The following is a 92,157-nucleotide window of genomic DNA, read 5'->3' on the forward strand; positions in this document are numbered from 1 at the left end:
TCATCAATATAATTTGTAAGATGGACTCCGATTCCCTCATCACCGAATAATATATTACCTATTCCCAAAATTAATATTTTCATTTATTGCCTTTTGATTTTTAATATAGTAGGTAGAAAACAGGGCTCTGTTCACTACTTACTATATAAAAGAGAAAAAGAAGGTTATTCTTCTTCTTTTTCCCATTTCATACCTGAGAATATTGCATCCATTGAACCGTTTTTATTAAATACACCGTTAAATACTGCCATATAAATATGAATAGCTACAATAATAATAATTCCCCACATAAATATATGATGCCAAAGTCTTACATAAGCAAGTCCTCCAACTAATGTTTCAATCCATTTTGCAAATGGATACAACATTGCACCAAGTCCTTGATGATAAACTTCTGCATATAAAGCAAGCCCTGTAATTATAATACCGTAAAAAAACAGATAAAGTGCAAAATATGCCCAAAATTGCAATGGATTATAAACACCTTTTGTATGTGGATGTTTAGAAACCAATAAATAATATCCGACTTGTTGGAGAGCCACTTTTATATTAAACGCATCTTTTAATGAAGCTCTTTCATATTTTCCCTCTCTAAAAAAGAAGAAATAAAAAGTTTTATACAAAACTGCGCCAGTCATTGCAAAACCGAAAATAATATGTAATTCCCTAAAATATCCCTGTGTAAACCTGGTAGGATCTACTGAAGCATCAGCATAAGTTATATATGGATTAGCAATATAAAACCCGGTTGCAATAAGAACAAAAATAGAGATGGCTCTAATCCAGTGTTGCCATCTATAACCGGCGGAAAACTCTATTCCGCCTAAATAATTTCCCATTACTTTTAAAAATTTCATTTGTGCCTCCTTAGCATGCACCGTATTGCGGGTCTACTTTAAATTCACCTAATTTTTTACCTTTTACATCCATTACATGAACTGCACATGCAATACATGGGTCATAGCTGTGAATACTTCTTATGACTTCCAAAGGTTTGCTTGGATCAGCCAATTTCATACCAATTAAGTTTGCTTCGTAAGCGCCTTTTTTACCGTTTCCGTCTACAGGACCAGCATTCCAGGTTGATGGAACAACTGCCTGCCAGTTTTCGATTTTTCCGTCTTTAATTCTACACCAGTGACTTAACATTCCTCTTGGAACATCCCCGATGTATCTTCCTTTATATTTTTTATTAGTATCAATTTTATATGGTGTGATTGTTGATTTGTCAGATTTTAAATTTTCAACCAAATTATTAAATGCCGCAATTCCATAATCTGCAATAACTTTAGTCTGTAACATTCTTGCCGCTGTTCTTCCAAGAACAGTAAACAATGCTTTAGCAGGAAGTCCTGTTTGAGCTAAGAATTCATCTACTACTTTTTTAACCCTTGGATTTCCTTTTGCATAATTAACCACCATACATGCGAGAGGTCCCACTTCCATAGGTTCTCTGTTATATCTTGGAGATTTAACCCATGAATATTTTCCTTGTGGATTAACAACTTTTACATTAACTTCATTACCTTTACCGTCAACGGATTTACCGTCAACATATCCGGTATAATTAGGAACAGTTTCTCCGTTATATGGTTGTAAAAATCCTGTATCTTTATACCAGCTGTGAGTTACGTCTTCTGCTATTTTACTTTCGTCAATTTCATAAAATTTACTTAAATCATGGTTTTTAATATATCCGCTTGCATCAAACAGCCATTCATTTGCACCCACCTGATGTTCTCTGTATGTCAAAAAATTACCAAGATTAGTAGGTTGAACAACACTCGGTTCATTTCCAAAAGCAGCAGCGGCCATTACTATATCTGCATAATATGCCCTGTTTGCATAATCAGCCAAATCTTGGAATTTTTGCAAATATTCTCCAAGTCTGCTCGGATTTTCCAAATCCATAGCACATGTAACACCGCCGACTGTTAAACTTTGCGGATGTGGATTTTTACCGCCGAAAATTGCCATTGCCTGAGCTGCAATTCTTTGAATTTCAAGTGTTTTTAAATAATGGCTAAGTGCAATTAAATTTTGCTCAGGTGTAAACTTCATTGTAGGATGACCCCAATATCCGTTTTTAAATGGGCCCAAATCACCCCTCTCAGCAAATTTTTCTACTCTTTTTTGAACTTCTGCTAATTCATCAGCACCGGTAGCAATTGGCTCATATCCTTTTGGAACATATTTAAACGCTTCTTCACTTGCTTTTTTAGGATCTGCTTTAAGTGCACTTATAATATCCACCCAGTCAAGCCCGTGCAATTGATAGAAATGAACCATGTGGTCATGGAAAAAAAGTGCTATATTCATCAATTCTCTTGTAAGTTTTGCATTTAGAGGAGGTTCTATCCCCAACGCATCTTCTACAGCCATAATTCCGGCTTTATAATGAGAATATGTACAAACACCGCATATTCTTTGTGTCATAAATCCTGCATCTCTTGGATCTCTTCCTTTTAAAATAACTTCTATTCCCCTCCAAAGTGTTGCAGAAGAATAAGCATCTTTAATTACATTGTTATCATCCAATACTACTTCTACCCTTAAATGCCCTTCAATTCTTGTAATCGGGTCTATTACTACTCTTTTTGCCATTCTCTACTCCTTAGGATTTTTAATTGCACTAAGTGCTGCGTGAGCTACAATTGCGACACCTGCCACTACTAAAATAGTTGCACCGATTTTATCTGCTGTAGCATCTACTGTAGCTGAAGCAAATTTATGATTTGCAAGCGGTTCTTCATATGGAGCCATAGAATCCCAGAAATCTGGTTCAGAACATCCTATACAACCGTGCCCCGCCTGAACCGGCCAAGATGTATGTTGGTTAAATCTCTCACGAGAACAGTTATTAAATGTATAAGGTCCTTTACAACCTACTTTATATAAACAAAATCCGTTTTCTGCACCGTGATCACCGAACTCTTCAACAAATTCACCGGCATCAAAATGCCCTCTTCTTTCACATAAATCGTGAATTCTGAGTCCGTATGCAAATTTTGGTCTGTTGAAATTATCAACTGCCGGAAGCGCTCCGAATAATATTACATATAATATAGTTCCAACAATATTATTTGCACTTGGAGGACATCCAGGCACATTAATTACAGGTTTGTTGATTACCTGATAAACACCTTTTGCCCCTGTTGGATTCGGAGCGGCAGCCTGAATACCGCCAAAACTGCTACAAGTACCGACACTGATAATTGCAGCCGCTTTATCGGCAGTTCTTTTTAATTTTTCAAGCCCGGTTTCTGCAAATGGACCTATTGTTAAATCTTCTCCACCGCCTTTTGTAGGCACTCCGCCTTCAACGCATAATACAAATCTACCTGCAAATTTTTTCATAGCTTCTTCAAAATTTTCTTCTGCCTGCCATCCGGCTGCAGCCATGATTGTATCATGATATTCTAAATTTATATAATTAAAGATCAAATTATCAATTGTAGGTGAATCAGTTCTGATTAAACTTTCACTACATCCTGTACATTCAGCCAAATGAAGCCAAACAACAGGCAATCTGTCGCTAACTTCCGCCGCTTCGGCAATTAACGGAGAAAATTTTGTCGGAAGACCGAGCATTACAGCCATTGCTGCAGACCATTTTAGAAAATCCCTTCTTGTAAATCCATGTTCTTCCAAAACCTCAGCTACACTTTTTTGTCCAATTCCTGGAAGTTTTTTGAGAGTTGCTAATCTCTCTTTAATTTTTTGGATAGTTGCTTCATTCATTTTATCCCTCCAATTTTTTTGTTCAACATTATTATATACTAAATAAATGTTCATTTTCAATAGTTATAAGCAAAATTTATCAAATTTTATTAAAATTTTATTAATTTAATGGCTTACACATACGGCACAAATATCAAAACATTTAAATATGGAGTCAATATATTCTTTTTTTTCATTTATCATTGCAGACTGGGCGGCGGATAATTTATTTTTATCCTTTGAAGAGGAAAGGTTAAACTGTGTGGGAACTATAATATTGTAATAAGCGATTTTTCCGTTTTTTATTTCTATCTCATGAATCAGGCTTCCTCTGGGCGCTTCGACAGCGGCAATCCCTTTTGAATTACTCATTCCACATTTTATATATGAAGGCTCGCATATATCTATTTCTTTTATTTTATTAATTAAATATTCTAAAATGAGTAAACCTTCATATACCCTTGTAAGAATTCTCGTAAATATACTGTTTTTGTAATTATTATAAATTTTTCTTATATTTTCATTGTTTATATTTCTTGCAAGAGGACCTACTTCCACAAACTCCCCGTTATATAAAACATTTTTGCTTAAAGACGAATTTTCAACTTCTTTAACCAAATTGACATCACCGTTTTTTTTAAAAAAAAGATTATCTCCCAAAACCAAAAACCTGTTAATACTTTTACCAATATCTTTAGGCAGATTTTCAAAAAAAAGCTCAATATCCTCTGAATTTAAGTTCAAATCCATAATTTTCTCTTGATATTTTTCATAAATTTTATTTAATAAATCTTTTAATTTTATTATTTCCAAATTTGTGGGGTCTGAGGTAACACCTCCGGGAACCATATAGGAATTATGTGGATACTGCCCCGCAATAAGAGCTATTGCCTTTGAAATCAACGCGGCAAATTCGCCTGCTTTAAAAATATATTTTTTATCTTTTATCTGTGTTGGGAAAAGTGTAATATAAAACCATTTGATATGATTTTCCACAATTTCAAGCCCAACAGTAATATCTCTTAAAATTTCAGCTTTCTTTGAAACTTTTGCATTTACAGCATTCTCAATTGCTTTTACGGTGGCAAACAGATGGGAATGGCCGCAAATCCCACAAATTCTCGGGTTAATAACCAAAGCATCCATTACGGGCCTGTTTATTAAATAACTTTCAACACTCCTGTATTGCCAAAATTCTATTTCAACAAAATCCACTTTTTCTTCACCGTAAATTTTTAAGCTTGCTTCACCTTCTATTTTGTTAACAATTTTTTTTGTTATTTTCATTCTCACATCCGTCTATTAATTTTTTTGAAAGTCTTTCGTTTTTTAAACTTTTAGCCATTCCGCTGATAGTAAGATATGCCCTTTTACTGACTCCAAGAGGAATTTTTGCAGGAATTCCCATAAAAGTTTCTGTCTTAAAAAGCCCTGTTTTTGGAAAACTGTTTTCTGTACAGCCAAAACATGGAGTTCCGGCTCTCGGTTTTGAATTTACTTCATTCCATAAAATTTTATTACAGTTACTGTGTGTATACGGCCCCTGACATCCCTGTTCGTAAAAAAGACACCCTTCTTTTGTTCCGAAAGCATCAGCATCTATTTTCCATTCAAAATATTCATTCCTGCTGCATCCGCTATGGGAAGTGTATGAGAAAATTTCTTTTGGCCTGTTTTCTTCATCCAATAAAATTTTTTTATTTTCATACAGCATATTCAACACATAAGCAAGCCATTCGTAATGAGCGGGGCATCCGGGAATATTTATTATTTTGTCTCTGCATTTATAAAAAGCCCCTTTTTGTTCTTTATTAAACATCAGGCCTTCCCCAAATACTCCGCCGTATACGGCACAGGTTCCGAGTGCAATTATTTTGTCTGCTTTAAAAAAGAGTTTTCTTATTAAATCTTTAAGATTAAACCCGAGTCTTGAAAAATTATTTTTTAAAGCACCTTCTACAATTAATATGTCACTTTTTTGTAATTCAAACGGAGGAGAATCAAAAACAGGATGGTATAAAAAATCAAATTTTTTATAAATTTCATTTAAAAACGGATAATTTATAAAAGAATGTGTACAGCCGTTACACCCTACAGCGTCTATCCATATTATTTTAAGCTTTGAGCGCATTGTAAATATTCTCACTTACACTTTCAACATATTCTTTTAAAGGTTTGGGTAAAATTCTTTCTTTGCTTAAAAACACAAGACCGCCTAAATATCCCATAAAAAGACCGAATGCTGAGAAAAAATCCTGGTTTTTAAGTTCTTTTTTTCTTACACCCTCTTCTAAAAATATCATAATTTCCGTTACAAATGCACTAACACAAAGCATTCCTTCACACCCGTTTGCAAATATTTCTTTATTGGAAAGATAAACCCTCATAAAATAATCCACTAATTCCGGCTCACTTTCGGCCATGTCAAAATATAACTCGGTAATTTTTTTTATTTTTTCTTTGCCTGGAATATCCATTTCGTTAATTTCTTTTAATTTTTCTCCGAATCTGTTTGAGGTGTAAATAAGAAGCTCTTTTGCCAGCGATTCTTTAGAGGGAAAATAATTATACATATTCCCCACGCTCATCCCCATCTCTTTTGCAATATCTGCAATAGTTGTATTATAAAAACCGTGTTCAGCAAAAAGTTTTAAAGCTGTTTTCATTATTTGAGTTTTTTTAGTCTCTTTTGCCACTTTTTAGCCTTTTTTTATAATTATAATATAATTTCACAAAAAAGGTAAAAAAATGCACGAATATTCAATTGTAGATTCTCTTTTACAGCTTGCGGATGAACATGCAAGAAAAAACAATGCAAAAAAAGTTACAAAACTGGAAATAAAAATCGGAATACTCAGCGGAGTTGAACCGGATTTATTACAAACGGCATTTGAAACCTTTAAAGAAGGAACTATCTGTGAAGAAGCTGAATTTATAATGAAAATACAGCCTGTTGTTGTACGCTGCAAGAATTGTGGATATAAAACAGAGCTTAAAAAAGACGAATACCGCTGTCCAAAATGCAACAGTGGAAATCTGGAAATAATAGACGGGGAAGATATGTATTTAATGAGCCTTGAACTTGAAACAGATTAAATTTTCTCTTTTATTTCCTTAATAATTTCAAGCTGTTTTTGGGCAATAAAATGTGATAATTTTTCTTCTGCTTTCTTTTTATCTTCAAATTCCAAATATAATATAAATCCGTCAACAATTCTTTTTACAAATGTAATTTTAGATTTTAAATCAAATTTTTCATTTAAATCAAATTCGATATTTATTTCCATATCCTTTTCATAATCATATATAAAAGTAGTCTGAATTGTGGCATTTATTAATGAAATTTCTTTTATTATTGCTGGAATTTTTATATTATCCCATGTTAAAAAACTTTTTAACGGAGGGTTTAATTCTAAAGATATTAACTTTTTTTTATAAAAAACAACATCAAAATTTGTCAAAAATATAGTATTGTTTTCAATATCAAAATCTTTTACAACACCCCTTATTAAAATATTTTCAAATTCTATATCTATAAAATTTCCAATTTCAACTATTTTTATTATTTTTTCAGAGGTTTTAATTTCAATATTATTTTTTTCATAATCAATTTTATTAATTAAAGCTTTATCATTAATTGATAATTTATTATAATACGCACTTATTGTTAATTTTTCTTTTACGGCGATAGAATTAAAAAATTTTCTTAAAATTTTATCTCTCTTTTCTTCAAAATAAATATATTCACTGTCATCTTCTATTTCATTAATATCTGTTTTTGCCAAAATATCCTCAATCCTCTGCATAATTTTTAAATAATTATCTTTTTCTCTTTTTTTTATTATTACAATTTTTTCTTTAAAAGAAATAAGTTCATTTTCATAAAAAAATTTATTGTTTTTTAAAATATTTTCTGCTAAATTTTTAATCTTTTCAAAATTATTTTCTTCAATAATCAAATAAAACTTATTTCCGTCCACCCTTGCGGCAAAAAAATTAAGTTCCTGTAAAAATTTTGCAAATTCTTTAATAGCAAAATCAACTTTCGACCTTCCGTAAATATAATTTAATAAGAGTAAATTTTCAAGTTCAACACAAACAATAAAAAATTTTTTATTCAAAGATATATATTCTTCTACTTTATTTTTAAATAATGTATCAGTATACAAATTGGTAAGAGCATCATAAAAATTATTTTCTTTAACTTTTTCAATGATTACAGGATAAAGTGAACCGGTTATTATATTCTCATCAATAATCTTTAAAACCAGATGAAAATCTTTATTATTTACTTTTATAATACATTCTAATATTTTATTATCTATTAATGCCTTAAACCACTCTTTTTTATCTTTTTTGAATAAATCCTCAAAACAATTAGCTTGGTCTATTTTCGCAAATAAATCATTTCCAAAAATCTTTTTAAACAGTTTATTTGAATATGTAATTTCAAAATCAACTATTTCAAAAATTGCAAATGTTTGATTATCTAATAACTGTTCATAAAAATTTGTTTTTCTTTTATATAATTCTTCGTAATATTCCAAAATTATTTTTGTAGGATAATCCAAAAGTTCCCTAAACCACAGATCTTTAACTGCCAATACATTAAGTACTGCATTTTTAAATTTTGAACACAAAAACATAATATCTTTTAATGTAAGCTTGTCTTTGGTTATTTCCATCAACCGGTGTAAATAAGAGCATTTTCTTACATCATTTTCTATTAAATCTATAAAATTGTTTACAAAACCTAATGCGAATCCTTTTTTAAATTTTGTTAAACTTAAATTGTTTTTATCAAAAAATTCTTTTACTTCTTTATCCTCAAGCCACAATTTAATTATTTCTTTTTTTGAATGTTTTAATTTTAATGCTATTTTTTTTCTAAGTTCCATATTATATCACCTCTCTTGGCTCTTCAATATAATATCCCTGAAAACCGTCTATTCCGAGTTCTACCAATACATCATAAACTTCCTTATTGTGTACAAACTCGGCTATAGTTTTTATGCCGAGGTCGTGTGCGAAATAATTCACATGTTTTACAATAGTATAGTATCTTTTGTTTTTATTAATCGTTTTTATCAAACTTCCGTCTATTTTTATGTAATCTGGATGAATATCTGCTAAATAACTAAAATTACTGTAACCTGTGCCAAAATCATCAATTGCTGTTTTAATACCATACGGTTTCATCTCTTTTATAAATTTGATAACTTCTTTGAAATCTTCCATTGCCTCTGTTTCAAGAAGTTCTATTATTACCCTGCCTTGCAGGTTATATTTTTCAATATGTTCTTTTAAATACCGTTTAATTTTATCGTTATGTAAATCTTTGTATGAAAAATTAATTGAAAAATCTTCTCTTCTGTTTTTAAAAACTTCGCAGCTTTTTCTTATCATTGTTTTAGTTATTTCAAAATATAATGCGGTATTTTTAACATTATCCAAAAAGAAAAACGGACTTATTAACCTATCTTTTTCTTTTATTCTAACCAGACATTCATAACTGATTTTATCAGGTTTAATTATTTTTTGAAATACTGGTATTATCCTGTCTTCAGTTAAAGCTTTTTTAACCATTTCTATTGATTCAAATTTTTTAATTACTTTTTCTTCAATATCCATTTTTTCATTATAAAAAACTATATTTAAATCATTTTTTTTAGCATATAATAAAGCTAAATGAAGTTTTTTAATTATATTTTCTTTGTTGCCATCCTTAATTATTGCCATAATTAATTCTATATTAATGGGGATTTCCTCATTTTTATATTTAATATCAATTATTTTATATTTAAAATAAGAAAATATTTTCTCAACCAATTCTTTACATAAAATCTCCCCAAAATTTAATACTATAAATTCGTCCGCGCTGTATCTGTATAATTTACAATTATCAGGCAGCAAATTTTTTAAATTTTTAGCTAAATTTTTTAATACCATATCACCAAATTCTATTGAATAATAATTGTTTATCAAAGAAAAATTTTTAATATCTACAATCATTGAACCTTTTGGATTTAGCTTCTTTAAATCTTTTTCAAGTTTAAGCTTGTTTGGAAGGGATGTTAATTCATCAAAATATGTTTTATATTCTATATTTTTTAATAATTTTGATTTTTCTTTTAAAAGTTTTATTATTTTAACTGCTAAATTTCTAAATTCTTCAAAATAGATTTTATTTTTATATATTTTTTCTTTTTTTACAAATTTTTCAAAAACAGTTAAATCATTTTTCAATTTATTTTCAATATTTTTCAATAAAACATAAAAGAGAGCTGTTAATAATAAAATTAATAATAAAAACAGAACCATTGAATCTAAAAACTCATTTAAATAATAATTTTTTATTTCATTTTTTATTTTATTAATATCATTTAAAAATATCCCGGAGCCTATAAAATAGGGAGAATGTTTAATATGCCTTACATAAGAAATTTTTAATTCTTTTTTGCCTGTTTTTGGATTTATCCATTCATAAACAATAAAATGCTCTTTTGAATGGGAAGCTTTTATCAGCATCTCTTTTAATTTTCTTAATTTTTCATTATTTGATTTTAAAAGATTAATTCCCAAAAGTTTACTGTCTGGATAAACTAAAATCCCTCCTTTTTCACTGTCTATAAAAATATATTTGTCCAAATGATGTTTATTGTAATTTTCTATGATTTTCTTAAAAGCTTCTATTTTATGTTTTTTAGGGGCATTTACATTATTTAAAATATATTCAAACTGTTCGGCAAATAAATCTACTTTTTCTTTTAATTTACTTTTTTCGATTTGAATATATTTCTTTGTCTCTTTACTGACTTCCTCTTTGTATATATTAAATTGCTGAAAAATATTAACTATTAAAAAAACAAAAATAGTTACAAAAAAAATTCCATATGTCACTATTTTAAATTGTTTTGACAGTTTCATAAAAAACCTTTTTTCAGTAATATTAGCAAAAAAACTTTTTTTTACTAAGAGTGATTATTCATTTATTTAAAAATAAAATAAATCTAAATTTAATTAATCAAAATAATTCTTATTAAAATATTTTCCTAAATCAATCCCGTAAATTTTTTTATTTTTATACATTTTTTCAAGTTCTGTTATTGCAATTTCAAGCTCATGAGATTTTATACCATAATGAATACTCATATAACTTTCCACAAAAGCTCCGAAATGATCGGCCGCTTTAATAAAATTTCCGTCCACTGAATTTGCAATATTTTTAATTTCTTCAATATTTTCAACAATTTTATAACACCCATTTTTAATAATTTTATTTTTAAATTCATCTTTTAAATAGATATTCATTATTTTTTGCATATTTTTTGGAAGAAGCGGCAAAATTTTCTCATCTATTAAAAAATGCTCATAACTTTTAAGTATTTCATCAAGCCCTTTTACCTTGTGTTTAACAGGGGCAATAATATCTCTCGTAAGGGCTTCCGGCAGGTCATGAAAAAGGGCTGTAAAGAAATTGTTAATTATCTTTTCTTTAATAAGCCCGGCCTCTTTTGATAGAAAATATGTAACAACTGCCACAAAAAGCATATGCCCAAGAACTGAAGTTTCAGGAACCCTCGGAGTATTTGCCCATCTTTTTTGAAATCTCATATTTCCGCATAAAGAGATAAAATCATAACTTTTTCTTTTAAGACTAAGTATCCTCACACCCTCTAAGTCATAAAAATCCTCAAGTTCGTTTTCTATATTGTTTTTAATCTCATCCATTCCATATATAAAAGGGGCTGTGTTGTAAATAATGTCAAATTCCCATTTTGTGGCAATAAAACTTGAGGCTGAGTGAAGTCTGTTTTCTATTGAATCATCTTTTTTTAAAATTTTTATATATTCTATCAGTTCATCACTGATTTTTCCCCTAAGCTGATTTATTACAAACTCGTCAAGTTCTTTTCCTCTTTTTTTTCTTAAAAAATGATAAACGGGAGACTTTAAATCGGTAAGAACCGCCCTGTATAAAAGATTGGCAATTCCTAAATTTATAAATTTGTAATAATCTATATCTTTTTCAAAAAAACTGATTAAATAAGCTATTATAAATTTGTGTGCCTGTTTGTCAAGTTCAATAAATTTGACAGGACGTGGCAGGTCGTTCCATCTTTCAATTGTAAATGCGGTAAAAATAAGTCTAATAATTTCGGCATTCATTTTATGCCTTTATATCAAGCAGACTTTTAAACATTTCATCCTCTGTTTTTATGGGTTTACTTTGGGCTTCAAAAGCTTTTGCATTTACATTTTCTTCTATTAAATTTTTGGCTAAATCTTTATTTTTGGCAATATTTTCAGCATTTTTATTAAATTTATCTGCATAATAATTCATGGCACTTATATTTGCATTTATTCTCATAATATTCCTTTTTGTATTCAACATTCATAATTCATAATTTTATTATACCACTTTTGTTATAATTTCACAAAAAAGGTAAATAATGAAACTTTGGGGCGGAAGATTTTCCAAACAGGCTGCAAAAATACTTGATGAATTTAACGCATCACTTCCTTTTGATAAAAAGCTTTATCTCGAAGATATAGAAGGCTCAATAGCACATTCTCAAATGCTGGCAAGTCAGGGAATTATTACACAAGATGAAGCTGAAAAAATAAAAAAAGGTTTACTTCAGATAAAAAAAGAAATAGAAGAAGGTAAATTTCACTGGGATATATCCGATGAAGATATACATATGGCTATTGAAAAAAGACTTATTGAATTAATTGGTGATACAGGAAAAAAACTGCATACTGCAAGAAGCAGAAACGACCAGGTGGCGGTTGATTTTAGAAGATGGGTATTAAAAAGAAACATAGAATTTTCTGAAAAAATAAAAGAGCTTATTGAAGTTTTTATTAAATTAGCAAAAGAAAATATTGACACAATAATGCCCGGGATGACACACCTTCAACACGCTCAGCCAATTAGCTTTGCTTATCATATGCTGGCATACGCCTCTATGTTTAAAAGAGATTATGAAAGGTTTATTGAGAGTTACAAAAGAAATAATAAAAACCCGCTTGGATGTGCGGCACTTGCAGGTACGCCCCATCAAATTGACAGGTTTAATACAACAAAAGCTCTCGGGTTTGATGAACCTACAATTAACTGCTTAGACAGCGTAAGTGACAGGGATTTTGCGTTGGAAATATTGTTTAATATTTCAATGCTTATGATGCATGCAAGCAGAATAAGCGAAGAGATGGTTTTATGGTCAACAAGCGAATTTAGATTTATTACTCTGAGCGATGAATACTCAACCGGAAGTTCCATAATGCCACAGAAAAAAAATCCGGATGTGCCAGAACTTATAAGAGGAAAGACAGGAAGGGCTTATGGGAATTTAATGGCACTTTTAACTGTTATGAAAGGGCTTCCGCTTGCATATAATAAAGACACCCAGGAAGATAAAGAGGGAGTGTTCGACAGCGTAAAAAATGCATTAATTTCTATTGAAATATTAAAAGAAACACTAAAAACCATGAATGTAAATAAAGGAAATATGTATAAAGCGTGTAAAAAAGGTCATTTAACTGCCACTGATTTAGCAGATTATTTAGTAAAAAAAGGAATTCCGTTTAGAGAAGCACACCACATAACAGGAAAAGCAGTAGCATTAGCGGAGAGCAAGGGAGTTGATTTAAGCGATTTAAGTATTGAAGAATTAAAACAAATAGATGAAAGAATAGATAAAGATTTAGATTTAAGCCTTGAAAATTCAATGAATTCCAGAAAAAGTTTTGGAGGCACAGCCCCTGAGAGTGTAAAAAAACAAATTAAGTATTTTGAAAAGTTTTTAAAGGAGCATAATGATAAAAATTAGACATATAAATAATCATATTTACGAAGCCACAAATGGAAAAGATATAATAATAATTGATCCTAAAAAATACACCCCTGTAGATATGTTTGTAACAGGTCTTGCAAACTGTTCGGCATATGATGTTGTAGAACTTTCAAAAGCAAAAGGAGAAATAGAAAATTTTACTTTGGAAGTTGAATATAAAAGAAAAGAAACTTATCCCAAAATTTTTACCGAATTTCATTTTATTTACAGTTTTAATTCAAAAGCGGATAATATGACGGCAAGAAGATGGGTATTAAGTTCACTTGAAACATACTGTTCAACTATAAATACCGTTCGAAATACAAGTAAAATTTATTATACTATCAAACACAATGGAGAAACCATAGCTTTTAAAGAAAGCATATTGTCAGGACAGACACACGAAAACATTCGTGAAGAATTTGAAGACGACGACGGATTTGGCTGTATAGCCTGAGGAGGATAATCAGGGCTTCGTTGAAGCCAAAACATTTCACAAAATCAAATAAAAGGAAGAAAAATGAAAAAATTAATATTGGTTTTAATAGCTGTTTTTGCCTTCGCAAAACATGGCCAGACTAACGACCCTGCCCTTCAGGAAGCACTTCAGGGACATTACATAAAAGCATTTAGAATGTTTGATAAAAGATGCAGTGAAAATGACGGATATGCCTGCGGAATGGTTGCATATTTTTACGACAAAGGTTTGGGGGTAAAAAAAGACCTTAAAGCCGCAATTGATTATTATACAAAAGGATGTGCCCTAAACGACAATGACAGTTGCACTATTTTGGGATATTACTATTATAAAGGAATTGGTGTAAAAAAAGATTTAAACAAAGCTGTAACTTTACTTAAAAAAGCGTGCAACAACCATTCAAAAGACGCATGCAATTATTTAAAAGAAATTGCCAATATAAAATGAAATACGTCATTTACGGCGATATTCACGGATGTCTGGAAGAATGGGAAGAGCTTAGAAAAGAAACAGCAAAAGGGGCTTTTGAAATAAGTGTTGGAGACATACTTGATAAAGGTCCCTATCCTGTTGAAGCTTTGCGTTATGCTAAAAAAAACAAAATTTTTACAATTATGGGAAACCACGAATACAAACATTTAAGAAAATTTTGGGGGAGAAAAGTTCATTTGGATGAAGACCAGCAAAAAATTTATCCAAAGCTTAAACAAAAAGATTTTGATTTTATTTCTTCTATGCCGTTTTTTTTAAAATTAAATCATTTAACAATTCTTCATGCGGGCATTACAAACAGAATTTATCTAAACAATCCACCTTTAAATATTATGACACTGCTTTTATTTTTAAGGGAAGTGGATGAAAACGATAAATTTTTACCTTTAGACAATAATAATCCAAATGCAAGATACTGGGCAGATACATACAATGGACACGAAGGATTTGTGGTATATGGACACAATCCTTTTTTAAATCCAAAAATCAATAAACACGCCATTGGAATAGATACAGGCTGCGTCTATGGAAACAAGCTCACAGCAGCAATTATCGAAGATAGTGTAAAGATAAAATATTCAATTATTCAGGTAAATGCAAAACAAAAATATGCCGAGCCTCACGCACCTTTACAATAAATGGAAAATGTAAAATGGGTTTTGCCCATCTGGCTGCTTGAAAAGCAGCTATAATGATAAAAATGTTGAAATAATGTACATTTTAAATACTTTTAAAATTTGCTGTTAATTCAAAATTGATAAAATAATTTCAAAATCTTTTAAAGCAAACAAAAATAATTTTACTCCAAAAAAGAAAAATAATACAGCTGCTATTTTATTTATTATATTTAGCCATTTATCTTTTATTTTAATTTTAGAGCTTATTACTGCCCCAAAAACAAATGCAGCAATGATTCCTAAAAAAAGACTTCCACAACTTAACATAATATTTTTACTCATAAAAGGGGTAATAATAACCGCAAAAAATATCATAGCTTTCGGGTTTGAGAGATTAAGCAAAAGTGCTTCTTTATAGATATCTTTTGAATTTTTACAGACTAAATTTAAATGAACTTTTTCCTTAAAAATAATTATAGAGATTCTAAACAGATAAATACTACCTGATATTCCCACAATTATTTGGAAATATATATTTTTACCTATGCTGCTAAGCCCAACGGCCACAAGCGTTAAATAAACAATATTTCCTGTAAGTATTCCGGCAACCGCCGTTAGTGAACTTTTAAGACCATGACAGAGTCCCTGCCTTATTACATAAAATATATCCGGTCCGGGAGTTAATGCAGCAACAAATCCAATACTTGCTAAAATTAAATATTCCAACAAATTCCTTTTTGATAAAATTATATAAAAAAAGAGGTCAAATGAAACCGTTTATTGTAATGGATATTGTAAAAGAAGCCCAAAAATATGAGAATGTTATTCATTTGGAAATTGGAGAGCCTGATATACTGCCCTCACCTAAAATTAAAAATGCCGCATTGAAAGCTATCGAGGAGAACAAATTTTTTTATACAGAGTCTAAAGGATTAAAAAAATTAAGAGAAAAAATTGCAGACTATTATAAATATTTTTACAATGTTGAGGTAAATCCTGAAAATATAATTATTACCACCGGAACTTCCACCGCATTTTTAATTGCTTTTTATTTCAGCAAAATTATTGCAACCCCTACTCCCGGATATCCTTGCTATGAAAATTTTGCTAAGCTTGAAAATAAAAAATTTATAAAAATACCTACTAAATTTCCCAACTATGAAATTGATTTAAAAGCATTAAAAAATATGGGCTTTGACACATTAATGATTTCAAGCCCAAATAATCCTACAGGAAGCGTAATTGAATCTAAAAAACTAAAAGAAATCTGTGAATTTTGTGAAAATAACAACAAACTTTTAATAAGCGACGAACTATATCACGGACTTGTTTATGAGAAAGATTATACAACAGCCTTAAAATTCAATAAAAATGCAATTGTTATTAATGGATTCAGTAAATATTTCTGTATGCCAGGCTTTAGAATCGGATGGATAATTTTGCCTGATAATTTAGTAAGAACTGCCGAAATAATCGCCCAAAACATCCTGATTTCAGCCCCTACTGTTTCTCAGTATGCCGCACTTGAAGCTTTTAATTATGAATATCTTGAAAATACAAAAACTGAATTTAAAAAAAGAAGGGATTTTTTATATAATGAATTAAAAGATGTTTTTAAAATAGCAAAACCTGACGGGGCTTTTTATTTATGGTGCGATGTTTCAAAATATTCAGATAATTCTTTTGAATTTGCAAATGAACTTTTAAAAAAAGCAAAAGTAGCCGTTACACCTGGAATAGATTTCGGTGAATTTAAAAATTATATAAGAATAGCTTATACAAAAGATATAAAAGATTTAAAAAAAGCTCTAAAAAGAATTAAAAATTATCTAAAAATTTGATATAATTACACTCCACGCGGCGGTGGCGGAACTGGTAGACGCGCAAGATTGAGGGTCTTGTGGGCGAATAAGCCCGTGGGGGTCCGAGTCCCCCCCGCCGCACCACTTAATAGCCTAAAAACCCCATAAATCAATATTTATCAAAATATTTAATTAAAATTTACCCACTTGTTTACCCACTAAATTGATTAACAATAACTTTTTGAATCTGAATTAAACTATATGTATTTTATTATCAGTTTATATAATTTTTTAAGATTTATTTGTTTAGTTCTGTTTGGTTTTGGTTTGGAAATTTATTTTTTATTGAATATCTTGTAGCCTTATAAAGAGGAAAAATAGAAGTGAATTGAAGTAATAATTAGTCTTAATTATCAAATAAAAATTTAGCAAACTCATCTTCTTCTTTTTGCAGCCAATCTTTCATTTTTTCGCGGCTTTTTATGCTAAATCCCATTTCTTTTGCAATTTCAAACATTCTTTTAAAGGCATTATCTCTTATCCTTAGATAAGGATTTGCAATTGGATTTCCGCTTGAATTTTCAATAACTCTTCCTTGCTCTATTAAAGCAGCTTCTGCTTCATTCCATTCTTGAAAAGCAAGTGCATAAGCTCTTATCAATGCAAAATCAAAATCGCTCAATACGCCATTTTCTTCCAATAAATTAACAATTCTTTGCTCTTCTTTTTTACCAATTTTATTCAATTTAGCTAATCCATTAACTCTATTAAAAATCTTTTTTAATTTTGGGTCATTAACTTTTGCCCTTCCAGCTCCTGGTCTTGCTCCACCTCTCATTTATACTCCTTGCAAATTAATCAAAAGGTTTGAAATTAGTTTTTGTTTTTTTGCGACTTGGCCGCCGACTGACCGCTTTTGCCTAAAAAATTTCAAACCCGCCCCTCCCGTTATTAGATATACAGTTACATAATTACTGTAAAATATCTTGTATTTAAACTACTAAAAGCAATATCATCATTTAAATTTTTTATTGTCTCGCATAAAGTGATTATTTGATTTTCTATAATGTCAATTTCCTGTTTATCAAATCCATATATTTTTGATTTATCATATTTTTGTTTTGTTTTATTTAATAACTGTTCTAATTCTTTTATTTGTGCTTTCCAAGCCGCAATAGCTTTTTTATATTCATTCAAATAGTTTTCTTTTTGTTCTTTTTCTCTACTGACATAATAATTAATAAGAGTCTTTAAAGTATTATATTCATCTTCTGGATATTTCTCGCCAAGTATTCTATAAGCCGCTAATTTCAATAATATCCAATGGTCTACTTTTCCATTCATAAAAATAATATTATCAGCTTGAATTCCTCTTAAATTGAATTCTTTCATTAAAAATTCTCTAACTTTGAATAAACTGAAATAATAATCTTTATTGCTTAATTCTACACCATATAAGTAAAGATCAATAATATTTGTCGGAATATTTTTTGCAAATGAATCAAGTCCCAATTCCTCAAAAGCTTCTATTATTGGCCTAATTTCTTCTTTTATAGCCTTTTTACTTTTATTTGTGATTTGAGACATCATATTAACTGCTTGATATATATTCATTTTCTCTCCTTTATTAAATTGTGTTTTTTTAAATAATTTTTTAATTCTTCAAAATCTTTTTTTGTTTTTGCTTTGAAGTTTTCATCTTTTTTAATTCTACTTGTTATTTTTTGTTTCATTTCAATGTATCTTAATTTTGCAAGTGATAATGCTTCTTCTTTTTTCATTTCCACTCCTTTTTAAGCACTTGGGGCTTCTGTTTTCCAAGGCTCAAATTCTATTAATTTTTTTCTTATATTTTGGACTTCTTGGATAAATTCATCATTATCAATAACCTCAATATCTCTTTTAATCTTATTAATCAATTCATTTGCCTCATAAGAGATAATTTGTAAATCAGCTCTTGGGTTATCCCTAATTATTTTTTTCATTTCTTTCCAATAAGAGATATTTAGTGTAATTGGAAAATCAAATTTTGAATTAATCAATAGTTTATTTAATTTTGAAAAATATTGATATAACTCATTTAATTCATCACCAATCAAAATTCTTTTTAAATCAGCAATACTTTTTACTTTATTTTTCCCAAAATACCCATTAACCTCTTTTTTCTTTTTAGCAATAAACCCGTTATATTCCACAATAAAATTAAACAAATCAATAATTTCTGGGTGAATCATTAAAACTCCTTTTATAATTTTTATAAATTATCTCATTTTTAAAATCATTTTATAAGTCCTAAATAGGCCTTTTTTATGGTTTCTTTATCACAATCTTTATAAATTTCTTTAATTTTTAAAAATGTTTCTGATTCATATAATAATTTTTGCAAAATAGCCCCGTGAGATATACCTGTTGCTTCTTTTATTCTTTCTAATACAATCACATCGTCCATATCTAAATAAGGTCTGTATCTGATTTTATAACTCATTTCTGCTCCTTAAAAGTTTTAAAAAAAATTTTTTTTGTTTTTTTTGTCGATTTGTCGACAACCCTATTAAAAGCCCGTATTTATGGAGGTTTGAGTGTCGACAATTCTAAAAAGAAATGTCGTAAAAAAGTCGACAAAAAGTCGGCTCATTGACACTTTTTTTTATTTTTCCAATATTTCGGCATAAAAAATAGAAAAAATTATTTTTTTTCAATAAGAAAATACCAGTTTTTATCTTTTCTTTTTATATACCCTAATGCTTCAAGTCTTTTAGAAAATTCCCTTTTCCCTACTGGTCTAATACCACTTTCAAAACTCCACTCTTTATATTCATTATAAAAATCTTTAATATATTTTCTAAAATAGTCTGATTTTTTATAATTATTTTCATCTAAAAATTGTAAAACGCTGTCAATATCTTTTATAAATTGTTTTCTTGCTTCTTTGCATTCATTAGAAATAAAAACATCTTCATTTATTAATACTCTTTTAGCTCCGTCTATTATCCAGTTAAGCACGCCCGCTGGATTTTGCAAAATCTTTAAATGCAGCTTTTTATCTCTTTTTTCTCTTGGTATTGTCCTTTTAAAAGGAATGATTAAAAATCTTCTAAAAAAGCCGTCAGTATATTCAATTTCTTTAAGTTTCATTTGATTAACCGCAAATATTAACCTCGCATAATTTTCCATTGTGAATGGTTTGCCGTATTTTTGCCTTGCCCCAATCGGTTCTCCACTTGCTAATTTTTTAAATGTATCGCTTTGAAGTTTTTTAGTATTGTTTTCACTTCCAAAATTAAGCAATTTATCTTTTATCAGTGCTCTGTAATGCTCCTGCATTAAATCATCTAATGAATAAAAGCTGACATTCTCACGCCCCAATACTCCCGCAATTACTTCCATTACTACGCTTTTACCATTTGCACCGCTCCCATATAAAAAAGTTGCATACTCTAACTTTATGCCTTTTACAAAAATACTTCCAATTACTTCTTGCAGTGTTCTTTGCGTCTCTTTATCTGGTAATACTTCATCAAGGAATTGAAGCCATAATTCATTAACTGCTTTTTCATCATAAGCAAATGGTAACTGGTAGGTTAAAAAATCTTTATAATCAAATTTTTTTAACTGCATATTTTCAAGGTCTAATGTTCCATTTAAAAGATTAATCACACTTAAATTATTAGATTTCTTATAAAACGGCTCTATTTCGCTTAAAAATTGTTTATATAGTTTTTCTTTGAAAAGTTCGTCTTTTGCTTCAATAAGAGGTATTCCTGTTTTAATAATAAATTCTCTCAATAGATAAACAATATCATCTTTATAAAAAGGTATCCAATAAGCACCATTAAAAAGATAAATTGTCTCGCTTTTATCTTTTGTGATTTTCCAATTATTAGAATTTGCAATATCGTTGAAATATTCAATTAGTGCGACTTTTAAATGTTTTTGTTTAAGAGGCAATGGTTCTCCATCTTTATTATAACTTGGAATATATCCAAGTTTCTCTTTTGCATAATCAATAATATTAATTTTTTCTACATTTGCTAAAAGGCTGCTTATTAATTCTTTTTTTTCTTTGCTTATTTTGTCTTCTTTGCTTTTATGTTCCATTACTTCGTCTGCTGCATTAACATTTTCTAAATTTTCATTATTTTCCTTTTCATTTACTTGATTCACATCGCTTTCATATGGTATAATCTTTTTAAGGTTAACATCAAAATCGCTCATTTCATTTCGATAAATCATCATTTAAACTCCTTTCTTTATATCTTGTGTAGCTTCTTCATTTGATTGTAAAGCAATAAAGCAAGCTAATAAATGAAATACTTTTAAATAAACGCTGTCATATAAATCTGATATACTGCATAAATCACTTAAATCTTTAACTTTTTCTATATCTTTAAAATGTGAAAATTTTTTTCTCAAATCCCATACTGATATACTTCTTCCCACTGGCTCTAATTGCTGAATCAAATTAATGATATTTTGCTGCAGTTCTTTTTTTAATTTTTTATAACTTTCATCTTGTTCGTTTTTATAATCTAAATCTGGTAATACAATAAAATCCCATTTATTGCCCTTTAAAAGTGAGAGTTCATCCACTTTGAAGGTTTTGTAATTCTTACTTGGTAATGCAATAAAGTTTATTCCAAGCAATATTGCGGTTAAATAATCGTGTGTGCCTTCTATTATAAAAACTGGGTCACTCTCATCTGTGATTCTTATTTGGGAATATTTATTAGCTTGTGTTTTGGATAATGCTTTCCATTTTATACCTCCTTTTCTTCTGTGTCTGATTGATAAAATTTCGCCTTTTGGTGTTTTAGTGAGTGCAACTAATTCATCCAATTTTTTATCATATCTGACTACTTCTAAAAATTCATCTCTATCTTCCTCTCTTGCTGTTTTGAAATATTCAATCGGAATAATTCTTGATATAATTTCACTGGCTTTTTTACTATCTAACGCATAAAGAGGAATAAAAGAATCCCAAATTTTTCTTAATTCCTCTTGTGTTCTATATGCTGGCTCTTGAATTTTGATTTCAATCTTTGGTATTTTTACCTCGCTATCGCTTAACCCTAAATGATTCATTACAAAATTTTTGGCCTCTTTAATATTCATTCCCACATATTCAACTAACACATCAAACACATCTCCATTGAATCCAGTTCCAAAATCTTTGATTCTAATGCTCCCGTCTTTTGCCTGATATATACTTGCACTTGGATTTTTGTCATCATCTCTTAATCTGAAATTTCGATTAGTTTTTACCTCAAATCCAACTGCTTGAAGTATTGATATAACCTCTTCTTTGGTTAAATATTGTTTAATTGCTGCAATTTGCATTTTTCATCCTTTGCAAATGTTTTTTTATTTTTGCAATTTGCCTTTTAGAAATAATAGAGTTCCTTTTTTTTATTTTTAATTTGTAATTTTTAATCTGTTTAAGCATTGAAAAGTCTTTTTTGAAATAATTTGCTGCAATTAAGTCCAAGCAGTCTGCACGCTTTAACTTTTGCCTCAATTTCATCTTTTGCACTGATTACAATTCCAACTTTTCCAATGATAATTTGATATACCTTGTCTCTGATTTTTGTTATTTGTATTTCTCTTGCTTTCATTTTTTTTGCCTTTAAAGTGGAAGTATTAAGTTTAATGTTCCGCTTATGATTAAAATCTCAATCTGTGCTAAACCTTTTTGCAATACTTCCCAGCCTTTATCTGTAAGTTCTAAAATATTCACATCACTAAAAGTCAATTTATGCTCCTTTAAATAATCTTGAAGTCTTTTATTTTTTAATGCTTTTTCTCTTAATGGAATTAGTTTCTTTGTTTTCATTTGGTATCTCCTTTTTATCGTTTAGATATTAATTTCATTTAATTATATATCAAATACCAGTATTTGTCAAATATTTTGTATCATTTATAATTTTTGATATAATTAAAATTATTATTTTATTAAAGGTAAATTTATGAAAAAAGAAAAAGAAGAATTTAATAATTTGCTTCAAAAAATTGGTCTTAATAGAAAAGAATTTGCTGAACTTAGCAAAGTCCCTTATAATACTGTTAAAATGTGGGGTATAGATAGAAAAGTTCCCAGCTGGGTAAAACCTTTCATTGAAAATTACATAAAAGCCAAAAAGTTTGAAACTGCAAAAAAAGCTCTTTGTGAGAATAATTTTTCTGATACTACCAACGATTAAATTTTTATCTCTAATTCTTTTATATCTTAACGCTGTTGCATTTTTTTCTATTTTAAGTATAATCATATTGCTAAACCTTTTAAATGCTATTGAATCACTTTATTTTTATTGCCTTGTAAAAGAAGATGGACTTGTTTTTCTTTTATAAGGCTTTACCTCATTGGCTTCTTGAAAATTAATCTTTTTATCAGTTTTTAAAAATTCATCTTTTGCTTCTTTGAAATAATTAGTATTGTCAAATATCCATAACTGCACTAACTCGTAATAAGTCAATCCTGCTTTTAAAGGTAAAAGTTCTCTTTTTATACTTTTACCAAGCATTGACTTAATTTCCATTTTCAAGTTCTGCTGTTCTTTTTGCTAAATATTCCTCAAATGCTTTTTTGTTGATTAAAGTTATTTTCGGACTTGGTTTAAGTGGCTTTGGGAATTCTTTATCTTTTATCCATCTATAAAGAGTGGCTCTATCAATTCCAAATACTGCATAAATTTCATTTGGTCTTAGATATTCTTTTGTGTCTAAATTTTTTAATGCCTTTGTTTTTGCTTGTAAGTTTTGCATTGTGTTCCTCCTTTATTAATTGATTTAATTTGATACAATGCAATTATGAGGGGAAAAGAAAAAATTAAGGTAAAAATTTCTATCATAGATAGCTTTTTTTACCAAATAAAAAAGTAAGGAAAAATAACGATTTTATGGGTGTTTTATGTAGTCAAAATTTTTAAAAATTTCTTTAAAATTTTTATCAGGTTGAAAAATTTCTATTTGTTTTTTTGCATAATATATTTTTTGCTTTTGCTGCTTTACTAATAAATTTATAAAAAAATTTTTAAAAGTATCAAAATTAAGATTAAATTCATTTGTTATTAAATAAATTAAATTGTTAAATAATGTGTATTTTTTATAATTATATGCTGGAGTATTTTTTGTGATATAGAAAACTTTTTTTAATTCATCTTCATTTTTACATCTATAAACTATATCATTAAATTTAATATTTTTAATTTGCAGTGCAAAATCGTATATTTGATAAAATTTATCATAATAAAGTAAAAAATTAATTATTATTTTTTCTATTAAAATATAAGTCCTTTTTTCATCATCAATAAAATTTAATAAGTTATGCTCTAAATCTTCAAAAAATTTTTTTGGCTTTGTTATCCTAAAATCTTCTAAATTAATGCAATTCATAAAATCCAAATTGTAGTAAATAATATTAAGCAAATTTTTAGCTTTTTCAGTTTGAAGTTTATTTTCTAATTCCTCATAAATAGTTTTTGCTGTATTAAATAAAAAATTAATTTTTTCTTCTAAAGTTAAATTTTTATCAATTTTAAAAGTTTCTTTAATAAATGTATTTTTTACAGTTTCATATTTTGTTTTATTAATTTCTAACTTAGGCTCTTCTAATATTTCATTTGGAAAATATCTTTTTAAAAAATATGAAAAATCATTTTTTAAAAGTTTTTTTATAGATTTTGTATGAATATTTATCAAATTTTTAAGTTTTTCTTGGTGCTTTTTATTATATTCCGTTGCTAATTCTTTTAATCTCTGTTCTTGTGTTTTTATTCCTATACTATTTAAAAGATTTATAGTATTATCTAATGTTTTTTTCATATTATTTAATTTATCTTCAAATGTAATATTAATTGTTTTTAAATTATTATTTTTTAAGATTTTATTAATATTATTAATTTTCAAATGAAAATCTTCATTTAATATATTTTCGCTATAATTGCTTTGAATCTCTTTCATCCTTTTCCTTTTCCAAATCATTAAAAATAATTATACTAAATGATACTAAAATAAACGGATAAGAATAATTTTGCCTTTAAGAAATGGGGTCTTTATATCTGATGCAGGGATTATAAAAGAGGATTAATCAGTAATTAATTTTTCTAACTCTTCGCATTTAAAAAGATAATTTTTGCAATTTTTCTTATTTTTTAAAATTATTTCATATTCTCTGTGAGTTCCTATCCACCCAAAAATTGCTATTTTAGGATTACAAGTTAAATAACATAATATGCGGTATTGAGTATTTGGAATTGAGAGAGATATTATCTCATCTTTGCCGCATTTTATTTTATGTGGTCTTATAATATGATTTGAATAAATATCTTTTTTAACAATATTTTTAAGCTCTTGGTATCGTTCTTTTGTTATTGAAGAAGATTTTATAATATATTTAAGAAGTTTTTTAAATTTTTTGGTTTCTAATATCTTCAACTTCTTTTCTCATTTCAAGCATTGAAGTATTGAAGTCAAATGTAACTAAATCTTCATATAATAAATTAAGCTCTTTTTTAATATTTGCAGGTAAAGAAGTATTTAAAAGTTTTTCAATATAAAATTTAAGCTCGATTATTTCATCTTCTAATTTTTCAAAATTTTTATTTTTTATAAGTTCTTCTAAATTATCATTAAGTATTTTTATATTTTTTCTAATAGCTTTTATCCTTTTTTCAAGGTTATAATTATTTGCTTTTTGATAATTATCAATTACACTTTTTAAAAAATCTTTAAAAAGGTCTATTAAATTTATACTTTGATATGTAAAAAAACTATTATTCAATACTGCTTGCATTTTTTCACGCTCCTGTTTTTTAGTAATACAATTATAGCACATTGAGACTAAGTGAACTGGGTGCAAACTGGGTGTAAAATTTTGCACCCTTGAGAAAATTCCCATTTTACCGGTATTTTCTTTATATTTATATTATATTTTTTTATTTTTTAGGTGCAAAAAATTTAATAATTTTACACCTTAAAGAAATACCGTAATTTAGGGGTTTTAATTAATTTAGGGTGCAAAAGGTGCAAAAAATTTGCTAAAAAATTATTTTTGTAAAAATTTAATATTTATTTGCCTTTTAAAGGAAAAAGTTTAATTTTGATGTCAATGGGGTGTAAAAACTGGTGTAAAAAAGGTGTAAAATCTTGAAACATTTTACATCACTAAAAGTCCCATAAATAGGGGATTTTAATCTTAAAATGTAAAAATGTAAAAACTTTTAAAAAAAAAATTATTTTTTTCATAAATAAAAATATTCCTTTTAAAAGGCAAAAAAATAAAAATTATTAAATGTGTTTATAAATATTATCGTGATTGTCTATATCAAGCAGGTATATTTCATTATCTACTACTAAAAAGTATAAAAGTATCCTGTAATTCATTGTAATTGAAACTGAGTGATAGTCTGTTCCTTGAAGTTTATGAAGTCTTAAAGATGGGTGAAACGGATTTTCTTCTAAAATAGATAAAATCTTATAATACCTCTCTTTTAAATCTGGGTGCTTTTTTAAAAATTTAACACTCTTTTTTATAAATTTATCATCATATACTAACTTATAACTCATTCTCTATTCTCTTAATAAGCTCATCAGCATTAGATACAAAAGCCTCATTTTTTTCTTTTTTTGCTTTTAGTTCATTATAAGCTTTATCAAGCATAATTTTTTCATATTCTTCAATAGGTAGCATTACATAAGCTGGTTTGCCTTTAAAGGTAATAATAGCTTTGTTTTCTTTTTTTATCTCTTCTTCAACGGCTTTAATTCCTCTTTTTCTTAAATCAACTACATTTATCATAATATAACCTTTGATGTGTATTTAGATATACATATTATAACATATAATGCCTTTAAAAGAGAAAATGAATTTTTGAGAAATATTTTACAAATTTATACTTTTTTTATGAAAGCGTAATTTTGGTGTCAATGATGCGACAAAACTTACTACAAAAAGCCGACATTTTTTAAAAGAAATGTCGACACTAAAACATCGTATTTATGGGCTTTTTTTTCTTTTTCCGACAAATCGACATAAAAAAAATAAAAAAAATTATTTTTTTTCATAAATAAAAATATTCCTTTTAAAAGGCAAAATTAAAAATTAATTAAAAACTCTTCCCACCATTCAAGCAATTTTCTTCTCTCTTTTAAAAAATCGCTTCTCATATAAGCTCTTGTTACTTTGTTACCAACTTTATGATTTAATTGAAGTTCTATTGCTTCAACTGATATATTATGCAGTTTTTGATTTTCATAAGCAAGTGTTGAAAATGTAGCTCTCCATCCGTGGGGATTATGTTCTTTGGTTAAATATTCCCTGTAATATTTACTTAATTTACTTGAAAAACTGTCTTCTTGCAATTTTTCTTCTTTAAAGGTATATACTGGATAAATTTGTTTAAAATAAATAAGTATTTCAATTAAAGTATCAGTTAAAGGCATTCTAAATGGTTCTTGATTATCTTTATATGTTTTTGGAGGATATATTATAAGTTTTTTTTCAAAATCTACATAATCCCATTTTAGACGATAAAGTCCTACGTTTCTTAATCCTGTTAATGCTTGAAATTGCAAAAGTTTCTTTACTGTAGGTGTTTTGATATTTAAAATCTTTTTATATAATTCTCTTGCTTTATTAGGTTTTAAAATGGCTTTCATTTTTGTTTTTTCTTCTTTTGGTAATAAATGCTTAACATCAATAGTAAAAGCTGGATTATATTCAAGCAGTCCTAAATTAATAATATAGTCAAATATTTTTTTTATAACCTGTAATACTTCTTTTGCTTTATAAGTTTTATTTGTGCTTCTTGTTGCATTAGGTAATTTAATTTTAGGGACTTGTTTAATGATTTCAATAATATCAGTTCTTGTTATTTCATTAATTTTTTTATTGCCTATAAATGGTTGAATATAATGAATATATGTCCCTAAATAATTCCGTTTAAATCTTGATTCTGTAACTTCTTTTTTCTTTAATTCTAAAAATTGATTTGCAAAATGATTAAATGTTTTTGTTTCTTGTTTTATTTTTAATTCTATTTGCTTTTGTCTTTTATATTCATTTGGATCAATGCCTTTTAAAAGAAGATTTCTTATTTCTTGTGCTATTTTCCTTGCTTCTGATAATCCAATAGTTGGATAATCTCCAATAGTATAATAACTGTCTTTTTTACCAAGTTTATACCTTAAACGCCATTTATAGCTTTGTCTGACTAACATTAAAGTTAAACCCTTAACATATCCATCGGTGATTTTTTTCTTTTGCTTTTTTATTGCAGCATTAATTGCTTTTTGAGTTAAAGGTGATATTATTTTCACGTTCGGTGCTCCTTTCAAAATTTACCCACTTGTTTACCCACTAAATTATGAGTTACAAGGATAACATAAGAGAAAGATTGAGACAATAAATTTTTATAAAAGCCCATAAATTCTTTATTTTGTGATACATACTGAAACACATTGAAATATATTGATTATGCTCCCCCGCCGCACCAGTATATTTTAATAAAATCCCTTAAATTCATAGCTTAAAATTAAGTTTCTTTGATAGTCCATCTAACAGTCCAAAAATTAAATTTTATTTTACATCGCTTTATTACTGATAAGCTTAATGCTTCTTGCCAATAAATACCAGGCAAAAAGAGGGCCGAACATTATTCCGTAAGCTAATCTTGAAGCAAGTCTAACTCCCTGTTTTTGAAATATTTTTTTCATTGCTTTTTCAAATTGAGAATATGTTATTTTGTTTTTGTGATATGCCATTAACAATGGCCAAACTAATGCAACTGAACTCATTGTAACTCCGGAAACTACTACTTCAGTTTCATTTACAGGCTCTATACTCTCTATTAGTTTATCTACATTTTCTTTTGTAATATTTTCAAGCATTTCATTTGATATATCAGTCCCAAATACTTTATGGGCATATTCAGGATTATGTTCAAAATAGTCTGAAATTTCTTTTGTAGTTAAGATGGGGGTATCTGGATAATTTAATAATGCATGTTCAATAATTTCTGGATTCTGTGTAGCTTTTAGGGAGAGTGCAATTTTTTCTCCTGTATCTGTATTTGTAAAAATTATATCAGAATCAGGATGAGATTCATTTGTAAACATATGGGCTTTAATATTATCATTATCACTGTTTTCTAAATCTGTTACTAAAATTTCAAACATTTTACCTTTTATTGTATTGATAGCCCCTTCTAACTGCTCTGGGGAATATTCGGAAAATTTTTTTGCAATTTCTTCAATTGGGGTATTTTCATCAAATTGAGAAGACCATCTAAGTCTTATAGCCTCTTCAAAAATTTTTCCCAAAGGCCCTTGTAATTTATCATAATGACCGCTTAAAAGATAAGCCATAGCAGCTGATGCAAAAATTTCGTCTCTTATTTCTTTAGTGTCGTAAATATCGCCATTAAGCCACATTTTAAGTCTATTGGCTACTTTTTTTAAGTTTTCAGTATTAAAAGTATTTTTTAAAATACTTAATTGATGAATATACAAATTTTTTGATTTATTAAAAATTTCAAACCACAATCTTTTAGGTATTTTAAAACTTCCGCTTTTTTTTACCTCTTCAAAACCCACCCAAAAGGCTATTCCAATAAGATTGGTAGTAAATATTTCTGCTAATATCAAAGGATTAAGACCTGGAATTATAGAAAAAAGAGAAAAAGAAAAACTGAGAATTGTTTTAAAAATAAATAATCCACTTCCTATAATTCCAATATATTTAAAAATTTCAGTAGGTCTTAAAATACTTATGCCTACATGTCTTGCTATAACATATCCCATCCAAGCCTCAAATGCAATAGATACATAAACCCCGACTCCGAGCTGTCCTGGAAGGCCTGCTAAAATTGCATTTATTATTGCCACTTGTGTAATTACATTATAAATATCTTTATTTAAAGTTTTATCAGGATAATAAAATACTTCTTTAAAAGGTTCAAATATAAAATCTCTTAATTTTACATCTTCAAACAGAGCTGAAATTTTATTTATATTATTAGAGAGCCACTCTTGTGCTTTTTGAATATTTATTTTGTTTTTGTAATTGTGGAATTTTGATTTTATGTAGTTATAGATGGTCATAGCATATCCTTGTTATTTAAATAAAAAAGAATTTCTTTCTTTAAAATTTTCAATTCGTTCTTTGCTCCTATCCCAAAATATAAGATTTTTATTTTTTTTGAAAAGATTTTTAATTGCTCTTGGTTCTTTGTTTATAATATCTTTGCAAGGTTTTAAATAAATATTTTTTAATAGAATTCATTTTTCAAGTTACATTATTGTTTCTATTTTTTCTTTAAATTTATATTAAAAATACCTTGCAATATTTCTTTTTTATTATTTGTGTCATAATTTTCAGTAAAGTAATATACTAAATTACTTAATTTTATATTGTGTATTTTATAAGCTTTTTTTAAAATTTTTACTACTTTTTCATATCCTTTATTTGAAAGTTTAGCTATAGGAGTATTATTATATATAATATTTTTATAGCTTAAAATTAATGATTTGTCTTTTAAATAAACTCCTTTTAATTTATCTTGAAAATCAAAAGAAGCACCTAGATTTATATCACTTAATCCTAGTTCCAAAATCATTTCATTCGGCTCTTTATATGAATTTTTATTGAATTTGTATAATTCATTATTTTTCGCAAACTTATTAAAAAAATAATCATGATTTGTATAAATAAATAGATTTTTTTTAGCCCTTGTTATTCCTACATAATATCTTCTTATCAATTTTTCATTTAAGATATTATTGTGATTATTTTCTTTGTCCATAATTATTACATTATCAAATTCTTTTCCTTTAGATTTATGAAAAGTACTTATAATAATTTTTGAATTAGATTGATTGCAAAACTCGTCATCTAAATCATCTAATAAGCTTCTCCAAGCTTCATAAGTAAAATTTTCTTTATTTCTTATATAATTTATCAATTCTTCTATACAATAAAAATTTTTTGATTTAGATAAATATGAAATTTTTTTATAAGCTTTATTAATAACATCCTTAGTTAAAATATCATCATCCTCTAATAAATTATTTAAAATTGCATTATCAAATTCTCGAATTTCAAATAAATCATACCATTTAAATTTTTTTATATCGAGTATTAGTTTTGATTCGATATCATATTTTTTTAATAAGGCTTTCAACGTTAATGCATCATCATTATTATGAGTTAAAACAGCAATTTCATTGTCAATTTCCCCAATTTCTATTATTTTTTTAATTACTGGATCATAAAGATTTGAAGAAGAAAATTTTATTATTTCAAGAATCCCTTTATCTTGTTTTACAGGAGTTATTTCTATTTGTTTTTTCCTTTTTTTTAATTGTTTAATAAATTCATTAGCAAAATAAACTATATTTTTAAAACTTCTAAAATTCTTACTTAAAGTAAAACTCACTTTTTCTTTTTCGTTTATACTTAACAAGTTCCAAAATTCATCAAAATAAATTAAATCTGAACCTGTAAATTCCATTATCATTTGGTCATCATCTCCAACAGCAACAATTTCTTTAATTTCTCCGTATTTTATTAGTTCTTTTATTATTTCAAAAGTTTTAGGAGTAATATCTTGATACTCATCTAAATATAATACTGTTTTTCTAGGAACAATTTCTTTTTTTATATGTTCATCTAAACTTAAAAATTTATCAAATATATAATCACTTTCTCTTTCTCTATTTTTAATCAAATCTTTATTATTTTCTCCTAAAATATAATACAAATAGGAATGAAATGTATGAATATCCAATTTGTAAATATCACTCCCTATTAAATTATATAATCTATCTTTAAACTCAATCATAGCTGTTCTTGTGTAGGTTAACATTAAAAACAATTCAGGATTAACTTTTTCGTTATTTAAAATTAGATTGGCTATTTTATTAACAAGGGTTTTTGTCTTTCCGCTTCCAGGACCAGCTAAAATTAAAATCTGTTTTTTCTTACTTTTAACAATTTCTTTTTGTTCTGAAGTTAAATTTTCAAATATTTCTTTATATTTTGTTTTTGTTATAAAATAATTTATATATTTTTTTACAAATTTAACATAATGTTTTATGAAATCATCTATTGGCATTATAAAATAAGTTTTTAAAAATTCTTCATTATTAGAATTAATTTGCCTTATTAAAAATTCATTCATTATATGTATTTTTTTTCTTTTATTTTCATAATATAATTTTTTACGCTTATTATACATCTCATTAGTATATTGATTTACAAATCTTTTAATTTTTAAAACATATTGAGGATAATAAATTATAACTCCATCAATTAAAGTAATAAATTTTGAATAATGCATATATACAAGATAATCATTTATTTCTTTTTCTTTCAGTTCGGGAATTGTATTTCGTATTTCCGATAATTTTATTTCATTTTTATCCTTTAAACATTCTTTATATATTTTATATGTATTATTTAATCTTTTATTAATTAAATCTTGAAAGGAAGTAAGGTTTTGTATTCTTATAGACCATAAACTTAATTTTTTATCTAATCTTTTAACTTCTACAAATTCTTTCCAATTATTTAAAATTCTTTCTAAAGTTTCAATAAGTTTTTTATTGTTTTGCTTATTATATCTTTGAAAATTTTTATTTGTAGATTGTTTAAATTTTTCAGCAATTTCACGAAGCTTTAATATTTCTTTCTCGTTATTGATAATTTCAGTAATTAAAAATCTCTCTAAAGTAAAATACATCCATTGAATTGGTTTATTAACTTGAAAATGAATTTTTTTATCTTCACTAATTATTCCTTTTTCTTTTAATTCTCTAATAGCTTGAATAATATCTTTTTCATTTTTACCTAATACATAAGCAGCTTCAGATATATCTAATGACTTTCTTGATTTCTTTTTTATAAATCTATAAACTTCAAAAGCTAAATTTATTTTTTCATCACTAATTTCTAATAATTCTTTAACTTTTTGAAGATCATTAATTTCTATAGAATTTGCATAAATAGTATAATTATTTGTTTCTCTTTCAATTAAACCTTCTTCGACTAATTCAGCAATAATATCATCAAGTTTATGCTTATATTCATTATTATTAACATCAATACTAAGTTTCGATTTTATAGCTAAATCTACTGGGGTTATATAAATTTTATCTTTTTTGAAATCTTTCAAAGCTTGATAAACAGCCTGAATTTCATCTCTAGTAATAATGCTATTTTTTAACTTATGCAAATATTTGTCAAAATCTCCTTCGTAATAAAGAGTTATACACTCTGCTTTTGGAACAATCTTTTCATCTCTTCCTGCCCTTCCAGATTCTTGCATATAATCTTCAATATTTTGAGAAGAAGTAAAATGAATAACACTTTCAATATCAGGCTTATCAACTCCCATACCAAATGCAGTAGTAGAAACAATAATATCAATATAATTATTAATAAAATTTTGCAAAATTTCTTCTCTATTTTCTTTTTTTGAATGAAAACTCTCAACCCTATAACCAGTTTCAATATTTAATTTATTAGCTACTTCATCACAATCTTTAATAGAATTGGGAATATAAATAATTTGTTTTGGTTTTACAAGATTTAAAAGTTTTTTATATTTTTCTTCAAATACATTATTTTTATTTGCATTTACTTTTATAACTTTATAAATTAAATTTTTTCTTTTATTATCCGCAATAAATTCTTTAAATTTGATCTTTAATTTATCATAAAAATATGTTTTAATATCTTCAATAACTTCTTTAGATGCTGTTGCACTAAATAAAGAAATTGGTGGTATATCATCTTGATACATTTCTTTTAAAAAATCTCCAATATATCTGTAATCAGGCCTAAAATCATGCCCCCACATGGATATACAGTGGGCTTCATCAATTACTACTCTTGATATGTCTCTATTTTTTAAAATATTTCTTATTGTTTTAAATCTCAAAGATTCAGGTGCTATATATAATAAACTAACTTTCCCATTTTTTGCATCTTCTATAAGTTTTATTCTTTCATTAGGAGTCAAAAAACCGCTCAAAGCTCCAGCTTTTATTGATGTATTGTATTTTGAATTAAATCCATCTATCTGGTCTTTCATTAAACTTCTTAAAGGAGAAATGATTAATGTTAACTGATTATAATGTTCTGCATCAAAGATTGCTGGTATTTGATAACAAAGACTTTTACCACCACCTGTAGGCAATATAGCTAATATATTTTCCCGGTCTAATGAATATTTTATAATGTCTTCTTGGGAAATATCATCATTAAATAAATCATCTTCTAAAGGCTTAAATTTTCTAAATTCAAATTCATCATTATTTGATAAGGTTTTTATATATGATTTCAATGAAATTTGTTTAGATTTTAAAATTAAATCATTTTTTACTTTTTTTAAATTTTCAATATTTTTATAAGCAAATAAGGGAACAGACTTGTTGAAATATTTTGATAAAAAAATAATTGCTATTTCAAGAGGATATTTATTTATATAATCTTTATCTAAATTAAAACATTGATTTATTGTGTTAAAAATTTCTGTTTCATTACAATAAATTAAATCTAAACCAATATATTTGAAAAAACCTTTATAATATTCATTATTTTTTAAAAGATAAAACAATGAGCATTTAATATTTTTAGGTAATACTTTAAAATTAGTACATAATTCTGAAAAAATAGTTAACGATTCTTCTGCATCTTTTATTGGATTATTTTGTTTTTCTTCTTTTTTATATTCTTTTTCTAAGGCATGAGATGATTTTCTATTTAATAAAATTGATAAATATAAAGTATCAATGAAGTTTATTTTTTTAATATATTCATATGTGTTGTTTCCTTGATTATATAGTAATTGAGGTATATCATAATTTACAATATTATGTCCACCTATAAAATTTATATTTTGATTTTTTAAAAATTCAGTAAATTTATCAAGAGTAAATAAATGACTTCCTGGCTGAACTCCTGCTCTTTTTTCACCATTAATTGTATCAATATCAAAAAAAATCAAATTATAATTCAATACATTTTGAATATATTTAATTAAATTTTTTTCATCTAAATTCAACTTTTCAAAATTTAAGCATTTAACAATAAGGTATTTATCAGATAATTCTTTTAAATCATTAATATCTTCTTTTAACCAATATTTTTTAGTAGGTAAATCATATTCATCCATATCATCATAATCTATAAATTCCCAATCTTTGCTATAAACAAAGTATCTATTTTTAATTAGATTATTTAGTTGTTTATAATTTACTTCTCCAATTTCTAATAATTTCAATTATTGCCTTCGTTATAAATTAATATAAATTTAAGTATTCTAACATATCTTTAATTAATTTTGAAAGTGGGCGTTTGTTTATTTCATCTTCACTGATATATCCACCGCTTATAAGCCTTGTCAAATCTTCTTTGTTTCTAAAAAATGTCCCTTCATATTTTTTGAAAAGTTCATCAAGATAACTTTCGTCATACATGTATGTTTTTTGGATGAGTTCTAAAATTATGTCTTTATGTTCATTATATAAATTTTCTAAATTAAAGACTTCTATATGATTTTGTGCTTTTAAAGACTTAGTCTCTATTTCAATATTAAATCCGTCTATCGAATGATAAAAACTTGTATCTTTTAATTTTAAAGAAAATTTTATTTCTTTATCTATATCATCAAAAAAAGGATGTAAATGATTTTTTTCAGAATTACTTTTTTTATGATTACAAGTATGACATGAAGGGACTAAATTATATAAATTTAAAGCTAAAAAAGGATATTTTTCTTTTGGATAATAATGGTCTAATTCGACAGTTGTTTCTTTTTCATTAAAATTTAAAGTAAAATTTCTATTACAATAAAGACATACATTAGCTTCAGCTAATTTAACAATTTTATAACCCCATTTTTTTCGTAATGAATTATAAGCTTTATTTACAATGTCAGTAAGTTTCTTTTTATCGTCTATGTTTTTAAAATATTTTGAATATTTTTTTATTATTTCATCCAAATTTGTAGACAATAAGATTTCTTTAAAATCTATAGAATCATTAATTTTATTTTGTAAATATTCAAAATATTCTTTTATATTCTTTAATAATTTGCACTTCTTTTCATGGAAGACAATTGTCTCATTATCAATTAAAATATTGGATATTGAGTAATTTTTGATTTTACATTTACCATCAATAAAACATTTTAGAAATTCTTTTTCAATCTTCTCAGTAATTTTAATTCTTTTCAAGAATTTTTCCTTAGTATTTCCAATCTATGTTTCAATAATTCCATTTCTTTTTTAATTTCATCTATTTCATTAACTTTTGATAATCTTTTACTGTCAAGCATATTTTGAAGCTGTTTTTTTATAATCGGCTCACCAATTATATTAATTATTTGCTGAGCTTTTTCATCTGAATCAATTTTTGATTTTTCATTATTAAGATATTTAATTACATCATCTATCTTTTCTTTTGCAAAATCGCCAATAAGTCCATCTTCCATAAAAAATGCATGCGAAAGTAAAGTATGAATATTTGAACCAAAAGTATTGATATTCACTTCATCACTAATATTCTTCCCATCTTTTAAAAAAATAATATTTTCTTTTGGGATGTCTGAAAGTAAAAAAGGTGAGTGTGTAAGAAAAAATAGATTTATCTTTTTATTGAAATTTGTATATTTTTTAAATTGTTCAAAAGTAAAAATTATATCTTTTAAATATTTTCTTTGCCACTCTGGATGAAGTCCTAATTCAATTTCATCTAAAAATATATTAACTGAATCATACTCTTTTGTATTTAAATTATTTAATTGATATAAAAGTCCTATTAAAAATTCAAATTTTATTTTTTCACCACTACTTAATGAATTTAATGATTTTTCCCCTTCAAAAAATTCAGCTTCAAGCCACCCAGGAAAATAATAGATAATATTTTCTGTATTATCTAATTTATTTAAAAAAATTTCATTTTTTTCATTATTAAAAATTTTTTTTAATTTATCGTAATATTTATTTTTATGAAATTCAAAAGCTATTTCAATTTTTATTAAATTATAATCTTTATCGTTAAAATTAAAATTTGTATCATTTATATAATCTTTAAATTCAGCTAATAAATTTTTAAATTCCTTTTCAATTTTAATATTTTTAATCTTATTTTCAAAATTTTCAATCTTATCAATTATCTCATTTCCTAAATTTTTTCTTTGTTTTATATATTCTCTTTTTTCAATAAGTTTAAATAATAAATAGAGTAAATTTAAGTTTTTATAATTATAGTTTTCATAATAATTATATATAGTATTGATAATATTCAAATGATCCAAATTTATTGCGTAATATATATCTTCTTTAAAAGCTAATTTTTCAAAAAAAATTATATATTTATGAATTATTTTATAATAATTAGTATTTAATTTTTCAATTATAGATTCATTTTTTGATGCATATTGTGCGGTATCCTTATCAGTCCATAAATCTTCATTTTCATACTTTAAATCATTCAAAATTTGTGTATTAATTAAATTTTTAGCATATTTTATTTTAATTCTATCTGGATTAAAAAATGAAGTGATTTTGTATTTATTTAATTTATTGTTTAACAAAGCATAAAAAAGCAAAATTCTTTGATTTGTTAGTGTTTTTATTAAATTTAAATCTAATTTATTATCTTTTTTATACGGTTCAATTAATAATGGAATATTATAATTATCTTTTCTGTGATAAATTTCGTTAACCCAAGGACTTTGCTCATCAAACCATGAATCCGTTGAAAAATTATAATAAATTGAAAATGATGTTATTTTATTCTCATAATTTGATATATTTTTTAATTTAAATTCATCCAATGAATGACCAGATTTTTTAATATTAATAAATTTAAATCCTTTTTTTTGGAACAATTTTTTTATATATTCACTATCAATTTTAAAAAATTCATTTTTATCTTTTATTATTAAAAAGAATTTATGATTTATATAATTATCAATAAATAATGTAGTTTTTTTATTTATAATATCATCTTCTTTTGCTTTATCATTTTCACACCAAACAGATTGTTCTTCCTTAAAAAAATACAAATAAATTAACTCAAAAATTACTTTTACAAGATTACTTTTCCCGCTTCCATTTTTTCCAATAATAGCCTTAACATTTATATTTTCAGGAAAGATATTTATATAGTTTGTTTTTTCTTTAATTGTTAATTCTTCTTTTTCAAAATTATAGTTACAGTTATATTTTGAGGAGAGATTAAAACCTTGATTTTTGATATTTTTATATTCTTCAATCCAAAAATAAATTATTTCCATTTATTCTGCTTTAAATTCCTTTTCTATTATTATATATTCTCTAAATGTTCTTAGAGATAAATTTTCATTGTAATGATTTTCTATTATTGTTTATTGTTTTTTCTATTTCTCATATAGTTTTTTCTGTCATTATGATTATTATATCAAGTATTTGTGTTAAAATATTATTAATATAAAAAATCTCTAATATATTTGCTAATAATAATCTCAAAAAAAAGGAAAAAAAGATGAAAAAACATAACCCAAAAATTGAAATTCTAAAACAATATTACGATAAATATAAAAGCTATGACAAAGCTACCCAAAAAATGTTAGAAGAAGGAATAATAGAAGATATAAGAGAAGTAAAAGGGCTTACCCTTGAAGAAATAGGCTATGTTTTAGGAATTACAAGAGAAAGAGTCAGACAGTTAGAAAGCAACGCTATTAAAAAATTAAAACAAATAGCTTTTAAAGAAAAAATAGATTTGAGGGATTTTGTTTAATCAAAACAAAAACCCAAACAGCCAAAGTGGAATTTCATCAAATCCTATTTCAATATCATCTTTTATAATATATGCATTTTCAAGGTTTTTTATTTGTCTTTTAGTTTTATTTTTCCCTCCTATTTCAAATACGTAATTTTCATCCACTATATAATCCCCCTGTTTTGAATATCTGATTGTATGTTTAAAAAGTTGTGATACAAAAAACGATTCTCTTATTGCTCCTTTATTTTGATTTGAACATAAAACATTAAAGAGATTTGGATTATCTAAAAGAATTTTATCCGGCTTTTGAAACAGAGCATTTCCTTTTTTATTGTAATAAAGAAGATGTATTAATTTTCCTCTTAATAAAGCTTCTATATAGTTTTAAATTTTATCTGTTGACTTTTTAAAAGCTGTTTAGTTTTGTTTAGTTTGTTAACTTTTGTTTACTTTTTAAATTACTTGTAAACTTTTAGAAACTTCAAAAAAGAAACTTTTAAGACTTGTTTCCTTTTGTTTCCTTTTCAATTTTCTCTATTAGCGTGATAAAAAAAATCAAGGTATTTTTTTAAAAAAAAGTGTTGCTTTTTTATTTTTACAAGTTCTTAAATCACCTGTAAAAGGGAGCTAATGAAGTTTTTTACCTGTTGCATAAATGTTGCTATTTAAAAAGCTGTGAGTGAGTTCCAATTCTAACGAGGATTAATTCTTCGTCTGTTTTGATGTATATAACTAATAAATCGCCTCCTATATGAAATTCTCTTGTATCACTCCATTCACCTGTTAATGAATGGTCTTTTGCTTCTGCTGGAAGTTCTTCATTATTTAATAGCAGAGAAATATAATTGATAAATTTTTGAAACTGAGTATCACTTATTTTAATTTTCTTCATATCTTTTATGAATTGCTTATGTCTTTTGAGTTTAAGCATTAGCAAATCTTTTAAGCTCATCTATACTTGTTTTTTCCACATTTTTACCAGTTCTTGCTTCTTTAATAGCTTTTTGAGTAGTTTCATTTGGAATTTTTACTTCAAAAGGAAGTCCCTTATGCTTTACTATCATTGCAGTGAAAATGTTAACTGCTTCTGAATAGCTCAAACCTACTTGTCTTAAAATCTCTTTTGCTTCTTCAAAATATTCTTTTTCAATTCTGATACTTGTTTGAGTTTTCATATCAATCCTTTTTTTTTGTTTATTATACACCATTTGGGATATAAAAGCAATCATACCCCCACCCCCCTGAAATTAGTTTTTGTTTTTTCGTGACTGGGCAGCCGACTGATACACCCTAACGCCCTGAAAAGCCCATAATTTCGGCATTTTCTTGGGGTGTAAACCCTTGAAATGCTTACACTTACTTACACCCTAATTATTTATTAAATACTCTAAAACTCTCATAAATAGGGGATTTTGATATGTTTATGTCTTTACACCCTGTAAAAATAGGTTTACCCCCTTTATTGATTTTTAAGCAGAATAAATTGATAAGAGTTTAAGGAAGGATAATATATTTAATGCCTTTAATAGTAAGTAAATTTTTATCGCTTAAAAACTCTGGGTCAATTGCTTTTAATTCCTCTAATAGTTTTTGAGCTATGATATTTTTTTGATACATTGCATTAAAAAGTCTTGTAACTAATGGTCTTTTTATTTTCCCCTCTTTAAAAGCTTATTTTCCTTATTCTGACATTCAGAAATGCACAGTTCATCTTTCAAGAAATATTTATAAACATATGAAAAAAGAAGATGCTTCTTTCGTTAATAAAAAAATCAAAGAAATTAAATATTCTTGTGATACTTTTGAAAAAGGATTATCTATTTTTCAGACTGAAATAATTGAAAAATTTAAAAATCACTATCCGACTTATATCAAATATCTTAATTCAAAAAAAGAAGAATTTTTAGCTTTTTTAAAATATCCCGAAACTATTAGAAAACTTATCAATTCAACAAATGCTGTGGAATCCGTTCATTCTACATTTGAAAAACAGAGACTTAAAAAAGGTGTTTTTTTTCAATCTATGGATATTTTAAATGTTGCTCTTTTTATTGTAACTGATAAATTACATAAAACTTGGAAAATTAACCCTTTAATTAAATCTAAAAGATATGAATTAAATCAAATGTTTGTTATGAATTTTGAACATGGAGTTGATGAATGAAAAATATTTGTTATAATATCACAGACACAAAATTAATGGTATGTCTCAATTTTTTTAAAGTATTGAAGTATATTAAGCAGTGTTATCCGTTAAAGGAAGTCTAAAAGGCTCTTTATTATCCTTATATGTATTTGGAGGATAAATAATAATCTTTCTTTTAAAATCAATATACTCCCACTTTAAGCGGTAAAGTCCTACATTTCTTAAAGCTGTAAGTGCTTGAAACTGCATTATGTAACGGCTTGCTTCATAATCGTAAGAGAGGATTTTTTGATATACTTCTTTGATTTTAGTTTCATTAATAACGGCTTTCATTTTCTCTTTTTGTTCTCTTGGTAATATTTTGCTTGGATCTATTCCGTAAGCTGGATTATATTCTATAAGTCCTAAATTTAACGCATAATCAAGGCAGTTTTTTACATAATTAAATACTTCTTTTGCTGTGTAGATTTTTCTCTTGTTCTGGTAGCATTTGGAAGATTTACTTTTGGTATCCATTTTATAAAGTCTATTAAATCATATCTTGTAATTTTGTCTATCTTCTTATAACCCATAAAAGGAATAGCATATTTTTCAAAAGCTCTTAAATAATTGCTCTTAAATCTTTTATTGCTAACACTTCCTTTTTTTAATTCTAAAAACTCATAAGCTATTGTCTTAAAAGTCTTTTTTTTCTTGCTCCCTTTTAACGGCTTCTTCTTTTTCTCTCTTATGCTCTACTGGGTCAATACCTTTTGCTAAAAGTTCCTTATAACCTCTTGCAATATCTCTGGCTGTCTTTAAAGTAATATCAGGATAATTTCCTATTTTAAGGCTTGTGTCTTTTTTAGTTCCAATCTTTTTATATCTAAACTCCCAAACTATACTTTTATTTTTTTTAACAAGTCTCAAACCTTTTACCATTCCATCTGATTACTTCTTTCTTTTATCATCTATTAAAAAAGAATTAATTGCTGTTTGAGTTAAAACTATACTCATATTAAACTCCTTTTTAATGAAATATGGTGCGGTTAAAAAACCGACCCCACTACTGACCCCACTTTTTTTTGTGCTAATATGATACAAACTAAAACTAATAAAAACAACAATATCCCGATTTTATGGTAATATTTCAAAAGAAGTGATACAATCTGAAACTGAGAAAAACTAAAAAACTACGCACCTCCGCCGCACCACTATCCTTCTATAAATTTTTCTCCAAAAGAATTTCATATTAAAATTTAATTTTAGTATGTGTAACTTTTTGTTACATTACAAAAATAAGACTATTTTTATCTTTTTTATTTTCATACTTTTTGATATACTCCAATAAAAAAAGGAGACAATATGCCTGTAACAACAAAATTAAAAGGAAATGATGTAGCACTTTATGGGAATCAAGTAAATGTTGGAGATAAAGCTCCTGTTGTAACCCTGCCAAATAACGCACTTGAAGAAATAACAATTGGTGGAGCTCAGGGAAAAGCTCAGTTAATTATTGCTGTACCAAGTCTTGATACACCTGTTTGCGCAACTGAAACTAGAAAATTCAATGAACAAGCTGCTGCAGTTGATGGAGCGGTAGTATGTGTAGTAAGTATGGATTTACCTTTTGCTGCAAAAAGATTTTGTTCAACTGAAGGAATTGAAAATCTTCAAGTATTAAGTGATTACAGAGAAAAATGTTTTAGTGTAAATTATGGAACTTTAATTGCTGAAGGTCCACTTAGAGGTCTTAGTGCTAGAGCAATATTTGTAGTAAACAAAGAAGGAAAAGTAACTTATAAAGAATTAGTTCCTGAAATCACTGAAGAACCAAACTATGAAGCAGCTCTAAATGCACTAAAAGAAGCCGCTAAATAGTTTTATAAATCCCTTCTTTTTTTATATATTCAATCAAATTTTTATAAGTTTTATTTATTCTTAATGTTTTAGCATCACCTATTATAACAAGTTTTCTTTTAGCCCGTGTTATTGATACATTCAGTCTTCTTATATCCTTTAAAAACCCGATTTCTTCATTTTCATTTGCCCTAACAAGACTTAAAATAATTATTTCTTTTTCCCTGCCCTGAAAACCGTCCACAGATTTCACTTCAACTGAGTTTTTCATTATTTTTTTTATATATTCTTCATGGTCTTTATAAGGGGTAATTACTCCGATATATTCTTCTTTAGCCCCGTTTTTTATTAATTTTTCAACTATTTTTTTTACATACTCGGCTTCAAGTGGATTATATTTTGAAAAACTTCCGCTTTTTGATTTTTCTATAAATTTACCCAATGTATCTATAAAAACAATCGGCGCATATCCCCCATACATTTCATTTTCTTTAATTTTTAAATCTTTTATAGTTATATTTTTAATTTTTTCATATGTTTTTACCCTGCATTCATAAAACTCCGAGCTTGAAAAATTATTTATTTTTTCATTCATTCTGTATTGAATACCCAGGGTATAATAAATATCTTTATACAAATATGTAAGTCTCTCAAAAAGTGAAACCATAAGCCTTTTATCATTACTTAAAATTGTTGGAGGCAACTGTTTATGGTCACCCGCAAAAACAGCCTGCTTTGCTTTTATTAAAGGAATAAGCGTTGATGGCTCCATTGCCTGGGCTGCTTCGTCTATAAAAACAACATCAAATTCTTTTGTTTCCAAAAATTCACCGCCGGTACCTGAATTGGTTGCAAAAATAATATCAGCATTATTTAAAATATCATTCATAATAATTTCTATTTTTTTATTTTTTTCGTCATATAACTTACTGATATTTTTTTGCAGTTTAAGCCATTCGGCCATCTCTTTTATCCACTCGGCCTTAATACCTCTTTTTGCTTTTCCTTCTTTTGCTAATTGTAAAATCTCCTCATCGCTCATCCCTCTTCTTCTGCCGGGAGTCGGTTTTTTGCATCTTTTTTCCTGCATATGTTTTAAATCATCTATTTTTTTATTAATTTTTTCAATTTCTTTATATCTTTTATCCCTTCTTATTCTTACATCCAGAGAAAATTTCATAAGTTTGGAATCAATTTTTGCAGGATGACCGATTCTTACAATATTAAATTCACCCATTTTTTCCATAACATTATCAACCGCCACGTTACTGTCTGCCGTAACTAAAATTCTTTTTCCTATGTGCTTTTTTATAACTTCAGCCAAAGTGGTAGTTTTTCCTGTTCCCGGAGGACCATGAATTAAAAAAACATCTGAGTTAATACACTTTCTAAGAGCTGCATTTTGACTTTCATTTAAAATATCGCTTCTTTCATCAACTTCAATAATTTTTGGGGCTTTTTTACCTATTAATACATCAATACAATTTTTCATTTTACATTTTCCATTTTTCATTTCATCTAACGCTTTTATCATTCTTTTAAATGTAATATCATTAACATACAAATCAAGTCTGTATAATTTACTTCTGAATATTGCTTCTTTTGAATAAACTTCTATAAAATTTTTGCCAACACTGCTAACGGTTGCTTCTTTGGAAAATTTTAAAGGCTCCCCCCTGCTCACTAATACAATATCCCCTACTTTAATTTGGTGTTCGGGCATATTATTTCTGTTGAACATGTATATTTTAAAATCTAAAAACTCTCCTATATATTTCATTTTAAGCCCGAGCAGTGCCCTGCCTTTTTTTTGTCTCTCTTGTGGCGTTAGTTTTTTTATTTCATTTAAATAAAATTCTTTTTCTGCTTTTCTTTCTTTTTCAATTAACTCACTAAAATATTTTTTATACTCTTCAATATTTTCAAATTTATACATTATTTTCATTTAATATAACCTTTTTAAATTTTTATTAAAATAACTATCAATGCAAATAAATTTATACCATAAAAAGCCCACTTTCTGTAATAAGCAAAAAAACTTAAAGATAAAAAAAATAAAAGTATCCAAAAATCTACATTAACATAATAATTTTTCTCTCCCATATTAAGATACCACTGTAAAACTTTATCAAACAATCCGCCAAACCCTGTTAAATGCAAAAATATACTTACAGGATAAAAAACAGAAAACAATATGTTTACAACAGGTGAAAAAAATGAATAAAAATTGAAATTATAAAAAAAATAATGCCCCAATATAAACATAACCAAATACATATAAAAGCTCAAAATCAAAGAATTGACAAAAGTCGGTTTAAAATATTTAAAAAATAAAAATATATAATATACACCCATAAAGCTTAAAAAATATCCGATACTGAAAACTTTTTCAAAAAATATTAAAACACTTATTAAAAATGTCCATATTAAAACACTCAAAGGCTCTTTTTCCAGATAAATAAGACTTATAAAAATAACCGTTTCCATAACAAAAGCCCTGACAAGCGATGAAGGAAAATTAGTAAAATAAAGATATAAAAATTCTGTTGTTAAAATAAAAATACCCAAATCAAAATATCTGTTTCTATACGGAAAAAAACGGCTTTGAAAAAATTTATAAACAGGATTTAACATAAAAAACAAAATTGCGCTTAAAAACCCCAGATGCAATCCGCTAAGGGCAAAAAGATGACTTATTCCAAGAGTCGAAAGGTCTTTTCTTGTGCTAAAATCAATAGATTTGCCAAAATACAAAGCTTTGTATAAATTTGTTATTTTTATATTTTTATGCTGATTTTCAACATATTTTTCAATTTTTGAAGGTTCTTTTAATTTCAAATCAAAACTTGGGGCAAAAAATCCGAAAAGATAATTTTTAAAAGAGATATGTTTGGTAAAAATTTTAACAGAGACATCTTCATTCAAAAGATTTTTTAAATCATCCCTGTTTATTGTATAAAAAGTTAAATTTTTTGATTTTATCTTCAATACATAGTAATTTTTCTTTTTATACTGATTTGCGACAAACCCGTCTATTTTAACCACTTTTTTTGAAATAAAATTTTTATATAAAATATAAGAAAAAGCCCCTCTTAAACACAATAAAAAACTAAATAGCAGGAATGTCAATATGAGCTTCTGTATGCTCAACTTCTTTAACCTTACTTAATTTATCGCTAAATTTGGTGTATTTTTTATGAAACAGCATTTCAACGGTGCCAGTCGGTCCGTTTCTCTGTTTTCCGATGATTATTTCCGCATCTTCTATTTCCTTTTCATTATATGTCACTTCCGCAGCTTTTCCTTTTTGAATTGCTTCTTTTTGTTTCTGTCTGGCTTCCAATGCTTTATATACGTCATCACGATAAATAAACATTATAATATCTGCGTCCTGTTCTATTGCGCCTGATTCTCTAAGATCACTCAGCATCGGTCTTTTGTTAGGCCTGCTTTCAAGTGCCCTGTTTAGCTGGGAAAGGGCAATTATGGGTATTTGAAGTTCGCGCGCTAAAAGTTTAAGACTTCTGCTAATTTCCGCAATAGCCAAATGCCTTTCTTTAATATCTGAATTTATCAACTGAAGATAATCTACAATTGCAAGGGAAATATCTCTGTTTTGAGCTTTTAATTTTCTGAGTTTTGCCCTTATTGTATGAATATTGACACTTCCCTCGTCATCCACAAAAAGAGGTTTTTCGCTTAAATAATCACTTACCTCGGTAAGTTTGGACCATTCTTCATCATTTAAATTCCCCCTTCTTAAATCCTGAAGGGGAATATCGCTTGCCGAACTTATCATTCTAAGCATCAGCTGCTCCGCCGGCATTTCAAGAGAAAAAATTGCCACCCCCCTATCCTGCCTTAATACATTAAATGCCAGGTTCAGTGCAAAAGCCGTTTTACCCATAGAAGGCCTTGCGGCAATTATTATCAAATCGCCTTCTCCGAATCCGCTTGTTTTTCTGTTAAGTTCAACAAATCCGGTATCAAGCCCTGTTACAATTTTATTTTGCTTTGATACCTGTTTTTTAATATAATCCAAAGTTTCGTTTATTATTTTGTTTGAATCTTTAAAATCCCCGGAAAGATTGGATGTTGCGATGCTGAAAAGTTTACTTTGAATCTCTTCAACCTCTTCAACAGCCCTTTTGTCTTCTTGCAAAACTGTTTTTTTAATTTCTGTTGAAAGATGTATAAGCTCTCTTTTTACCGATAAATCTTTTATCTCTTTTGCATAAATTTCTACCGCTTCTATCGGGGCGGTTCCCAAAATTTCTAAAAAAAGCTCTTCATCAAATTTGTTTTTTTTATTTAAAACATCCCTTAAAAAAATTTCATCAATAGGCATATCTTTATGATACAACTCTTCCATAGCTTCGAAAAGATATTGATGAAAAGGAAGGTAAAAATCTTTAGGGCTTAAAATAGCCGCCACATCTTCATATACTTTTCCGTCAAAAATAACAGCACTCAATATTCCCCTCTCAATATCCAAATTATATAAATCCAATTTTACTCCTTATGTTATAATTATAAAAAAGGTTATAAATGGTTGTAAAAATCACATATCCTTTCAAAGACACACCGGGTTCAATCCAGTTAAAAGATATTTATATACAAACCCACGATACAGATTTGGTTCATCAGTTAAAAACAACAAACAATCCTGTCGAAATTGGTATTATTTTATCTGAAAACGAAGAAAAATACAAAATTACAAATCCCCAAAAAGCAGATTTACATATTGAAATTGCCGATGTATTAATGGATCCGGAGCTTAGAAAAAAATTTAAACCTTAAAATGTTCTTTTACACCGTTTATAACATCTCTTACATCCTGAGATTCAAAAAGCGTTTTTAATTTCATTTTTGTTTTATTGTCCAAACTTCTTATAATTTCTTTCATTTCTTTTTCATTTTCAGCATTTTTTAGTTTTTCAATTATTTCTTTTTTCAATATTTTTTCAAGCTTTTCTTTAGTTACCTTATTTGGTTTAATTACCATAATCATAAAAATAACCGCCAAAGAAACAATAGTTAAAGCGACTGCATAAATTAAAGCGGGTGTATTCATTTGCATTCCTTTACATATTTATTTATCTCCTCCAAAAATTTAGGAAGCAGTTCTTTTTCTTTATATTTCCCTATTATTTCACCTTTTTTAAGTATAAGACCGTATCCTTTTCCGCAGGCTATTGCCAAATCAGCTTCTTTTGCCTCACCGAGAGCGTTTACAACACAGCCCATAACAGAGAGATTAAGAGGCACTTTTATATTTTTCGTTGCTTTTTCAACCTCTTCGACAATAGGAGGCAGGTCAACTTCTATTCTTCCGCACGTAGGACATGAAACTATATTAACTCCTTTAATAAGTCCCAAATCCTGTAAAATTGCACGGCCCACCCTAATCTCTTCTTCAAGTTCACCCGTAATGGAAACCCTTAATGTATCCCCTATTCCTTCAAGTAAAAGTGCTCCAAATGCCGCAGCGCTTTTAATAGTAGCATGGAATTTAGTCCCTGCTTCCGTCACTCCCAAATGAAAAGGATAATCCACTAAAGGTCTTAACATTCGATAAGCCTCGACCGTTCTTATAACATCGCTTGCTTTAAGTGAAACTTTTATATCAAAAAAATCCAAATCTTCCAAAAATTTAATATGCCAAAGCGCACTTTCAACCATTGCTTTAGGACTCTGTCCGTATTTTTTTTCCAGATGTTCTTCCAAAGAGCCGGAATTTACCCCTATTCTTATGGGCAGATTCCTTTGCTTACACGCTTTTACAATTTCTTTTATTTTTGTCTTTCCCCCTATATTTCCAGGATTAATCCTGAGAGCATCCACATATTCTGAGGCTATAAGACCTAATTTATAATTAAAATGTATATCGGCAATAACCGGAAGCGGTGATTTTTCCACAATAGTTTTAAGGGCTTTTGCATCTTCTTCATCAAGCACTGCAACCCTTACCAAATCGGCCCCTGCAAAATAGAGCCTGTTTATCTGCTCAAGTGTTGAGTTTATATCTTTTGTTTTTGAATAAGTCATTGACTGAACGCTAATCGGGGCACCTCCTCCTATTTCAACATCTCTTATTTTTATTTTTCTTGTGGGATATCTTTTAATCATTATTTTCCTTTATAAAATGGTAAATATATTCAATATTTCCTTCTTTTCCCCTAACGGAACTCTCTTCACTTCTTAATAATTTCCACCCTGTATTCTTACAATTGATTTCAAATTTTCTTCTTGCTTTTTCTATTGCAATTGTATCCAAAACAACACCTTTTTTATCTCTTTTTATTCCTATTCCAACTTCAAATTGGGGCTTAAATAACAAAATAATATCTTTTTTGGCATATTTATCTATTTTATCAATAAGTTTATTTAAAGAAATAAAACTTACATCGCTTACAATATAATCAAATTTTTCCGGATATTCAAAATTTCTGAAATCTGTTTTTTCATAACAAATAATTTTAGGATTTTGTTTTAATTTTTTATCAAGCTGATTGCTCCCGACATCAACCGCTACAATTTTTCGGGCACCTTTTTCCAAACTTACCTCACTAAACCCCCCGGTACTTGCCCCTATATCCAAAACTGTTTTTCCGTCAAACGTTATATTATATTTTTCCAAATAATTTTTAAGCTTCCGGGCTGCCCTGCTTACATAAATCTTTTCTTCCAAAATTTCAATTTTATCCTTTTCATCTACTTCAAAAGAAGTTTTATTTACTGTTTTACCATTTATTTTGATTTTATTGTTTTTGATTAACTCCCTTGCTTTGTTTCGTGAGGTTACAAATCCTTTTAAAACCAAAAATTTATCTGCTCTCACATAAAACCTTTTTGATAATTATATTAAATTTGTTATAATTTTTAAAACAAAAAAAGGAGACGTTATGGGATTCAGCGGATTTATGGCTTTAGTATTATGTGTAGTGGCAACAGGGGCTATGCTTTATATTGCATTAGATGCAGCAAAAAAAGCTAAATAAGCAAATCTTTTAAAGATTCCACCGGTTTTTTACCGGTATAAATTATTTTATAAACTTCATTCGCAATAGGTGTGTAAATATTATGTTTTTGGGCTAATTTATAAATGGCTTCGGTAGTGTAAACTCCTTCGGCTACTTCTCCGAGTTCATCCAAAATATCTTTAAGCAGTTTATTTTTAGCAAGATTAAGCCCTACCCTGTAGTTTCTGCTCATTGTGGAATTTGCACTCAAAAACAGATCCCCAGCCCCCGCAACGCCTAAAAAGGTGTCTTTTCTGGCCCCGAAAAACTCCCCAAATCTGTCCATTTCAACAAGACCCCTGCTGATTAATGCGGCTTTTGCATTGTTTCCGAGATTGAGCCCTTCGCAGATTCCTGCGGCAATTGCTATTACATTTTTATATGCACCTGCAACCTCAACGCCTTCAACATCATCATCAATATAAATTTTTAAAAAATCCGGAAAAAATTTTTTAAATTCATTTGCCAAATTTAAATTTTTAGAAGCAATAACAAGGGCGGTAGGTTTGTTTTCCTTTACCTCTTTTGCAAATGAGGGGCCTGATATAAACGCTAAATTTTCAGTTTCAATATATTGTTCGAAAATTTCATTCAAAAATTTAAGCTCATCTTTATCTATTCCCTTACTTGCAACTAAAATTTTTTTACCCCTCAAATCATATTTTTTTAAAAAATCTTTTATAGCCTGCGCTGCAATAACAATAATTATATATTCATTTTCTAAAACTTTTTCAATATTTACAAAGTTTTCTATATTTCTTTTTCTTCTCGAAGTAATTACAGCATCTTTATATTTTTGTTTTATGGCATGATACAAAGCGCTTCCCCAGCTTCCCGCTCCTATTATTCCTATCATTGTCTCCCTTTAAATATTTCCAAATCTCTTTTAAACCTATCTATTTCATCTGTATCACCCACAGCCACCAAAATATCACCTTTGTTTAAAATATGATTTATACCTCTAACTATAAATATAACATTTTCACTTATTTCTTTATCCACTATTCCAATAATCAGTAAATTATATATGCTTGTTATCTCTTTATACACATCCTTTATTGCTTTACCTTCCAAAAAAGAATTTTCCGGAATTTCAATTTCTGCAAAAGAGAGCTTATTATCTTTAAAAATAATTTCTTCTATAACTTTTAATGTTAAAGGTTTTTTCAAAATAGTCATTATTCTGTTTGCTATAATATCAAAAGGGTTCAATAATTTATTTGCACCGGCCAATTTATATTTATATTCGTTTTCTTTATTGCTTATTTTAACAACAATTTTTAATTCAGGAAACAATTCTCTAAGAGACAACACCAAAAACAGATTTTTTTCCTCATCTTTTAATGTACAAATTGCATATTCTATATTTTCTATCTTTTGCAACTCTTCATCATTGATTTCGTTAAGTTTAATTACGTCAAAAAATTTTTCTTTTGCTTTTTGTTCTTCATTTTCATCAAAAACAACAATTATAACATTGGATTTTTTTAATGTGGCTGCGATTTTTTCCCCGTATTTGTCAAATCCGAAAATAGCTATTTTCATAAACTACTCTTTTCTATATGATATCTAAAATAATTTATACTTACACTGTATCCCATTACAACAATAATGTCTCCGGCTTCAAGTCTTAAATCAAAAGGCGGGTTAAAATAAAAATGGCCTTTAGTTAAAGAAAAAGTTTTTTCAAGCATTTGGGATTCTTTGTCTTTTAAAACGCCGAAAAGCAATATTTTATATTTGTCAAAATCAATCTCTCCTATCAGTTTTCCATCAAGTATTGAATTTTCTATAACCTTTATTTCATCAATAATTGCATTTTTCTTTTCACTTAAAATTGCATCAATTACGGCAAATGTAATGGGGCTCCCTATATAAACACTTGCAAGAAGTGCAGTGGCCTTGGTAGGGACAACAACATAATCAGCCCCGACTTTTTCCAATTTGGAAATATTTTTTTCATCATTGGCAAGGGCAATAATTTTTGCCCCTTTTGAATATGCCCTTAAAGTCAGGGTTATAAATGTGTTTGTAACATCCGAGTTTGTCAATACAAAAATTTTGGTAATTTTTTTAAAATGGAGATTTTTCAAAAAAATTTTTTGGGTAATATCTCCTTTAACTGCCTCATATCCTTTTAATGCAGCTTTTTCAACCCTGCTTTCATCAGTATCGACGATTAAAAAATCTTTTTTTTCTTTTATTAATTTTTCTCCTAAAATTTCTGCTTCATCCGAAAAACCGCAGATTAAATAAATTTCATTAAAATGCTCAATCTCCCTGAAAACTTTTTCACTTTTTAATTCATGTAATTTCTCGGTAAATGCACTTGCAATAATAGAAGTGGTAAATGAAATAATACCGACTCCAGTAATAATTAATAGCATTGTAAGAGTTTTACCTTCATTTGTTACCGGCGTTATGTCCCCGTAACCAACGGTAGATATAGTAATTAAAGCCCAATAATATGAATCAAACAGATTTTTTATTTCAGGATTTGTATGAGCTTCAAACACATAGATAACCGAGCCTCCGATAAAGACAATAAAAACAACAGCCAATAATACAATTAACAATTCAAATTTTTTACTTCTTAAAACATCTAAAAATATATTGACGTTTTTTGTATATCTTAATATTTTAATAAGTCTGAATATTACAAAAATTCTAAGGATTCTAAGGGTTCTGAAAGCAGGTAAAATGGCAAGTAAATCTATAATTGCAAAAGGTGTGCTCATATATTCAAGTTTTGTTTTAATAATTTTTATTAACACATTTTTTAAATGAAAATTTCTGCCTAAGAAATTAGATTCCTCATATTCTTCCAAAATTATTTTATGAATATCATTATAAACCCAGACCCTAAAAATATATTCAATTACAAAAATAGTGGTAATTACATAAAAATCAAATTTTTCAAAAAACGGATTTACATTGTGTTTTATATCATAAAGGAGTATGGCAACGCTTAAACTTACCATAATTAGCATAAAAATATCAAATATTCTGTTACCTATATAAGAAGTGTCATTAAGAAGCCTGTCAATTTTTCTTTTAAATTTTATATATTTTTCACTGCCATCTAAATAAAAAGCAAAAGCAACTAATGCTTTTACTATCTTAGATTCTTTCTTCAAGAAAGCTTACTTTTTAGTAATTTATTTACAACCTGAGGATTTGCTTTACCGCGACTTGCTTTCATAACCTGTCCCACAAAAAAGCCGAATAATTTTTCTTTTCCGCCTTTATATTCAGCAACTTTATCTTCATTGGCGCCCAAAACATCATCCACTATTTTTTCAATAGCGCCTTCGTCACTTACCTGTTTAAGTCCCAATTTTTCAATTGCCTCGTCAACTTCCAAATCTTCTTCCATTAACAAATCAAGCACTTTTTTACCCCCTGCCCCACTGATAACAGCTTCTTTTTCCCTAATGGCAATAAGTGAAAGTTTTTCGGCAGGCACAGGAGAATTTTCAATTGATATATTTAATTTATTAAGTCTTCCCAAAAGTTCAATTGCAAGCCATCTGTTTGCAGCATTTGGTTCAACCCCCCTTTGAACCATTTCTTCAAAAAATTTGGCAAGTTCAGGCTCACTTGTAAGTACTCCCGCATCATATTCTTTTAAGTTAAATTCTTTAATATAACGCTCTTTCTTTTCATCCGGAAGTTCTGGAATTTCAATATCAAAAAACTCATCAGGCACTTCAAGCGGAAGTAAATCAGGGTCTGGAAAATATCTGTAATCCGCACTTTCCTCTTTTCCTCTCATACTTCTTGTTTTACCAGTTTTAGAATCAAAAAGCCTGGTTTCCTGAACAACTTCTTTTTCATATTCATTATATTCATAAGCTTCTATTTGCCTATCAATTTCATATTCAATCGCCTGCTTTATAAATCTGAAAGAGTTTATATTTTTAAGTTCAACCCTTGTGCCGAATTCTTTTTGCCTAAAAGGTCTAACTGATACATTTGCATCACACCTGAAACTTCCCTCTTGCATATTGGCATCGCTGATTCCTAAATATTTAACAACAGAATGGAGTTTTTTAAGATATGCAATGGCTTCATCGCTGCTTCTCATATCCGGTTCGCTTACAATTTCTAAAAGAGGGGTGGAGCATCTGTTTAAATCTACTTTAGAATATTCGCCTTCATGGATGTTTTTACCTGCATCTTCTTCCAGGTGAGCCCTTGTTATTCCTATTCTTTTGGTTTTTCCGTCCACATCGATATAAAGCTCTCCGTGTTCAACAATGGGAATTTCAAACTGGCTTATTTGGTATCCTTTTGGCAAATCAGGGTAAAAATAATTTTTTCTTGCAAAAATACTTTTTTTATTAATGGTCGCATTAACGGCTTTACCAAACATTACAGCCTTTTTAACGGCTTCTTTATTCATTACAGGCAAAGCCCCCGGAAGTCCGAGACATACGGGGCAAGTATTTATATTAGGTTCATCTCCGAAACTTGTTGCACAACTGCAGAAAATTTTGGTTTTTGTATTCAACTGCACGTGAACTTCCAATCCTATTACTACTTCATATTTCATTAATTCTCCTTATTGAATTACAAATTTATATTTATTTTTGTGAAGCGCCCTTTTAATAGCTTCCTGATGTTCAAATCCTCTTGTTTCAAGTGCTATTGTCACATTTGCATCACCAATTGCCAAATTAAGATCTGTTCTGTCATATCCTATTTGAACAATATTTGCTTTTTGCTCGGTTAAAATTTCAGTCAGTTTCATAAGTGAACCCGGTTTATCTATTAAAGTAACTATCAATTTCATTTTTCTGTGTGATTTTAAAAGACCTTTTTCTATAATTAAGTTAACCATTGTTACATCAATATTTCCGCCGCTTATTACAACTCCGACTTTTTTTGGAGCACTAAAATTTATTTTATGATGTAACAATGCAGCCACACCGACTGCCCCCCCACCTTCCACAACTACTTTTTGTCTTTCCATCAAAAACAGAATTGCATTGGCTATTTCTTCATCATCCACTTCCACAATATCATCAACTACTTCTTTTATTATATTATAGGTTACAGGGGAAGTGTCTCTGACGGCTATGCCGTCTGCAATGGTTTTTACAAAAGCACTGTCCTGAACAGAACCGCTGAGAAAACTGAGTCTCATAGCAGGCGCACCCGCCGCTGTAACGCCTATTACTTTTATTTTAGGATTAATCTGTTTTGCCGCAGAGGCTATACCGCTGATTAACCCTCCTCCTCCTATAGGAACCAATATATAATCCAAATCCGGAATTTCTTCAAGCATTTCAAGGGCTATTGTCCCCTGACCCGCCATTACATCAAAATCTGCAAACGGGTGAATAAATTCAAATTCTCTTTCTTTTGCCAAATTTACAGCATATTCATATGCTTCATCATAATTGTTTCCGGCTAAAACAACCTCACCGCCGTATTCTTTAACACCGCTTACTTTTGTAAGAGGAGTGGCTTCAGGCATTACTATAACTGAAGGAACATTAAAATAACTCGCCGAATACGCTACCCCTTGTGCATGATTCCCGGCACTGGCGGCAATTACTCCTTTTTTTCTCTTTTCATCCCCAAGTGCGGCAATTTTATTAAATGCGCCTCTTAACTTAAACGCACCTGTAATTTGCAGGTTTTCTTTTTTTAAATATATTTCGTTTCCCACTTTTTGTGAAAGAGTGGGGGCATAGGCAAAAGGCGTTTTGTAAATTACCTTATTCACCCTCTTTTGGGCTTCTTTTATTTTACCGAGTTCAATCATAATAATCCTTCATTTTTACATCTTTTGTGTTCAACCATAATACATTTATCTTCCACATAAAAAATTCCCGAATTCTCAGCTATTTTTTTTGAATTTTCATTTTTTATGCCTTCTTGTAAAAAAACACATTTTACCCCGGGAAGCTTGATGGCTTTTTCCACTATCGGCGGGGTGTCTTCACTTTTTCTGAAAATATCGACAATATCAATCTCAAAATCTATCTCTTCCAAACTTTTATAAACTTTTTCTCCCAATATTTCATCTTCTCTGGGATAAACAGGGATAATCTTATATCCGTTTTCCTGCATATATTTTGCCACCTGATTTGAAGCCCTGTGAGGCTTTGGAGAAAGACCGACCACAACAATAATCTTTGAATTTTTTAATACACTGCAAATAGATTTATCGGCATTTTTTGCCGTAGGTAACTCACAAGAGAGCATTTTTTACCTTTTTTTACAAAATTATATCAAAAAAAGCCCTAAACACTTGATTTTTAATAAAAAAAAAGAGTAAAATTTTTTTGTAGACTAATTTAAGGAGGAAAAATGAAAAAATCAGAACTTATCGCAGCTGTTGCTGAAAAAACAGGTTTAAGCAAAAAAGATACTAACGCAGTAATAGATGCAACTATTCAAACAATTGAAGAAGCGTTAAAAGCTGGAAAAAAAGTTAGTTTTATAGGATTTGGAAGCTTTGAAAGTGTCACAAGAGCTCCAAGAACAGCAAGGGTGCCGGGAACAGGAAAAGAAATCAAAATTCCTGAAACTAAATCTGTAAAATTCAAAGTAGGGAAAAAACTAAAAGAATTATTAAACAAATAATTCTTTTTTTTCTTTTTTTTGATATAATTTCACTCCAAGCCGGCGTGGCGGAACTGGTAGACGCGTCGGACTCAAAATCCGATGAGCTCTGCTCATGTGGGTTCGAGTCCCACCGCCGGTACCATTTTAATAATTTATACTTTTCAAAATTATTTTTGTTTTATAATGGCAAGAATCAGCAATACCCCCAAAACAAATGCAAAAACAAATCCTCCAAGCCCTAAAATAGAAATATGTCCAATCATAGGCGGAACATAAAAAGATAAAAGCATTGAAGAGCCTATTAAAATAGAAGCTATAATAACTGCTAAAGAGAGTCTGTTGAAAGAATTCTTCATACTCTCTTCTATTTCATCTAAACCGACATGTTCAAATTCTATTTTTAATTCGCCGTTTTTAACTTTATCTATTATTTCATTTATATTGGAAGGGGTTTTTTGGAAAAATTCCATTATAGAAAGATTTAATTCATGTGATTTTTTAAAAATACTAAAAACAGAAAAAATTTTTTTGTATGTTTTTATTACAAACGGCTTAATTTCCTCGGCGGCATTAAATTCAGGATATAATTTTTTACCTACCCCCTCCATCGTCACCAAAGATTTTAAAAGTAAATAATTGTCTTCTTTTAAAAAAATTTTATATCTGTTCATAATTCTAAGCAAATCTTCCATTAAAGATTTTAATTCTATATTTTTCAAAGAAGAATAAAAATATGTGGATATTATGTCAGCCGCCTCTTTTTTAAAAGATGAGACATCAATTTCTTTTGGAACTTTAGAGAGTTTTAAAACATATTCAGCCGCTTTTTCTTCCTCATTTTTTATTACATAGTAAATAAGTTCTATAAAATATTTCCTGTCCTCAACGCTCAGCCTTCCCATAATTCCAAAATCTAAAAATACAATTTTATTCTTATACACCATTAAATTTCCCGGATGCGGGTCGGCATGAAAAAATCTGTGTAAAAAAATCTGCTCACATATTAAATCAAAACCTTTTTTTGTAATTTCTTTTAAATCATAACCGGATTCTTTTAATTTTTTTATATCTGAAATTTTAATTCCATCAATATATTCCATAACGAGTAGTTTTTTTGAAGAAAAATAGAGCTTTGGAATCTTTATATCATTATTGCCCTTAAAATTAGCGCTAAATCTTTTCATATTAAGAGATTCTAAATTAAAATCAAGTTCTTTTTTTATAGATTTTGCAAATTCTTCCACTATTCTGACACTGTCTATTCCATAAATTAAAAGCCGGCTTCTTATAATTTCAGCCAGTCTCTGCAAAATGGCAATATCTAATAAAATTTTATCCTCAATACCAGGTTTTAATACTTTTACAGCTACAATTTCACCTGTTCTTAAAGCAGCTTTATAAACCTGACCAATTGATGCACTGGCTAATAAAGTAAAATCTCCTATAAAATAATCTTCTATTTTTTTATTTAATGCCTCCTCAATAACACTTTTTATTTTTTCAAAAGGCATAGAAGAGACATTATCCTGAAGTTTTTCAAACTCTTTGGCTAAATCTATGGGTATTAAATCCGGGCGCAAAGAAAGAAGTTGGGCCATTTTTATAAAAGTAGGGCCCAGCTCTTCTATTGCTTTTCTGATTCTTTCATTTCTGGATAATTTCGACTTGTTTTTTTTGAAAGGTACAGGAACACCTAAACTCTCTATTATATCTCCAAATCCATACTTTGCAAGAACAAAAATTATATCTTTTGTTCTTTTTAATTCATAAATACTATTTTTTAACATTCAAATTATCAAGTTTTTCTTCAATTCTTTTAATATCTTCTTTTGTTGCAACTCCGATTTCGGATAATTCTTTTTTTACTTCTTCTTTTATCAATCTTTTTATTTCTTCCATTTTTTGCTCGGATTCTTTTTTCATCTCATTTATAAGTTCACTGGCTTCTTTTTCGCTAAGTTCTCCCCTCTTTTTAGCTTCTTCAATTAATTCTTCCATTTTCTCTTTTGCCAAAAAAACACTTCCTATGCCAATTTTAACTAAATCCTGAATATTCATACATCCCTCCTTTTTTATTTATTATACTACATTTTTATTATACTACATTTTTTTTAAAATTTCATTAACAATAGTATTTTCATCCACACCTAAAAATTTCTCAACTTCTTTAACATTCCCATGAGGAATAAAAATATCCGGATATTCAAAACTTTCAACTTCAACATCCAAATTTTGTTCATTTGAAAATTCGCTTAGCATTTCGGCAATTCCGCCTTCTTTTGCATTATCACTGATTATATACCACTTTTTAGCTTCTAAACTTCTTAAAAGCTCTTTATCAAACGGTTTTACAAATCTTAAATCAACTATTCCGCTATCTATTCCTTTTTCTTTTAACAGTTTATAAACCCTATAAGCTTTCCCCACACCGTTTCCGTAAGCAATTAACATAATATTTTCACTGTCTATTAGAATTTCGCCTTTTCCAAGTTCAAAATCTTTTGGTTCAAATATCTTATCTTCAAGTTCAAACGCCCCCCTCGGATATCTAAACGCACAAGGAGAGCTGTTAAATTTATAGGCAAATTCCACAGCCTTTCTTAATGTATTAAAATCCCTTGGTGCAAAAAGGGTCATGTTTGGAATTATTCTTAAATACCCCACATCAAAAACACCCTGATGTGTTTCCCCATCGGCTCCTACAATTCCCGCCCTGTCTATTGCGAACCTAACCGGATAATTATCAAGACAAACATCATGAATCACCTGATCATATCCTCTTTGTAAGAATGTTGAATAAATTGCAACAAAAGGAATAAAACCTTCTTTTGCCATAGGAGCCATTGAAGTTACCGCATGCTGCTCTGCAATTCCCACATCCCAAAACCTTTCGGGAAATTCTTTCATTAACTCTTTCATTCCTGTTCCACTCGGCATTGCGGCGGTAACACCGACCACTTTTTCATCATTTTTGGCTATTTCAAGCAAAGCATCGGCAAAAACCTTGGTAGCGTTAAGAGAGCTTTTTTTAAGAGGCTCACCGGTTGCTATATCAAAAGGAGATACGCCGTGCCAGTGTTCATAATAGCCTTCAGCCTGTTTATAACCCTTGCCTTTTACCGTTTTGGCATGGACAACAACAGGTTTTTTAAGCTCTTTTGCTATTTTTAACGTTTCTATTATTTCTTCAATATTGTGCCCGTCAATAGGGCCGATATATTCAAGCCCCATTTCTTCAAAAAAGATACCGTTAACACTGAAAAACTCTTCCATTTTTTTAGCGGTAAATTTTATATCTTCGGGCATAAAATTGAGTATTTTTTTAAATTTGTCTTTAAAATTCTGATAATGTTTTTTTGCTTTCAATCTTGTCAAATATTTACTTACTGCCCCTATAGGTCTTCCTATGCTCATTTCATTGTCATTTAAAATAATAACAACAGGAAGTTTCAAATCGCCAAGTTCATTCATTGCTTCATACACCATTCCAGCACCCATAGCACCGTCGCCAATTAATACTATAGGAATTCTTTCTTCTTTTTTTAATTTTATGGCTTTTGCAGCTCCAAGTGCCACTGAAATAGATGTAGACGAATGCCCGGCACTGAAATAATCATATCTGCTTTCTCTTGGTTTTGTATACCCGCTTATTCCCCCAAACTGCCTTAAACTCTCAAATTCTTCCCATCTGCCGGTTAAGAGTTTATGTGCATATGCCTGATGTGAAACATCAAAAATAAAAGGGTCTTTTTCAACGTCAAAAACATAATGCATTCCTATAATTAAATCTACAGCCCCAAGTGTGGAGCTTAAATGACCCCCTTTTCTTGAAACAACATCAAGTATCCTCTCTCTTATTTTCTTGGCTAATTCATTCAATTCTTCTACACTCATTTTTTTAACATCAATTTTCATTGTTTCTCTCCTCTAAAATCGACTCTTTTATAGCTTTAAACCTGTTAATTATTTCTGCGTCAATATTTCCTATATCGCTTATTATAACAACCCCGCCTTCTTTTATAGCGGGGTCTTCAATAATTTCAACATTTTTTAAATCTTTGTTTTTTAGAAATTCGACATCTTTTGGATTAACTTTTATTTTTATTTTTGTAGCATCTTTTACCTCATCCATTAAAGATTTGGCCAAGTTATATGCTATTTCTTTGGAATTTTCACTGATTTCTTTTTGGATTACCTCTTTTGCAATATCGAGTGCTACAGAAATAAGCTCTTTTTCAATAGACACTATTTTCTCTTCAAACGTTTCATTTATTTTGTCTATTTTTTCGATTGAGGTTTCCAATAATTTCATTTTTTCGCTAAAAGTATCTTCAATCTCTTTTTTACCCTCCCGGATTCCTTTTTTGTACCCTTCTTCAAAAGATTTTTGTTTTTCAATATCCGCCTGTTTTTTACATTCATTTAACTGATTTTGAAAACTGTTTTCAATATTTACAATATTATTGCTCATCTCTTCAATTTTAGCAAGCAGTCTTTCTATCAATTCATTGCTTGATTCCGTATTTTTTTGCATATTATTTTCTTCTTTTTCAATTTGCTCATCTTTTTTTTCAATTGTTGTTTTTTCAGATTCATTATTATTTAATTCTTTAAATTTATAAGGTTTGACAATATGTTTATTAGAATTTTCATTAGAAATTATTTTACTCAATTACCTCCTCCTCGGCACCCACTGCTATTTTACCTTCTTCAGCAAGTTTTTGTACAATCTCAACTATCTTTCTCTGTGCAGCTTCAACATCTTTTACCTTGACTGGTCCCAAAAACTGCATTTCTTCTTCGAAAGCCTGGGAAGCACGTTGAGACATATTGGACAAAAATTTTTGCTTAAGCTCTTCAGGTGCACCTTTTAGGGCAATCATCAATGTATTTTTATCTGCCTCTTTTAAAATTTCTCTTATAGCGATATTGTCAAGTTTAAGTATATCTTCAAATGTAAACATTTTTTCTTTTATCTTTTCAGCCAGATCAGAATTAATCTGTTCAATATATTTTAATGTATCTTTAGCCGCTTTCTGACCGAGCCTGTTGAATATTTCAGCAACAAACCTTACACCTCCGATTTCCACTTTGTATCCTGTAAGCGATTCAAGTTTTGTTTCAAGAATAGCACTTACTTTTTTAATTATCTGAGGAGAAATATCACCTAAATTACTCATTCTGATTAATACCTCTGCTCTTAATTCATCAGGGAAATAACTTAGAGTTTCAGCCGCACTGGTTGGATCCATATGAGCCAAAATCAAAGCAATCGTCTGAGGATGTTCATTTACAATAAAATCTGCAAGCTGCTGCGGTTTTACTTTTTGTAAAAAACCAAATGTCTGCTCACTTTGAAGGGATTTGGAAAGCTTATCCAAAACTTTTTTGGCTTCTTCAGGGCCTAATGCTTTATAAAGAATTTCTTTTGCATATTCCATTCCTCCGCTTGCAATGTATTGATTGGATTGAAAGATTACATAAAATTCTTCTAAAACAGCGGCGGCGACTGCTTTATCAATAGCTTTCGCTGTTGCTATATATTTACTAATTTCAGTAATTGAATCAACATCCATATAAGAAAAAATCTGCGCTGTTAAATCTTCGCCCAGTTGAATCAATAAAATAGCTATTTTTTCTGGCATTGATAATTCATCTAAAATCGCCTGCTGCTGGGGTGTTAAAGCCATTTATATTCCTTTTTGATGTTCTTCCTCTTTTAATAAATTTTCAAGTACTTTAGCTATATCTTGCGTTTTATCCTCCACCATTTTAGTTATTCTTTCAAGCAAAACATCATATTTTAATTCTTCTTCATCAACACTTGAAGACACTCCAAGCTGTGTTTCAACTTTTTCTTTGAGTTCTTTTATTTTATCATATGTATTCTCTTCTTCCTCTTCCTCAATTTCAAGTGTTTTTTTAGGTTTTTTAATTTCTTCTTCTCCCGATTTGACTTCTAACATTTTTTGGGAAAAAGGAGAAATTACTTTTTTGTAAAAAATAAACAATATAATTAACAAAATCAAATATTTTATTATATTTTCAACGGGTCCCAAATATACTTGCACATTGTCCATTATATTTTCCACTGATGATTTTTTTTGAGAACTCAGATGATTAAACTGAAAACAGCTGACGCTTACACTGTCTCCTCTTTTTGGATCAAAACCTATAGTGTTTTTAACAAGATTTTTAATATTTGCTAGTTCCAGTTTATCCAACGGTACAAACACAATTTTGCCGTTTTTGTCTTTTTTATAATTTCCGTCCACTACTACGGCTGCGGTAACCCTTTTTATCTTTGCAAGAGGTGCTATTGTATCTTTTATAGTGGTTGATATTTCATAATTGGTTGTGTCTTCGCTTTTTGTATATTTATTTTTGATCTGATTGGATTTACTTCCCTGAACCGGCCCGATATTACTTACTGCCCCGGGAACTCCCCCTACTTTTTTTTCTCCGTATCCTATTTTTTCTTCATCTACAGTCTGTTCGCTTCTTACAACATTGTCCGGGGAATAAATGGTCGAATGCGATTTTACTTTGGAAAAATCAATATCCAGATTGACTTTTGCCACAATTTTATCATCTCCTCCCACAATTGGGGCAAGAATGGAAGTTATTTTATCTTCAAGTTCTTTTTCAAGTCTTTTTTTATATAACATTTCCGTTTTTAAAAGCTCATTATTAGAGCTTAATTCATCATTTTCACCAAGTAAATTCCCGTACTGGTCTATAATTTTTACATTTTCCGGTTTAAGTTTAGGAACTGCGGCGGCAACTAAATATTTAATACCTTTAATCTGCTTAGGGGTTAATATCATATTCGGCTTTAATTTAATCATTACAGATGCACTCGGAGGAGTCTGTTTGGAAACAAAAACACTTTCTTTTGGAAGTGCAATATTTACTTTTGCTTCTTCCACCGCATCTATTGCTTCAACAGTGTTGGCAAGCTCTCCTTCAAGAGCTCTTAAGTATTTAATTTTTTCTTCAAAAGCAGTTGCCCCAAAACTGTTTTTATTAAACAGTTCAAAACCTACATTGCTCGCTTTCGGGAGGCCCTGAGCTGCAATTTCAATTCTTAGTTTTTCCACTTTGTCTTTCGGAACTTCTATAATACCGTCGCTTGGAATAACATATGAAATTTTTTTCTTATCTAAATATTGGGCAATTAAAGCAGCGTCTTTTGGTTTTAAATTTTCAAAAAGAATACTGTAATTATCTTTTTTTAAAGAAGTCGAAGAATTATAAACAACCAAAAAAGAAATCAATAAAACAAAAGCGCCTATTGTTATACCGATAACAATTTTCTGTTTTCTATTTAAATTTTTGCTAAAAGCAATTATTTGTTTAAATAATTCTTCAAAATTCAATTAACCAAACCTTTTAATAAATTTAAAACTTTTTCATTTTCTTCTTTTTTACCTATCGTAATTCTTATTGCATCAAAGCCGTAACTGGCCATATCTCTTACAATTATACCTTTTTTTAGCAGATTATTTGCAACTGATGTAGAATTTTTTAAAAATAAAACAATAAAATTTGTATAACTTTCAATAAAATTCAAATTATTTTCTTTTGCAAAAATTTCATATCTTTTCATTTCTTCAAAATTAAGCTCAATTCCCATTTTCACAAATTCTTTATCTTTCAAAGCTTCTATGGCAGCTTTAAGCGAAAGCGTGGTAATATTAAAAGGGGGTCTTAATTTATGAAGATTTTTTATAATAAATTCATTGGCAATTCCGTATCCAACCCTCATACCGCCAAGTCCGTAGGCTTTTGAAAAAGTTCCGGTGTATAGTACATTTTTATATTTTAAAATTTCTTTTGGTTTTATTTCTTTGTTTTTATCTTTGAAAGAGGCATATTCCTGATATGCCCCGTCTATTATTATTAAAGTATCATCATCTATTTTTTCTATAAAACTAAAAACATCTTTGGCATCTATACATTCCCCCAAAGGATTATTAGGAATACATAGAAATATAATTTCCGGATTTTGTTGTTTATAGATTTCATAAAACTCTTCTAAATTATGTTTATCTGATTTTGTTTTTAATATTTCAGCCCCGAACTGTTTTGAATAAATTTCATACATCGCAAAAGTAATTCCCGCCATTAAAACTTTTTTTGGCAGTATCGCATGAATTGCAAATTCCAAGATTTGATCGCTTCCTGCCCCTATAATTATATTTTCATTTTTTATATCAAATCTTTCAGATAAAGCGTCTTTTAATTCATAATAACTGTCATCAGGATATCTGTGCATATTTTTAGCTGTCTTTTTTACAGCTTCTATCGCCATAGGGGGAGGACCGTACGGATTTTCATTACTTGCAAGTTTTATTATTTCCGAAGGCTTTATACCGTATTCCCTCACCACCAATTCTATAGGCTTTCCAGCTTCATATGTTTTTAAATTATTTAAATTTTCAAACATTTTCTTCCTTTATTATCAATATTTCCTATTCACAACTCACCACCCCGCCGCTTTGCAAGCGGCGGACAGGCTCACCACTCACTATTTTAGCATTCCTTAAGATAACTGCCAAGCCAAAGCATATTTTCCTCTTCTATTAATTTTTTAACAGCTTCGTCTTCTATATGCCCTTCAAAATCTATATAAAACCATGTATTAAATGTATCGTCTTTATTAGGTCTGCTTTCTATTTTTAAAAGGTTTATGTTCTTATCTTTAAATTTTTTAAGCAAATTAAACAAAGCCCCTGTTTTATGGGAAGTTTTTGCAATTACACTTGTTTTGTCATTTCCACTTTTTTGAGTTTTAAAATCGCTTATTATTATGAATCTTGTTCTGTTCGCCAGATTGTCTTCTATTTTTTCAAAAAGTAAAGGAACATTATAAAGTTTAGCCGCTATTTTTGAACATATAGCAGCACTTTTTTCATCTTTGCTTGCAAGTTCAGCAGCTTTTGCCGTTGACTCGGTTGGAATAAATTCAACATCCAAAAGTCCGTGCGTTTCAAGAAAATTAAGACACTGATTATAACCCTGCGGATGTGAATACACTCTTTTTATATTTGCAAGTTCGTCCTGAACAGAAGCAAAAGAGTGATGAATGTCAAGACAAACCTCTGAAACTATTTTTACATTATATTTTTTAAGTGAATCAAGAGTTATACCCACAACACCTTCTGTATTGTTTTCGATAGGCACAACCCCGTATTTAGCCTCTTTATTGTGAACGGCTTTAAATACGGCTTCTATATTAAGCAAAGGCAGGTATTTGGCGTTCGCCCCGAATTTATGTTCCGCCGCCTGATGTGTATATGTGCCGACAGGGCCTAAAAAAGCAATTCTTTCACTTCTTTCAAGCGTTCTGCTTATTGCAAAAATTTCCAAAAATATCGCCTCTATATGTTCTTTTTTTAATATTCCGTTTTGTGCTTGGCTTAATCTGTTTAATCTTTCTATTATTTCCTTTTCTCTTTCCGGCCTGTATACTGGGGTATTGGAAGAATTTTTAATCTCTCCCACTTTTTTGACAATTTCCATTCTTTTATTAAGAAGTTTTAAAACGTTATCATCAATTTTATCTATTTCTTCTCTTAATTTTTTTAAGTCCAAAATTCTTTCCTTTTTAAAAATTCTCCAATATTTTCGGCTATAAAATCCACTTTTTGATTTATTTCATCTGACTTTTTAATTTTACTGCTTAAAACCAAAGCCGTTTTCATACCAAGTTTACCGGCCGGCAGCAAATCCCCTATCAAATCATCACTAATTATGGTAATTTTATCATAATTTAAAGAAATTTTAATTCTTGCAGCTTCAAAAAAATTTAAACTTGGTTTTCCAACAACCTCATAATTTTTGTTTGTGGCATATTTCAGCATTTCCAAAATTGCCCCGAGTCCCGGATAACGCTTATTGTTTTTACGGTAAAGTGAAGTTTTATGCATTCCTATTAAATTGGCCCCTCTTATCAAATATTCAATAATATCTGTAATTTCATCTGAAGAATAGACTTTTATTCCCAAAATTACATTATCAGGATTATCAAAATCAATTTTAAAATTTTTTTTTCATTATTTTAACAAATTCACTGTTACCAAAAGGAGCAATACTGCCGCTTATAAACTCACAACCCCGCCGCTTTGCAAGCGGCCGGGCAGGCTCACCACTTACTATTCACTATTTTTCACTTCTTCAAATAATCAATTTCACATGCTATTAAATCCTCAAAAGTTTCCCTTCTTCTAATAAGCCTGTCTTTCCCATTAATCACCGCAACTTCCGCTGCTCTGGGTCTTGTATTGTAATTACTGCTCATTGAAAAACCATATGCCCCGGCAGAATGTATTAAAACCAAATCCCCGGGATCCGTTTTGGCAATTTCTATATCTTTTGCAAAAAAATCTCCGCTCTCACAAATCGGGCCCACAATGTTAGCCTTGCTTTTTTCTTTATTTTCATTTAAAACCTCAATTTTATGATATGCCCCGTACAGGCTCGGTCTTATTAAATCATTCATAGCCCCGTCAACAATTACAAATCTTTTATCCCCATTTCTTTTTTCATATAAAACTTTTGTTAAAAACCATCCCCCGTTTCCAACTAAAAATCTTCCAGGCTCGCATATAATAGTTACATCAAGTCCGCTAAGGGTAGAAAGAACCGCCTGGGCATAATCGTAAGGCTCTATTAAATTTTCATTTTTATATTTTATGCCAAGTCCTCCTCCAACATCAAAAAATTTAATATCTATATTTACGGCTTTCAGGCTTCTGAGCAAATCAGACACAATAACAGCTGCTTCTTTAATGGGATTAATATCGGTAAGCTGGCTTCCTATATGAAAATGAATTCCCACAGGATTTAAATATTTGCTTTTTTTGGCATAAAGATAAAGTTTTTTGGCACTTTCTATATCTACACCGAATTTATTTTCATGAAGGCCGGTTGATATATATGGATGTGTTTTGGGGTCTATATTCGGATTAACCCTTATAGAAATTCTTGCAATTTTTCCAAGTTTTTTTGCTATTTGTTCAATTCTTTTTAATTCCGCCTCGCTTTCAATATTGAGCATCAAAATATCTTTATTTAGTGCTTCCTCAATTTCATCATCCCTTTTTCCCACGCCGCTGAAAATTATTTTGTATTTATCTATTCCCGCAAGCAAAGCTCTTTTAACTTCGCCTATACTGACACAGTCCGCCCCGCTTCCAAGAGAAGCAAAATGATTTATTACACTTAAGTTCGAATTGGCTTTAACAGCATAGGCTATAATACTTTTTCTTGCTTTAAAAACTTTTTTTAATTTGTTGAACTGCTCGCCAAAATAATTAAAATCATATACATACACAGGTGTATTATATTTTTTTGCCAAATATTTAAAATTCATTAATTCTCCTTTTTAATAACATAAATATCCAATACTAACACAAAAAACAGAGGCAAAGTCAAAATAAAAGGGTTTATCACACCCTGTTTTACAAATTTATAAAGAAGTAAATTTGCCCCCCATAAAAATACGGAAAAGAAAACTGATTTTATCAAAAAAAATGAAATTGAAGAAATTCTCTGATGCACAGGCGCACTATACATTAAATATATCAAAAACAGTATTAAACTGAGGGGGGTCAATATTTTGAACATTAATATTGATATTATTTTATTTAATTTTATACTTTTGAAAATTTTCATAGCCAAGAGAGCATCTTTTATCGAAATTGATTCCAGTTTTTTCAAATTTGATAATACAAGAGGTTCAAAATCTGTCAAAACATTTAAATGGTTTTCTTTTTTTATAATCAGTCTGTTTTTATCAAACATTTCAATTGTCACATTGTTTCCCATCCATTTATTGTTTTTATATTCGGCTTCTTTTATATTTATAATTTTTTTTACTTTCGTCCCCTCCAAAGTAAATATTTTAACACAGTAAGCTTTTTTCAAAAGAGGTTTTAATTCTTTTATATACACAATACTGTTTTTATATTTTAAAAAAAGATTTTCTTTTTTTAATTTTTTATTCAACAGAATATTTTGAGCTTTTTGATTAAAATAAACATAATTTGTATTATCTAAAGCAATAAATATAAAATAAACAGATAAAGAAAAAATTAAAAACACAAACAATATTTTATTTTTAGAAAATCCCAAAGAATAAAAAGAAACCAATGTATTGAATTTTATAAAATGATAAACAGTATATAAAAAAGAAAAAATCAGAGCCAAAGGATAAAAATTTTCAAATGAGTAACTGATAACATACACGCTATATAATATCAGCAAATTTGAAGAATGAGGCAGTTTTGAAAAATTACCTATTAAATCCAGTAAAAGATACAAAAAAGAAAGACTGAATAAAAACAGAAAAAAATTTTTGGAAAATTTTTTCAGAATATATAAAAAAAACATTAACAGGATTTCCTTGTATATTTTGAAGCGGCATTTTCAATATCTTTTACGGCTTCTTTAATCACGGGAAAAAGCTTTTTAACACATTCTACTTCATCATTTTTAAAATCGCTAAGCACGTAGTTTACAACTTCTTCTTTTCTCTCAGGCCTGCCTATACCAATTCTTACTCTGTAATAATCATTTCCTATAAATTTATCAATGGATTTTAATCCGTTATGACCGCCGTTGCCACCGGCTCTTTTAAATTTAAGCGCACCCAGTTTCAAATCCAGATCATCATGAACGACAATTATATTTTTATTGTCCAATTTATAAAAGTTTTTAACCAAAACTACGCTTTCACCGCTTAAATTCATATATGTCGCGGGTTTTAAAAAAAGAAAATCTTCTGATTTAAAAAGTTCACCCTTAAAATTACCGTTTTTGTAGGCGTTAAATTCGTTTATAAGATAATCAACCGCCAAAAAACCAACATTGTGACGATTAAGCTCATATTTTTTACCGGGATTTCCAAGTCCTACAATAAGTTTCATTTTTTACTTTTCTTTTATTTTTTATTCCCCTAAAGGGAAGAAGATTATTTGGCTTTAATAACTCCAACTACCGGAATAGAAGGATTTAAGAAACATTCAACTCCATCAGGCATTTTAATATCTCTTATTAAAATATTGTCCCCAACATCAAGATTGCTTATATCAAGCTCAAAAAAATCCGGTAAATTTTCTGGTGCCGCTTTAACTTTGATTCTTCTTCTGTGATAAATTAAAACACCTTTGTTTTTTAAACCTACAGGTGTTCCTTTTACTCTGATAGGAACATGGTAATATGATTTTACACCTTCTTGCGCAACCAACAAATCAACATGCAAAAGTTCTCCTGTTACAGGATGTTTCTGATATTCCTGAACAACAACTTTTAATTCTTTATCTCCTAATTTGACAGGAAAAATTAAATGTTCTTTATTTTTCATATATTTAATAAAATCACCCATTTTGAATGCAGCATTTATGTTTTCAATTCCTTTTCCATAAATGTTTGCAATCAGATAACCATCCCTCTTAAGTTTTTTGGTTTCTTTTTTTGAGGTACTCTCTCTGATAATTCCTTGTAACATTTTAACTCCTTAAATTTTTTGAAAGGAAATTATAACAAAAAATTCAATTAATTGCTATCTTTTAAACCTATTTTCGCGTCATTTACCACTTCTAAACCTTTTTCAAGTTTTGCTTTTCTGAGTTTAAGAAGAAAATCATCCCTGCTTGATGCATATTCTATTGCCGTTTTTTCATCAACTCTTCCTTCGATAACCAAATCAACAAGATGTTGGTCAAAACTCTGAGTACCGTAAATATTTTTACCTTCTTCAATAGTGTCCTTGATTTCTTCATCCCTTCCTTGGAAAATAAGTTCTTTTACCCTCGGGGTTTTTATCATTATTTCCATTGCAGCCGTTCTTTTTCCGTCAACAGTAGGAACAAGCCTTTGAGATATGACCCCTTCAAGTACGCTTCCAAGCGTCATTCTAATTCTATGCTGTTCGCTTGGCGGAAAAACACCTATAACCCTGTTTATTGTCTCTTTTGCATCCAGTGTATGAAGTGTCGAAAAAACCAAATGGCCCGTTTCAGCTGCATGAAGTGCTATTTCCATAGTTTCCAAATCCCTCATTTCCCCCACCAAAATAATATCGGGGTCTTCCCTTAAAGCAGCCCTTAGGGCATTGGAAAAGCTTAATGTATCCTCACCCAGACTTCTTTGGTTTATCAGACATTTTTTATCTTTATGGACAAATTCAACAGGGTCTTCTATAGTAATAATATGTTTTGCTTTTTTATGGTTTATTTCGTCTATCATTGCGGCAAGTGTAGTGGATTTACCGCTTCCTGTAACACCTGTTACCAAAACAAGACCTCTTTCAGATTCAGTAAATTTTTTTATGATAGGAGGAAGTTTAAGCTCTTCAATGGTCGGTATATTTATTGGAATTGTTCTAAAAACAAGACTCGGTCCGTCTATTTGAAAAAAAGCGTTCCCCCTAAAACGGTAATTTTCATCCAATTTATAGTTAAAATCTATCTCTTTTTTTCTAACCATTTCCTCAAATCTGCTTCTTAAGATTTCTTTTAATAATTCAACAATACTTTCCCTTGTTAGTTTTGGACTCTCAACGGGAACAAGTTTTCCCTGAATTCTCATTCTTATCCCATCCCCCGCTTTGATATGTAAATCACTTCCTTCTTTTGAAACCAAAAGATTAAGATATTTTACCAGTTCTTCTCTTGTCATATTATTCCTTTATAGAATCAAGCATACTATTAAATGCATTTTCAAAAGCTTCAACACCCTCGTTAAATAATTCCTGATAAATTTTTTGCATATTAATTCCAGCAGGTGTCAAAAACCCAAAAAACGCATCTATATGTTTTGTCTGAAAATGAAATGATTCTTCAAGTTCTTTATCCTTAATGGCTTCTATTACATCAAGAGGCAATGTTAATACTGAATTTGGCAAAAATAAATTTTGCACATAATAATCCTTAGGCAAATAGCTTTGTTTTACACCTGTTGATGCAAAAAGTGTTTTAATGTTTTCACTTTTTTCATTTTCTATCATATTATATATTTTTATAGCGTTAAAAAAACCGATTCTGTCCTGCGCCAAATTTAAAGAAGCAAGAACGGGATTTAATTTTCTGTCAAATCTGCTTACAAAAACGGATATTACCCCTTTTACATTCCCTTTATCAATAGCTTCAAAAGCTCTCATCGCCTGATTCGGGGAAAAAACAAGAGTAGCGTTTATATTTATATTTTTTTTTGCAAGTTCTTCCATCGCTTTATATCCGGTTTCATTTGCCGGAATTTTTATCATTACATTTTCCCTCTCAATTTTATCATACAGTCTTAAAGCCTCATCTATTGTGCCTTTTGTATTGTTAATAAGTCTCGGGTCAACTTCAATACTTGCAAAACCGTCGTTATCATTTTCAAAATTTTCTTTTAATATATCGCAGGCTTTTTGTATATCTTTAACGGCGTTTTCTTCATAAATTTCTTTTGAAGAGTTCTCTTTTAAATTTTCTATATCATTTTTGTAGATATTTTTTTTCATGGCATTTGCAAAAATCGAAGGATTGCTTGTAAGACCGTTTACCAAGCCGCTCTCAACCATTTCTTTAAATTCACTCTCCAAAAATTCCCTGTCTAAATAATCCACCCATATACTCGTCATATTCTCTCCTTAAATAAATTCCAAAATTTTTGTTAAATCTTTTTCTTCTATTATAATATTTGCTTCTTTTTTCAAAATTTCTTTTGCACAAAATGCAATTTTTGTTTTTGCGTATTTAAACATACTCAAATCATTCGCACCATCCCCTACAACCATTGTTTCATCAGAAGAAACCCCTAAAATGTTTTGTATCCTCTTTAATATTTCCCCTTTTGAATGGGAAAACATCATTTCTCCCCCAACAAGACCGGTTAATATACCGTTTTTAGAATGAAGAGTATTGCTAAAATCGGCATCAAATCCCAAAACTTTTTTTGCATAACTTGTAGCATTTCTAAAACCTCCGCTGAAAACAACTATTATAATATCGTCTTTTTTTAAAGCTTTTATAGTTTCTTCAGCCCCCGGCATAAAAGGAAGATTATGACATATTTCATTAACTTTTAGCTCTTCCAGACCTTCAAGCAGTTTTACCCTCATTACAAGACTTTCAAAAAAATCAAGCTCACCTTTCATAGCCATTTCGGTAATTGCTGCCACTTTATCTTTAAGCCCAAGCGGTTCGGCCAAAAAATCTATTGTTTCCCCGTCCATCAATGTTGAATCAAAATCAAAAACAGCTAATTTCATAATTTTCCTTTATTTTTACAAAATTTTATCAAACTTTTGTAAATTTATGCTAAAATTTTGCAAAAAGGATTTATTATGGGAATCGGAACTTGGCAAATAATTGTAATTTTAATAATTGTTTTACTGCTTTTTGGAGGTAAAAAAATTCCGGAACTGGCAAGCGGTCTTGGCAAAGGTATTAAAAATTTTAAAGACGCGGTAAAAGAAGGTGAAGGTAAAGAAGAAAATCAGGATGTAGAAAAAATAGAAGAGAAAGACGCTGATGTTAAAGACGCTACGGTTGAAACAACAGAAAAAAAAGATGTAAATGCTTGAAGAATTAACACCTCACATAGCTGAGCTTAGAAGCCGGCTTATTAAAATAGTTGTTGTATTTTTCATACTTTTTATTTTATCTTTTCTTTTTTGGAAAGATATTTTTGTTATTTTGGCAAAACCTGCAACAGATGTTTTACATACTTCCAGCAATTCAGAAATGATATTCACCAACCTGGTGGAACCATTTATGACGGCAGTAAGAGTGTCACTCTATACGGCTTTTTTTGCATCTTTACCTGTCATTCTTTACCAATTATGGAAATTTATAGCCCCGGGACTTTATGACAATGAAAAAAAACTGGTTTTACCGTTTGTTGTATTCGGTACGATAATGTTTTATTTGGGGGCTGCATTTGCATATTTTGTAGTTTTTCCTATCGGATTTAAGGTATTAATCAATTTTGGCGGTAAAAATTTTGTTGCAATGCTAAAAATAAGCGAATATGTGAGTGTCGCGCTTAAAATAATGATTGGTTTTGGGATAGCGTTTGAACTTCCCGTACTTTCGTATTTCCTGGCAAAACTGGAACTTATTACAGATAAAACGCTAAAGGATTTTTTCAGATATGCTGTTGTTATAATATTTATAGTAGCGGCAGTTTTAACTCCTCCCGACTTGTTTTCCCAACTTGCAATGGCCACACCTCTTTTAATTCTTTACGGATTATCCATCTGGATAGTAAAAGCTGTAAATCCTTATAAAGAAGAAAATTAATTTTTTTCTTTTTCTGCAATATTATTTAAAAAAAACAAACAGTTATAAAACATATAAATATTTAGATTAATAAAAATCATAAGTATAAATCTATATCTAAGTTTAGTATTATTGACTAAGTTTTTTTGATTTGCTTTAATTATAAAAATTAAAACAGGAGGCGCAAAGATGATTATAAAAAAGATGCGGCAAAAATTATCTTAGAGTTATTAAAATCAGATACAAAAACAATAAAAAATGAAACACTTAATAATGAAGCATTAAAAGAGTTAACCTTAAGCGGAATTATAAGATTTCCAATGCCGGCGGTTGCAGAATTTACATATGGAGGTTCAATAGTAGCTGAAGTATTAAATAAAATAAAAAATATTCAAGCAACTGATGAATGGAAAGATGATTTTAAATGGATTAGCAGTGAAGTAATTGCAATGATAGATGCAAGTATTAAAAATAAAAACAAAACTACAAAAATAACTAATGAAGAACTAGAAAAAAGAGGGTTTGCCAAAAACGGAGAATTAACCCAGGAGGCAATAGATTTATATGAAGCATACAAAGTAATTAACCCAGAACTTGCAATAGATGCAAAACTTGCTGAATATATCAGAAAAACACCTATAGGACCAACAGACGCTCATTTTTTACCTGTTGAAGAGAATAACAAAGATTTACTTGAAGCTATGAGACTTATAGCATATTCAATTCCAGTTGGAGAATATTTTACATTTACAGAACTTGGCCAGGCTGTAAAAGAGACATTAACTTACGGTGGTTAGGCAAGTGAAGGAAGTGTACTTGATTTATCAATTTTAGAAGACATTGCAAAAGTGGCTGACGGCGAAGAAATTGACATTGATTCACTTACAGACCTTGAATCCCTTGGATATGTTACAAATATAGACGAATTAACAAAAGCTGGAGAAAAAGCACTTAAAGTTTATAGAATTTATAGAGATAAAACTCAAAAACCGCTAAAAACATTTGCTATTGAAAAAGAAGAAATCCAAACTCTAAAAACAATTCAAAAAATCTGGGAGGAAAAAGTCCCTGAAAATCCTGAAGAAACACCTACATTTGATGAAATAAAAGCACAATTATTAGAAAGAAAAATTAAAGAATATAAAAAATTGATTGAAAAATATGGCAGAAGACTTGATGAAATGCCAAAGAAAAAACAAGAAATTGTCAAAAAATTTACAGATTTAGAAAATGAGAAAAAATGGTTTGAAGAAAATTTTGATTTAAGAGAATATTTATATTCATTGGAAGCTTTCGGATTAATAGAAGAAGGTGTTGATGAAAAAGGAAAAGCAGTATATTTTGTTACAGAAGATGGCAAAAAAGTACTGCAAGACCAAAAAGATGAAAGAGCGATCCACAGCTGGTCGGTTAAAACTTTGGCAATTTCAAATAAAATGTTTAGTGCACCAAACAGAGAATGGGTTGAAGAGGCTAGACGTGAAAGAATTTTAGGTACATATGAACCTACAAAATCCGGTTTGATGTATGAAGAAATTGCAACTCATAAAAAGTTACCATTTATGACAAAATATGAAATGGATATTTTCAAAATAATTCCAAATAACGGAATTGCATGTGAAGATATTTTAAAAGGAAAAAGTGAAGAAGAAAAAACAAGAATTTTTGAAGCAATAGATAAATTAGAAGCAAAAGGATTTGTTGAAGTATTGCCTGATGGACATATTATAGAAACTGAATATGGAAAAATGATGGATGAAGCTATAAGCTCAGTTCCTGAAGGATTTGGAGCGCCTATTAATCCGACAATTTACAGAGTTGTAAAAGCTATAGCTGAAACTGGCAGTATGTATGTAAAAGAGAAAAAAATAAGAATTCTTCCTGAAAATATAAAAGAAGCTGTTAAAAAATCAAATCTTGGCAAAGAAAGCTTTGAAAAAGCATATATTGCTGCAAGAGAAGCCAAATATTTAGGAAGAAACAGCGTAAACGAAGCAGGCTTACTTATGCTAAAAGCCGTTGAGATTTTCAACGGTTAATTTTTTTCTTCCCAATGAAGTTCTATTCCTTTTGAAGTGGTTACAAATCCGGTTATTATTATTTTTCCTTCATGAACCATTTTATGATGCTTTTTACAAAGAGGAATTAAATTAAATTTATGATTTACGGGGACATGGTCAATAAATCCTTTTTCTGCCTGTTCTTTTGGGAAAATATGATGTACATCATCAACCGGTGCCCCGCATATTGCGCATGTTGTAACAATTACTTTTTTATTATATCTGCTTTTTCTTTTTTTTATTAAAAGTTCAAGTTCGCTGTATTCTTCATTTAATTTTTTTCTTATATTTTCTGCAGTTTTTAAAAATTCACTGTCCAAATAAATTGATTTTGCAAATTCAAGCCCGTATACGCTGCTACCGCTCCCCTCTTTTAGTTTTCTGTCGTATATTAATTTTTCACCGTCAAAATAAACTTCCAAATGCCTGGCGACGACATTGGGCAAATTTTTTATTTCTTCTAAATCCATCAACTGATGCAGATGTGTTGCAAATAAAAAATTTATATTCTTTTTTGCAAGCTTAATTACAGCACTTGCGACAATGGACATAGCAGATAAAGTTTCTGTTCCATGTGCTATCTCATCACCTAAAACAATGGAATTAGAATCGGCTCTGTTGAAAATATTTTTAAGTTCAAGCATTTCTACCGCAAATGTAGAAAGTCCTTTTGAGAGATTATCTTTTGCTTCAATTCTTGTAAAAATTCCGTTTATCGGTTTAAATTCCATTTTGGCAGGGACAAAAAAACCGCTTTGAGCCAAAAAAATGGCTATTCCTACACTTTTCATAAGAGAGCTTTTTCCAGAGCTGTTAATTCCATACAAAAGCATTCCGTCATATTCATTGAAATCTATATCGTTTGGAATATAAATTCCGTTTTCCTGATTCACTTCTATTAACGGATGCCTTAAATCCCTAAAAATTGGTCTAATATTTGAAATTTTAGGCATAAAATAATTAAATTGTTTTGCAACCTTGGCACTGCTGACCGCTACGTCTATTTGTGCGATTTCATCCGAAAGAGATTGTAAAACATCAAATTCCCTTGATATTTCATCCAATTTTTTTAAATATAATTTTGTAGTTTTTTTTATTATTTTATTATCAAGAGTTATAATTTTATCACTTATTTCTTCTATAATCTCTCCTGAAATTTTCACACTGTTAGTTAAATTTTTAATCCTAAAATCTTTAAAAAAAACATTTTTACCGTTTATTTGTGTAAACGTATTTAAAAATTTATCTTTTATTAAATTAAATCTTGTTTTTGTCAGGCTCAAATAATAACCTTCTTTCTCCAATTGAGAAAGTTCTACTTTTACATCACCCAATTTTTCTATTTCTTCTTTGATTTTTACAAGTTCATTAATATAATGTTTTTTTTCTTTATTCAATTCATCAAGCTCTTTATTTATACCCTCGTTAAAAAAATTTTCTTTTATATGTTCTATTATTTACATTTATTTTGTTTAAATCAAAATGCCTTTCAATATAATTTAAAAAATTATCGATTTTTAAAGATTTCTTTTTAAGCAGAAGATAAATTTCGCTGCATGATTTGAGGGAACTCACTAAAAAACTTAGCTCAAACGGATGAAGTCGTTTTAATTTTATTTTTCTGTCTATTTTTTCCAGATCATATATGTCTTTAAGTAATTCTTCAAATTTCTTAAACCTGTTAAGCATAAAATTTACGGCTTTATACCTTTTTTTTAATTCTTCTTCATCTTTTATGGGATTAAAAAGCCTCTCTTTAATTAGCCTTTTTCCCATTGGGGTTTTAGTTTTATCTATTAATTTTAAGACTTTACCTATTTCAAGCTGTTTGATGGGATTGTTTCCTAAATATACAAATTTTTCATCTTCTATAAGTTCAGGAAATTTAATGTGTTTAATCAAATCTTTATTGTGGGAAATGACAAATTCAAGCAAAATACCCAAAGATTCTGTAATTAACGGATATTTTTCCAAATTCATAATTTCAATGGGAGTTAAAAGCGAATGTATTTTATAAACTCTTTTAAAAATTTCATTTTGATAATTTATGTTCATTCTTGTTCTGTTTATAATTATATTTTTACCGTCAAGTTCCAAATAATTCACAATTTCATCACAATCAACATTTTTTAAAGTTAAAATAATTTCGTTTGATTTATATGTCTGAAGAAGTCTAAACAGTTCATCCAGGGCAAAGCTAACATCATCTTTTGTAGAATAGTTTTCGTATATGTAACTTTTTCCTGTATTTATATCAATATTTGCATATCCCACATGAAAAGCATTGTATTTTTCGACAATTATGGAAGTTACATAATTTTCATACGTTTTTGAATATTCTAAATTTACCCCTGGTGAAATTATTTCAGAAAGATATCTTTTTACATTAGGAGGTGTGCCTTTTTGTTTTATAAGAATCAGAGTGTATTTATTTTCTTCTATTAATTTTTCTAAATATCTGTCAAGCGCATGATTTGGAAAACCTGCCATTAAAGGATTTTTCACATCAATATTGGGTATTGATTTATTTTTTTTTGTAAGTTGAATATTTAAAATATTTGCTATTTCTCTTGCTTTTCCAATTCCATCTGTTTCATATGTTTCAAAAAAAGTTCCGACTTCCATTAAAACAACGGCATTTGGATACAAATTATCATAATATTTTTGAAGTTCAAAATATATTTCAGTTAAAAGTTTTCCTTTTTTATTAAGGAATTTATTAATATCCATTATTACCTTTTTTATATATAATTATATCAAAAAGGAATTTTATGAAAAAATTAATTTCTATTATTATTTTTGCAAATTTTGCCTTGGCAATAAACTGGAACACAATAGTAGGGGTTTTTAAAAAAACTGTTAATACTATCTCTTATACAATTGAAACAACCGGCGCCAACCCGAGAGTTTATGAATTTGACACTCAGGGATTTCCAAAAATGCATTGTATTGTTATTTTCAGAGACAATACAAGCACATCACCTGCTATGCAGTGTGTTGAAACAAAACCTGAATATATAAAATTAAATAAAAAAATAATAAAATGATTGTAAAAATAACCCTTACACTTTTTTTAATAATGGACCCTTTTGGCAATTTACCGGTTTTAATATCTTTATTAAAAAATTATGATAAAAAAATAAAAATTAAAATTCTTATAAGAGAATTATTAATATCACTGTTTTTAATTTTTATTTTCATATTATTTGGAAAGCAAATTTTAGAGCTTTTTGGACTCAGTGAAGCGTCTGTTTCAATTGCAGGCGGAATAATTTTATTCTTAATAGCATTAAAAATGATTTTTCCATCAAATGAAACAGAAAATACGGATAAAACCGATTTATTAATAGTACCGATTGCCATTCCGATGATTGCCGGGCCGTCACTGCTTGCCGTTCTTTTATTGTTATCAAACAGTTACAATTTTCATATTTTATTTACTGCTTCTATCATCTCATGGGCTTTAACATCATTTATAATTATATTTTTTACCTATTTGGCTGAATTTATTCCATATAAATTTTTTAATGCTGCAGAAAAACTTATGGGAATGTTGTTAATCGCCCTTTCAGTTCAAATGTTACTTGATGGAATAGCTAATTATCTACATTTAAAATAATTTCAACCCCTCTAATATTCCTCGCTAAATCTTTAAAAAACTCATATTTTTTTATCCCTTTTTCTTTTAAAAATTTACTTAAAAGTTCTTTTTGATTGTACCCTGTCTCAATTATTGCATAAGGGATTTTAAATTCTATTGCTTTATTAATAAGTTTTTTTATAATATCAAGCCCGTCACTCCCACCATAAAATGCCTCATCAGGTTCAAATTTATTTGGTTTAGGATAAGAATTTTCCACATAAGGAGGATTAGCAATAAGTAAATCGGCTTTTTCATTAAATAAATCACATTTTTTAAACTCAATTTCTACATTATGTAGCTTTGCATTTTTTTTAGCAATTTCTATGGCGATTTCATTTATATCAGTTGCTATCACTTCAGCCCCTGTGTGTTTTTTAATCTCAATTGCAATTACCCCGCTTCCAGAGCAGCAGTCAATTACTTTAAACTTGGTACTTGGTACTCGGTACTTGGCAACTTGGCAACTTTTTATAAATTCTATCGCCCTATCAACCACAACCTCAGTATCATCCCTTGGAATTAAAACCCCCTCACTAATATAAAATTTATCTCCGTAAAAATAGACCTCTTCAAAAATATATTCAATCGGATATCCGTTTTTTACTTTTTCCTGAATTTCAAAAAATTCTTCTGGTACTTTCAAATCATCATTCAAAAAAAGCCATGCTTTATCTTTGTTTAAAAGTTTTTCTAAAATATAAACACTCTCAGGAAATTTTATAACATCTTTAATCCTCAATTGTTAACCTTTTTATTAAGTTTAAATAAACACTGTAAGCACTGCTAAAAGCCCATTGAAAATTATATCCCCCAAGCTCACCTGTCACATCTAAAACCTCCCCTACGAAATAAAGTCCTTTTTGAAATTTACTTTCCAAAAATTCATTTAAATCATTTGTATCAACTCCCCCTTTTGTAACTTCAGCTCTATCAAATCCAAAAGTTCCGGCCGGGGCGAATGCATAATTATTTAAAAGTTTAAGTTTTTCTTTTTCAGCATTGCTTAATAATTTAACTTTTTTATCTTCTAAATTTTGGGCGTTTAAAAACTCTTTTACAAATCTCTTTGGGAGTGGGAGCTGAGTAGAAATTTGTTTATTTGGGTTTTTAAGAAAAGTAAATACATCTTTTTTTAAAAAACCGATACTTATTTTACCTTTATCCCACCATAAAGATGCATTTAATATTGCAGGTCCGGTAAGTCCCCTGTGAGAAAAAAGAATATTTTGCCTAAATTTTTTCTCACCTGCTTTTACAACAGATTCAAATGAAATACCGCTTAAATTCTTAAACCAGCTTTCACTTTTTTGCACTGTCAATCCAACAAGCGCCGGACGCAGAGGAGTGATTGTATGTCCAAAATTTTTGGCTATTTTATATCCAATATCGCTTGCACCAAGTTTTTTATAGCTTATCCCCCCTGTTGCCACAACCACATTTTTAGCATAAAAAAACTGTTTATCAGTAAGAATTTTAAATCTGTCCTTTTCAAATTTAACCTCAATAATTTCTGCTTTGAGTATCTTTTTTACATTTCTTTTAAAAAAATTAAGTAATATTTCACTGCTTTTAAAAAAATATTGATTTTTTTTAGCTTCAATTATTTCTAAATTATTTCTTTTCAGCCAACTAAGTAAATCTTTATTTGAAAATTTTTTTAAAACTTTTCTAACTAACTCTTTATCGCCTCTGTAATTATTTTCGGTTACTATTTTATTGGTAATATTGCATTTTCCACCGCCGCTGATTCGTATTTTAGCTCCGATTTCTTTATTATGCTCAATAACTAAATAATTCTTTTTTAAAAGACTTCCCAGAAAAAGACCGCTTGCCCCTCCTCCTAAAATTGCAGTATCAATCAATCTCGACATTTCTTATATCTATAAAACTGCCGCTTTCAAATTTATCTAAATTATCAAAAAGTTTAACAAGTTTTCTCACGCCTTCATTTAATTCAATTTTACTTTTATCAACTCTCTCAACTGAGCTAAATTTTTCCCTCTCAGCTGAAATTACTTTTCTTACCATATCTGTATCAATTACCCCTGGAGCTACGGCAAAAACAGGAGTATTAATTTCTTTTGAATATATACTTACCATCATATTTAAAACACACTTACTAAGAGCATATCCTCCCCACCCGGGATTTCCGTTTACTGCAGCACCGCTGCTGATAATTACAATTTTTTTAGCCCATTTTTCAAGCAAATCTATTAAAACTTTATTAGCCCACACATTTACCATGAAAATGTCATTAAGTTCTTTTACACTCCATTCTTTCATTAATTTAATTTCACCCAATATCCCCGCATTTAAAATAACTAAATCAAAATCAGTGTTAAATGCTTCAACTGCTTTATATAAATTTTCAATATTTGTTAAATCAATTTTATAAAAAGGAATGTCAAAAGGACAACTTCTCCCAATCCCATAAACTTCATCACTTCTTTCAAGATATTCATTTACCAATCCATAACCTATTCCTCTACTTATTCCTGTAATTAAAACTTTCATATTTGCCCCTAAATTAATTCAATATAGATTTAAAAAATCTTTTTAATGAAATTTCTCCAGGATATTTAGAAATTGATACCGCATTATTTATTAATGCAATAGGTAAAATTGAATTTTCATACATATTGCATTTTAAAGTTTGTATTATATTCAATATCTCATTTAAATTAACAAAATCTTCAACATTAGGATTTTTTATTTTATCATAGTTTTTAATTGGTATAGTACATACATTTATATTTTCATATTTAGAATTAAATATTACTTTGCCTCCATAGTAAGTTGTTCTTCCATACAAATTTTCATCATTATATAATCTTGGCAATATATTTTTATAAATATAATCATTACTAAGTAAAATATACTCTCCTTTTTTTAAAACATTTTCTTCACTTAAAATTTTTGCATGCTCAACAAAAGCTCCACTTTTTTCAATTCCTATAATATTTAACTCAATTCCTTTTAATAAAAAATATACTATCATCTCTCTCATAGGTTTATGTAAATTTGCAGTCTGTCCAAAAAATGCTAAAGGTCTATCAAGTATAAATAAAAATTCGGATAACTTAGATGGATTTCTTGTATATATTTCTTTAATAATAAATATCATTAATAATTGCTCAATAGCGGATAAAAGATAATTAACAATTCCTTCCGCCCCGGTATCTTCATCAATTAATTCATGAAGTCTTAAAATATCTGTAATATAAATTTCACCATTATTATTTGTTACAAAATTTACAAATTCTGACCTTTTTAATTTTATATTTTTAATATTAGGATTTATAGGATGAGTAGCTAAATTCCACTCATTTTCAGGAATATCACGAAACTCTCTAAAAATTAACCACTTTAAAGCTGATGCAAGATTAAAATTTTCTTTACTAAAAAAATTAAAAATTGTACTTCTAACAAAATGTGTAAAACTTTCATAATTATCATTCATTATATTCTTTACAGGTAAAATAAATTTTGATTTAGCAGCATCTTTTATGGTATTTATTTCTTTTGGTGAAATAAATTCTTTATCTTTTAAATTTTCAATTTTTTTTAAATCTAAAAATAAAGCCCCTATTTTTATAGCTACTAACTTTGAACTTGGAAATTTTTTTGCTGTTATGGAAGACAATCCACCATCTATTGCAATTACATATTTTATATTGCTATCTTTTTCATCTAAAGCATTAAATAAATTACTGAAATTATTTAAATCAAATTTTTGCTGAGGTATATAACAGTGTGATAAAAATTTTTTACTTTCTTCATCTATAAATTCACTATGTCCTGTTTTACCTGCAAATTCTATAGGTTTTTTTCCACTACTATTATAACCCATTTATAACCCATTTTGATTTTCTTTTTTAAATTTATCTATTTGCACAGGTATTACAAAAGGATTAGATAATAATTTCATTCTTACAAATCCTTTATCAGTATCAACACTAAATTTTTTTAAAGAATTTAAAAAATCTTCAAAATCATAAAATTTTTTTATTTCTTTTAACTCATCTTCATTATTTAAATGTGCTATAAACCAATTTTGCGTATTTTTTAATATATTTGAACTAATTGAACTAACTTCTTGTGTAGCATATATCATACCAAGATTTAATTTAGCACCCTCTTTTGCTATTCTATTATAAATTTGAGTTAAATCTTTATCTTCTTTTTTTGGAAACAAATTATGAGCTTCTTCAAAATAGAATTGAATAAAATTATTTGGTTTTAATTCTGTAAATCTTTTCATAGAATCATTAAAGATATATTCACAAATCCTTTCAGAATAGACTTTTTGAATTTCTTCATCTCCTTGCGATAAATCAATTATAACTATTTTTCCTTTTCTAAGATTTTTTAGAATCTCTAATTCAAAAGATTCTTTCAAAGTATTTGTATGATATTTTGCCATTGGTCTAATTTTTAAAAAACCACTAATTGAATTATTAGAACCAGGTTTATTAATCTTTGTCAGCATTCTTAAAATCGATTGAATATCTTCATCAAAATATTCTTTTCCTTCTTTTTTCTTATAGTTAGAAAAAAACTCCCATTTATTATAATTTTTCCAAGCTTCTTCAAACCAAATACAAGCTTCTTCATATGAAATTTCTTTATATGGATTTATTGGACTATTAGGTTTTACAAGTTCATTAATTTTTTCCTTTCCTGGAAACTTAATTTTATTTTTATAAGGTTTAAAACCTGCTTTATACAACATACATTTATATGCTGCTATTTTTCTATCATATCTTGTTTTTATACTATGATTTTCATCATAATCATCTGGTTTCGTTAAATCTATTGACAAAAAACTTCTAACATAATCACTATTATCACCACTTTCTTCAAGAAATTTTTTAATTAAAGAAAAACCCTCTTTTACATTTAATCCTCCTTTCGTTTTAGTTATTTTTCTAACTTGTCTGTTAAATCCTTCAACAGTATTGGTAGTGTAAATAATCCTTCTAATAGGTTCTGAATACTCAAAGTAAGTTGATAATTCTTCCCAGTTGTTTTTCCAAGAATTAACAGCTAATGGGTATTTATCTCCCCATTTTTCTTCAATATTGTCAAGTTCAGTTTCAGCCTGTTCTTTGGATATTGCCTGATATACTTTTTTTAAATCAGCCATAAACTCTTTTTGGTACTTAGAACCAACATATTTCATTGAATATCTAATTTGATGAATAATACACCTTTGTACTATCTTTTAATCCGTCAACAGAAGCTATTAAAATATCCTCTACTCCTTTTTTGCCTTCTAAATTTATTCCTATTACAAAATGTAATGCTTTGTTTTTATAAAAACCGTTATCATCTTTTATTTTAAACACCATAGCATCCATATATACTATTGGATATATGGGGTCTAATGTCCTATTTTGCCACTCTCTTATTTCAGGAGTTATTTTATCTATTATTCTTGAAATTAAGCTATCACTCATTTCTACATCATACATCTCTTTTACCTGTTTTTCTATATCTCTTAAACTCATCCCTCTCGCATACATTGCTATTATCTTATCATCTATCCCACTGATAGTCCTTTGGCCTTTTTTTACAATCTCTCCACTGTCACTACGAACTGTTTTTGAGTAATAACCATTCTTTGAAATATCATTATTCTCTACGAACTCTTCAATCTCTGCTTTTAGCATATTCTATCATATTCTTCATAAATTCTTTTGTTAATTTTGATATATCTTCTTGAGTTTTACATTGTTTGCTTAATTCTTTAAAATCTATATTATTTAATACCGCTTCTTTTCTCATAATATATCCTTTCATTTTATTTTTTTCTTATTCTAATTTATCTTACACAAATTTTGAAGCGGTATCTTACATTTTCAAAAAAGTTAATTTTTAATACTTTAAAATTTGGCTTATCAACAACACTATATCTTATAACATCTTCTTTATATACATCATAAATTGCTGTTCCTTCATCCTGTAAATTAGGATTTGCATATTCTCCATTTATGTCAAAAATTATTTGACCTACTTTATATTTTGGTTTACCTTCATTATTAAAAGATTTAGCATCATCTTTTGATAAATCTATAGGAGCATTAGGTAAATACTTATTTATAGCTTTTTCAGAAATTTCTTTTACTGCTTTTATAATCATTTTTACCGTATTCGACTTACCGGTTCTAGTCATACCAAATAAAGCAGTTCTTGTTCCAAGAAAATCCTTAGAAGAAATATAAGCAGGAACTTTTGATTCTTCTTGTTGAAACCTTTGTGTAGAAGAATATCTTACATTACCTATTTTAAATATTCCTGATTCACTCTCATTATAAATAAATTCTTTCATTCCTTGATTTACTATAAACTTTAAAATCTCACTATTAGCTTTATAAACTTTATAATTATTTGGAGAATAATAATTCTCAATATCAGCTCCAAATCTTACTTTTCCTTTTTTATCTTTATAAAAAACTCCTAATATGCGACATTCAATACCAGAAAAACTTAATTCATATCTTGTATATGAGTCTAATTTACTCTCTTTTTTTGAACCTTCTCTACCTGTTATATCTTTATCTTCTTTATAATATGCTATCATAGTAGTGATAATATCATTATCCATCGGCAATTTTGTTGGATTTATAACTCTTAATAATAAAGCCTCTTTATTTTCTTTTTCTGCTTCACCTTTATAAAAAGCTAAAAGAAAACACCCTTTTGGAATACCTTTTACATTACATTTCCAAAAATCACAAGTTAATAATTTAATAGTTTCATAGTCTATATAAAATGGATTTCCAACAAAAAATTCTTCTTTATTGCCCTCTTTTAAAATGTCAATTGAAACAATTTCATCTAATTTATCAAATAAACTACTTATACTCATTGTTTATTCCTTTATTATGTTTTCAAACCTTAGTTTAGATTGCTCAACATATTCCTTTTTTAACTCACAACTTATCCATCTTCTATTAAGCTTTTCTGCTACAAATCCTGTAGTATTACTGCCTGCAAATGGATCTAATATCAAATCTTCTTCATCAGTCAAAAATTCTACAAAAAAAGAAACTATACCTGGATGCATTCTGGCTGGATGAGGTGTAATGCCAAGTTCTCTACATTTTTTTAAAAAAGAATCATTAGACGATGTATTAGAAAAACTTAATACATTATAAGGCAATCTAACTTCTCTATTTTCATCCAATGGCTCTAATTCAAACAAATTATGAGAAATACTTCCCCCATTATTTTTAAGAAAACTTTTTTCGCTTATATTATGTTCTGATGGTCTTTTTCCTGAATTATAATTTTTTCTTTTTAATAAATTTTTCATACTTTTACTATAAGGTCTTAAAACTTTTCTATTATCTGCTTTTGGAAAATCGCTTTTTGCTATCCACCAAATTCTTGTATAACTATCAATAGTGCGAATTCTATTTACTGTTACCCATTGTGCTGGAGATGGTAATCTTGAAGGATTATATACTATAAATTCCTGAATAAGCCTTAAATTTGCTTTTTCATTTTTTACTAATCTTAATAAAGCTTCAAAAGGTAATAAAGAATGAACTGGTCTTTTCTCTTCCCACGAATTTCCAATTTCAATTACTAAAGAACCATCTTCCTTTAACAAATCTTCAAAAATAGGTGCAAGAGATTCAAACCAATTTAAATATTTTTCCCCTTTTAAATTTCCATACTTTTTTTTATTATTTAAAGGAAAAGGAGGAGAAGTAATAATTAATTGAAATTTATTTTTATAGTTTTGTTTTAAAAAATTATCATATAAAGAAAAAAAATCTTCACAAAACATTTTACCTTTTATAGTTTTATATGAAAAACTCATACTTTATCTTCCTTTTCAAGTTTCTCTAACCTCTCTAAAATCGGTGGATGTGAATAATAAATAAATGAATATAGTTTGCTTACATGCGGAAAATGTTTGTTTTCTGCAACCAACTTTTTAAGAGCGCTTGCCAAGTCTTTTTTGCTAACCAATTCACTTCCCATTTCATCTGCACCAAATTCATTTTGTCTGCTTATTAAATTAACAAAAGGCTGCAATATAAACATAATCATATCCATAAATAATAATGCCAAAATAATTATATTTACCCCATTTTTAGGTACATGAATCTCTTTAAACAGATTATCAGGTAAATTCCCAAAAACTGCAAAAATTATAAAAAGCATAACTCCAACAACCGCAATATTTTTTAATATATCTTTGTGTTTAAAATGCCCAAGTTCATGTCCGAGCACTGCCAAAATCTCATTTTTATTCAGTTTTTTTAAAAGCGTATCAAATAAAACAACTCTTTTACTTTTGCCAAGCCCTGCAAAATAGGCATTAAGTCTTGTATCTCTTTTGCTTGCATCCATTACAAAAATACCGTTGCTTTTAAACCCGACTTTTTCCATCATATTTTCAATATCGGTTCTAAGTTCTTCGTCTTGTAACGGCTCAAATTTATTAAAAATACTTGCAAATATAGGATATAAAACATTTATTAAAATTACTACCAAAAATGTAAAACCAAACCCTATAATCCACCAGTTTTTAAAATGTTCTATAAAATAAATCAACCCTGCAAAAAATGCCCCACCTAAAATTAAAAACAGGACTATTTTTTTAACTTCATCCACAAAAAAAAGTTTCCAAGGTGCTACATTAAAACCAAATTTTTTATCAATATGTTTTTCCCATATATTTATAGGAAGTGTTAAAAGATAATTTACCGCAAAAAAAACAAATAAAATTTCCAGTTCACTAAGCAATGTATTTTTGTAAAGTAAAAAATTTATAATAAACAATCCCCCACTCATCCAAAATACAACCAAAAACATACTTATTAATGCGTTAAAAATATTAAGAGTGTGTTTATAAATAGCATAAAATGCAGAATTTTTATACTCTTCTACATTCATAAATGAAACAATTTCAGGAAAAACTTTTTTAATATAAAAAACTTCTTTTATTTCTATAATAATTTTTACAAAAATATAAAGACCAAATAAACCTACCAATAAATTTACCAAAATTTGTCCTTTTTTAAAGAATTTTATCAAATTTAATTAATTATATAAAATCATTATAAACATAGGGACTGACTAAATGTAAATATTTTAAAATAACTTCAAAGATAAAAATATTACAGCTCAATGCTTCATTTTGCTAAAGCACCACTCAAATTTTGTTAAATTCCGCAACTCTGTTATATTTTAACTTTTTTGTTATTTAGTCAGTACCTAAACATAAAGGAAAATAAAACATAAATTAATTAATATAAATAAATTAAAATACTGTCCTGGAAAGTTGGAAATAAATGAGATAATGAATATTAGACTCTGCATATCAAAGGTGCCAGACCCAAAATGATAGTAAACAATAAAAAAGGATTAATGATAAAGAAGATAACATATTAAAGCTTAGCGGGGACCTACTTTCCCACACCCGCAGGGTGCAGTATCATCAGCGCTGGAGGGCTTAACTTCCTGGTTCGGAATGGGACAGGGTGTTTCCCCTCCGCTTTGCCCACTAAGCTTAAATATATTATCTTATAAATTAAAAATTAGCTGTTAAAAGTCTTGTCTCACGTCCGCTTAAAAGCCATTCGGGTTATTAGTACTGGTCAGCTCAACCCCTCGCAGGGCTTACACCCCCAGCCTATCAAGCAGGTAGTCTTCCTGCACCCTCATGGGAAGGCTCATCTTGGAGTGGGCTTCCCGCTTAGATGCTTTCAGCGGTTATCCCTTCCGAGCTTGGCTACCCAGCGCTGCCCTTGGCAGGACAACTGGTACACCAGTGGCTCGTCCAACCCGGTCCTCTCGTACTAGGGTTAGCTCTCCTCAACCTTCCTGCGCCCACGGCAGATAGGGACCGAACTGTCTCACGACGTTCTGAACCCAGCTCGCGTACCGCTTTAAATGGCGAACAGCCATACCCTTGGGACCTGCTCCAGCCCCAGGATGCGATGAGCCGACATCGAGGTGCCAAACCTCCCCGTCGATGTGAGCTCTCGGGGGAGATCAGCCTGTTATCCCCGGGGTACCTTTTATCCTTTGAGCGATGGCCCTTCCACTCAGAACCACCGGATCACTAAGACCGACTTTCGTCTCTGCTCGAGGTGTCTCTCTCGCAGTCAGGCTGGCTTGTGCCTTTACACTCTTCAGACGATTTCCAACCGCCTTGAGCCAACCTTTGTGAGCCTCCGTTACTCTTTAGGAGGCGACCGCCCCAGTCAAACTACCCGCCAGGCACTGTCCCCCAGAAGGATTACTCCTGCGGGTTAGTAGGCAGGATATCCAAGGGTGGTATCTCAAGATCGGCTCCACCAGAGCTGGCGCCCTGGCTTCTCAGCCTCCCACCTATCCTGCACATGGATATCCCACCTACAATGCCAAGCTGTAGTAAAGGTCCACGGGGTCTTTCCGTCTTGCCGCGGGTAGGAGGAATTTTCACCTCCACTACAATTTCACTGGATCCCTCTCTGAGACAGCCCCTCATTCGTTACGCCATTCATGCAGGTCGGTATTTAACCGACAAGGAATTTCGCTACCTTAGGACCGTTATAGTTACGGCCGCCGTTTACCGGGGCTTCAGTTCACCGCTTCGCCTTATGGCTAACGGATCCCCTTAACCTTCCGGCACCGGGCAGGCGTCACACCCTATACCTCCTCTTACGAGTTAGCAGAGTGCTGTGTTTTTGGTAAACAGTCGACAAGAGCGCTGTGCTGCGACCCCTTTCGGCTCCACTCGCAAGGAGCTTCACCTACTCGGGGCACACCTTATCCCGAAGTTACGGTGTCAGTTTGCCGAGTTCCTTAGAGAGGGTTCTTCCACGCGCCTTAGAATACTCATCCCGCCCACCTGTGTCGGTTTACGGTACGGGCTACTAACAACTCAATCGCCTTAGAGGCTTTTCTCGGCTCAGGGCATCTCCGATTCCCCCTCCGCTCCGAAGAGCTTTGGAGGCCTGTCGGGTCTCGGGCTATTGAAGAGCGGATTTGCCTACTCTTCACCCTACACCCTTCGAACCACTATTCCATCAGTGACCTCGGTTAACCCCAAGCGTCCCCCCTTCGGCTCATTGTTAGTAGGTAACGGAATATTAACCGTTTCCCCATCGACTACGCCTTTCGGCCTCATCTTAGGCCCCGACTAACCCTACACTGACGAACATCGTGTAGGAAACCTTGGGCTTTCGGCGAATGGGATTCTCACCCATTTTATCGCTACTCATGCCTGCATGCTCACTTGATGACGCTCCACCGCTCCTTACCGGTACGGCTTCTACGCTCTCATCAACGCTCTCCTACCACTCTTACAAAGTAAGAATCTACGACTTCGGTGTAAACTTTTAGCCCCGTTATATTTTCGGCGCCTCCCCGCTCGACCAGTGAGCTGTTACGCTTTCTTTAAAGGATGGCTGCTTCTAAGCCAACCTCCTGGTTGTTTAAGCAGGAAAACCTCCTTTTCCACTTAAGTTTAACTTTGGGACCTTAGTCGGTAGTCTGGGTTGTTCCCCTCTCGACATAGGATTTTATCACCCTACGCCTCACTGCTAAGATTACACCATAGGTATTCGGAGTTTGACAGGGTTTGGTACAGCTGTGGGCCGCCCTAGCCCTATCAGTGCTCTACCCCCTATGGCTACCTCTTAACGCTGCACCTAAATGCATTTCGGAGAGAACCAGCTATCACTGAGTTTGATTGGCCTTTCACCCCTATCCACAGGTCATCCGAAGGCTTTTCAACGCCTACCGGTTCGGTCCTCCACGGGCTCTTACACCCGCTTCAACCTGCCCATGGATAGATCACTCAGCTTCGGGTCTGCAGCTACTGACTTTATCGCCCTGTTAAGACTCGCTTTCGCTTCGGCTCCCCCTCTCGGGTTAACCTCGCCAGTAACCACAACTCGCAGGCTCATTATGCAAAAGGCAGTCCGTCACCCTTGTCCGAAGACAATAGGGCTCCGAATGATTGTAGGCAAACGGTTTCAGGTTCTATTTCACTCCCCTCACTGGGGTTCTTTTCACCTTTCCCTCACGGTACTTGTGCACTATCGGTCTGGCAGGAGTATTTAGCCTTGGAAGGTGGTCCTCCCATCTTCACTCAGGATAACACGTGTCCCGAGCTACTCGCTAGGTCTTAGCTTAGTCCCACCGGTATCTTTTTGGGTACCGGGCTTTCACCCTCTGTGGCTTACCTTTCCAGGTAACTCCCCTAAAATACCGGCTACACTAAGACGGGCTAATCCCATTTCGCTCGCCGCTACTTTGGGAATCTCGTTTGATTTCCTCTCCTCCGGGTACTGAGATGTTTCACTTCCCCGGGTTCGCCCCCACTTACGTGGGTGACCAGTCTCTCAACTGGCCGGGTTGCCCCATTCGGATATCCAGGGATCAACGCTCCTTGACAGCTCCCCCTGGCTTTTCGCAGCCTGGCACGTCCTTCTTCGCCTCTGCCAACCTAGGCATCCACCGCTCGCCCTTAGTAGCTTTCTCGCGGCGTGGACAAGACTTTTAACAACTAATTTTCAATTATCTCTCGTACTAAAATGTACAATGGAAAATGTCTCTCATTCTCCATTCTACATTTTATTAATGTTGAATGTTGAATTTTAAATATTGAATTTACATTTTTAATTCATCATTCATAATCTCTCTTGCTGGTGGAGACAAGGGGAGCCCTTCCCCTGACCTCCTACTGGCGTATTGCTGTGCTCACTTCTTTCGCACATCGCAATCACCGTGCGGGGCTACAAACGACAAGCAGTTGTCGTTTGCTTTACGCCCCTCCCGTGCAAGCACGCAGTCTGTATAACAGCCTTTAGCTACTTTACAGGCTACTCTTGCATGGTGGAGACAAGGGGAGTCGAACCCCTGACCTC

Annotated in this window: 95 protein-coding genes, 3 tRNA genes, 2 rRNA genes and 1 pseudogene (2 of these 101 running past the window's edge); 19 read left to right on the forward strand and 82 right to left on the reverse strand. The window is 29.3% G+C overall.

Translation table 11 applies throughout. The features are described 5' to 3' along the window. The 7 genes from DZ65_RS0100580 to DZ65_RS09650 all read right to left on the reverse strand — a co-directional run. Positions 1–83 carry the start of a HyaD/HybD family hydrogenase maturation endopeptidase gene (locus tag DZ65_RS0100580; protein ID WP_024786769.1) on the reverse strand. Its footprint begins 490 nt before the window's first position, so 83 of the gene's 573 nt are visible here — the first part of the coding sequence; its start codon is at positions 81–83; the stop codon falls past the left edge of the window. 81 nt (positions 84–164) lie between these two features. Further along, positions 165–857 (reverse strand): Ni/Fe-hydrogenase, b-type cytochrome subunit, encoded by a 693-nt coding sequence (cybH, locus tag DZ65_RS0100585; RefSeq protein WP_024786770.1) that lies wholly within the window; start codon positions 855–857, stop codon positions 165–167. Between the two features lie 10 nt (positions 858–867). Beyond that, positions 868–2,604, reverse strand: coding sequence for a nickel-dependent hydrogenase large subunit (locus tag DZ65_RS0100590; RefSeq protein WP_024786771.1), 1,737 nt, complete (start codon positions 2,602–2,604; stop codon positions 868–870). A gap of 3 nt (positions 2,605–2,607) precedes the next feature. Continuing rightward, positions 2,608–3,741, reverse strand: coding sequence for a hydrogenase small subunit (locus tag DZ65_RS0100595; protein WP_024786772.1), 1,134 nt, complete (start codon positions 3,739–3,741; stop codon positions 2,608–2,610). Positions 3,742–3,846: 105 nt separating this feature from the next. Further along, positions 3,847–5,007 (reverse strand): nickel-dependent hydrogenase large subunit, encoded by a 1,161-nt coding sequence (locus DZ65_RS0100600; RefSeq protein ID WP_024790486.1) that lies wholly within the window; start codon positions 5,005–5,007, stop codon positions 3,847–3,849. Next, entirely contained in the window at positions 4,982–5,866 is an 885-nt protein-coding gene (locus DZ65_RS0100605) for a hydrogenase (protein ID WP_236617326.1), read from the reverse strand. The genes DZ65_RS0100600 and DZ65_RS0100605 overlap by 26 nt, the downstream gene beginning before the upstream one ends. Next, positions 5,835–6,386, reverse strand: coding sequence for a TetR/AcrR family transcriptional regulator (locus tag DZ65_RS09650; RefSeq protein WP_051428229.1), 552 nt, complete (start codon positions 6,384–6,386; stop codon positions 5,835–5,837). Before DZ65_RS09650 ends, DZ65_RS0100605 begins: the two co-directional genes overlap by 32 nt. Before the next feature lie 82 nt (positions 6,387–6,468). On the opposite strand from DZ65_RS09650, the gene hypA reads away from it, so the two are divergent. Then, positions 6,469–6,816, forward strand: a complete 348-nt coding sequence (hypA, locus tag DZ65_RS0100615; protein WP_024786775.1) for a hydrogenase/urease nickel incorporation protein HypA — start codon at positions 6,469–6,471, stop codon at positions 6,814–6,816. Here the strand turns inward: hypA and DZ65_RS0100620 are convergent. The 4 genes from DZ65_RS0100620 to DZ65_RS0100635 form a co-directional block, all read right to left on the reverse strand. After that, positions 6,813–8,618 carry a diguanylate cyclase domain-containing protein gene (locus DZ65_RS0100620; protein ID WP_024791100.1) on the reverse strand — a complete coding sequence of 602 codons (1,806 nt, stop codon included), beginning with the start codon at positions 8,616–8,618 and terminating at the stop codon, positions 6,813–6,815. The genes hypA and DZ65_RS0100620 overlap by 4 nt on opposite strands. Position 8,619: 1 nt before the next feature. Then, positions 8,620–10,647 carry an EAL domain-containing protein gene (locus DZ65_RS0100625; protein WP_024791101.1) on the reverse strand — a complete coding sequence of 676 codons (2,028 nt, stop codon included), beginning with the start codon at positions 10,645–10,647 and terminating at the stop codon, positions 8,620–8,622. A gap of 93 nt (positions 10,648–10,740) precedes the next feature. Continuing rightward, positions 10,741–11,889 (reverse strand): HD domain-containing protein, encoded by a 1,149-nt coding sequence (locus DZ65_RS0100630; RefSeq protein WP_024786779.1) that lies wholly within the window; start codon positions 11,887–11,889, stop codon positions 10,741–10,743. A gap of 1 nt (position 11,890) precedes the next feature. Beyond that, on the reverse strand, positions 11,891–12,091 hold the full coding sequence (locus DZ65_RS0100635; RefSeq protein ID WP_024786780.1) for a hypothetical protein: 201 nt from the start codon (positions 12,089–12,091) through the stop codon (positions 11,891–11,893). 82 nt (positions 12,092–12,173) lie between these two features. On the opposite strand from DZ65_RS0100635, the gene argH reads away from it, so the two are divergent. The 4 genes from argH (at position 12,174) to DZ65_RS0100655 (ending at position 15,167) form a co-directional block, all read left to right on the forward strand. Beyond that, on the forward strand, positions 12,174–13,556 hold the full coding sequence (gene argH / locus DZ65_RS0100640) for an argininosuccinate lyase (protein ID WP_201767403.1): 1,383 nt from the start codon (positions 12,174–12,176) through the stop codon (positions 13,554–13,556). Next, positions 13,543–14,016, forward strand: coding sequence for an OsmC family protein (locus tag DZ65_RS0100645; RefSeq protein ID WP_051428147.1), 474 nt, complete (start codon positions 13,543–13,545; stop codon positions 14,014–14,016). The genes argH and DZ65_RS0100645 overlap by 14 nt, the downstream gene beginning before the upstream one ends. 63 nt (positions 14,017–14,079) lie before the next feature. Further along, positions 14,080–14,484, forward strand: a complete 405-nt coding sequence (locus DZ65_RS0100650; RefSeq protein ID WP_024786783.1) for a cysteine-rich Sel1 repeat protein — start codon at positions 14,080–14,082, stop codon at positions 14,482–14,484. After that, positions 14,481–15,167 carry a metallophosphoesterase gene (locus DZ65_RS0100655; protein WP_024786784.1) on the forward strand — a complete coding sequence of 229 codons (687 nt, stop codon included), beginning with the start codon at positions 14,481–14,483 and terminating at the stop codon, positions 15,165–15,167. The genes DZ65_RS0100650 and DZ65_RS0100655 overlap by 4 nt, the downstream gene beginning before the upstream one ends. A gap of 105 nt (positions 15,168–15,272) precedes the next feature. Here the strand turns inward: DZ65_RS0100655 and DZ65_RS0100660 are convergent, their stop codons facing one another. Continuing rightward, a complete protein-coding gene (locus DZ65_RS0100660; RefSeq protein ID WP_024786785.1) occupies positions 15,273–15,872 on the reverse strand; it encodes a LysE family translocator in 600 nt (199 codons plus the stop codon). A 41-nt stretch (positions 15,873–15,913) separates the two neighbouring features. On the opposite strand from DZ65_RS0100660, the gene DZ65_RS0100665 reads away from it, so the two are divergent. Next, positions 15,914–16,987, forward strand: coding sequence for a pyridoxal phosphate-dependent aminotransferase (locus DZ65_RS0100665; protein ID WP_024786786.1), 1,074 nt, complete (start codon positions 15,914–15,916; stop codon positions 16,985–16,987). 16 nt (positions 16,988–17,003) lie between these two features. Beyond that, positions 17,004–17,092 (forward strand) — tRNA-Leu (locus DZ65_RS0100670). Positions 17,093–17,354: 262 nt separating this feature from the next. Here DZ65_RS0100670 and DZ65_RS0100675 read toward each other — a convergent pair. The 9 genes from DZ65_RS0100675 to DZ65_RS0100720 all read right to left on the reverse strand — a co-directional run bounded on the left by DZ65_RS0100675 (position 17,355) and on the right by DZ65_RS0100720 (position 22,778). After that, complete coding sequence (locus tag DZ65_RS0100675; protein WP_024786787.1) at positions 17,355–17,786, reverse strand: phage terminase small subunit P27 family; 432 nt, start codon at positions 17,784–17,786, stop codon at positions 17,355–17,357. Between the two features lie 125 nt (positions 17,787–17,911). Beyond that, complete coding sequence (locus DZ65_RS0100680) at positions 17,912–18,562, reverse strand: hypothetical protein (protein ID WP_024786788.1); 651 nt, start codon at positions 18,560–18,562, stop codon at positions 17,912–17,914. Then, the gene (locus tag DZ65_RS10650; RefSeq protein WP_156920199.1) at positions 18,559–18,729 is read right to left on the reverse strand and encodes a hypothetical protein; all 171 of its coding nucleotides are present in this window, start codon (positions 18,727–18,729) and stop codon (positions 18,559–18,561) included. Before DZ65_RS10650 ends, DZ65_RS0100680 begins: the two co-directional genes overlap by 4 nt. A gap of 12 nt (positions 18,730–18,741) precedes the next feature. Further along, positions 18,742–19,182, reverse strand: a complete 441-nt coding sequence (locus DZ65_RS0100690) for a hypothetical protein (RefSeq protein ID WP_024786789.1) — start codon at positions 19,180–19,182, stop codon at positions 18,742–18,744. Between the two features lie 44 nt (positions 19,183–19,226). Continuing rightward, a complete protein-coding gene (locus tag DZ65_RS0100695) occupies positions 19,227–19,433 on the reverse strand; it encodes a hypothetical protein (RefSeq protein ID WP_024786790.1) in 207 nt (68 codons plus the stop codon). A 200-nt stretch (positions 19,434–19,633) separates the two neighbouring features. Continuing rightward, positions 19,634–21,184 (reverse strand): phage/plasmid primase, P4 family, encoded by a 1,551-nt coding sequence (locus DZ65_RS09655; protein WP_024786791.1) that lies wholly within the window; start codon positions 21,182–21,184, stop codon positions 19,634–19,636. Further along, positions 21,185–22,285: a hypothetical protein gene (locus DZ65_RS10280; RefSeq protein ID WP_024786792.1), complete on the reverse strand. Its 1,101-nt coding sequence runs from the start codon at positions 22,283–22,285 to the stop codon at positions 21,185–21,187. Between the two features lie 98 nt (positions 22,286–22,383). After that, the gene (locus DZ65_RS10655) at positions 22,384–22,560 is read right to left on the reverse strand and encodes a hypothetical protein (protein ID WP_156920200.1); all 177 of its coding nucleotides are present in this window, start codon (positions 22,558–22,560) and stop codon (positions 22,384–22,386) included. 11 nt (positions 22,561–22,571) lie between these two features. Further along, on the reverse strand, positions 22,572–22,778 hold the full coding sequence (locus DZ65_RS0100720; protein ID WP_024786793.1) for a hypothetical protein: 207 nt from the start codon (positions 22,776–22,778) through the stop codon (positions 22,572–22,574). A 133-nt stretch (positions 22,779–22,911) separates the two neighbouring features. Between DZ65_RS0100720 and DZ65_RS0100725 the strand changes: the two genes are divergently transcribed. Next, entirely contained in the window at positions 22,912–23,145 is a 234-nt protein-coding gene (locus tag DZ65_RS0100725; RefSeq protein ID WP_024786794.1) for a hypothetical protein, read from the forward strand. A 105-nt stretch (positions 23,146–23,250) separates the two neighbouring features. Here DZ65_RS0100725 and DZ65_RS0100730 read toward each other — a convergent pair whose 3' ends face one another. From DZ65_RS0100730 to DZ65_RS10285, 12 genes are all read right to left on the reverse strand, one after another. Further along, positions 23,251–23,466, reverse strand: a complete 216-nt coding sequence (locus DZ65_RS0100730; RefSeq protein WP_162147619.1) for a CD36 family protein — start codon at positions 23,464–23,466, stop codon at positions 23,251–23,253. A gap of 4 nt (positions 23,467–23,470) precedes the next feature. Further along, positions 23,471–23,707: an AlpA family transcriptional regulator gene (locus DZ65_RS0100735; protein ID WP_024790489.1), complete on the reverse strand. Its 237-nt coding sequence runs from the start codon at positions 23,705–23,707 to the stop codon at positions 23,471–23,473. Positions 23,708–23,839: 132 nt separating this feature from the next. Then, the gene (locus tag DZ65_RS0100740; RefSeq protein WP_024786797.1) at positions 23,840–24,904 is read right to left on the reverse strand and encodes a hypothetical protein; all 1,065 of its coding nucleotides are present in this window, start codon (positions 24,902–24,904) and stop codon (positions 23,840–23,842) included. 123 nt (positions 24,905–25,027) lie between these two features. Then, positions 25,028–25,378 (reverse strand): hypothetical protein, encoded by a 351-nt coding sequence (locus tag DZ65_RS0100745; protein ID WP_024786798.1) that lies wholly within the window; start codon positions 25,376–25,378, stop codon positions 25,028–25,030. Continuing rightward, positions 25,350–25,736 carry a hypothetical protein gene (locus DZ65_RS0100750; protein WP_024790490.1) on the reverse strand — a complete coding sequence of 129 codons (387 nt, stop codon included), beginning with the start codon at positions 25,734–25,736 and terminating at the stop codon, positions 25,350–25,352. The genes DZ65_RS0100745 and DZ65_RS0100750 overlap by 29 nt, the downstream gene beginning before the upstream one ends. A 494-nt stretch (positions 25,737–26,230) precedes the next feature. After that, positions 26,231–26,509: a plasmid stabilization protein gene (locus DZ65_RS0100755; RefSeq protein ID WP_024786800.1), complete on the reverse strand. Its 279-nt coding sequence runs from the start codon at positions 26,507–26,509 to the stop codon at positions 26,231–26,233. Beyond that, positions 26,499–26,741: a hypothetical protein gene (locus DZ65_RS0100760; RefSeq protein ID WP_035907669.1), complete on the reverse strand. Its 243-nt coding sequence runs from the start codon at positions 26,739–26,741 to the stop codon at positions 26,499–26,501. Before DZ65_RS0100760 ends, DZ65_RS0100755 begins: the two co-directional genes overlap by 11 nt. Before the next feature lie 296 nt (positions 26,742–27,037). Next, positions 27,038–28,261 (reverse strand): integrase arm-type DNA-binding domain-containing protein, encoded by a 1,224-nt coding sequence (locus DZ65_RS0100770; RefSeq protein ID WP_024790491.1) that lies wholly within the window; start codon positions 28,259–28,261, stop codon positions 27,038–27,040. A gap of 264 nt (positions 28,262–28,525) precedes the next feature. Then, positions 28,526–30,043, reverse strand: a complete 1,518-nt coding sequence (locus tag DZ65_RS0100775; RefSeq protein ID WP_024786803.1) for a hypothetical protein — start codon at positions 30,041–30,043, stop codon at positions 28,526–28,528. Positions 30,044–30,246: 203 nt separating this feature from the next. Continuing rightward, complete coding sequence (locus DZ65_RS0100780; RefSeq protein WP_024790492.1) at positions 30,247–35,226, reverse strand: RecQ family ATP-dependent DNA helicase; 4,980 nt, start codon at positions 35,224–35,226, stop codon at positions 30,247–30,249. A 19-nt stretch (positions 35,227–35,245) separates the two neighbouring features. Next, positions 35,246–36,181, reverse strand: a complete 936-nt coding sequence (locus DZ65_RS0100785; protein WP_024786805.1) for an HNH endonuclease — start codon at positions 36,179–36,181, stop codon at positions 35,246–35,248. Next, positions 36,178–38,247, reverse strand: coding sequence for an ATP-binding protein (locus tag DZ65_RS10285; protein ID WP_024790493.1), 2,070 nt, complete (start codon positions 38,245–38,247; stop codon positions 36,178–36,180). Before DZ65_RS10285 ends, DZ65_RS0100785 begins: the two co-directional genes overlap by 4 nt. A 227-nt stretch (positions 38,248–38,474) precedes the next feature. On the opposite strand from DZ65_RS10285, the gene DZ65_RS0100795 reads away from it, so the two are divergent. Then, on the forward strand, positions 38,475–38,732 hold the full coding sequence (locus tag DZ65_RS0100795) for a sigma factor-like helix-turn-helix DNA-binding protein (protein WP_024786807.1): 258 nt from the start codon (positions 38,475–38,477) through the stop codon (positions 38,730–38,732). Here DZ65_RS0100795 and DZ65_RS10660 read toward each other — a convergent pair whose 3' ends face one another. From DZ65_RS10660 to DZ65_RS0100810, 3 genes are all read right to left on the reverse strand, one after another. Continuing rightward, positions 38,733–38,879, reverse strand: a complete 147-nt coding sequence (locus tag DZ65_RS10660) for a hypothetical protein (protein WP_156920202.1) — start codon at positions 38,877–38,879, stop codon at positions 38,733–38,735. Between the two features lie 499 nt (positions 38,880–39,378). Then, positions 39,379–39,648: a type II toxin-antitoxin system YafQ family toxin gene (locus DZ65_RS0100805; protein ID WP_024786808.1), complete on the reverse strand. Its 270-nt coding sequence runs from the start codon at positions 39,646–39,648 to the stop codon at positions 39,379–39,381. Then, the gene (locus DZ65_RS0100810) at positions 39,641–39,892 is read right to left on the reverse strand and encodes a type II toxin-antitoxin system RelB/DinJ family antitoxin (protein WP_024786809.1); all 252 of its coding nucleotides are present in this window, start codon (positions 39,890–39,892) and stop codon (positions 39,641–39,643) included. The genes DZ65_RS0100805 and DZ65_RS0100810 overlap by 8 nt, the downstream gene beginning before the upstream one ends. Positions 39,893–40,368: 476 nt before the next feature. Between DZ65_RS0100810 and DZ65_RS0100815 the strand changes: the two genes are divergently transcribed. Next, positions 40,369–40,881, forward strand: a complete 513-nt coding sequence (locus DZ65_RS0100815; RefSeq protein ID WP_255327392.1) for a transposase — start codon at positions 40,369–40,371, stop codon at positions 40,879–40,881. Between the two features lie 72 nt (positions 40,882–40,953). Here DZ65_RS0100815 and DZ65_RS0100820 read toward each other — a convergent pair whose 3' ends face one another. Genes DZ65_RS0100820 through DZ65_RS0100825 form a run of 3 tightly spaced genes read right to left on the reverse strand, consistent with a single transcriptional unit; the run spans position 40,954 to position 41,772 of the window. Continuing rightward, on the reverse strand, positions 40,954–41,379 hold the full coding sequence (locus DZ65_RS0100820; protein WP_024786811.1) for a hypothetical protein: 426 nt from the start codon (positions 41,377–41,379) through the stop codon (positions 40,954–40,956). After that, positions 41,298–41,594 carry a hypothetical protein gene (locus tag DZ65_RS11440; protein ID WP_156919590.1) on the reverse strand — a complete coding sequence of 99 codons (297 nt, stop codon included), beginning with the start codon at positions 41,592–41,594 and terminating at the stop codon, positions 41,298–41,300. The genes DZ65_RS0100820 and DZ65_RS11440 overlap by 82 nt, the downstream gene beginning before the upstream one ends. Beyond that, on the reverse strand, positions 41,539–41,772 hold the full coding sequence (locus tag DZ65_RS0100825) for an integrase arm-type DNA-binding domain-containing protein (protein ID WP_162147620.1): 234 nt from the start codon (positions 41,770–41,772) through the stop codon (positions 41,539–41,541). Before DZ65_RS0100825 ends, DZ65_RS11440 begins: the two co-directional genes overlap by 56 nt. A 435-nt stretch (positions 41,773–42,207) precedes the next feature. Between DZ65_RS0100825 and tpx the strand changes: the two genes are divergently transcribed. Beyond that, positions 42,208–42,723 carry a thiol peroxidase gene (gene tpx / locus DZ65_RS0100830; protein ID WP_024786813.1) on the forward strand — a complete coding sequence of 172 codons (516 nt, stop codon included), beginning with the start codon at positions 42,208–42,210 and terminating at the stop codon, positions 42,721–42,723. On the opposite strand, the gene DZ65_RS0100835 is transcribed toward tpx, so the two are convergent. Genes DZ65_RS0100835 through DZ65_RS0100845 form a run of 3 tightly spaced genes read right to left on the reverse strand, consistent with a single transcriptional unit; the run spans position 42,716 to position 47,212 of the window. Beyond that, positions 42,716–44,647 (reverse strand): IGHMBP2 family helicase, encoded by a 1,932-nt coding sequence (locus DZ65_RS0100835; protein WP_051428149.1) that lies wholly within the window; start codon positions 44,645–44,647, stop codon positions 42,716–42,718. The two genes, tpx and DZ65_RS0100835, sit on opposite strands and share 8 nt — an antisense overlap. 14 nt (positions 44,648–44,661) lie before the next feature. After that, complete coding sequence (locus DZ65_RS0100840; protein ID WP_024790495.1) at positions 44,662–45,831, reverse strand: ComEC/Rec2 family competence protein; 1,170 nt, start codon at positions 45,829–45,831, stop codon at positions 44,662–44,664. Continuing rightward, positions 45,812–47,212 carry a replicative DNA helicase gene (locus DZ65_RS0100845; RefSeq protein WP_024786817.1) on the reverse strand — a complete coding sequence of 467 codons (1,401 nt, stop codon included), beginning with the start codon at positions 47,210–47,212 and terminating at the stop codon, positions 45,812–45,814. Before DZ65_RS0100845 ends, DZ65_RS0100840 begins: the two co-directional genes overlap by 20 nt. A gap of 38 nt (positions 47,213–47,250) precedes the next feature. Here DZ65_RS0100845 and DZ65_RS0100850 point away from each other — a divergent pair, with 38 nt between their 5' ends. Continuing rightward, the gene (locus DZ65_RS0100850; RefSeq protein ID WP_024786818.1) at positions 47,251–47,502 is read left to right on the forward strand and encodes a hypothetical protein; all 252 of its coding nucleotides are present in this window, start codon (positions 47,251–47,253) and stop codon (positions 47,500–47,502) included. Here the strand turns inward: DZ65_RS0100850 and DZ65_RS0100855 are convergent. The 9 genes from DZ65_RS0100855 to DZ65_RS0100900 all read right to left on the reverse strand — a co-directional run bounded on the left by DZ65_RS0100855 (position 47,492) and on the right by DZ65_RS0100900 (position 55,940). Next, positions 47,492–47,776 (reverse strand): hypothetical protein, encoded by a 285-nt coding sequence (locus DZ65_RS0100855; RefSeq protein ID WP_024786819.1) that lies wholly within the window; start codon positions 47,774–47,776, stop codon positions 47,492–47,494. The two genes, DZ65_RS0100850 and DZ65_RS0100855, sit on opposite strands and share 11 nt — an antisense overlap. Beyond that, entirely contained in the window at positions 47,773–48,831 is a 1,059-nt protein-coding gene (ispG, locus tag DZ65_RS0100860; RefSeq protein WP_035907671.1) for a flavodoxin-dependent (E)-4-hydroxy-3-methylbut-2-enyl-diphosphate synthase, read from the reverse strand. Before ispG ends, DZ65_RS0100855 begins: the two co-directional genes overlap by 4 nt. Then, the gene (locus DZ65_RS0100865) at positions 48,824–49,543 is read right to left on the reverse strand and encodes a TlyA family RNA methyltransferase (protein ID WP_024786821.1); all 720 of its coding nucleotides are present in this window, start codon (positions 49,541–49,543) and stop codon (positions 48,824–48,826) included. The genes ispG and DZ65_RS0100865 overlap by 8 nt, the downstream gene beginning before the upstream one ends. Before the next feature lie 152 nt (positions 49,544–49,695). Further along, complete coding sequence (locus DZ65_RS0100875) at positions 49,696–50,580, reverse strand: NAD(P)H-dependent glycerol-3-phosphate dehydrogenase (protein ID WP_024790496.1); 885 nt, start codon at positions 50,578–50,580, stop codon at positions 49,696–49,698. After that, positions 50,577–51,269, reverse strand: a complete 693-nt coding sequence (locus DZ65_RS0100880; protein WP_024790497.1) for a TrkA family potassium uptake protein — start codon at positions 51,267–51,269, stop codon at positions 50,577–50,579. Before DZ65_RS0100880 ends, DZ65_RS0100875 begins: the two co-directional genes overlap by 4 nt. Continuing rightward, positions 51,266–52,861 carry an NAD-binding protein gene (locus tag DZ65_RS0100885; protein WP_024790498.1) on the reverse strand — a complete coding sequence of 532 codons (1,596 nt, stop codon included), beginning with the start codon at positions 52,859–52,861 and terminating at the stop codon, positions 51,266–51,268. The genes DZ65_RS0100880 and DZ65_RS0100885 overlap by 4 nt, the downstream gene beginning before the upstream one ends. After that, entirely contained in the window at positions 52,858–54,279 is a 1,422-nt protein-coding gene (gene gatB / locus DZ65_RS0100890) for an Asp-tRNA(Asn)/Glu-tRNA(Gln) amidotransferase subunit GatB (protein ID WP_024791102.1), read from the reverse strand. Before gatB ends, DZ65_RS0100885 begins: the two co-directional genes overlap by 4 nt. Before the next feature lie 9 nt (positions 54,280–54,288). Next, positions 54,289–55,497, reverse strand: a complete 1,209-nt coding sequence (ilvA, locus tag DZ65_RS0100895) for a threonine ammonia-lyase (protein ID WP_024791103.1) — start codon at positions 55,495–55,497, stop codon at positions 54,289–54,291. After that, positions 55,494–55,940: a CoA-binding protein gene (locus DZ65_RS0100900; protein ID WP_024791104.1), complete on the reverse strand. Its 447-nt coding sequence runs from the start codon at positions 55,938–55,940 to the stop codon at positions 55,494–55,496. The genes ilvA and DZ65_RS0100900 overlap by 4 nt, the downstream gene beginning before the upstream one ends. Positions 55,941–56,045: 105 nt before the next feature. On the opposite strand from DZ65_RS0100900, the gene DZ65_RS0100905 reads away from it, so the two are divergent. Both DZ65_RS0100905 and DZ65_RS0100910 read left to right on the forward strand, forming a co-directional pair. Next, on the forward strand, positions 56,046–56,321 hold the full coding sequence (locus tag DZ65_RS0100905) for an HU family DNA-binding protein (protein ID WP_024789061.1): 276 nt from the start codon (positions 56,046–56,048) through the stop codon (positions 56,319–56,321). Between the two features lie 38 nt (positions 56,322–56,359). Continuing rightward, a tRNA-Leu gene (locus DZ65_RS0100910) sits at positions 56,360–56,445 on the forward strand. 25 nt (positions 56,446–56,470) lie between these two features. Here the strand turns inward: DZ65_RS0100910 and DZ65_RS0100915 are convergent. From DZ65_RS0100915 to serB, 16 genes are all read right to left on the reverse strand, one after another. Further along, on the reverse strand, positions 56,471–58,090 hold the full coding sequence (locus DZ65_RS0100915) for an AarF/ABC1/UbiB kinase family protein (protein WP_024791105.1): 1,620 nt from the start codon (positions 58,088–58,090) through the stop codon (positions 56,471–56,473). Further along, entirely contained in the window at positions 58,077–58,361 is a 285-nt protein-coding gene (locus DZ65_RS0100920) for a phasin family protein (protein ID WP_024786830.1), read from the reverse strand. Before DZ65_RS0100920 ends, DZ65_RS0100915 begins: the two co-directional genes overlap by 14 nt. Before the next feature lie 42 nt (positions 58,362–58,403). Beyond that, complete coding sequence (gene dxs, locus DZ65_RS0100925; RefSeq protein WP_201767782.1) at positions 58,404–60,218, reverse strand: 1-deoxy-D-xylulose-5-phosphate synthase; 1,815 nt, start codon at positions 60,216–60,218, stop codon at positions 58,404–58,406. Then, positions 60,208–60,975 (reverse strand): flagellar assembly protein FliH, encoded by a 768-nt coding sequence (fliH, locus tag DZ65_RS0100930; protein WP_024791107.1) that lies wholly within the window; start codon positions 60,973–60,975, stop codon positions 60,208–60,210. Before fliH ends, dxs begins: the two co-directional genes overlap by 11 nt. Further along, a complete protein-coding gene (fliG, locus tag DZ65_RS0100935) occupies positions 60,968–61,993 on the reverse strand; it encodes a flagellar motor switch protein FliG (protein ID WP_024791108.1) in 1,026 nt (341 codons plus the stop codon). Before fliG ends, fliH begins: the two co-directional genes overlap by 8 nt. Further along, positions 61,994–63,682 carry a flagellar basal-body MS-ring/collar protein FliF gene (gene fliF / locus DZ65_RS0100940; RefSeq protein WP_024791109.1) on the reverse strand — a complete coding sequence of 563 codons (1,689 nt, stop codon included), beginning with the start codon at positions 63,680–63,682 and terminating at the stop codon, positions 61,994–61,996. Continuing rightward, entirely contained in the window at positions 63,679–64,752 is a 1,074-nt protein-coding gene (gene hisC / locus DZ65_RS0100945; RefSeq protein ID WP_024791110.1) for a histidinol-phosphate transaminase, read from the reverse strand. The genes fliF and hisC overlap by 4 nt, the downstream gene beginning before the upstream one ends. 86 nt (positions 64,753–64,838) lie before the next feature. Continuing rightward, positions 64,839–65,903 (reverse strand): prephenate dehydratase, encoded by a 1,065-nt coding sequence (pheA, locus tag DZ65_RS0100950; RefSeq protein ID WP_024790503.1) that lies wholly within the window; start codon positions 65,901–65,903, stop codon positions 64,839–64,841. Continuing rightward, positions 65,891–66,313: an HAD hydrolase-like protein gene (locus DZ65_RS09670; RefSeq protein WP_051428150.1), complete on the reverse strand. Its 423-nt coding sequence runs from the start codon at positions 66,311–66,313 to the stop codon at positions 65,891–65,893. Before DZ65_RS09670 ends, pheA begins: the two co-directional genes overlap by 13 nt. Before the next feature lie 161 nt (positions 66,314–66,474). Then, a complete protein-coding gene (lysA, locus tag DZ65_RS0100960) occupies positions 66,475–67,680 on the reverse strand; it encodes a diaminopimelate decarboxylase (RefSeq protein WP_024790504.1) in 1,206 nt (401 codons plus the stop codon). After that, positions 67,680–68,699: an LptF/LptG family permease gene (locus DZ65_RS0100965; RefSeq protein WP_024790505.1), complete on the reverse strand. Its 1,020-nt coding sequence runs from the start codon at positions 68,697–68,699 to the stop codon at positions 67,680–67,682. Before DZ65_RS0100965 ends, lysA begins: the two co-directional genes overlap by 1 nt. Continuing rightward, positions 68,699–69,235, reverse strand: a complete 537-nt coding sequence (pth, locus tag DZ65_RS0100970; protein WP_024786840.1) for an aminoacyl-tRNA hydrolase — start codon at positions 69,233–69,235, stop codon at positions 68,699–68,701. Before pth ends, DZ65_RS0100965 begins: the two co-directional genes overlap by 1 nt. Before the next feature lie 44 nt (positions 69,236–69,279). Further along, entirely contained in the window at positions 69,280–69,816 is a 537-nt protein-coding gene (locus DZ65_RS0100975) for a 50S ribosomal protein L25/general stress protein Ctc (RefSeq protein ID WP_024786841.1), read from the reverse strand. A gap of 47 nt (positions 69,817–69,863) precedes the next feature. Beyond that, positions 69,864–70,988 carry a type IV pilus twitching motility protein PilT gene (locus DZ65_RS0100980; protein ID WP_024790507.1) on the reverse strand — a complete coding sequence of 375 codons (1,125 nt, stop codon included), beginning with the start codon at positions 70,986–70,988 and terminating at the stop codon, positions 69,864–69,866. 1 nt (position 70,989) lies between these two features. After that, complete coding sequence (locus tag DZ65_RS0100985; protein WP_024786843.1) at positions 70,990–71,934, reverse strand: transaldolase; 945 nt, start codon at positions 71,932–71,934, stop codon at positions 70,990–70,992. Positions 71,935–71,943: 9 nt separating this feature from the next. Continuing rightward, positions 71,944–72,564, reverse strand: coding sequence for a phosphoserine phosphatase SerB (gene serB / locus DZ65_RS0100990; protein ID WP_024786844.1), 621 nt, complete (start codon positions 72,562–72,564; stop codon positions 71,944–71,946). 75 nt (positions 72,565–72,639) lie between these two features. Here serB and tatA point away from each other — a divergent pair, with 75 nt between their 5' ends. From tatA to DZ65_RS09675, 3 genes and pseudogenes are all read left to right on the forward strand, one after another. Further along, on the forward strand, positions 72,640–72,879 hold the full coding sequence (gene tatA, locus DZ65_RS0100995; RefSeq protein WP_024786845.1) for a twin-arginine translocase TatA/TatE family subunit: 240 nt from the start codon (positions 72,640–72,642) through the stop codon (positions 72,877–72,879). Further along, complete coding sequence (gene tatC, locus DZ65_RS0101000; RefSeq protein ID WP_024786846.1) at positions 72,872–73,597, forward strand: twin-arginine translocase subunit TatC; 726 nt, start codon at positions 72,872–72,874, stop codon at positions 73,595–73,597. The genes tatA and tatC overlap by 8 nt, the downstream gene beginning before the upstream one ends. Before the next feature lie 188 nt (positions 73,598–73,785). Next, a pseudogene (locus DZ65_RS09675) lies at positions 73,786–75,615 on the forward strand (DUF505 domain-containing protein); the annotation flags it as partial. Here the strand turns inward: DZ65_RS09675 and DZ65_RS10925 are convergent. Together DZ65_RS10925 and DZ65_RS10930 are read right to left on the reverse strand one after the other, a co-directional pair. Beyond that, positions 75,612–77,033 (reverse strand): HNH endonuclease, encoded by a 1,422-nt coding sequence (locus DZ65_RS10925; protein ID WP_236617328.1) that lies wholly within the window; start codon positions 77,031–77,033, stop codon positions 75,612–75,614. The pseudogene DZ65_RS09675 and the gene DZ65_RS10925 sit on opposite strands and share 4 nt — an antisense overlap. Before the next feature lie 28 nt (positions 77,034–77,061). Next, a complete protein-coding gene (locus tag DZ65_RS10930; protein ID WP_236617329.1) occupies positions 77,062–78,366 on the reverse strand; it encodes a hypothetical protein in 1,305 nt (434 codons plus the stop codon). A 41-nt stretch (positions 78,367–78,407) separates the two neighbouring features. Here DZ65_RS10930 and DZ65_RS0101015 point away from each other — a divergent pair, with 41 nt between their 5' ends. Both DZ65_RS0101015 and DZ65_RS0101020 read left to right on the forward strand, forming a co-directional pair. Further along, positions 78,408–78,683 (forward strand): hypothetical protein, encoded by a 276-nt coding sequence (locus tag DZ65_RS0101015; RefSeq protein WP_024786848.1) that lies wholly within the window; start codon positions 78,408–78,410, stop codon positions 78,681–78,683. Further along, a complete protein-coding gene (locus tag DZ65_RS0101020) occupies positions 78,680–79,255 on the forward strand; it encodes a MarC family protein (protein WP_024790509.1) in 576 nt (191 codons plus the stop codon). Before DZ65_RS0101015 ends, DZ65_RS0101020 begins: the two co-directional genes overlap by 4 nt. Here the strand turns inward: DZ65_RS0101020 and DZ65_RS0101025 are convergent. The 13 genes from DZ65_RS0101025 to DZ65_RS0101080 all read right to left on the reverse strand — a co-directional run. After that, positions 79,233–80,018 (reverse strand): peptide chain release factor N(5)-glutamine methyltransferase, encoded by a 786-nt coding sequence (locus DZ65_RS0101025; protein ID WP_024791111.1) that lies wholly within the window; start codon positions 80,016–80,018, stop codon positions 79,233–79,235. The two genes, DZ65_RS0101020 and DZ65_RS0101025, sit on opposite strands and share 23 nt — an antisense overlap. Next, positions 80,008–81,150 carry an aminoacetone oxidase family FAD-binding enzyme gene (locus DZ65_RS0101030; protein ID WP_051428452.1) on the reverse strand — a complete coding sequence of 381 codons (1,143 nt, stop codon included), beginning with the start codon at positions 81,148–81,150 and terminating at the stop codon, positions 80,008–80,010. Before DZ65_RS0101030 ends, DZ65_RS0101025 begins: the two co-directional genes overlap by 11 nt. Further along, the gene (locus DZ65_RS0101035) at positions 81,134–81,793 is read right to left on the reverse strand and encodes an SDR family NAD(P)-dependent oxidoreductase (protein WP_024791112.1); all 660 of its coding nucleotides are present in this window, start codon (positions 81,791–81,793) and stop codon (positions 81,134–81,136) included. Before DZ65_RS0101035 ends, DZ65_RS0101030 begins: the two co-directional genes overlap by 17 nt. 13 nt (positions 81,794–81,806) lie before the next feature. After that, positions 81,807–83,129: a hypothetical protein gene (locus DZ65_RS0101040; protein WP_024786853.1), complete on the reverse strand. Its 1,323-nt coding sequence runs from the start codon at positions 83,127–83,129 to the stop codon at positions 81,807–81,809. Further along, positions 83,130–84,461, reverse strand: a complete 1,332-nt coding sequence (locus DZ65_RS09685) for a transposase (protein WP_201767783.1) — start codon at positions 84,459–84,461, stop codon at positions 83,130–83,132. A gap of 7 nt (positions 84,462–84,468) precedes the next feature. Continuing rightward, positions 84,469–84,951 (reverse strand): IS256 family transposase, encoded by a 483-nt coding sequence (locus tag DZ65_RS11245; RefSeq protein WP_051433533.1) that lies wholly within the window; start codon positions 84,949–84,951, stop codon positions 84,469–84,471. Beyond that, a complete protein-coding gene (locus tag DZ65_RS11250; RefSeq protein ID WP_255327413.1) occupies positions 84,932–85,066 on the reverse strand; it encodes a hypothetical protein in 135 nt (44 codons plus the stop codon). The genes DZ65_RS11245 and DZ65_RS11250 overlap by 20 nt, the downstream gene beginning before the upstream one ends. Before the next feature lie 37 nt (positions 85,067–85,103). Further along, a complete protein-coding gene (locus DZ65_RS0101055; protein ID WP_024791113.1) occupies positions 85,104–86,150 on the reverse strand; it encodes a helicase HerA domain-containing protein in 1,047 nt (348 codons plus the stop codon). A 3-nt stretch (positions 86,151–86,153) separates the two neighbouring features. Next, positions 86,154–87,110 (reverse strand): site-specific DNA-methyltransferase, encoded by a 957-nt coding sequence (locus DZ65_RS0101060; protein ID WP_024786857.1) that lies wholly within the window; start codon positions 87,108–87,110, stop codon positions 86,154–86,156. Beyond that, positions 87,107–88,303, reverse strand: a complete 1,197-nt coding sequence (locus DZ65_RS0101065) for a M48 family metallopeptidase (protein ID WP_024791114.1) — start codon at positions 88,301–88,303, stop codon at positions 87,107–87,109. The genes DZ65_RS0101060 and DZ65_RS0101065 overlap by 4 nt, the downstream gene beginning before the upstream one ends. A 388-nt stretch (positions 88,304–88,691) precedes the next feature. After that, positions 88,692–88,807, reverse strand: a 5S ribosomal RNA gene (gene rrf / locus DZ65_RS0101070). 58 nt (positions 88,808–88,865) lie between these two features. After that, positions 88,866–91,771: ribosomal RNA gene (locus DZ65_RS0101075) — 23S ribosomal RNA — on the reverse strand. A 352-nt stretch (positions 91,772–92,123) separates the two neighbouring features. Then, a tRNA-Ala gene (locus DZ65_RS0101080) sits at positions 92,124–92,157 on the reverse strand (it continues 42 nt past the right edge of the window).

Origin of the sequence: Lebetimonas sp. JS032 (genome assembly GCF_000523315.1) — a bacterium.
Classification (GTDB): Bacteria; Campylobacterota; Campylobacteria; order Campylobacterales; family Nautiliaceae; genus Lebetimonas.

Excerpts from the sequence above, each read along its gene's own strand:
- DZ65_RS0100665 (WP_024786786.1), top strand. The coding sequence starts at position 15,914 with ATGAAACCGTTTATTGTAATGGATATTGTAAAAGAAGCCCAAAAATAT.
- DZ65_RS0101035 (WP_024791112.1), bottom strand. The coding sequence starts at position 81,793 with ATGAAAGTTTTAATTACAGGAATAAGTAGAGGAATAGGTTATGGATTG.
- tatC (WP_024786846.1), top strand. The coding sequence starts at position 72,872 with ATGCTTGAAGAATTAACACCTCACATAGCTGAGCTTAGAAGCCGGCTT.
- DZ65_RS0100755 (WP_024786800.1), bottom strand. The coding sequence starts at position 26,509 with ATGAGTTATAAGTTAGTATATGATGATAAATTTATAAAAAAGAGTGTT.
- DZ65_RS0101040 (WP_024786853.1), bottom strand. The coding sequence starts at position 83,129 with ATGGGTTATAATAGTAGTGGAAAAAAACCTATAGAATTTGCAGGTAAA.
- DZ65_RS0100810 (WP_024786809.1), bottom strand. The coding sequence starts at position 39,892 with ATGAAAACTCAAACAAGTATCAGAATTGAAAAAGAATATTTTGAAGAA.
- DZ65_RS0100590 (WP_024786771.1), bottom strand. The coding sequence starts at position 2,604 with ATGGCAAAAAGAGTAGTAATAGACCCGATTACAAGAATTGAAGGGCAT.
- DZ65_RS0100875 (WP_024790496.1), bottom strand. The coding sequence starts at position 50,580 with ATGATAGGAATAATAGGAGCGGGAAGCTGGGGAAGCGCTTTGTATCAT.
- DZ65_RS0100975 (WP_024786841.1), bottom strand. The coding sequence starts at position 69,816 with ATGTTACAAGGAATTATCAGAGAGAGTACCTCAAAAAAAGAAACCAAA.
- DZ65_RS0100720 (WP_024786793.1), bottom strand. The coding sequence starts at position 22,778 with ATGAAAACAAAGAAACTAATTCCATTAAGAGAAAAAGCATTAAAAAAT.
- DZ65_RS0100820 (WP_024786811.1), bottom strand. The coding sequence starts at position 41,379 with ATGGATACCAAAAGTAAATCTTCCAAATGCTACCAGAACAAGAGAAAA.
- DZ65_RS0100760 (WP_035907669.1), bottom strand. The coding sequence starts at position 26,741 with ATGATAAATGTAGTTGATTTAAGAAAAAGAGGAATTAAAGCCGTTGAA.
- DZ65_RS0101060 (WP_024786857.1), bottom strand. The coding sequence starts at position 87,110 with ATGAGTTTTTCATATAAAACTATAAAAGGTAAAATGTTTTGTGAAGAT.
- DZ65_RS0100985 (WP_024786843.1), bottom strand. The coding sequence starts at position 71,934 with ATGACGAGTATATGGGTGGATTATTTAGACAGGGAATTTTTGGAGAGT.
- DZ65_RS0100750 (WP_024790490.1), bottom strand. The coding sequence starts at position 25,736 with ATGCAAGCAGTATTGAATAATAGTTTTTTTACATATCAAAGTATAAAT.
- DZ65_RS0100630 (WP_024786779.1), bottom strand. The coding sequence starts at position 11,889 with ATGAATGCCGAAATTATTAGACTTATTTTTACCGCATTTACAATTGAA.
- hypA (WP_024786775.1), top strand. The coding sequence starts at position 6,469 with ATGCACGAATATTCAATTGTAGATTCTCTTTTACAGCTTGCGGATGAA.
- serB (WP_024786844.1), bottom strand. The coding sequence starts at position 72,564 with ATGAAATTAGCTGTTTTTGATTTTGATTCAACATTGATGGACGGGGAA.
- DZ65_RS09655 (WP_024786791.1), bottom strand. The coding sequence starts at position 21,184 with ATGATGATTTATCGAAATGAAATGAGCGATTTTGATGTTAACCTTAAA.
- DZ65_RS0100625 (WP_024791101.1), bottom strand. The coding sequence starts at position 10,647 with ATGAAACTGTCAAAACAATTTAAAATAGTGACATATGGAATTTTTTTT.
- DZ65_RS0100655 (WP_024786784.1), top strand. The coding sequence starts at position 14,481 with ATGAAATACGTCATTTACGGCGATATTCACGGATGTCTGGAAGAATGG.
- tatA (WP_024786845.1), top strand. The coding sequence starts at position 72,640 with ATGGGAATCGGAACTTGGCAAATAATTGTAATTTTAATAATTGTTTTA.
- DZ65_RS0101030 (WP_051428452.1), bottom strand. The coding sequence starts at position 81,150 with ATGTCGAGATTGATTGATACTGCAATTTTAGGAGGAGGGGCAAGCGGT.
- DZ65_RS0100595 (WP_024786772.1), bottom strand. The coding sequence starts at position 3,741 with ATGAATGAAGCAACTATCCAAAAAATTAAAGAGAGATTAGCAACTCTC.
- ilvA (WP_024791103.1), bottom strand. The coding sequence starts at position 55,497 with ATGATTGAACTCGGTAAAATAAAAGAAGCCCAAAAGAGGGTGAATAAG.
- DZ65_RS0100805 (WP_024786808.1), bottom strand. The coding sequence starts at position 39,648 with ATGCTTAAACTCAAAAGACATAAGCAATTCATAAAAGATATGAAGAAA.
- DZ65_RS0100735 (WP_024790489.1), bottom strand. The coding sequence starts at position 23,707 with ATGCAAAACTTACAAGCAAAAACAAAGGCATTAAAAAATTTAGACACA.
- DZ65_RS0100920 (WP_024786830.1), bottom strand. The coding sequence starts at position 58,361 with ATGAATATTCAGGATTTAGTTAAAATTGGCATAGGAAGTGTTTTTTTG.
- fliG (WP_024791108.1), bottom strand. The coding sequence starts at position 61,993 with ATGGCTTTAACACCCCAGCAGCAGGCGATTTTAGATGAATTATCAATG.
- DZ65_RS0100775 (WP_024786803.1), bottom strand. The coding sequence starts at position 30,043 with ATGACCATCTATAACTACATAAAATCAAAATTCCACAATTACAAAAAC.
- DZ65_RS0100620 (WP_024791100.1), bottom strand. The coding sequence starts at position 8,618 with ATGGAACTTAGAAAAAAAATAGCATTAAAATTAAAACATTCAAAAAAA.
- DZ65_RS10650 (WP_156920199.1), bottom strand. The coding sequence starts at position 18,729 with ATGAAAAAAGAAGAAGCATTATCACTTGCAAAATTAAGATACATTGAA.
- DZ65_RS0101055 (WP_024791113.1), bottom strand. The coding sequence starts at position 86,150 with ATGAGTATAAGTAGTTTATTTGATAAATTAGATGAAATTGTTTCAATT.
- DZ65_RS0100900 (WP_024791104.1), bottom strand. The coding sequence starts at position 55,940 with ATGCTCTCTTGTGAGTTACCTACGGCAAAAAATGCCGATAAATCTATT.
- DZ65_RS0100730 (WP_162147619.1), bottom strand. The coding sequence starts at position 23,466 with ATGCTTGGTAAAAGTATAAAAAGAGAACTTTTACCTTTAAAAGCAGGA.
- DZ65_RS0100795 (WP_024786807.1), top strand. The coding sequence starts at position 38,475 with ATGAAAAAACATAACCCAAAAATTGAAATTCTAAAACAATATTACGAT.
- DZ65_RS0100980 (WP_024790507.1), bottom strand. The coding sequence starts at position 70,988 with ATGACAAGAGAAGAACTGGTAAAATATCTTAATCTTTTGGTTTCAAAA.
- DZ65_RS09685 (WP_201767783.1), bottom strand. The coding sequence starts at position 84,461 with ATGAAATATGTTGGTTCTAAGTACCAAAAAGAGTTTATGGCTGATTTA.
- DZ65_RS10285 (WP_024790493.1), bottom strand. The coding sequence starts at position 38,247 with ATGGAAATAATTTATTTTTGGATTGAAGAATATAAAAATATCAAAAAT.
- DZ65_RS0100645 (WP_051428147.1), top strand. The coding sequence starts at position 13,543 with ATGATAAAAATTAGACATATAAATAATCATATTTACGAAGCCACAAAT.
- DZ65_RS0100880 (WP_024790497.1), bottom strand. The coding sequence starts at position 51,269 with ATGAAAATAGCTATTTTCGGATTTGACAAATACGGGGAAAAAATCGCA.
- DZ65_RS0100835 (WP_051428149.1), bottom strand. The coding sequence starts at position 44,647 with ATGAAAATAATGTATAAATTTGAAAATATTGAAGAGTATAAAAAATAT.
- gatB (WP_024791102.1), bottom strand. The coding sequence starts at position 54,279 with ATGAAATATGAAGTAGTAATAGGATTGGAAGTTCACGTGCAGTTGAAT.
- DZ65_RS0100635 (WP_024786780.1), bottom strand. The coding sequence starts at position 12,091 with ATGAGAATAAATGCAAATATAAGTGCCATGAATTATTATGCAGATAAA.
- DZ65_RS0100915 (WP_024791105.1), bottom strand. The coding sequence starts at position 58,090 with ATGTTAAAAAATAGTATTTATGAATTAAAAAGAACAAAAGATATAATT.
- pth (WP_024786840.1), bottom strand. The coding sequence starts at position 69,235 with ATGAAACTTATTGTAGGACTTGGAAATCCCGGTAAAAAATATGAGCTT.
- DZ65_RS0100690 (WP_024786789.1), bottom strand. The coding sequence starts at position 19,182 with ATGATTCACCCAGAAATTATTGATTTGTTTAATTTTATTGTGGAATAT.
- cybH (WP_024786770.1), bottom strand. The coding sequence starts at position 857 with ATGAAATTTTTAAAAGTAATGGGAAATTATTTAGGCGGAATAGAGTTT.
- DZ65_RS11245 (WP_051433533.1), bottom strand. The coding sequence starts at position 84,951 with ATGCTAAAAGCAGAGATTGAAGAGTTCGTAGAGAATAATGATATTTCA.
- DZ65_RS10655 (WP_156920200.1), bottom strand. The coding sequence starts at position 22,560 with ATGAAAGCAAGAGAAATACAAATAACAAAAATCAGAGACAAGGTATAT.
- DZ65_RS0101020 (WP_024790509.1), top strand. The coding sequence starts at position 78,680 with ATGATTGTAAAAATAACCCTTACACTTTTTTTAATAATGGACCCTTTT.
- DZ65_RS0100725 (WP_024786794.1), top strand. The coding sequence starts at position 22,912 with ATGAAAAAAGAAAAAGAAGAATTTAATAATTTGCTTCAAAAAATTGGT.
- tpx (WP_024786813.1), top strand. The coding sequence starts at position 42,208 with ATGCCTGTAACAACAAAATTAAAAGGAAATGATGTAGCACTTTATGGG.
- DZ65_RS0100600 (WP_024790486.1), bottom strand. The coding sequence starts at position 5,007 with ATGAAAATAACAAAAAAAATTGTTAACAAAATAGAAGGTGAAGCAAGC.
- DZ65_RS10930 (WP_236617329.1), bottom strand. The coding sequence starts at position 78,366 with ATGGATATTAATAAATTCCTTAATAAAAAAGGAAAACTTTTAACTGAA.
- DZ65_RS0100650 (WP_024786783.1), top strand. The coding sequence starts at position 14,080 with ATGAAAAAATTAATATTGGTTTTAATAGCTGTTTTTGCCTTCGCAAAA.
- DZ65_RS11250 (WP_255327413.1), bottom strand. The coding sequence starts at position 85,066 with ATGAGAAAAGAAGCGGTATTAAATAATATAGATTTTAAAGAATTAAGC.
- argH (WP_201767403.1), top strand. The coding sequence starts at position 12,174 with ATGAAACTTTGGGGCGGAAGATTTTCCAAACAGGCTGCAAAAATACTT.
- ispG (WP_035907671.1), bottom strand. The coding sequence starts at position 48,831 with ATGATTAAAAGATATCCCACAAGAAAAATAAAAATAAGAGATGTTGAA.
- dxs (WP_201767782.1), bottom strand. The coding sequence starts at position 60,218 with ATGAAAATTGATGTTAAAAAAATGAGTGTAGAAGAATTGAATGAATTA.
- DZ65_RS0100855 (WP_024786819.1), bottom strand. The coding sequence starts at position 47,776 with ATGAATACACCCGCTTTAATTTATGCAGTCGCTTTAACTATTGTTTCT.
- DZ65_RS0100905 (WP_024789061.1), top strand. The coding sequence starts at position 56,046 with ATGAAAAAATCAGAACTTATCGCAGCTGTTGCTGAAAAAACAGGTTTA.
- DZ65_RS0100695 (WP_024786790.1), bottom strand. The coding sequence starts at position 19,433 with ATGAGTTATAAAATCAGATACAGACCTTATTTAGATATGGACGATGTG.
- DZ65_RS0100740 (WP_024786797.1), bottom strand. The coding sequence starts at position 24,904 with ATGAAAGAGATTCAAAGCAATTATAGCGAAAATATATTAAATGAAGAT.
- lysA (WP_024790504.1), bottom strand. The coding sequence starts at position 67,680 with ATGAATTTTAAATATTTGGCAAAAAAATATAATACACCTGTGTATGTA.
- DZ65_RS0100850 (WP_024786818.1), top strand. The coding sequence starts at position 47,251 with ATGGTTGTAAAAATCACATATCCTTTCAAAGACACACCGGGTTCAATC.
- DZ65_RS0101015 (WP_024786848.1), top strand. The coding sequence starts at position 78,408 with ATGAAAAAATTAATTTCTATTATTATTTTTGCAAATTTTGCCTTGGCA.
- DZ65_RS10280 (WP_024786792.1), bottom strand. The coding sequence starts at position 22,285 with ATGCAAATTGCAGCAATTAAACAATATTTAACCAAAGAAGAGGTTATA.
- hisC (WP_024791110.1), bottom strand. The coding sequence starts at position 64,752 with ATGTTTGAAAATTTAAATAATTTAAAAACATATGAAGCTGGAAAGCCT.
- DZ65_RS0100675 (WP_024786787.1), bottom strand. The coding sequence starts at position 17,786 with ATGAGAGGTGGAGCAAGACCAGGAGCTGGAAGGGCAAAAGTTAATGAC.
- DZ65_RS0100680 (WP_024786788.1), bottom strand. The coding sequence starts at position 18,562 with ATGAATATATATCAAGCAGTTAATATGATGTCTCAAATCACAAATAAA.
- DZ65_RS0100965 (WP_024790505.1), bottom strand. The coding sequence starts at position 68,699 with ATGTTTTTTTTATATATTCTGAAAAAATTTTCCAAAAATTTTTTTCTG.
- DZ65_RS09650 (WP_051428229.1), bottom strand. The coding sequence starts at position 6,386 with ATGAAAACAGCTTTAAAACTTTTTGCTGAACACGGTTTTTATAATACA.